The organism is Candidatus Liberibacter africanus PTSAPSY (assembly GCF_001021085.1).
Taxonomy (GTDB): Bacteria; Pseudomonadota; Alphaproteobacteria; order Rhizobiales; family Rhizobiaceae; genus Liberibacter; species Liberibacter africanus.
Window position 1 is genome coordinate 810,687 of sequence record NZ_CP004021.1, and the last position, 115,343, is coordinate 926,029.

The window sequence follows — 115,343 nt, forward strand, 5'->3', positions numbered from 1 at the left end:
GCACAAGCGTTCTCTTTATCTGATACTATTAGATTGGTGCGAGCTCGTGGAAAATCTATGCAGGAAGCTATGCCGCCAGGATTGGGGAGTATGGCAGCTATCATTGGTTTAGACGATAGTATAGTGGCATGTATTTGTAAGAAGGCTTGTAAAATTGGTGTATGCGAGATTGCCAATGATAATGGGGGAGGGCAAATAGTTATTTCTGGCTTGCAAGATGCGGTTAAATGGGCAGTTCAGGATTGTCTGGACAAAGGTGCAAGGCGTGCCGTTCTTTTGCCTGTTTCTGCTGCTTTTCACTCATCTTTAATGGCACCCGTTTCTAAAGTAATGAAGTGGATGTTGGATGGCGTAAAGAAGAAGGATCCAATAGTGCCTATTTTGCCAAACTTATGTGCAAGTCCAGTTTCTAATATTGATGATATTTCTAGATTATTGGTGGAACAAGTAATGGGGAGTGTGCGTTGGAGGGAGACTATACAGTGGTTTGCGGACCATGGAGTAAAGAATATTTATGAGATTGGTTCGGGAAAGGTGTTAACAGGTATTGCCAAGCGTATTGATAAATCTGTGTCAGCTATTTCTGTTAGTAAGGTTGAGGATATAGATTTAGCGCTTAGATCTATAATTGGTTAGGATATTGTATATATGTTTGATTTAACAGGTAAAAAAGCATTAGTAACAGGTGCTAGCGGTAGTATTGGTCTTGCAATTGCTAAGATTTTATATCAGCGAGGAGCTTCTGTTGGATTGCATGGTACTTCGCATGAAAAGTTACAAGGAGTGGCTCATCATTTTGATGACACTAATCGTTTTTTTCTTTTTCCATCAAATTTTTCAGATCGTTCGTCTGTTGAAGATTTGTCTACAAATGTTGCCGAAGAGATGGGAGGAGTTGATATCCTTGTGAATAATGCGGGAATTGTGAGGGATGCACTTCTGATGCGTGCACGTGATGAGGATTGGGATAATGTTTTGTTTGTGAACTTAACATCAGTATTTCTTTTAACGCGTAGGCTAATTCCTGCAATGATTAAAAAACGCTTTGGTCGTATTATTAATATCACATCTGTTGTAGGGTTCGTGGGAAATGCTGGGCAAGCTAATTATTGTGCTGCTAAATCTGGATTAACAGGTTTTACTAAAGCACTTGCAAAGGAAACAGGTAAGCGTAAGGTAACGGTTAATTGTGTTTCTCCTGGTTTTATAGCAAGCAATATGACGGCTAATTTGACCGAAGAACAGCATCAAAATATTATTTCTTCTATTCCAATGCAGTGTATGGGAAATGTTAATGATGTTGCTTCTGCCGTGCTTTATCTATCTTCTGAAGAGGCATCGTATGTGACAGGTCAGACTATTCATGTAAATGGTGGTATGGCTATGATTTAAGATATAAAAATATTTCACTATAAAAAGTAATGATTGTTGCATTACGAAGTCTGACATGCTTTAAATTTATAGAAGGGATTCATATGTCATTCTAGTTTTTCACAGGCCTTGTCTTGTATGAAATCATCTTTTTTAGTTGACATTAGGATGGGGTGTTGGGATATTGAGAATGATGATTGCCCAGAAAAATTTTTTCGCATCTTAAAATAGAGTAAAAAAATAAGGATTAGCTTAATTATGTCAAATACTGGTGATAATAGTTCACAAAATAAAATGAGTGCGGGTCATGCAGCAGATTCGTTTACAGAGGAGTATATTACTCAGACTGTATACGATATCACGCAATCGCATCTTGGGAAGTTAAAAAATGTAGAAGTAACAAAAAGTTCCCGTTTTATTGAGGATTTAGGTGCAGATTCTTTGGATACTGTTGAGCTTGTTATGAATTTTGAGGAAGAATTTGAAATTGATATCTCAGAAGATAATGCTAAGAGTATTTTAACTATTGGTGATGCTATTGATTTTATCAAAAAGGCTTGTGAAGAGAAGCGGGAAAAGAGCGGGGAAATAGCGGAGGAAATAGTTGAGAAATAGTTATTGTTCTTTATTTTGTTTTATTTGTTGAAATCGAAGTCTACTATCGTCTTATAACAGTAATATTTTGAAGAGTACGATATAGCCATAAGGCGTATGGTTATAACTGGATTTTCGAATAATTGCCCCACTTGGATGTGGGGTTTATATCAGTTAATATCGTCTTATCGAAGGTTAGGCAAACATTTCGCATATAGATCACAATTTAATTTAGAAGGTTTGTTTTTCTAAAGATTAAGTCATTCATTTCAGATAAAAATTGTTTTATTTAATAGAACTTTTTATTATGAAGATTGGGTTTCTTTTGCGTATTTTCGCAAATTTAACCATTTTATCTTTATATGAAATGGTTAAATTGATATGGTGTTTCCTATTTTATATGGTCTCCTTGTATGCTTCTGATTATAGATAGTAATATTTTGAGAGGGAAGATATAGTTATGAGACGTGTGGTTGTGACTGGACTTGGAATGATTACCCCGCTTGGATGTGGTGTTGATGTTAGTTGGTCTCGCCTTATTGCTGGTGAAGTAGGTATACGCCATCTGAGCAAAAAATTTGATTTAGAAGGTTTGTCTTCTAAAATTGCTGGCTTAGTTCCAACTGGAGACGGTTCTAATGGAACGTTTAATTATGAAGATTGGGTTTCTCCTGCAGATCTTCGCAAAATTGATCAGTTCATTTTGTATGGAATGGTTGCGTCAGATATGGCGCTTGCCGATTCTGGATGGAATCCTAAAACAGATAAAGATCGTAATTCTACAGGCATAGTTTTTGGATCTGGTATGGGAGGTCTTAATAGAATTGTGGATAGCAGTAATGTGTTGCGAGATGGTGGTCCTCGTAGAATTTCTCCTTTTACTGTTCCTGGAAGTATCATTAGTCTTTTATCTGGAAATATTTCTATTCGTCATCAATTGAGAGGTCCAAACCACGCTGTGACAACAGCTTGTTCTAGTGGAGCACATGCGATTGGTGATGCGTCACGTTTGATTGCTTTTGGTGATGCAGATGTTATGGTTGCTGGCGGAGCGGAGGCATCTATTTGTCGTTTGGGCATTGCTAGTTTTGCTGCATGTAGGGCTTTGTCGACTCGATTTAATGATGATCCTACAAGGGCTTCTAGACCATTTGATAGAGATAGAGATGGTTTTGTTATGGGAGAAGGGGCTGGAGCATTGATTTTAGAAGATCTTGAACATGCTAAGGCTCGTGGTGCTAAAATATATTCTGAGGTAGTTGGATATGGTCTTTCAGGTGACGCTTTCCATATTACAATGCCGCCAGAAGACGGGAATGGTGCATATCGTTGTATGTCTGCTGCAATTTCGCGAGCCAAAATATTCCCTAGTGAAATAGACTATATTAATGCCCATGGCACTTCTACTATGGCAGATATCATAGAACTGGGTGCCGTTGAAAAATTGATGGGCGATAGCTGTTGTCATGTTTCTATGTCTTCTACTAAATCTTCTATGGGTCATTTGCTTGGGGCAGCAGGTGCGGTTGAAGCTGCTATTTGTAATCTTTCGATCCGTGACAGCATTATTCCTGCAACTCTTAACTTAGATAATCCGGCAAAAAAAACACTCATAGATTTAGTCCCTCATCGGTCAGTTAAAAAGAATGTTAATATTGCGATGTCTAATTCTTTTGGTTTTGGGGGGACTAATGTTTCTTTAGTATTTAAGAAATTTCAAGATGGTGTTTAATGACTGATTTTTATATGTTTATAGTTATACCACCTAGTAATTTTGTTTTTTAATAGATTGTTTTTTAGAAGGTTTTTCTCCTTGAAAGTAATCCTACTTAAGAGAATGTTATTTTTAAAATATATAATTTCTTTTCTAGTCATATTGATGATTGGAATTGGAATTAATTTTTATATAATCAGACCTTATAATGCGAAGGGTCCTCTTAAAGATGATACTTTTTTTTTTATACGTAATGGTATGTCATTAAAAGAGATTTCAAGAAATTTGTTCAACATTGGAGCAATAGTAGACCCATATCTATTTCGTTATGCTACCCAGTGTTATTTTGGATCTCAAGGACTTAGGGCAGGGGAATATGAGATAGACAAGGGTTCTTCGATGTTTCAAATTGCTGAAAAGATTATGTATGGGAAGGTTTTAATGCATTCAATTTCTTTCCCTGAAGGGTTTACAGTCAAACAGATTTTTAGAAAACTAAAAGATAGTCCCTTTCTAGTAGGTGAATTACCATCAGAATTACCTCTTGAAGGTACGCTATGTCCAGACACTTATAAATTTGCTTTGGGGACACGTCGTTCAGAAATTTTAGATCAGGCGATGCTAGAACAAAAAAAAATAGTGGATGATGTGTGGAAGAATCGAGATGAAAATAACCCAATAAAGAGTAAAGAAGATTTGATTATTCTTGCCTCTATTGTTGAAAAAGAAACATACCATGCTGAGGAACGTGCTCATGTGGCTTCTGTTTTTATAAATCGTCTATCAAAATCTATTAGGCTTCAATCTGATGCAACAGTTATTTATGGTATTGTAGAAGGGGATTATGATTTGTTGGATAAGAAAATCATTCAGTCTAATTTTTCTAAAAAAACACCCTACAATAGTTATTTTGTGAATGGACTACCTCCAACGGCTATTTCTAATCCTAGTAAGTTATCTTTAGAAGCAGTTGCAAAACCATTACATACTGAAGATTTATATTTTGTCAGTGATGGTAAAGGGAGACATTTTTTTTCTAAAAATTTTAAAGATCATACTATTAATGTACAGAAATGGCGTAAAATTTCTTTAGAATCAAAATCTTAATTGTTCGTTCAGATAAGTCTGTTTATTCAGTACGTATTGCTGAAAAATTTGGTGAGTTACTTGAGAATGAATTTATTTCTGAATATTACTATATTTGCGAAATTTTTTTTAGGATTATTCAATATGCTATTGTAATATTATGTTTTTCAGCCTAAAACTTTTTTGTATTTCTGATTTTTTCGTAACAGAGATGAAAATTAACAGTAAATACGTCAAATTTATTCTACAGTAAGATTCTTGTATGTAAAACTATGAGTATTGCGAACATTTTTTTAATGATATTATAAAAAACATAATGGAGGGAAGGGATCTTTTATCAAAAGTAAATATCTAAACCATTATAATATTGTATAATAAAAAAAAATGTTCTCAAAGTCTTGCTCTTGAATGATAAACAAGTTAGTAAAAACCAGTGAGTTTGTAATAATAAAGACAAGAATATTATTCTTGGGCCCGTAGCTCAAGGGTTAGAGCTAACGGCTCATAACCGTTTGGTTGGGGGTTCGAATCCCTCCGGGCCCACCATTTTGATATTTTTATAGGGGAATATTGAGATTGGTGCTTTTATCGAACCTCGTATTAAAAACTATCTCACAATCAAAGAAGTCCTTTACTCAATAGAAATAATATATCGTGTTTCAATTGGTAGGGAATAGGTGGTTTAGTAATTCATAATATTTTGGTATTTTTATTTCTCATGTACAATTTGTTTATGTAATAAAATATTTGCGCCATTAAAACAAAAGTATATGTTTATGGTAGAAATGCTCATAATTGTTGTTTATTTTTTAGGAGTAGTATTCGATCTATTAATTTAGTACTAAAAAATACATTAAAATCAATACCTTATATAAAGGTAAGGCCGAATGTTAGAAATGAATAATCAATAGCTTAAAAACCACTTAGTCCTACTTTTTACACAGAATCCGCAATCATTTTAGCAGTGTTATAGGCAAGTTTCTTTGCTTTCACTTCTCTTGTATAGAGTTCAGCCAGATCTGTCTTTGACAATCCGTACATAGCCATAAGTTCGTGATGACTAGTACCTGCATTCGATGCTATTGTTGCTCCTGTTTGTAGCCCATGAGTTCTATATTCATTATGTAATCCCGCTTCTTACATCTTCTAAACCATGTAGTAAACTATAGTAAAATAAATATCTTATATAAAGGTAAGACTAAATCAGAATCATGAAGAATCAATAGCTTAAAACCACTTGGTCTTACCTTTTTATACGGAATCTGCTATCATTAGCGGTCTTGTATGCTAACTTCTTTGCGTTCACTTCTCTTGTATAGAGTTCAGCCAGATCTGTCTTTGACAATCCGTACATAGCCATAAGTTCGTGAGGACTAGTACCTGCATTCGACGCTATTGTTGCTCCTGTTTGTAGCCCATGGGCTCTATATTATCAGGTAATCCCGCTTCTTACATCTTCTCCAAACCATTACCGAAAGAATCTGAGAGGAGAAAGTTTTACCACGGGTATTTATTAAAAAAGTATCGTGTTCTTCACCGACCACATCTAGACATTTTTGCAAAGATTCAAAAATAGGAACATGAACTGTCTTCTGCTTACTAATTGATAAAACATTATCTTTGACGTTCTCTTTGCCTATTCTTATGACATCGGATCGCCTTAAGCCTAAAAACAACATAAGCCTAAATCTAACCTTGCCATGGTATTAATAGGATAGTGTTTTTGATACACTTCTACTAATACCATTTTTGTATCTGCAACTTATTATATCAAAAAGATAACGTAAGTCAGGATGAGACAAGCTTATATTAATATTTAAAAAACAGTATGCGCAACGGAACATAAACTATGTGTTGGCATGATGCCAGACCGTTACCGCCGGCAGCCCGGTATGTTTTACTTTTTGATGTCATTTTGATTTTTAAGGACAGGTATAATAATGACTAGTATTTTAACCAATCTTCCTGCAATGTCTGCCTCACAAAAATTGCGGGATATTAATTATAACTTAGAAGTTGTACAAAATCGTGTTTCTTCAGGATTGCGTGTTTCTGATGCCGCTGATAATGCGGCTTATTGGTCAATTGCACAAGTAATGAAATCAGATAAATCAGCTCTTTCTGCGGTATCTGATGCTATTGGACTTGGATCTGCAAAAGTAGATATTGCTAAGGCTGGGATTAGTGAAGCTATTAAAGTAATTTCTGGTATAAAAGAAAAATTAGTTGCAGCTATTGAGCGTGGCACAGATTCGAAGTCTATTCAATCAGAGATTACTCAACTTCAGGAACAATTAAGAGATATTGCAAAGGGAGCTTCTTTTAATGGTGAAAATTGGTTGAGAACGGAATTAGGATCATCGACAGCTTCTATTCCTAAAAGTGTTGTCAGCTCTTTTATTCGAGATAATAATGGTGAAGTTAAAGTAACAACTATGGACTATGCTCTTGATCAAGATACTGTATTATTTGATATTTCAAACAGTTCAGAACATTATGGTCTTCTTGATAGGAATCACAAAGTTAAGATTAATAAACAAGAGCTCAAGGAAACGAAAGTATCCTTCTACAATAAAAACAATGAAATTGTTAATAAAAAAATGAAACTCGTAACTACTGATGGAGTTTGGTTAAAGGCGGCAGGAGCCATTTTTGATCAAGAAAGAGGTATTGCACAATTAAAACAAAATGAAAATGGGAACGCTCAAACAGGTGCATCATCAAAATCGCCATCTGCCCCTGTTTCTACCGGAGACAAAACATATCTTCGTATAGGAAATTCTGATACATGGGTAGTTGCTACCAATAATGAAAGTTTTTCTGATGGTAAAAGTATTGCTTTAGCGAAAGCAGAAGATGGTACATCTTACTATATTGATACGAACTCAACTAATGTAGATGCACGAGTGCTTCCTGACGAAGTAAACATGGATTATTCTTTGGTAACATTCGATATTACTAAGAATTCGAATAATTATATGTATAATGAAAGTAATTCTATACAAGTAATGCTTTCGTTTGTTGATAACCAATTAAAAGCTGTCACTTCTGCGGCAGGAAAAATAGGATCAATTAGTTCGCGGATTCATTTACAAGAAAATTTTATAAAATATATGAGTGATTCTATTGAAAAAGGTGTAGGTCGTTTGGTTGATGCTGATATGGCTGCTGAATCTAGTAGGCTTTCTGCATTGCAAACACAACAACAATTAGCTATTCAGGCATTGTCTATTGTTAACAATTCTACAGCGAGAATTTTATCTCTCTTTCGTTAAAATTTATCTTTAATATCTGATATTTGAAGAGCTGTTTTTTACTATAAAATAGCTCTTCAAAAAACATTTTGTTATCAATTGTGTTTGTAGTTTTATTAATTTGATATGTCAAAATTTATTATATTTATGCGAAATTTTGACAAAAGCACTTTTGATCATTTTATTTTATGGTGAATGAATGATGGACTCTATTTTATCTCGTCTAGAAGATTTTAGTCGAGTCAGTTCATTATCTGATATAGTTGTTCCTGAGGATCAGACTGTTTCTACCGTAGGTGTGAAGTTTGATTCCCTTGCTGACTTTCAAAAGGAACAAGATAAAGCGTATCAAGAAGGTTATAAAAAAGCTATTTGTGATCGAGAATTATATTGGAAATCTAAAAATAATCTTATGCAGCAATATCATGATAATAAGATGGCTGATTTGCGTGAATTATTTGAATCTTGTACGACCGAAGCTATTTCAATCGCTGTTAGGGATTCTTTTAAGTGTTTTTCAGATTCCTTAGAAATAGAAGTAGCGCAGGTTTTAAAATCTATTTTAGATATAAGTTTTTCTCGCAAAGCTGCTATTGAATTTTCAAGAGTTATTATTGATCTTTTGAAGAAAGGGGATTGTGGAAAAATTGTGGTTCATTGTCCCAATAGTTTTCATTCTCTTATTGAAGAATTACTAGGAGAATATTCTCCAATGGTTTGTTATGAGGATTCTGATACGGTAGAATTTTCTTCCAAAATTTCTGGTAGTATTATTACCACGCGACTTGAATCTTGGTCTTCCGATGTTAAAAAACACATAGAAATTCAGCAGGATTTGAAATGAATTCTCATGAAGACAAGAATCAGAAATTTATTTTCATCAAGAAAAAAGTAGTCCAAGATGATACAGAGCATACTATGGGTGCTTGGAAAATTGTTTATGCAGATTTCATGACAGTATTGATGTCTTTTTTTTTATTAATGTGGATTGTTAATGCTACTGATGATGATACTAAAAAAGTAATAGAAGAGTATTTTAATCCTTTTGGGAAAAATTTACAGATGTCTTCTAAAGGTATTTTGAATGAAAAAGAGATGCCTCACAATTTTCTTCTAAATGATTCTAACCTGTTAATTCATGACAATATTATTAATAATGATTCGATTTTGAATAATGGTAATATTGATAAAAGAAAACAACATCAAACGTTAGAAAATAATATTTTTTCTTTCAATAAGTCGCAGCAAAGCGATTATCTCAAAAATCCTTTGATGCGAGATTTAGATAATAAAAAAGGTATTTGCAAGAATCTAGATCAAGAAAAAAGAATAAAGACAGAAGAAAATTATTTTCTTCCTCCTCTTAATAAACAAATGATCCTTGAAATGAAAAGAAAGAAACGATCGCAAGAATTAGAAAAAAAATTAAGCTCAAAACTTTCAGGATTGACATCAGGGCATGTTTCAAAAAGAATATTATTTGATACCACTAACCAGGGGACACTGATCTCAATTATTGAGCAAACAAACACCCCTATGTTTGATAAAAATTCATCTATCCCATTGTCAGAAACGGTTATGATTCTTCAAAAAATTGGAGAATCTCTTGCGCATAGCAAGGAAAAAATTTCTATTCGAGGACATACCGATGCTCGTCCATTTCATAATTTGACGGGAGATAATTGGAAGTTATCATTAGATCGTGCATATAGTGCTTATCAAGTTTTGATGAGATCGGGAATTACAGAAGATCGTATATCAAATATTTCTGGTTTTGCACATCATCATCCTAAGATTATATCAGATCCTATGAATCCAGCGAATAGACGCATAGATATTTTAGTGATAGATGGACAAGGATAATTCTTCTATGTATCAAAAATGTTTCATTTGTATGATGATTATAACTATGGATGTATTTGTAATCTTTGCAATGGATCAGGATTTAGTTCGTCCTATTCTTCCATATCAACACGTAAGGCTCTTACAAAATTCATTTAATAAGGCAGTTAGAGGAGATGTGTATTCACAGAAAAAAAATCCTGATATAATAAAAGAAGTTGGATTACAATTGCGTGCAACTCAGATGGATGTTTTTGCAGATCATCGTAATGTTGATGCAGTTTGGATATATACAATTATTTCGCAGGATCTTTCTATTTTAGATGACTTTCTTGCAAAAGATACAAAAGGCTATTTTGATCGTTCTATCGTTGATGTTTTAAAGAAATATTTTTCAGGTGAATTTAAAGAATCTCTTAAAGCATTCAGTAAGATAAATGATAAGAATAACACACAAGGTATTACACCATATCTTTATCTTCTTATGGGTAATGCTACGACGCCATTCGATCCACAGCAAGCAAGTAAATTGTTTGATTATGTGCGCCTTACATCTTCTGGTACTTTTTTAGAAGAAATTTCTTTACGCTGTTTGTTGGAAATAACAAAAAATCAGGATGGAGATGATCGTGTATTTAGCTACATTCGTAGTTATATTACTCAGTTTTATTACTCGATGTATCAAAACCATTTCAGCAGTGTTTTATTGCATTTTTTATTGCATAATCAATTGAGATTAACAGAGGAAGATATTGTATTTACAATGTCTTTTTTATCTTTAAAAGACCAAAGTGCGATTTATTTGAAACTTGCTCGAAATGCTGTCATTTCTGGAAAAAGCAAAATAGGCTTTTTAGCAATTAAGCAATTAAAAAAAATGAGCGGTATATTGGATTATAAAGATTTAACCACTGTACAGCTCTATGAGAATATATTGAATATTCCTTTTGTAGATATCATTCCATTACAACGTAGTACATATAATATTCCCTACGACTTTCTTACGCAGCAAGATAGACATTTAAAAAAATATGCTGAGGTTATTATGTCTGAAATGGGAAAGTCTTTAATTAATATTGATTTCGATCATATCAATAAAAATTTTATTTCATATAAAAAAGAACATGAACATATGACTTTAAATATAAAACCATTTATTCATAAAAATATTCAAAAAATAAAAGAGATAGATCATTTCCTTGAAGATACGAGATAAATTATGAAAGAAATCAACAATATTATTTCTAAAAACTCTTTTGATATCAACCAATGTTCTTCGGATTATACTAATAATCAGTTAGATTCTACGCAAGGGAAAAAGAAAAATAGCACTATAAAAATTATAGGTAAAAATTCTAACAAACAAGCTTTCGATATTCCACAGAAATATTTATTTAAAAATGTTTTATCAACTATTTCAAATACATCAGATAGTCAGCTCCATGGGGAAGAAGAACTATTGATTAATAGTGATTTGACACATGCTTCTTGCGAAAAACTCTTATGTCCTAAAGTTTTACAGGATTTCAATAAACGATATATTATTGATGATAAGAAGGATATTCCCTCGGTAGAATCTTTTTCACAGAGGGTAAAAACAATTGATCATCTTGACTATATTATTCCGTATGATTTTGCAAAAGAAAATCCATTAGAGGACAGGTCCTCAAATGAGGAAATGCGAAATTTAGACTTTCTTTTTGTGCCGTGCATGTCATATTATAAAAATAATCTTGCTTCTTTGGAATCTATAGAAAATACAAGAGATCAAAAATATTTGATGCATTTTCCCATGATTCCAGAATCTTGCTATTATACAGATCAAGGTTCTATTAAAACTTTAAAAATACAGATGAAACCTAATAGCCCTGATAACGTTATTGCTACGTTATCTTTGTCTGGAGACAAGTTATCTGTCAAGTTACAAGTAAAATCAGACTCTCTCTATAAAAAAATCCACACTGAACGCCAAGATATTTTAGATGCGTTGAATTTTTCAGGATATACGATTGATCACTTTGATGTGGATTTTATGCAGAAAGACTTCGGTGGTATTTTTCATGATTCAATGAATTATTTTGCACAACAACATAATCCTATGCAATCAAACAATTTTGATAGGAAAAAATTTTATTCTCTTGCAAAAGAACGTGTAGAAAAAAAAGTTTTTGGGGTAGAGAAGAGAAGTGGTGCTATTTATAGTAACGATGAAATTATAGGAATTTATTCCAATTATTTTTATGTGTAATGTCTTTGATAGTATGAAAATAAATGTTTTTTTACGATGTTTTTATTCTATGTTTTGTGCTTTCAATCATTTTATGACATCAGAAAATTGAGTTATTAAACATATTTTTTCTTTATTAACATGCTGATTTTTTATCAGTTATTCTGTTTTAATAAGTAGTAAATATTGATAAATTTATTACTTATTATAATATATAAATGAAATTTTAAGTGATGGAAACACTATTTTTAATAGTATAATAATGATTTCTTATAAAAAATTTATCTGTTTATGAAAATATATTTATACGGTTGTTTTAAATTTCTTGAAAAATTATTTTTTTTATTAATAATACCTGATAAATGCATAATAATAGTATTATATACATAAATAATACATGTGATAATATATGTTATATGATTTTTATAGCACAACCAATCGATATTTTTAGTTTATAATTTCAAAAAAACAAGTACTAGATATCATCATTCTAAAATGAAAAATGAAAAATAAGAGCTATTTTATTTTATAAAAAAAATTTTTTATAAAAAAATTAAATATATAAAATATTCTACATAGTATTTTATTTTTTTTATTATTAATTTTGAATAATAATATGAGTATTGCATGTTTTCCTTGATAAATCTAAATGATCATCATGACTAATATAACTATTAGCAAATAAATTAATATTTAAGTTTAATGCAATTAGTAAATTATCTTAGTTATTTTCTGGAATTGATCATAATTTCTTTGATTCGTACCGATAATCTTACATAATGTTTGATTCGGGGGAAAAAAGATGTTCGTTTTAATTGATGATCGTACTTTAGTAAAAGATGGTTATATTTCTCTTTTTAGTGATGATGGGGTTTCTTTGGAAGGATTTAATTCCCATGAGTTTGAAGAATGGTTTCAATCTTTAGCTAAAGAAGATGTATCTGCAATTGAATCTTTTCTAATAGGAAAAGGGGAAAAAGTTTTGGAATTACCACGGATTATCAAGGCTCAATCACAAATGCCTTTAATTGGAATTAGTGATTATCCATCTTTGCAAACAACCTTAGATTTCTTTGATTCTGGGGTAGATGATGTTGTAAACAAGCCTATCCATCATCGTGAAATATTGGCAAGAGTAGCGGCGATTCACAGGCGTTTCAAAGCATCTGTTAGGCATGAAGAGATTGAGCCTATTCGTGTATTTTCAGATGGACGTGATCCAGAAGTTCAAGGTGAAGTGTTCCCTTTACCTCGGAGAGAGCGTCGTATTTTAGAATATCTTATGGCTAATAGGGGAAAAAGAGTGGCTAAAACACAGATTTTCAGTGCTATATATGGTTTGTTTGACGATGAAGTAGAAGAAAATGTAGTTGAGAGTCACATTAGTAAATTGCGCAAGAAATTACGTAAAAAACTAGGATTTGATCCCGTTGATTCGAAAAGGTTCCTTGGTTATTCCATTGATTGGAATTAAGTTAACGAAATATTCACCATATTCAGTCTCACACAAGGGGTAAGACTTACTCTCCGCTAGATTGTTTAAATAAGTGGAGAAAAGTGCAATGGGCATTTTAGGAACTATGAAAACAGCTATGTCCGGTATGGATGCTCAATCTAATAGGATATCAGCGGTTAGTGATAATATAGCAAATGTAAATACTATCGGATATAAGCGTACATCCGTTGCATTTTCAACGCTTGTTTTCCCGTCTTCATCCAACTCTCATTTTTCTGGGGGAATAGAAGTTTCTGAAAAGGAGATGATATCCGAGCAGGGATCTCTTACTAATACGGGATCTAATACAGATTTAGCTATTCAAGGTAAGGGATTTTTTATCGTCAAAAATAGAGATGGAATTAATTGTCTGACAAGATCTGGTGATTTTCACGTTAATAACGGAGGGTTCTTAGAAAATACATCAGGAAGTATTTTGCTAGGTTATCCAGTAAAAAATATGACTTCTCCTTGGGTTGCTAATAGTTTTCAAGGATTAGAACAAATGAATGTAAAAAACTTTGAATTAAATGCACAATCTACTACTTCAGGAATTATTGCTGCTAATCTTGATAAAGATGCAGCGGTAGTAGCGCGTGAAAATAGTCCAAAAAATAATAAAAAAGATGCAGAGTATACTCATAAAAATTCTTTTTCATCTTATGATACGTTAGGTTCTCCTGTTATCTATGATTTGTATTATACAAAGGTTGGAGATAAAACATGGGATATATCAATTTTTCGTCAAGATCAAACAACAAAGCATGTTTTCCCGTATAAGAACGCTCCTTTAAGAAGTGTAGAGGTATCATTTGATCCTATAACGGGGAATTTAGACGATTCTTCTCCAAAAGAAATATCCTTTAATGACAATACTTCAGGAGTAAATCATCCAATAAAAATTGATATATCTAAAACAACTCAATTAGCAGGTGGCTTTATTCCACAACAATGTGAGATTAACGGTCATGCGCCAGGCAAGCCGAAAGATTTTTATGTTTCCAAAGATGGTTATGTAAGTGTTGTTTACGATGATGGCACACGAGTTCCAATATATCGTATGGCAATTGCCAGCGTTCCAAGTGAAGATAATTTAAGAATTTTGGATGGTAATACGTATATCCCGACACGTGAATCAGGTGAACTTAGCATTAGTTTCCCTGGTAAAAACCAAAATGGAGAAATTTTTTCTGGAGCTCTAGAGACTGCAAATGTTGATATTGCGAGTGAGTTGACAGAACTTATAGAAGCACAACGGAATTATGCTGTGAATTCAAAGGTATTCCAAACCGGTTCTGATTTAATGGATATTTTGATTAGTCTTAAAAGGTAATTTGATTAAGGAAACTATGATAATGTCTCTTGCATCTGTATTTAATAAAGCACAAAATATTTTCAGTAATGCTAGTCAACAATTCGCAACGATTGTTCGAAATATAGAGAATGCAGATAATAAAAATTATGTTCGTCGGGATGCTTCGACCGTTATAGATGCTGAAAATGTAAAAGTTGTTATTCAACGTTCTGAAAACAAGAATATGTTTGACAAATTATTGCATGCACATTCTTCTACTGCAGGACAGCAAAGACTATTAGAAAGTTTTGAAGCATTAAAAGCAATAATGGGAGCTGATAATAATTATCAAAATTCTCCTACATATTATATTTCGAAGTTTCGAGATTCTCTATCTACATATTCTAAAAATGTTTCGCAGGATATCTTGGGGAAACAAGTTATAGATGATGCAGAAGTATTGGTTCAAAATTTAAATGATTCTGCACGTGAAACACAAAAAATTCGTTCAGTTGCTGATAAAGAAATTGATTTAGAGATTACTAACTTAGAAGGATTATTATCTGAATTTACGGTTGTTAATGATGCTATAAAATTCAAAACTTCTACCAAGCATGATTCGAATGATTTATTCGACAAGCGTGATTTATTATTGCAAAAAATATCTGAAATCATTGAAATATCTACTATTGTGCGCAACAAAAATGATATGGTCATCTACACTTCGGATGGCACTACGTTATTTGAAACAGTGCCACGGGATATTAATTTTGAGAAGATGGATTTTTGTGTTGCTACAAGCAAAGGAAATCCTGTTTTTATTGATGGCGTAGCCGTTTCGCCTAATCAGGGATCATCTTCTCCTAAAGGTAAAATTAAAGCTCTTTTGCAGATCCGTGATAATGTAGCGCCAGCTTTTCAAAATCATCTTGATGAAATGACAAGGAATCTTCTGATTTCTTTTTCAGAAAAAGATCCAGTAGAGGGTCATTCAAAAAATATTCCTGGTTTGTTCATTGCGGATGGCGTCAAAGATTTTGGTAATAAATTGTATAAAGGTATTTCTACAGTTATTCGGATTAATCCTCAGTATAAGTATAATCCTTTGTTTTTGCGGGATGGTGGGTCTGTTTCAAAGGATTTTTTATGGAACGTTAAAGGTTTCGAATCATATCCAGACCTTATTAATCATTACTGCAATTCTTTGAATACAATTTTTTCATTTGATCCTGCAGCAGGAATAGAAACAAATGTTAGTTTATTAGAATATGGTCGTAACTCTATTGGGTGGTTAGAAAACAATAGATCTCATAATTATGATTCTCATATGAAAAATCAGGTCGTTTTTAATCATATTTCTGAATCGTATTCGAATACTTCAGGTGTTAACCTCCAAGAAGAACTCAGTTTTCTCATAAAAGTCGAGCAGTCGTATAATATCTCTAATAAGCTTATAATGTCTATTAACAAGATGTTACAAACTTTATTGGAAGGAGTTAAATAAGTTATGAAAACAACTGGTATTCCAACATCTTCCATATTTGATCGACTTAGTGTTTTCACTAAAGAGCTTAATAGTAATATTGTTAAATTACAAAAAGAATCTGTTACAGGGCAAATTTCAGATTATGGTTTGCAATTAGGAGCACGAGTAACGGGTGTTTTGGAATTAGAACAAGAAAAGGTTCATAGTGAAGAAATACTAAACGATAATAATCTTGCAAATAAAAGTTTGTCTATATCAAAAATTAATCTTGGTGATATGAGCATGATTGTGCAGGATACGTTGGAAGATTTAATTGCTCTTCAGCACAATAATGATGAAGTATTTACCAAGCAAATATTTAGTAAAAACTATAATTCATATAAGTCTTTTATGACATGTGCTAATATGACAGATGGGGGACGATATTTATTTTCTGGCATCAATACATCAGAAAAACCTTTGAACGATTATTTTGACAAAGATTCTCTAGCAAAAAAATCTTTTGATCAAATGCTACAAGTATTTCTTGAAGAAAATTCAAAATTAGTAGGACAAAATATAGAAGTTTCTTCCATGAGTGGTCAGCAGATGACTGATTTTATAAAAAAATTAGAAGATAAATTTTTAGATGACGAATATTGGTCAAAAAATTGGTCAAATGCTTCTAATCAAAATATCCAATATCGTGTACGGGATACTAATAATATTGATGTTTCTGTTAATATTAATACGACTGGAATACGTAATTTTATGCTTTTCTCAGTAATTGGGATAGAATTAGCAAGTAAAAATTTAACAGAATCAGCGAGACAAGTTCTTAATCTAAAGATGATTTCTGCTGTACAGAAAGCATCTTTAGATATCAATCATCAGCATGCTTCTTTAGGAGTATCTGAACAAAAAATTGATAAAGAAAAAGTCTTTCTCCAAGAAAAAATCAATATCATAGATGTTTTGCTGTTAAAATCAGTAGGTGTCGATGAGTATAAAACAAGTTCTCAATTATCAGGATTAATGAATAAAGTTGAGATGTCTTATATGATAACAGCTAAACTACATAAGTTAAGCTTGTTGAATTACCTTTGAATTTCATCATATCTCATACCAGGAAAGAATTATATATGCGTCAGTATTATGATGAGACTATGCAGGAATCTTCCATAGAATGTAAAAAACGTGAACGGTGGGTTCTAGACAAGGCTATTTCTTTGTTATCTACAGCGAATCAGTCTGCGCCAGATAGTAAAGAAGTTGTTGAGGCACTATTCTATACAACTCGTGTTTGGGTTGTGTTCATACAGGATCTTATTTCTGAAAACAACCAATTGTCTGAAGAAACGAAGATAAATCTTATTTCAGTTGGGTTATGGATTTTAAAAGAATGTGAGCGCATTAGGCGTAATCAATCAAATAATTATCAGGAGATCATTGATATTATTACTATCGTGAGGGATGGATTAAAGTGAATAGCCCTTTGCGAATTTCTCTGAAAGCTGGTGAGCGAATATTTTTAAATGGAGCTTTTGTACGGGTGAATAACAAAGTAATCCTTGAGCTTTTAAACGATATTACATTTATACTAGAACATCACGTAATAAAAGAAGAAGAAGCTTTAACACCATTCCATCAGTTATATCTCATAGTGCAGATGATTTTTCTTTTTCCTATTAAAAAAGATTATTTAATAGACCTTTGTCATAGGTATATAGGCGTTTTGTTCAATGTTATTCAGAGCCAACAGATGATTCTAGAACTAAAAAATATCGAATTTTTGGTAGATTCAGGTCGATTTTTTGAAGCTCTGAAAAACATTCGGAATCTCTATCTTATAGAAAATAGAGAGCTTAATAGTAATGCAATTTTTGCATCAATTTTTCAATGTATGCGTCAGGAGATTAAATCATGGAAATTAATACACAAGTAAATTCTATACAGCAAGAATCTTCAAAACCAAAATCTAAGAATATGATTGGTCAAGAAGCCTTTTTAAAGCTTTTAACGACCCAGATAAAACATCAAGATCCAACTGAACCGATGAAAGCGAGTGAACAAGTTGCTCAATTAGCTGTTTTTTCTCAGGTAGAGCAATCAGTACAAATAAACTCTACTTTGCAAGAATTACTGAAAAGCACTAATTTATCACAGGCATCTAGTTATATTGGCAAGAATATCACAAACGCTGATGGTTCTATCAGTGGTACCGTGAATAGTATTCAAATATCACCACAAGGTTTAGTGGCAATCACTGCTGACAATAAGGAAATTCTTATTACAACAGGGATTCGGGTGTCTAATTAGTTATAGTAAATGGTAATTTTATTGAGTAAGCACGAAATTAACACGAGATTAAAATGAATGAAGCAGATGTTTTGGAAATTGCTCGCGCGGCAATGTGGACTATTTTATCAGCGAGTGCTCCTGTTATTTTTTCGGCGATGTTTTTAGGTACTTTAATAGCCCTTTTACAAGCTTTAACCCAAATACAAGAAGTAACTTTGACTTTTGTTCCTAAAATTGTTGTGGTTTTCATTGCTCTCATTATTTCGGCACCATTTATAGGTGGACAAATGTCGTATTTTGTTACTTTAGTGCTTTCCCGTATTCAGTCTTCTGCGGGATAATATATTCATTTTCACACAATTCTTATGCACTAAAAGCGTTGATATACATTTATTTTTAGGCTGAGATCGTGAGATTGAAAGATGGCGCAATCATTAACAGGCAGAGATGATACAAATAAGCGGAATCATGTACACGATTTCGCTGTGTCTTTTTGTCTCGTTCTTATTATATGCATTCTTTTCCTTCCTATACCTACAATTCTTCTTGATATAGGACTAGCATCCTCCATTGCACTATCGATATTGATATTGATGGTAGCACTGTGGATTGAAAAGCCTTTGGAATTTTCTTCTTTCCCCACAATTCTTCTTATTGTGACGATTGTTCGTTTAGCGTTAAACATTGCTACTACGCGTGCTATTCTTTCATTTGGACATGAAGGATATGGCGCAGCAGGAAGGGTTATTGCTGGATTCGCATCTTTAATTATGACAGGAGATTTTGTAATAGGATTCATTATATTTATGATTTTAATTACAATTAATTTTATTGTGATTACAAAAGGAGCAACGCGTATAGCAGAAGTTGGGGCTCGTTTTACTTTAGATGCCATTCCCGGAAAGCAAATGGCTATTGATGCTGATTTATCTTCTGGGCTTATTGATGAAGAAGAAGCCAAAAGTCGTCGTAAAGAACTAGAAAAAGAAAGTGCTTTTTTTGGAGCGATGGATGGGGCATCAAAATTTGTACGTGGAGATGCGATAGCAAGTATTATCATCACGATAATTAATATCGTTGGTGGTATTGTTATGGGATGTTTTCGCTATGATATGTCAATTGGTCATGCCGCTGATGTCTTTGTTAGATTGTCAATAGGGGATGGGTTGGTATCACAAGTTCCAGCACTTATTATTTCTTTGTCGTCAGCTCTTTTAGTATCTCGTACAACTTCAAAAGGATCAACGAATACTGCTATTATTCATCAATTATCTCATTATCCCCGTGCATTATTGATTTCAGCATTTTTTATGATTGTTTTGTCTATGGTGCCGAATTTACCAGCCTTTCCTTTTATAATGTTGGGTGGTTTTTTTGCTTTTGCAGGATGCTACATTCCCTATAAAAACGAATTACAGCTTCTTGCACGAATCGCTCAAAATCAAGAATCCGCTAAACAAAATCAAGAATCAACGAATTTGAATTTATCTACTCCAGGCATTGAATTGGTGTTTGGAAGCTTAGTTTCGAGCCGTTTACTTTCTTCTCAGGGTGATCTTTTTTTGCGGGTTTCTAAAATACGTAGAAAGTTTGCTACACAATACGGATTTATAGTTCCAGAAATTAAAATTACAACAGATATTTCTGTTCCTGAAAAGGGATATATTATTAGAGTATATGGGACAGCAGTTGCAATAAGTGAGCTACGTGTTGGAGAAGTTTTAGTTATTTTAGGATCTGATCCAAAACCTACTTTTCCAGGAGATGAGGTGCGAGAACCCGCTTTTGGTATGCCAGCTATTGCTATCATGGAAAATTTTGCAGATGATTTACGGCGTAAAGGATTTCATCCTATTGATAATCTTTCCGTTGTTCTCACCCATTTAACTGAAGTTATTCGTAACAACTTATCGCAACTTCTTTCCTATAAAGATGTTAAGAATCTCATTGGTCAATTGGATTCTGAATATCAAAAACTTGCAGATGAAATATGTGTTGCTCATATATCTTATTCTGGGATACAAGCGGTTTTGAAATTATTATTAGCAGAGCATGTATCTATTAGAAATTTGCCATTAATATTAGAATCTATAGCTGAAGTAGCTCCACATTTTTGTAAGACAGCGCAGATAGTAGAACAAGTACGTATGCGAATGGCACAACAGATTTGTGGTGATTTAGCGCCTACAGGTAGCCTGAATATTCTCAAATTAGGTAATAGTTGGGATATGATTTTTTATCAGGCTATAAAAAGAGATGCCAAAGGAGAGTGTGTAGATTTTAATGTTGAGTCACGTTCTGTTGAAATGTTTTCAGAGAATGCTGCGAATTCAATTCGTCAATATATGGAGAAAGGTATCATAGTAACTATTGTCACTATACCAGAGATCCGCTCTTATATACGCATGATACTTGAAAGAACTTTTCCATCTTTAGCAGTTCTTTCACATATGGAAATAGCTAAAGGATTAAAAATAAATATTCTAGGTACAATTTCGTGATAATTCCTCCTGAAATTATTATCATGTCCTTATTTTTGATCGTTTGCCGTATTGGTAGTTGTATGATGCTTTTACCTGGTCTTTCAATGGCATACATTCCGATGCAAGTACGTTTGTGTTTTGCGATGGCATTTTCTATAGTACTACTTCCTTTTCTTTGGGATACAATTGATATTCAAAACTTTGAAGATAGGTCATATTATTTAAAATTGGTGATGTTAGAATTGTTTTTAGGATGTGTGTATGGTTTGTCTATACGTGTATATACACTTGGGTTGCAGTTTGTAGGTGGTGTGATATCTACTGCGATTGGTTTAAATTTACAACCAAGTATGGGAATATCTGATTCCATGTCAGAAACGCCGTTTAGTTCTTTTATTGGCATAATAGGGTTGTTAGCGTTATGGGTAACAGATTTTCATCATTATATTTTTGAAGCGCTTGTAAAATCTTATGGGACAATTGCGATTGGCAAAGAAGTTGATTTTAATGGGATCTTTTTTTCTTTCGTTGATATGTTACGAATGACGTTCATTATAATGTTAAGGCTATCCGGTCCATTTTTATTTTTTTGTATAGTGTTTAATATTTCTATTGGATTATTGAATAAATTAGTACCGCAGATTCCTGTTTACTTTATTTCTACTCCTTATTTAATAGGGCTAGGATCTTTGTTTTTATATTTGTTGATTGAGAATATTGTACATAATTTTGCGCGTTCTTTTTTATATGGGGTTTTTTAGTCTTATGAGAAATATGTGATGCGATTTCGTGATTCAAAAAAAATATGTAAGATTCTTTCTGTGCAACATTGTTTGAAAAGTGTTGCAGAAGTAAATCTTACTTGCACTATATTAGAACGTAAGAAAATAAATATTTTAAGAGAAGAATTAATTAATTCAATAAATTCAACTGCATTAACCAATCCTTTGCTCGCTTCGCATTATTCAAGATTTTATCATTATTTGAGTGATAATGATAAAAAAATATCGAGTTTACAGTCGACTCAAGAACACATACTTTTATCTGAAAAGGCAAAAATTGATCGATTAACTGAGATGACAGACAGAATACACATTTTAGAAGAACGTCAATTTGAGGATAAAAATAATGAAGAAAATATAGAACAAAAAATAATATTTAATGCAGTTTCCCGCAAGTTTATGTCTTTATAAGACTATATTAGAATTGATTTTTTATAAAAATATGGCGGTTTAAATTTTATGCACGTTTCTCCTTATAACAGTAATACACCTTATTTGCAAAGCATGGAAAGTAACTTTAGCAAAGTAACACAAGATGATTCTTTTAAATCTTTTACTTGCGTAAAAAATTTAAAAGAATCATCTAACAAATCAAAAGATGTAATAGAAGCAACGCAAAAATTACAAGGTGTTTTAGTTCAATATTTTATTAAGTCTATCTTGCCAGAAGAAACAACTAAATCTTTAGGGGGAGGGTTTAATGGAGATTTTTGGCGAGATGTTTTTGCAGAAAACATAAGCAATTTCATAGTTAAACAACAAAAAATGATATTTAATTTACCTGAAAAAAGTAAATGAAATTTTTTTAGATAATTTTATAAAACAAAAAAATATCTTACATACGACAAGGTGAGAAAATAATATCGTGTCTACTTTAGAAAATTATCGCATTCGAACCGTGTTGAAAAGAGCGATAGCAGTTATAGACAATGAAAATAATAATTTCAAAAATAATATTCAGTTTGATATTAACGTTTCAAACGACCTTAAAGGTCGTTGTTTGCATGAATTATCAACATGTTTTCTTTCTTGTGAAGAGATGTCACGCGATCATGCAGAACAAATACGTATTTTACATGAGAAATTAGAATTAAATTCTTCTCTATTAGAGTCTTATTTAGAAGCTGCTCGGGCAGTAGCTGATTTATTTAAAAAGAAATTACAGGATATGGATGCTGATGGCACTTATCAAGATGGATTTCCTAAATATTTGGATACATGTAAAACTGATATGTAGGTAGTAATTTATTACAAACATTTAATATTTTTTATAATTTATCCAGAGGTTGTTCATGCGATGGCTATCATGTACTGAAAATGCATCCTTCAAGTAGATATATAAGGTTTTTTATTATATGTTGAAAATTTTATTTTCTGGAATATGGATATCAATCGTAACATTAATATCCTTTTATATGCTGTTTATACGTTCCATAGATACAAATACAGGAAATGACGCGTCAGCTGTCATAAATAAAAATGATATGATAACAGGAGAATTGGTTTCTATTCCTGTCGTCTCTAATGGAGTTATTCAGGCTTACTTTTTCATTAAACTATCTTTTATTGTCAAAAGTAGTCAACAGAGACTTTATTTAAAAGCAATTTCCACTGATTATTTGTATACATTGCTTGCCGGCTCTCCTTTTGGTGATCTTGTGCAAATTAAAGCTTTTGGTTTTGATAATCTCCGTCAAAAAATCAAAGAAGATCTCAATTTGAAGTTGGGTAGTCCATTAATATTGGATGTTTTGATAGATAAATTGCATTATCTATCTATTGTAGATATACGTCTTAATTGTTGGCATTTAGACAGTAAAGCATTAGATCTTATTACTCACAAAGGATCTTTAATTGAAAAAAACAAAGAAAATTTAAAATAATGATACATCAAAATTGATTTATATTGTGAAATTTTATTACTATATTAATATGATGATAACATATTTTAATATGATATTTGTTTTATTTAAGAATTTTTATAGATAGTGGAGAGTTTATACTCTTTCGTTGTGTTAATAAATGCAGATGGCTTGTCCACGATGTGCTATTGACATCGTGATTATGTTCATTTCGCTTAAAGAAAGAAGATGCACTTCTTTCTTATAGTAAAGTAAAATATTAGATAACATAAGGAGAAGGATAAATATGGCTTCTTTGATAGATGGAAAATTTATATCTTCTGCTTTGATTCAAAAGATTTCTGAATCTGTTATGTTTTTAAAAAAGGAAAAGGGAGTTCAAGTCGGTCTGGCTGTTATTCTAGTAGGAGATGATCCTGCTAGTTGTTCTTATGTATTAGCTAAATCACGGATGGCTAAAAATTGTGGTTTTAATTCTCTTCAATATAACTTTCCCACAGATGTTTCTCAAGATGATTTGCAAAATGCAATTGCAGAATTAAATAAAAATGATTCAATACATGGGATACTAGTACAACTACCGCTTCCATCTACTTTACATGATCAATCTATCCTTCAATATATTGCTCCAGAAAAAGATGTAGATGGTTTGCATGTTGTCAACGCAGGAAAAGTGATGACTGGTGATTTGACGACGGGACTGATATCTTGTACTCCGGCAGGTGCGATATTTTTAATTGAAAATTGTAAAGGATGCGATTTATCGGGTCAACATGCTGTGGTAATAGGGCGATCTAATCTTTTTGGTAAGCCAATGGGACAATTATTGCTTTCTAGAAATGCTACGGTGACTATGGCGCATTCAAAGACTAAAAATTTACCGGAAATTTGTCGATCTGCGGATATTCTTGTTGTTGCTGTTGGTCAGCACCGTATGGTTCAAGCGGATTGGATTAAGGCAGGATCTTTGATTGTAGATGTGGGGATTAATAGAATAAGTTGTCCTGAACTAGGGAAAAATATATTAGTAGGAGATGTTGCGGACGAATGTAGGTCCATTGCAGGATCTATCACTCCTGTTCCAGGTGGAGTTGGTCCAATGACTATAGCAATGCTTATGGCGAATACAGTTATTGCTGCTTACCGACTTTCTGGGATTGAACCTCCAAAATTTGATGTAAAATCAATATTTGATGTAAAATCAATAAAAGAAAAAGCTATGTAAAAAACGATTAAGGTATTCAGAGCAACTATTTAAGATTGGGAAGTCCAGTATATTGCAATATTTGATTGTGCATTCCGTAAAAAAGCTCTGATAGGCATTTCTAATATATCATATCCTGAAATAGCTTGTTCTAAAATATATTTTTTTTGTATTCCCTCAATATGCAATGCCAAAAATCGCGCATCATGTAATGCAGAAAAATTCAGGCTCATACGTTTATTGATATCAGATTGATTTTCAATAGCAATTACAGATCGAGGCATATTAATGTCAAGAGCAATAGGCAGTATATCTCCTTTAGGGAAAAAAGAAGCTGTATGTCCATCTATTCCCATCCCTAAAACTACAGCATCAAATGGGAAAGAGATTGATTGATGAATTTGTTCATTTGCGATTCGAACGGATTCTTCTATTGTTTTTTGTGGATAGTAAAGAGCAATAAAAGATGATTTCTGAGCTTTGTTTTTGAGAAAAAACTGTGACACAAATGATTGATTCGAATACGAACTTTCAAGTGGCACAAAACGTTCATCGACTAAGGTGACCGTTACCTTATTCCAGTCAATATTTATCATGGATAGTTCTTCTAAAAACATTCGAGGTGTTGAACCACCAGATAATGCAAGACTTGCGGATCCTCTTTTTGTTATCCCAATAGAGAGTTGTTTTGCTATTTTTTTTGCTAACTCTTGCGCTAGTTGTTTTTTATTTTTTGCAACATGTAATTTATATTGTTGCATATGATGGATCCTTAAGTACTTTCATGCCACTTGTGACTATTTTTTTGTAGTAATACATTTGATTGATTTGGTCCCCACGTACCTGCAGCATAATAATCAACATTTTGACTCACAGTTTTCCAACTTTTTAGTATAGAATCGCTCCATCTCCAGGATTCTTCAACTTCATTATATCCCATAAAAAGTGTTTGATCAGCATGTACAATATCCATAAGTAGGCGTTCATACCCATCGGGATTGCGGTGTATTTTTTGAGAATCACAACATATTTGTAGAACATTTTTTTTTAATTTTACGCCACTTGTGCTATGATCTTTAGTAATAATTACTTGTTCAATTCCTCCATTGTTTTGTAGACGTAAAATTAATTTATTAGCTTCTATTGTGGACATCTGATGATCGAAAATAGTACAAGGTGCGTGCTTAAAGGAAATTACAATTTCTGAGACATGTTTGGCAAGATATTTCCCTGTGCGGAGATAAAAGGGAATTCCAGACCATCGCGAGTTTTCAATACTTGCTTTTATTGCGACGAAAGTTTCGGTATCCGACATACCTGACGGAATTGTTTCAAGATAACCTTTTACAGGAAAGCCATTGACAATTCCAGCTTGATACTGTCCTCGTACTGTTAATTCTTTTACATTTTGGGGAGTAATAGTTTTAAGTGACTGTAATACCTTTATTTTTTCATTTTTAATAGATTTTTCTTCCATAGAAACAGGCATTTCCATGGAAACAAGACAAAGAAGTTGCAAAAGATGATTTTGAATCATATCACGTAATGCACCTGTATTCTCATAATAATCGATCCGATTTTCTATACCAATAGTTTCTGCAGTAGTAATTTGAATCTGATCAATGTATTTATTATTCCAAAGAGATTCATAAAATATATTGGCGAATCGAAATGCCAATAGTCCTTGCACCGCTTCTTTTCCAAGATAATGATCAATGCGGAAAATTTGACTTTCTTTGAATATTTTACCAGTGATTGCATGAATTGTTTGTGCAGAATTTAAATCATGACCAATAGGCTTTTCCAATACTACGCGTGTATCTTCTGTGACGAGATTATTGTCATGTATCTTTTGAGAAATTTTTCCAAAAAATATAGATGATATGGCTAGATAAAAAACTCTGATTTTATTTTGATCAATTTCTAATAATGTTTTGAGTATGTCCCATCCATAATTTTTTTCTACATCTAAATTAACATAGAAAATAAAAGAGAGAAAATTCTTAACTTTTAAAGGATTATATTCACCATTTTTAAGGTATCTTTTAAGTTCTGTATCGACAAAAGATCGGTATTTTTCAACAGACATTTTTATTCTACAGACGCCGATAATTCGACTAAAGATTTGATCTTTTTCTTGATTCACATAGTTATTATATAGAGCGGGGAATAGTTTGCGTTTTGCAAGGTCTCCTGTACCTCCGAATATAATAAAGTCAAAATTATTCATATGAGGAGCTTTATTTTGCATAAAAATAGATACTTTTCTGTCGGGATATGTCTTTTAAATAACTAAAATGTTTGAGGAATAATTTAATATAATAACGGTAGTTAGACATTTAGGAGTAAAAATTCTCTTTCCCAAGGACTAATAACTTGCATAAAGGTTTCAAATTCATTTCTTTTTAAAGTCGTATAGATATCAATAAATTGTGATCCGAAAATATCTCTGAAATCAGACGTGTTTTCTAAAAGTGTTACCGCTTCTAATAGTCCACGTGGCAAGTTAATTGCTTCTAGATTAGCAGATTTCGTAGTTGGAGGTGTAGGCTCTATTTTTTGTAGAATACCTAATAATCCACATGCTAATGATGCAGCAAGAACTAGATAAGGATTCGTGTCTGATGATGGAAGGCGATTTTCTATCCTTTTTGTATTGGCATCGGAAAAAGGTATACGGAATGCTGTGGTTCTATTATCATATCCCCAAGCGTTATTGACAGGACATCCCATATCAAGAACCATGCGACGATAAGAATTTACATAGGGAGCTAGCATAACCAAGGCATTAGGAATATATTGTTGCAGACCACCTATAAAATATCTAAATAAATCTGTTTCAGACCCATCAGGATTGGAGAAGATATTCTTATTGCTTTTGATGTCTAATACAGATTGATGAATATGCATAGCAGATCCAGGATAGTTTTGCATTGGTTTTGCCATAAAAGTCGCATAAATGTCATGTTTGAAAGCTGCTTCACGTATAGTTCTTTTGAATAAGAAAACTTGATCTGCTAGTTTTAAAGGATCTCCATGGCGTATATTTATTTCGAATTGAGCAGGGCCTTCCTCATGTATCAAAGTATCTATTTCAAGCCCTTGTTTTTCAGAAAACTTCCATATGTCATCAATGACTTCATCAAATTCATTGATTCCCATGATTGAATAGCTTTGCCCTCCAAGGATTGAGCGTCCAGATCGACCCTTTGGAGGATGCAATGGATAATCTGGATCTTCATTTTTAGCAATAAGGTAAAATTCAATTTCTGGAGCAATGATTGGTTTCAATCCATTTTTAGCATAAAAATTTAAAACTCTTTTTAGGACATTGCGGGGTGTATAAGTAACTTCTTCACAATCATAGTCGACGACGTCACAGACTATTTGAGCTGTTGGATCTATTTCCCATGGGACAACGCTTAAAGTGGAAAGGTCGGGAGATAATCTTAAATCTCCGTCTTTTTCATGGGAAGGAGAGCGCATTGATTCTCCAGATATTGTATGGCGATAGATCGCAGAAGGGACAGTTAGGGGTATATTGGATGTAAATTTTGATGATGGCATCATCTTACCACGAGGAATACCTGCTAGATCTGGTGTAATGCATTCAACATCTTCAATACGACGTTCTTTAAGCCATTGCGCCGCTTGATCCCAGTTTTCTACACCTCTTACGTTTACTATAGATTGATCATTTTCGTTCATAGCACAGGAGATCACTTAATTAATATATGTTAATATGTCGTATAAAATTTTAATAACATGACAATATATACCATCAATGTTTAATATAATAAATATGATCGCTGCTTTTTGTTGCTAATATTTTATTTTGTGAATGTTTTTCGATTAAAATTAATTTCTTGATGGCAAATCATATGTTTTTCCGTTGTTGATGAAAAACCGCTCATTATATGCTTACGATAATCTATACTGAAAAATATTTATCACTACAAACATTTCGCGCATACTTCCCCATCACGATGTAAAGCATCATATAATATAGTGATCTTACGCATTACTCTTGACATGAGTCAGTAACATTAATTCCAATCTAAACTGCTACCCTGTTGATACTCATTGACACGTGTTTCAAAAAAATTCTTTTCTTTTTTCAGGTCTATAATTTCGCTCATCCATGGGAAAGGATTATCAGTCGGTTCAAAAACGGGATCCAATCCAATTTGTGCACAACGGCGATTTGTTATAAAACACATGTATTTTTCGCATAAATCAGCGTTAATACCAAGGAATCCTCGTGGCATAGTATCTTTTCCATAAGCCACTTCAAGAAGAGCAGCATCTTTTAACATTTTTTGTACTTCTTGTTGAAAATCTTTTGTCCAAAGATGTGGATTTTCAATTTTTATCTGATTAATTACATCAATGCCAAAATTGAGATGGACTGATTCGTCGCGCATAATGTATTGATATTGTTCTGCAATACCAACCATTTTATTATATCTTCCTAATGATAATATTTGTGCGAATCCAGTATAAAACCACATTCCTTCAAAAACCACATAAAAAGCAATAAGATCACGCAAGAACTCTTGATCACGTTCATTTGTTCCAGTGGAAAATGATGGGGAAGTAAGATTTTTAGTATATTGTAAAGCCCAGCTTGCTTTATTGGTAATAGAGGGAATTTCTCGGTACATGTTAAATAATTCTCCTTCATCAAGACCGAGACTTTCCACAATATATTGGAATGTATGTGTATGAACAGCTTCTTCATAAGCTTGTCGCAAGAGATATTGTCGACACTCTGGATTAGAAAGATGTCGATATATAGCCAATATAATATTATTAGCTACAAGACTTTCAGAAGAAGCAAAGAAACCCAAATTGCGTTTAATCATATGACGCGCATCTTCTGTTAACCCATCAGCCGACTTCCAAAGAGCAATATCCGCTTGCATAGATACTTCTGTTGGCATCCAATGATTGTTACATGCTGACAAATACTTTTCCCACGCCCATTTATATTTTAAAGGTAACAGCTGATTTACATCAGAACGTGCATTAATCATCCTTTTCTCATCTACATCAATACGTGTAGAACCTCTTTGAATGGGTCCTAAACCTGCATTATCAGGTATCTGATCTGAAGGAGAACGATGTTTTATAGTATAAGAGTGTAATATACTGATATTAACCATGAAATTCTCCAATTACTACTGACATACTTCACATCCTTCATCTGATTCACAGGATGATGAAACTCCAAGCAAGTGATTGTCAGAACTCACGACAGGGACAGCATTTAATTTCCCATCGACTTCTTTCATGGTAGATTTCTCAACATGAGTAGCAGATAGGGAGCGTAAATAATAAGTTGTTTTCAAACCCCTTAACCACGATTGACGATAAATAAAATCTAGTTTCTTCCCACTTGGATCCGGTAAATATAAGTTTAATGATTGCGCCTGATCGATCCATTTTTGTCTTCGTGACGCTGCTTCAATTAACCACAAAGGATCAATTTCAAAAGCAGTAGCATGAATCTTTTTCAAATCTTCAGGAATACGCTCTATTTTTCCGATACTTCCATCATAATATTTTAAATCTGAAATCATTGCTTCATCCCAGAGATCTCTTTCCTTTAAGTCAGAAACGAGAAAAGAATTCACTACCGTGAAATCACCAGACATATTCGATTTGACAAAGAGGTTTTGATAAGAAGGCTCAATAGATTGTGACACTCCGCAAATATTAGAGATTGTTGCCGTAGGAGCAATTGCCATGCAATTTGAGTTTCTCATGCCGATATATTTTACACGTTTCCTTAAATCATCCCATGGCAATCTCGAAGTTCTGTCCATTTTTAATTCATCTCTCACCTCTGAGAGTAATTGTATAGAATCTATGGGTAAAATTCCCTTAGACCATAGTGAACCACTAAAACTAGAATAGACACCTCGTTCTTGAGCAAGATCAACAGAAGATGATATGGCGTGAAACGAAATAAATTCCATGCTTTTATCAGCAAATTCAATGGCTTCTAAACTCTCATAAGGGATGCGCAAATGGTGTAAAGCACTTTGAAATCCCATTAAACCAAGACCTATAGCACGATGACTGTGATTAGATTTTTCGGCTTTCTTAATCGTGTGGTAATTTACATCAATGACGTTATCAAGCATTCGCACTGCTGTGCGAATGGTATGAATCAACTTATCATAATCAAGCTCATTATTATTGAAATGTGCAAGAAGGTTAATTGATCCTAGGTTACAAACAGCCGTTTCATCAGAGGATGTGTTGAGCGTAATCTCTGTGCATAGATTGGAAGAATGAACTACCCCAACGTGGTTCTGAGGAGAGCGAATATTACAAGGATCTTTAAAAGTGATCCATGGATGACCTGTTTCATATAGCATTGTGAGCATTTTACGCCATAGCCCAACAGCTGATATTTTGCGGAATATTGTTATTTTGCCTTGTTCTGCTTTTTTTTCATAGTTTTCATATGCTTTTTCAAAGTCTTTCCCATAGAGGTCATGCAGATCACTTACCTCATTAGGCGAAAACAACGTCCACTCCGCGTTCTTTTCAACTCTTTTCATAAAGAGATCAGGAATCCAATTCGCAGTATTCATATCATGAGTACGTCTACGATCATCTCCAGTATTTTTTCTAAGATCTAAAAATTCTTCTACATCAATATGCCATGTTTCTAAATAAGCGCATACTGCCCCTTTGCGTTTTCCCCCTTGATTAACGGCAACTGCAGTATCATTAGCAACTTTGAGAAATGGTATTACGCCTTGGCTTTTCCCATTAGTTCCGTAGATATGAGATCCAAGTCCACGAACAGGGGTCCAATCGTTCCCAAGTCCTCCAGAATATTTAGCCAACAATGCATTGTCTTTTAGTGACTCAAAAATACCACTCAAGCTATCGGGAACAGTTGTAATGAAACAAGAAGAAAGCTGAGGACGTTGCGTTCCCGAATTAAAGAGAGTCGGAGTAGAACACATAAAATGAAAAGAAGAAAGAAGGTTGTAAAACTCGATGGCTCTTTTTTCTTTTTCCTTTTCTTTTAAAGAAAGTCCCATAGCTACACGCATGAAAAACGCTTGAGGCATTTCAAAGCGGAATCCATTGTTATGAAGAAAATATCGATCATAAAGTGTTTGTAAGCCAAGGTAATCAAAGGCTAAATCACGATCTGGTTCCAAGGCATTTGCTAAACACTCAAGATCAAAGTCTTTAAGAGAACAATGAAGCAAGTTGGCTTTTATACCTTCTTCAATATAAAGAATAAAATACTCTTTATATAAAACACGCATTTCTTGATGTGTAGCTTTTGTGGGTTTTTTATAAATAGTAGTTATAACCTCATGACGTAGTTTGTCGAGAAGCAAACGCGCAGTGACCTTGGCATAGTTTGGTTCTTTTTCAATCAAAACACGAGAGGCAAAAATCAATGCGATTTCTAAATCACTTTCGCTTAAGCCGTCATATATGTTTTTATAAGTTTCGCTCAAAACTGCTTTTGGTGAAACGTCTTTTAAACCTTCGCAAGCCTCTTCCACGACCATTTCAACCCTTTTGGAATCAAAGGGGATGAGTATGCCATCATTCGTTTTTATGTCTAAATTTGGAGCAATAGTTGCATCGCCTTTTGACTTTATAGCGCGGGTATTAGATCGCTCTTCACGATATAAAACATATGCTCGCGCAATCTTATGGTGATCGCTACGCATTAGAGACGATTCTACCTGATCTTGGATATCTTCAATGTGTACTAAAAGAGCAGGACCACAATTTCTTAATAATGCTGTTACCGTTTGATCTGTTAGATTCTTGATGATATTCTGGACGCGATTGGAAGTGGAAGCCCCTTTTCCTTCAACGGCTATGAAGGCTTTCATAATTGCTCGGCTTATTTTTGAAGGATCAAAAGATGTTATTTCTCCAGTGCGCTTTACTACCTTTGTTCCTTTAATTTTTTCAGGATCTGGACACGTCGATGAAGTAAGTGCGTTATCATTTGTCATATTTTTTGAGGTTGGAGATTCTGTCATCTGTTATCTTCCACCTTTTTTAGAACTTGCTAACCGACTGAAAAAACCATCTATTCGTTGAATAATAGCAGGTATTATATGTGGATTCGGATTAAATCTCGCATTTGGATATTTTTTCATTGAAACATTGGAGACCACATCTTCTTGTTCAAATGTGATCTTCAAAATAGTTCGTTTCGTAATTTGTGGGCGGATAAACTCCACAAAAGGAACTCTCTTTCTTTCCGCGACGTAATAGAAAGAAAGCACTCCATTACGATCTGAAGCGGTAAAAGAAGGGTTCCCTAAAGTCTGAATCACGTGCTTGCGCGAAGATTTTGGGGATATAAGATGGACAGACGAAGGATCCAAATCGACTCCACTAGCGATTTTACAAGAAAAAAGAAACATCACACATACCGCAATGGTAAGTAAAATTATCTTTTCAAAAAAAAAAACCCTAGCCATAACATCTCTTTCACAATGATTATGCTCGAAGTATATTGATTGCCAATATACCCAACAGAACCTCAATGAAAAGGAAGTTCTGCGTAAATCTTTCATTTTCGCATTAATAAAAACAATCAATGTTTGACATTAATATTTGGTATAATGTGAATAATAAAAATTATAGTATGTCAACACCAAAAATATGTTAATAAGAAGAAATATTTCATTCTTCTGGAAAAAGTTATTTTTTCTTAATTTGATTTGCAGAGGTTATCAAATGTCAATAAAAAAAAAATATTTTTCACACCCTATTGATGTGCGATCGGTTTTTTCTGCTCCAATGATTGTAAAAATAGAGGCAGATATTTTAGACTGTGAAAAATTAGCTGCACAATGGGGTGTAATATCAGTTGAAAGTTGGTATGCTGATGTTAAGCTTTCCGTTTGGAAGAAAGTGGGAGTTCGTATGTCAGGCAATGTGTGTGCAACAATCGTGCAGTCTTGCGTGATAACGTTGGAGCCAGTACTATCTAAAGCAGAAGATACAGTAGGGTGTATTTTTGTTCCTTCTTCGTCGAAGTTCTTATATCCAAACGGTGATACTTCTGGTAAGAAAAACGTGGTTGAAGTGCGAGAACTTGATATTCTACACTTTTCAGATGGAGGAATAATTGATATTGGTGCAGTAGCTGCTGATTTTACAGCGGTGGCAATTAATCCATATCCTAAAAAAGAAGGTGCAATATTTTCTCATGCATGTGATGGTAATAAATCTAAAAACTAAGCTCGGTTTGATTTTTAGATAGGTGATAGTAAAATAAAACACAGCAAGATGTTTAAATAATAAAATCTAGTATATGTTAATTTTTAGGAGTGTTTTAATATCTATGAGGGTAGTATGAGTCAACAGGACGCATTTCAAGAGGGTAACGTTGATATAATTTCTCTCGATCTTATGGGAAGTGATTTAGGGGCGGGAGAACTTATCCTGGGTGCATCTAAATTTCTTGAGATTAATCCCAAAGTGCGTTTTTTAATGTATGGGGATTCTAAAGTTTGTTTGCCAATTTTGGATTCTTATAGAGAGCTAAAAAATTGTAGTTCATTTCATCATTGTGATGTATCAATTGCTATGGATGAGAGGCCAGCAGATGCATTGCGCAGGGGTAGAAATGTATCTAGTATGTGGTGCGCCATAGACGCAGTAAAAAAAAATAAGGCTGGATCTGTCGTAACTGCGGGAAATACTGGTGCTTTGATTGCTATGTCTAGACTATGTTTGAGCAAGATTAGCGGTGTGGATCGTCCGTCTCTTGCTGCGTTTTGGCCAACTTTTAAGGGGAAGTGTATTATATTGGATGTTGGTGCTACCATCGGTTTTACCGTACCTCATATGATACAACTTTCAATTTTAGGGAGTTTTTTTGCTCGCTCTGCTTTAGGAATAAAGCGTCCTTCTGTAGGGTTGCTTAATGTTGGAACTGAAGAGATAAAAGGGCATGATGTATTGCAAGAGTCGACGCGTATATTGCGTGGAGGGTGTTGTGATGCTTTTGAATACAAGGGTTTCATTGAGGCAAATGATATTTCTCAGGGTGTGGTAGATGTTGTTGTAACTGAGGGATTTTCTGGGAATATTGCTATTAAAGCCGCAGAGGGGACGGTTGTTCTTGTTTCAGAGGTTTTGAAAAAAGCTTTACAGAGGACGTTATTGTCTCGCACTGGTTATCTTTTTATTAAAGGTTCTTTGCAAGAGGTAAAAGACGAATTTGATCCACGTAATTTTAATGGAGGAGTCCTTCTAGGAGTTGATGGTCTTGTTGTAAAAGGACACGGAAGTAGTGATGCTAGGTCAATAGTTAATGTCTTAGATATTGCTCGTAATATGTCTCATAATGGTTTTATAGATATGGTAAAGAATGATATGCAGCGAGTTAGAGATATTTTGTTAGATGCAGATGCGCATGAGAAGAATATTATGTCAGGTAGTAGCAAGTGACAAACGTGATTCGTTCTACTGTACTGGGGATTGGTTCTTCTCTCCCCAAAAAGGTTCTTTCTAATTCTGAGTTAAAGGGTATTGTAGATACTTCTGATGAATGGATTAAAAGGCGTGTTGGTATTAGTCATCGGCATATTGCAGGAGAGGGTGAGACTACGGCTTCTCTTGGAGAAGCTGCTGCTCGTGATGCGTTATTTCATGCGCAGATGAGTGTAGATGATATTGATCTCATAATTGTGGCTACTTCAACTCCGGATAATACTTTCCCTTCGACATCTGTAAATATTCAGAATCGTTTGGGAATGAAACATGGTTTTGCTTTTGATATTCAAGCTGTTTGTTCTGGATTTGTTTATGCAATGACTACTGCTGATTCTTATATACGCTCAGGAATGGTACGGCGTGTTATGATAATAGGGGCAGATACTTTCTCGCGTATTGTTGATTGGTCTGATCGTTCTACTTGTGTTTTATTTGGTGATGGTGCGGGGGCTTTAATTCTTGGATCTGTGGAACTTAAGGAATCTGATGCAAATGATGTAGGAGTACTATCTACTTGTTTATGCTCTGATGGTTCATACATTGATAAGTTGTATATGGATGGTGGTCCTTCTACTTCTGGAACTGTAGGTCATTTGCGTATGGAGGGAAAGACTGTTTTCAAATATGCGGTAGCAAAGGCTGTAGAATTAATAGAAAGAATTTGTGATTCTTCTAAGATTGCCATTGAAAATATTGATTGGTTTATTCCGCATCAGGCTAATCGGCGTATTATTGATAGCATAGCAGAAAAAATGAATATTCCTATTGATAAAGTTATTATCACGGTAGATGTACATGGTAATACTTCTGCTGCTTCTATTCCCCTTGCTTTAGATGTGGCGGTTAAGGGAGGCCGTATTAAAAAAGGAGATTGCCTTTTATTGGAGGCAATGGGGGGAGGATTTACTTCTGGTGCCATACTGTTACGATGGTAAATATGGATAATATTTATCATATTATAGTTATTTTGTGTAGATAGTGAAATAAATGGATGGTGTGTTATGAAAAAAACTATAACCCGATCAGATTTAGCAAAGTCTATTTCAAAAAAATTTGGTCTTTCTAAAAAAGATTCGATGCATTTCGTGAAGAGCGTATTTAACGAAATTTGTGATTCTGCAGTTCGTGGGGAAACAATAAAAATTTCCTCCTTTGCTACTTTTAATGTAAAGGAAAAAGGTCCGCGTATTGGTCGTAATTTACAGACTAATCAAGAGGTTATTATTAATCCTCGTCGTGTAATGGTGTTTAGGGCTTCTTCCATTTTGAAAAAAAGAATTATAGATGATATGCGTAATAGTGATTGCAATAAAGATGATGTCACGTATCAATAATATTTGGTATTAGATATTTTCTTTCATACAGTACGCTACATTTTACGTTGATTATATTTTTAATTCTGTCTTCTTGATGGGTCGAGGATATTCAACTTTTGACAAATAGTATCATCAGCATACTGACTAGGTTATTTATGGTCTTAAAATATTTTGAGACCAAATATCTCGTGTTTTGTACATCATGGCTATAGAGTGTTATGTAGTGTTGCGTGATAAATGTCTTGCGACTGATTTAAAAATCACTAGACAATAACAAGTATAAGAAAATAGAAAACCTTCTTTAAGGTAATCTATTTATCAATTAAGCGAGATTATTTTTGATATTATCTTCTTATGTATGGTACGATATTTACTTATGATCTAATATGCCACTATTGAGCATAATTGATGCAAGTAACACTTTTAGTATTCATTTGTTATTTCCCTTCCAGCATAGAGGTGTAATGATCTATGGGGGATATAGTTTTTCTCTTTCAGAGTATTTAAGTGCTTTTATGGGATATTTAAACCCTTTGTTTAAGAAATATGTAAGATATCAAGATTAAAAAAAGATTGTTAGATAAAATGGAAACTTTCTTAAGTTCCAGTCATCATTTTTTGCACTCTATAAAATGACCAGTCTATCTGCAATAAATTGAAACACTGCTTGCTTTATCAAAATCATTCCAGATTTACTTTATCTAGCATATGCTTTCATCATCCATAAAAATAAGACAACTGAGTTATAAAATAGTATCACAGAGTTTATCGAGAGAAACATTTTCGGTACAACTAGCTATATGCCACTATTGAGCATAATTGATGCAATTAACACTTTTAGTATTCATTTGTTATTTCCCTTCCAGCATAGATATTTAATGATCCATGAGGGGGGTATAGTTTTTCTCTTTCAGATTATTTAAGTGATTTTATGAGATATTTAAACCCTTTGTTGAAGAAATATGTAAGATATCAAGAGTAAAAAAGATTGTTAGATATGATTGGAAACTTTTTTAAGTTCCAGCCATCATTTTTTACACTCTATAAATGACCAGTCCATCTGCAATAAATCGAAACACTGCTTGCTTTATCAAAATTATTCCAGATGTACTTTATCTAGCATATGCTTTCATCATCCATAAAAATAAGACAACTGAGTTATAAAATAGTATCACAGAGTTTATCGAGAGAAACATTTTCGGTACAACTAGCTATATGCCACTATTGAGCATAATTGATGCAATTAACACTTTTAGTATTCATTTGTTATTTCCCTTCCAGCATAGATATTTAATGATCCATGAGGGGGGTATAGTTTTTCTCTTTCAGATTATTTAAGTGATTTTATGAGATATTTAAACCCTTTGTTGAAGAAATATGTAAGATATCAAGAGTAAAAAAGATTGTTAGATATGATTGGAAACTTTTTTAAGTTCCAGCCATCATTTTTTACACTCTATAAATGACCAGTCCATCTGCAATAAATCGAAACACTGCTTGCTTTATCAAAATTATTCCAGATGTACTTTATCTAGCATATGCTTTCATCATCCATAAAAATAAGACAACTGAGTTATAAAATAGTATCACAGAGTTTATCGAGAGAAACATTTTCGGTACAACTGGCTATTAGAAACTAGGCGTTATGAATCTACTTTTTGAGATGATATAGCCGACTTATAGCGTTCATCAACGTATTCCCAATTTACAAGATTGCTAATGAAGCATTCGATATAACTTCCACGCTTGTGTTGAAAATCTAGATAATAGGCATGTTCCCATACATCAATACCAAGAATTGGGATTGCTCCATTTATAAGAGGATTTTCGGCGTTTTGGGTTTTTGATATTTCTAGTTTTCCATTTTTAACTGACAACCATCCCCATCCGGATCCAAATTGTGTGGAGGCGGCTATGATGAAGTCTGACTTAAATTTTTCATAACTTCCAAAATTGGCATTAATGGCATCGCTTAGTGTTTGAGGTATTTGTTCTTTTCCGCCATTATTCTTCATACACGGCCAAAAAAGATTATGATTATAATATTGAGAAGCATTATTAAAAAGACCGGCATTAGATCCGTGCGACTTTATTATAATTTCCTCAAGTGACAAGTGTGACATCTCAGCATCGGACGCAAGCTTTGATGCATTGTCTGCATAATTCTTATGGTGCACACCATGGTGGTACTCCAGGGTCACTTGTGACATATATGGAGCAAGGGAATCATAGTTATAAGGCAAATTGGGCAGTTTAAAGTCCATATGTTTTACTCCATCTTACATACTAAGAATATAAAATTTCTGGATATCATTAAATAATATCTTGTCAAAATAAAATTTATCTACTAGAAAAAATATTTTTCCAATAAAGATAATCATCTGTATATTGCCATTGAGATATAAGGTAAAATTACTAAATGCAGAACTATAAAGCAAGATCAAAATCAGAAGAATCTCTGTTAAAATTATCTATTTGTGTAACGATTCTTATGGCGTCGGCAAATTTAATTGTTGGTGTTATTACGGGATCTTCATCTATTGTTTTTGATGGGTTTTATTCATATTTAGATGCGGGGATGACAACGCTTTCTTTAATTGTAGCTAAGCTTATTTCTCGCGATGTTTTGGAAGAAAATTACAGCGAGAGAAAGAGGTATTTTCAGTTTGGTTTCTGGCATTTTGAACCTATAGTCTTGGCTTTTAATTCTATTATTTTAATATTTGTAACGCTGTATGAATTTCTGGTTTCTATTATGACTGTTATATCGGGTGGTCATGACATTAATTTTGAAAAGGCTGTTATTTATTCTTTTATAGCCGCATGTGTTTGTTTTGCGATGGGCACATATGAAAGAAGGTGTAATAGGGATATAAAATCTGATTTTATTGCATTAGATGCAAAGTCTTGGATTGTCGGGGGATTTCTTTTACTTGCTGTTGTGATTGTATTTTTGTGCGGCATCTCTCTCAGAGATGGTATATATGACTGGCTTATTCCTTATGTTGATCCAGTGGTTTTAATGTCCATTTGTTTGTTTATTCTCCCAACAGCAATTTATACGATGAAATCTGCGACGTTTGAAATTTTTCAAATGACTCCTATTGACCTTGACATTCAAGTGAGAGAATCTCTTTATCCTATTGTTGTTCGGCATGGTTTTATCGATTTTTATACATATGTTACCAAAGTAGGTCGTTCTCGATTTATAGAGATATACTTGATTGTCCCTCCACATTATCCGATTAATAGAATAGAATCTCTTGACGCTATAAGGCATGAGGTAGGAGGAGCTGTTGGTGGGCTGGGGGAAGAAAGGTGGCTTACAATCTCGTTTACTACACAAAAAAAATGGGCAATTTAAATTTTTATATTGTTATGTCGAAGATGTTTTAAATATAATAGCCAAAACCAAGAGGTGGGTGCTATTGCAAAACAATTATGGCCTATTATTATAGCTATTACTACGACCGTAGGGACTTTTATATATTGCTTTCAAGTTATCAAAGATTAGTTTAAATCATGATACAGTCTTTTATTGTTGGAGGAGCATTTAGGTTCTTGCTTCTTTTTATCCAGTCTGTGTCTGAAATGGTAACAGAACATGTCAAGTACAAGCAATCAATATAACACGATAGGGTGAAGATTGAATTGGCGAAGATCAATGCCAAGAGTTTAGTTTCTGTTGAAGAAATTAAAGCAGAAAAGCCAGTAAGATTAGCGAGGATTAATGAGCACAAACACAAAAGTGGTGTTAAGTGGATAGATGGCTTAAACGCTCTTGTTCTACCTCTGACAACGTTTTTTTGGATTATTGCTTATCCGTTATTGTTAATTTATTTAGTGAGAGATGGATTTTTATTCACTGATCCTTTAGCGCTTATCGATCCTTTTACTAAGGAGATAATCGCTTGCATTCTTGGCTTTTGGTATACTGATATAAAATCATGCAAAAGAAATGACTATAGGATAAGCAGTCTTAGGTGTGACTGATGAAAATAATATTTATCTATGCGTGACAATAAATAGTAAAAAGCGTTTATGACTTCTTTTATTTATTCCAATTTTTTTCATCATATGATTTTTGGTTTAGAATTATTCGAAAATTATCCTTATTTGAATTTTTTTCAAGTAGATGTTTTATCAATTAAGTAAACGGTTTCGATATTCCTAAATGAAAAACCCGAATCTCTCTATGATAAAGCTCATAGAGAGATATCCTTTTGGCAATATATTTCAGTTGCCGAAGTTGGGATTTATATTTCAGAGATTGTTATCCAGTTTTAATTTTTAACTGTATAAATTACCCAAAAATCAGATGCTAATTGAGGATTACTTATATAATCGTATGGAATATAAAAATTCCCTTTATCTCCGGCGTTTTCTCCCCATGAATTGCGGAAGCGAAAAAGTTGTGTGCTATCATCGTATCCCACGCATAAAACAGCATGTCCTCCGGCTAGTTTATCATCAGGTGTTGGTAAGGGAATACACGTGGATGGTTCATCTTGACTGCTGATCCAACTGTCATATACTGCAAAACCGAACACAAACGGAGAACCATCGGCAAGGCAACTTTTTAAGTGATTGATATCCTGTTCAATACGATGATAACTGGTAATGACATAATTAGCTGCATGATTATAGCAAGATAAAGGGGCTTTTTTCTTGCTCGGGATTGTGGAGGAAATACATGGCCCTCACGTGAAGGTGGTATAGCGTCGTATGGCCACTCACTTTCTGGACAAACTCCGATTTTATGTAGTACTTTTATTCCATCACGTAGCATTGCGCCAGAGTCATAATTTACATGACCCTCAATACATCTTTCATTGTAGTAAATAAATAATCTGGAAGGTACAAAATCCGGTTTTTCTGAATGTGCAATCCTTTGATATTCAATAGCTCCAGCAAGTGCATTCGCTGTACATGATCCTATGTGACCTTGGTTATAGGCTGGGAAGGATGGGGTTAAGTCAACTTTAGGTGGCAATTTGTCTATCAAAGATTTATTAAGAGTATAACGAAAGTCGCGAATATCTTTAATATCTGGAATACATCCAAGCTGAGACTTGCGTCTTTTTTTAGGGAGGTTAAGCATAATGTCCTCTTTTTATATTTGTGTTATCTACAAAAAAATTCACATATTTACATTGTATCACAAATAAACACACTTATATAGTGTTAAAACACAAGATAAAAAATTAAAATTAATAACGAATAATGATGATGTAAAATAATACAAACAGTTAGCAAATGATATTTCAAAACAGATAATATATATCTGGTTTAGTCGAAGAAAAATAAATATTTTCCCAATGTGAGGTGACTTAAAATTTAGTTATGGAAAGAAAATCTTTAAGGATTTGCCATCGAGATAGTGGATATAATGTTTATAGTTGGCTTAAAAGGCGCTTAATTTATTGGCGAAAATTTCAAACCAATGTGTTGAATAGTTCTATGATTTAAGGATAATTTCCTTTGATAGCACAAATAAAAGTAATAATGTTTATTATGATCACAGCATATTTGATCTCATATTTTGCTATGATAAAGTTTATATATGTTAGCATGCAATATTTGTGAGTAGATAAAGATGGCCGTTCTTTGGGGCGCATGTTCTGCAATCTTTGATTGATTTTTTACTGTAATATGTGATATATATTGTGAGATGAATATTTTTTTAAGAAAAAAATTATAAAGAAATCAATAATATAATGTCCTAGAGTAGATAAATGATAAAAGTACTGGGACCAAATAGGATGTCTGAAGAAGATGTCTTAAGTATTACTGGCTATTAGTAGTAAATATTCAGGAATGGGGTATCCTCCTACACGTTGGGACTTTACGACACCTTTAACCAAGAAAACATCCCAACAGCGTTACGATTAGCTATCACATAATCAATAATGGATAGATTCTGTGCTTAACAACAAAAAACCAGGAATCGATGAACATTATCTATTAATCATCCTTATAAACTCTAATTAATCCAATTATAGAAAGATAATCCAAATGGTACAAAATTTTGAAAATATTCTACTCCCTAATGTAAAAAGTAAAATAAGCCTTTTATTGAATGGTGAAAAACCAGGAATTATAGGCTGTACAGATGTAAGAAATAACGTTGATGGGGATAGTTTTTTTGCTTACTTAAGCAACGGACCTTCGAATGGAGGTCTTAAAACAGGGGAAAACCCCCAGCCCCTAAAAGCAGTGTTTCACTTCGTATTATGCAGTGTTTCACTTCGTATTATAAAGCCTAAAGCTTACCACGATGCTATTGCGATTGATGATAAAATAACTCATGATCTAGCTAAGGTTTTAGGGAATTCTCTTCTTGAATTAGCAGAATCGGAAGTTATTAGAGGAGCTTTTGGCGAAAACACTGTTGGATCTAATTCAAGTCCATCAACAAAGAATTTCGATCCAAATATGATTATTCCTGTTGATTATAAATCATCACCGTCATCGACTACTTCTGTTGCGGAAAAGATTGGCTTTGCATTTGCCACTCTTCATGGGAAATGCGGTAATGTAGATACTTCTGAATTGTTTCTAGCGTTGACAAGTGGGGCTTGTGAAAGTTTATGGAATGATATTCGCATGGCGGATAATGGTTCGTTCCAATTTGCAAATATTGAAAATCGTTCTCTTACACATTTTGCTGGGTTTAAAATAGTCATTTGTGATCACCTGCCAGGCGGGAAAAATTCTCCTAAAGAGTTTGACGATGAAGGGAAGATGATTGCTAAAGACTCCATACCACTTAAAACTGTTTCTACTGCTCCAGGATCAAAAGATAAAGTAAAAAGCTATGCTTTGTTTTGGGAGCGCTCTGGTCTTGTAACCGCTTTCTGGAAAGACGTTAAGGTTGCACTCCAGACACACGATGATAGGTGTGGAGCGCAGTCTATGTACGCTTCTTTCAAGTTAGGAGCATGTCGTTCAGACGAATCTCGTGTTGGATATATTGAGATTGATGTATAGTAAATTACTTAATGGGTTGATATTGCCAATCTTGGTTTGCAAAAACTAGGAATGGCAATTCTTTATAGAAAGATAATCCAAATGACACAAAATTTTGATTCTATTCCACTTCCTAATGTAAAAAGTAAAATAAGCCTTTTATTGAAAAGTAAAATAAGCCTTTTATTGAATGGTAACAAAACAGGAATTATAGGCTGTACAGATGTAATAAATAACGTTGATGGGGATAGTTTTTCTGCTTACTTAAACAACGGACCTTCAACCGCAGAGCTTAAACTAGGAACAAAAGTTCCAACTCCTAAAATCGATGTTTCAAATGTACTTCGTATTATAAAGCCTAAAGATTACCACGATGCTATTGCGATTGATCGGGAAGAAGATGATAAACTAACTTATGATCTAGCTAAGGTTTTAGGTAATTCTCTTCTTAAAGTAGCGGAATCGGAAGTTGTTAGAGGTGCTTTTGGCGAAAACACTGTTGACCATCATTCAAGTACATCAACAAAGAATTTCGATCCAAATATGATTATTCCTGTTGACTATAAACGATCACCGTCATCGTCTGTTTCTGTTGCAGATAAGATTATGGGTGCATCCGCTATGATTAAATCTGGGGTTGATGTAGACAACGCTGACTTGTTTTTGGCGCTTACAGGTAGAGCTTATGCAAGTTTTTTTGCTGCAATTAAAATGATTAACAAAGATTATGTTAAATATGTAAATTTGGAGAATGGTAAGATTAGACGCTTTGCAGGGTTTAGAATAATATCCTCTGATTACATGCCAGGCGGGAAAAATTCTCCTAAAGAGTTTGACGCTGAAGGGAAGATTACTGCTAAAGACTCCATACCACTTAAAAGTATTTCTACTGCTCCAGAAGCGAAAGATAAAGTAAAAAGCTATGCTTTGTTTTGGGAGCGATCTGGTATTATAACCGCTTTCTGGAAAGACATTCAGTTTAAGATCTTAGAAGATTCTAAACGGTCTGGAGCGCAGTCTATGTACGCTTCTTGCCAATTAGGGGCGTGTCGTTCAGATGAATCTCGTGTTGGATATATTGAAATGGATGTATAGTAAATTACTTAATGGGTTGATATTGCCAATCTTGGTTTGCAAAAACTAGGGGGCGGAAATAAGTATTTCTGATTTAGGAAATCCAAGCGACTCTACTTCGCAAGAGTATAAACTTGCGATGAAGATAGTATAAAAATCATTGCTTCGAACGTTTGATTGGTCTTTTTCTTGTGTACAGGTTGATCTTCCTCTTTTAGATGTCTTTGAGGATTCGTTCCATTATCAGATCCCGCCTGATTGTGTGTTAATTTTAAAAACAGATCAAAAAGAAGCGCAAAGAGAGGAGGATATCCTCAAAAAATAGTTTCACGACTATAGTTAGACCTCTGGCAACTGTTTTTTGGGTTATTTTTTCCGTTATTGGTATGGTGGGGTGTGAAAGAGAACTTCATTATTCAAAGTCCTCTCTCGGCATTAACCTCTTTTGAACAAGATATTAATCGCGTGTATTCTGGGATTTTTGTACACTGATAAAATCTGCAGAAGATAGCGAGTTAAAGGTTGAAAGAGGGCTAATATTAGCCCTCTTTCTGTTTGTTTACTTACTTATTTATTTTTTTGTATCTTTATCTCCAGTCTTTTTCTGACTCTTTAGGTCAAGTCTTTGCTGGATCTTTAAGATTTGGTATCCTTATTACGCGCATCATTGGCATCATTGGCATTTTTCGTTGCCTCGTCAACTGTTTGCTTATTAGATTCTGATGCTGTTTTGCATGAAGCTAACCCTAACCCGACGATCATGAGGGGGATCAACATAGTTTGATATTTTGATATTTTCATTATTCAATTCCTATATAGTAAAACATAAATAAAAAAGTTGCAATAACATAATACTATATCTATGGTTGAGTTAATTCCATATTAAAGGAGAGAAAATTCGATGGCATACTCTTTCATGCCTCCGTTTGGCGTATTGGCTACATTGTTAATTTTAATTTTTTCCACGCCTTTCCTTTTTTATTAGAACTAAAAAAGGTGTATAATTAAAGAAGAAAGTAAAACGTTGGCCTTACCTTCTAAAAGGTGCGATCAAATACTATAAAAAATACCGTTAAATAAAATGGCTGCTTTTTTACTGGCTCCCCGGGCCGGATTCGAACCGGCGACCTGTCGATTAACAGTCGAATGCTCTACCGCTGAGCTACCAGGGAAAATAATAATATTCACCACGCACATGCTGGTAATTGACATCTTTGTGCAAAATAAAAATATCTCTTATTTTGTGAAATTACAAGAATTACATGAAGATATCAATAGCAATAACGTATTATAGGGCTTTTATACATTGAAGCTGTTCTCTTTACAATACTTTAAAATAGGAGAAAAAACGATTTACACTAAAATAGGAGAAAAAATGATTTACACTAGAATAATGATTGTCTGTGGGTTTGGGGGCTAAAGGTGATATTCAACAAGTGGGACAATTATATAAAGCAGGAATCATTAAATTTATTTTTTTAGATATGATTAATTATTCTATTAAAGGAATATTTTTTGAGAAATGCATTGGAAATGCCTTAAATATTTTTTTGTTAGCGGTTACTGTTTTTTATGTATTTGTGTAGGTTATTACGAATTCTTTCTAAAGGGGAAAGTGTCGAGCTGTTAGCAACAAATTTTAATCCAGTTATCTTTTCATATGCTGTAATATAAGTTTGTGATGTGTGAAGGATGATGTTCTCGGGAATGGAGGGAATATTCTCTTTGTAAGGATTACAACGCATGAGTATCCAGTTGCGAATATAATCTTTATCTAATCCAACGGGACAAATTCCCTCTTTGAGGGATTTTTCATAGTTTTCAACTTCCCAATAGCGGCTAGAATCTGGTGTATGAATCTCGTCGGCTAGAATGATATTTTTTTGTTCATCTATCCCGAATTCATATTTACTGTCTACGAGAAGTAGGCCGCGTTTTAATGCAAGGTCGCATCCTCGTTTAAAAAGAGAGAGAGCATAAGAAGAAACTGTTTCCCATTGGCTTTGGGTTAGGATTTTTTTTTGAATAATCTCATGCGGGGAAATGGGTTGGTCACAACTGGAGGTGAAGCCGGAGGATTTCGTTGTAGGTGTTATAATGGGATATGGCAATTTTTGATTATCGCGCATGTTATCATGAAGTACATGTCCATATATCTTGCGTTTTCCATTTTTATAAAATGTAAGAATAGAAGTTTTGGTATTGCCTGCTAGATAACCACGTACGACTAATTCTATTGGGAACATTTGTAATTGTTTTCCAACTAAAACATTAGGATCTGGATAATCTAAAACATGATTTTTACATATATCTGATGTTTGATGAAACCAGTATTGCGTTATTTTATTTAATACTTCACCCTTATATGGAATGCAGGTGATATTTCTGTCAAATGCACTTAATTTATCTGTTGCTATGGTAATGCGAGTCCCATCGCTTAAAAAATAGTTTTCTCGAACTTTGCCAGAATAGTAATTTGGTAATTCGGGAATATAAGCTTCAGAGATAACTCTCATTGTTGATAACCTTGAGAAGAAAGTTGTTAAAGTTGTTTATGTTATTTAAAACATTGTTTTTCTAGTACATTCTTTAACAGTAATATCAAATTTTGTAAGGGGATATATTTTTTTTAAACAAGAGTCAAATATTGTATATTTGTTGCATGTTTATTGTTGTATGATGTTATTTTTTATGAGTAATTTTTGTTGACTTAGTTATTTGATGTGTATTAGTATTGGTATCGTTATTTGAGAAGAGAATATAGAGAAGTAAGGGAGACATGGACGGCGATTTTTTTATTTTTTGTAATTATATTTTAATTACGATGTTAGAGGGCGTTGTTTTTTTTTTTCATGTTTTTTCTTTTGTTATGACGTTGGAAGATGTTTTATAGCATTGGATTTTTTACATGTTAGATGCCTTTGGCAAGAACATGAGAGTTTGATCCTGGCTCAGAACGAACGCTGGCGGCAGGCCTAACACATGCAAGTCGAGCGCGTATTTTATACGAGCGGCAGACGGGTGAGTAACGCGTAGGAATCTACCTTTTTCTACGGGATAACGCATGGAAACGTGTGCTAATACCGTATACGCCCTATTGGGGGAAAGATTTTATTGGAGAGAGATGAGCCTGCGTTGGATTAGCTAGTTGGTAGGGTAAAGGCCTACCAAGGCTACGATCTATAGCTGGTCTGAGAGGACGATCAGCCACACTGGGACTGAGACACGGCCCAGACTCCTACGGGAGGCAGCAGTGGGGAATATTGGACAATGGGGGCAACCCTGATCCAGCCATGCCGCGTGAGTGAAGAAGGCCTTAGGGTTGTAAAGCTCTTTCGCCGGAGAAGATAATGACGGTATTCGGAGAAGAAGCCCCGGCTAACTTCGTGCCAGCAGCCGCGGTAATACGAAGGGGGCGAGCGTTGTTCGGAATAACTGGGCGTAAAGGGCGCGTAGGCGGGCGATTAAGTTAGAGGTGAAATCCCAGGGCTCAACCTTGGAACTGCCTTTAATACTGATTGTCTAGAGTTCAGGAGAGGTGAGTGGAATTCCGAGTGTAGAGGTGAAATTCGTAGATATTCGGAGGAACACCGGTGGCGAAGGCGGCTCACTGGCCTGATACTGACGCTGAGGCGCGAAAGCGTGGGGAGCAAACAGGATTAGATACCCTGGTAGTCCACGCTGTAAACGATGAGTGCTAGCTGTTGGGTGGTTTACCATTCAGTGGCGCCCTTAAAGCATTAAGCACTCCGCCTGGGGAGTACGGTCGCAAGATTAAAACTCAAAGGAATTGACGGGGGCCCGCACAAGCGGTGGAGCATGTGGTTTAATTCGATGCAACGCGCAGAACCTTACCAGCCCTTGACATATGTTGGACGATATCAGAGACGATATTTTCTTTTCCGAGACTTTCATACAGGTGCTGCATGGCTGTCGTCAGCTCGTGTCGTGAGATGTTGGGTTAAGTCCCGCAACGAGCGCAACCCCTACCTCTAGTTGCCATCAAGTTTAGATTTTATCTAGATGTTGGGTACTTTATAGGGACTGCCGGTGATAAGCCGGAGGAAGGTGGGGATGACGTCAAGTCCTCATGGCCCTTATGGGCTGGGCTACACACGTGCTACAATGGTGGTTACAATGGGTTGCGAAGTCGCGAGGCGGAGCTAATCCCCAAAGTCCATCTCAGTTCGGATTGCACTCTGCAACTCGAGTGCATGAAGTTGGAATCGCTAGTAATCGCGGATCAGCATGCCGCGGTGAATACGTTCTCGGGCCTTGTACACACCGCCCGTCACACCATGGGAGTTGGTTTTGCCTGAAGACGGTGTGCTAACCGCAAGGGGGCAGCCGGCCACGGTAAGGTCAGCGACTGGGGTGAAGTCGTAACAAGGTAGCCGTAGGGGAACCTGTGGCTGGATCATCTCCTTTCTAAGGAAGATATTGAGTATTATTAGATTTATTTAATGATCTGAATATTTTTTAAAGATTATTCGATACAATATGGCTGCTATTATAGCGGTTTTAGAGGATCGCCGTCCAAGTGTCTCTTTCTTTTCTATGATATTTTGCGATGATGGGTTCATTACTATGTTTTTATTTAGGGCCCGTAGCTCAGGCGGTTAGAGCGCACCCCTGATAAGGGTGAGGTCGGTAGTTCAAGTCTACCTGGGCCCACCATTTCAGTTTTAGGGGGCCGTAGCTCAGCTGGTAGAGCGCCTGCTTTGCAAGCAGGATGTCAGCGGTTCGACTCCGCTCGGCTCCACCATATTCGCATATATAGGGTTTTGTTCTATTATATTATTGGAGCAATAGTTTTTTGAAAATTGAATAGAAGATATATTTTTTTGTATTTTTTATGTTTGCATTGTATGCGACATATAGATACCGACGTTGTTAACCGCACGTTGAAGATTTATCTCAGGAAATTTGGTCTATCAAGGAATCATAATGATATTTTTGTTATGTTTTTTTTGATTAATAAAGAGTTTGTAAGAGAACTTTGTGACGATTGACAATGAGAGTGATCAAGCGCGACAAGGGCATTTGGTGGATGCCTTGGCATGCACAGGCGATGAAGGACGTGATATGCTGCGATAAGCTATGGGGAGCTGCAAATAAGCATTGATCCGTAGATTTCCGAATGGGGGAACCCACCTTAGACGTCTAGGAAAGTGTACATTACGGTTTAATTTTCTAGGTGTTTATAGGTATCATTATCTGAATAAAATAGGATAAAAGAAGCGAACGCAGGGAACTGAAACATCTAAGTACCTGTAGGAAAGGACATCAATTGAGACTCCGTTAGTAGTGGCGAGCGAACGCGGATCAGGCCAGTGTTAAGATAGATTAAAGTAGAATTACCTGGGAAGGTAAGCCATAGTGTGTGATAGCCCCGTATACGTAATGATCTTTTTTAACCTTGAGTAGGGCGGGACACGTGAAATCCTGTCTGAACATGGGGCGACCACGCTCCAAGCCTAAGTACTCGTGCATGACCGATAGTGAACTAGTACCGTGAGGGAAAGGCGAAAAGAACCCCTACTAGGGGAGTGAAATAGACCCTGAAACCGAATGCCTACAAACAGTCGAAGGCCGCGAGGCTGACGGCGTACCTTTTGTATAATGGGTCAACGACTTAGTGTGACAAGCGAGCTTAAGCCGATAGGTGTAGGCGCAGCGAAAGCGAGTCTGAATAGGGCGTTTAGTTTGTTGCATTAGACCCGAAACCGAGTGATCTAGCCATGAGCAGGTTGAAGGTTGGGTAACACCAATTGGAGGACCGAACCCGTATCTGTTGCAATAGATTGGGATGACTTGTGGCTAGGGGTGAAAGGCCAATCAAACTCGGAGATAGCTGGTTCTCCGCGAAATCTATTTAGGTAGAGCGTTAACTGAATACCCTCGGGGGTAGAGCACTGGATAGGCTATGGGGGCTTACCGCCTTACTGCTCCTAACCAAACTCCGAATACCGAGGAGTACTAGTTGGCAGACACACAGTGGGTGCTAACGTCCATTGTGGAGAGGGCAACAACCCTGACCTCCATTTAAGGTCCCGAAGTCATGGCTAAGTGGGAAAGGATGTGGAAATCCCAAAACAACCAGGATGTTGGCTTAGAAGCAGCCATCATTTAAAGAAAGCGTAACAGCTCACTGGTCTAGGTAAGGATTTTTGCGCCGAAAATGTAACGGGGCTAAAGCCATGCACCGAAGATGAGGATTTGTTTTACTTTATAAGTTTGCAAGTGGTAGCGGAGCGTTCCGTAAGCTGATGAAGGAGGACTTGTGAGAGCCTCTGGAGGTATCGGAAGTGAGAATGTTGACATGAGTAACGATAAAGAGGGTGAGAAACCCTCTCGCCGAAAGACCAAGGGTTCCTGCTTAAAGTTAATCTGAGTAGGGTTAGCCGGCCCCTAAGGTGAGGCGGAAACGCGTAGCTGATGGGAACCACATTAATATTTGTGGGCCTGATGGAAGTGACGGATCAAGTATATTGTACATTTTTATTGGATTAGATGTGCATTGGATTGGTTCCAGGAAACAGCTCCATTTTATAGACCGTACCCTAAACCGACACAGGTGGTCAGGTAGAGCATACTAAGGCGCTTGAGAGAACTGCGTTGAAGGAACTCGGCAAATTGCACGCGTAACTTCGGGATAAGCGTGACCTTTTTTTGGGCAACCAATAGGAGGTGTCACAGACCAGGGGGTAGCGACTGTTTACCAAAAACACAGGGCTCTGCGAAGTCGTAAGACGAAGTATAGGGCCTGACGCCTGCCCGGTGCTGGAAGGTTAATAGGAGGGGTGAGAGCTCTGAATTGAAGCCCCAGTAAACGGCGGCCGCAACTATAACGGTCCTAAGGTAGCGAAATTCCTTGTCGGGTAAGTTCCGACCTGCACGAATGGCGTAACGACTTCCCCACTGTCTCCAACGCAGACTCAGTGAAATTGAATTCCCCGTGAAGATGCGGGGTTCCTGCGGTTAGACGGAAAGACCCCGTGCACCTTTACTATAGCTTTACATTGGCGTTTGTTTTGATATGTGTAGGATAGGTGGTAGGCATTGAAGCAAGGACGCTAGTTTTTGTGGAGTCATCCTTGAAATACCACCCTTATCAAAGTGGATGTCTAACTGCGCTCCGTTATCCGGGGCCGGGACATTGTATGGTGGGTAGTTTGACTGGGGCGGTCGCCTCCGAAAGAGTAACGGAGGCGCGCGATGGTAGGCTCAGAGCGGTCGGAAATCGCTTGTTGAGTGCAATGGCATAAGCCTGCCTGACTGTGAGACTGACAAGTCGAGCAGAGACGAAAGTCGGTCATAGTGATCCGGTGGTTCCGCGTGGAAGGGCCATCGCTCAACGGATAAAAGGTACGCCGGGGATAACAGGCTGATGACCCCCAAGAGTCCATATCGACGGGGTTGTTTGGCACCTCGATGTCGGCTCATCGCATCCTGGGGCTGGAGAAGGTCCCAAGGGTTTGGCTGTTCGCCAATTAAAGCGGTACGTGAGCTGGGTTCAGAACGTCGTGAGACAGTTCGGTCCCTATCTGCCGTGGGTGTAGGAATATTGACAGGATCTTTCCCTAGTACGAGAGGGCCGGGATGGACGTATCTCTGGTGGACCTGTTGTTATGCCAATAGCATAACAGGGTAGCTAAATACGGAATGGATAACCGCTGAAAGCATCTAAGTGGGAAGCCAACCTGAAAACTAGTATTCCCTATCAGAGCTGTGGTAGACTACCACGTTGATAGGCTGGATGTGGAAGCTAGGTAACTAGTGAAGCTGACCAGTACTAATAGCTTGACTGGCTTGATTGCTCTTATTGTCAATAATCATAAAGTTGAGACCTTTTTCCATTCGTTTTTTATAGACTTGGTGGTTTTTGCGGGGTTTCTGCACCCGTTCCCATTCCGAACACGGCCGTTAAATGCCCTAGCGCCTATGGTACTTCATCTTAAGATGCGGGAGAGTTGGTCGCTGCCAGGTCTATAAAAGACGGATTTTTTTTTTATTAATGATGAAATATTATAGCGGGGTGGAGCAGTCCGGTAGCTCGTCAGGCTCATAACCTGAAAGTCGTGGGTTCAAATCCTACCCCCGCAACTATTATTATGGATATCCATCACAATGAGCCGACTTATAAAAGAACAAATTATGGATTCTTTAAAAGTATTGTCCATACCAGGTGATAATCATAATATCGTTGATATGAAAAGGCTATCGGAGATTTTTATAGTTGAAGATACAGTATATCTTTCTATCAATGTTCCCCATGATATAGCAGAACGATTGCATTCTTTGCGCTTGCAAGCTCAAGAAATAATACAAACTATGCCCAATGTACGAAATGCCGTAGTTACGCTCACAGGCAATAAAAATCCCGACCAAGGCATAAAGAAAATAATACACACTAAATCAAATGTTAAGTCATTCATAGCTGTCGCTTCCGGTAAAGGAGGTGTTGGAAAATCAACTACTGCTGTTAATATCGCCTGTGCATTGAAAAGTAAAGGTTACAATGTTGCTATACTTGATGCAGATATTTATGGTCCATCCGTACCAAAACTTTTGAAGTTGTCTGGAAAAGCGGAAATATCAAAAAAAAAACCTTAAAACCTATGGAAAATAGGGGTGCGTTTTGTCATATATCTCTATAATCCTTTTGATATCAACATTCGTATAGATTTGTGTTGTTGAAAGTTTGGCATGGCCTAAAATACTTTGAATAGATCTCAAGTCTCCTCCATTAGAAAGAAGATGCGTCGCAAAAGAATGACGTAAGGTATGGGGAGTCGTTCTTAAGGGTAAAGATAAGATTTGGCGTAACTGCCTTATATAACGTTGAAATACTCCAGGATTTAAAAATCCTCCACGTGTCCCACGGAATAAGGGTAGTTGCATATCAAGACTAAAAGGGCAAAGGTTACGGTATTTGATGATAGATTCTTTTACTGCCGGCAGAAGTGGTACCACTCTGGTTTTGTTACCTTTTCCTTGGATGCGCAAGATAGATTGGTCTTCAATTATATTTTTTGGTGTGAGAGATAATGCTTCGGATATACGTAATCCGCATCCGTACAGTAAGTGTAAAATAGCTGAATTACGAGCAGCAACCCAGCTGGCGTCATTAAGGTTATCTGATAGATCATTATCTAAAAGGTTTAAAGCTTGTTTTTCATTGAGTGATCGAGGTAGATAGTTTTCTTTTTTAAGATTTCTCATGTTAATTATATTAGATTCGGTCTTTATGTTGTGTTTTTTAAGGTATTTAAGAAAAGATTTAATGCCTGAAAGGGTTCTTCTAAGAGAGCGGTTTTCTATTTTTTGACTGCGACGTTTGGATACAAAAGCACGAATATCAGCATAAGATAATTGGTTAATAGTTTCAAAGGTAATTTTTTCTCCAGTATAAAACGCCATAAAAGTTAAAAATTGGCGTGTATCACATTCGTAGGATTTTAGTGTTAACTTCGATAGGCCATTTTCAACTTCCATACTCTTGAGCCATTTTTGACGTTTTTCTAGCAATTCTAAACTGATAATGTTGTCAAGAGTAAATCCTTTCATTGTGTAGATCCTTATTTAAAATACTACTTGTTTTTCATAAAAATATGCCTTTTAAAGATATAAAATATTTTATTTATCTTTCCCCAAAAGGTTATAATTATTCTTTTTTTTGTAAAATGATCTGGAACAGGATTAAATCCATATGATCCTAGAGGATTACATCTTGCTAGCCGACATAAAGTAAACCAAGCTCCAATCCATAATCCATGACGAGCTATAGACTCATATCCATATTCGGAACAAGTAGGAAAATATCGACAAGAATTTCCAAATATATTAGAAAATATGAGTTGATAAATTCGAATTATTCCTATTCCGATTAGACGTCCAGGGGTCTTAGCAATCTTTCCTGTCCAATTTCGTGATTTTGGAATATTGTTTTTTCCCAAGAGAGAATCCTTTTTGAAAAGTATAGTATATAATTGGCGAACAGTTGAATGTAACACATGTGTATAATCAATATTACATGAAAAATTTTATATTCGAAGTATTTAAAAAAATATTTTGTACAAAAGTATAATTTTCTATACCGCAGGGTATTTAAAATACGATGGTCTACGTTTTGTTGGACATTATCGTAGGGATATTTTTTAAAGAATAAGATATCGTACAGATGCTGTTGCATTGGTATAATTTAAGCGTTTTAGTCTATGCTAACGTTTTGTTTGGTTTTTTAAATAAAATCACATCAGGGGGATTTTTAAAATTCTCAAAGTTACGATCATTTTAATAGAATATTTTTCTGAATCTATGGATATTTTACTCTATATCTTGACATTGATTGCAATAATCTCTTGAATACACGAGAATCGCTAATGAGTACGAGAGACTCGCTGATGAGCAAGAGAAGAGCGCAACAAAATAAAAATTTAATGATCTCTGCTTAAAAGCAAACTGTTTTTACGTACGTATTTTGCGAACTTTTGTAAAACATTACAACGAACAGCAAAAATTCATAGAAGAATTTTTACATATTCGGAACGCTATGAAGTTTTTCTTCATTTATTCAATAGATTAGTGCATTTGTTCTTCGTCTTTCAGAACTACATATACTAGAACCTCAAAGGATGGTTTAGATAATGATTAAGTCGTTTATTGCAGGTGGTATATTCAGGTTTTGTTTACATTTTATTCCCGAGAATTCTGAGAAGATTATAGATCTTATATCTGGTTATATCATACGAAAACAGTTAATAGAACAAGATAGAGTGCAGATTGAGCTGGCGAAGGTTAATACTTCCGCTAAGATTGAGCTAGCGAATTTGAACACTTCCTCTAAGATTGATCTAGAGATTGCAGATATTAAATATGATATTGAAGCGCTCAAAGAAGGTAATCGTATCAGATTGGAAGAGATTAAAACTAAAAGTATCAAAAATGGTTTTAAGTGGATTGGGGCTGTTAATTATCTCGTTCGGCCTATTACAACTATTTTTTGGATTATTGTTTATCCGTTATTAGTTTGGTGGAGTGTGAGCGAAGGCATGTTTAATCAAAGTCCTCTTGCAGTTCTAACCATTTTTGAACAAGAAATTATCTCTTGCATTTTGGGTTTTTGGTATACTGATAAAATTGTCCAGAAGAAGCAGAGCAAATAGGTGTAATCGGTGGAATGATTTAAAATTTAAAGCATGCTATTAAAGAACTAAAAGTGATTTTTAACATATCTTTTCATGTATAAATATAATTTTTCAAATTGCGATTTATCACGGATCATTTAACGAATCATTTAAAAGTGTGTCTTCTGCTCAAGTTTGACCACGCTATGGCCTTAGCTATGAGTGTCCAAAATCTTTTAAATAGGGAAAACTCGGTTTTCTATGTAGATTTTTTTATCATAAATTTAAATTTACCCTCGCATAGAGCTTGGCAAATATTCTTTGTATTTACATGATATCCCTTATCTTGAAATGGATTGCATTCATTTATGATTTTTTATTTGAATTGAGTGTTACACGTCATTTAATTCTTTAAAATAAGTCAATTATGATTACAGTCCCATCATTATTAAGGAGGGGATTTATCATAAAAAATTATTATTGAAAGATTAATATGAATTTGATACACAAAGGATATGAATTTTAAGTTAGGGGAAACATTGTATAATGAACGCCTTAATCATTCATGGTTATCGTAAGTGTAATGTAATTATTTTTATTCTGATAAATTGCAATGGGTTTTTGTGTCCTTTTTATATATATGAATACCAAAAAAATTTAGTTTTTAATGATTGGAGTCCCCTTTTAATATGAAAAAAAATCCAACTGCTGAGGAAGCTAAAGAAGCAATACGGACTATTCTACGTTGGATTGGTGATGATCCAGATCGTGAAGGGCTTAAGGATACTCCTGAACGTGTTATTAGGTCATATCAAGAGCTTTTCGCAGGTTATAAGCAGGATCCTGTCATTCAAGATACATCCCGTTTTCATTTTGGGGAAGTTTCCAATTATAAAGGCATGGTTCTGATAAAAGATATATCTTTTTTTTCATATTGTGAGCATCATATTTTGCCTATTTGGGGAAGAATACATCTTGCATATATTCCGAAAAACAATGTTATTGGATTGTCAAAATTGATACGTATTTTGGAAATTTATTCGCGTCGTTTGCAAATACAAGAGCGATTAACAATGCAAATTGCTCATGCGATAGATCAGAGCACTGATTCTAAAGGAGCAGCCGTTCTCATCGAAGGACAACATATGTGTATGTCTATGAGAGGAATTAAACGGGACGGTTTAACTACAGTGACCACATCTTTTACAGGTGATTTTAGTAAAGATCAACAAAAAACGGATTTTTTCCTTACAGCGATCAATAAGCGGTAATAGCTATTGTATCCAATGATTTTTATATATTAAACAGATAACTTTTAAACTTCATAGATCCTAGTTCTTTTAATTTCCAATTATGATTTTATTCATTACAAGCTTAGTGCGATGAAATTATTTGTTTCAAAGAATATCTCCAGTTTAAGTAATGTTCCCGATATTATTGTTCAATGTACATTAAAATATTTATTGATATTTTTTGCGTATTACAAATAATATGCGACTGTTTTCTACTATGTATAAATAAGATATTTCACCATTAAATAGTTTCTATGAGCATATAAAATTTTAAATAGAAGAATATTATGAAGGCTGTATAAAATTTGTAATCGATAGATTCGTATTCTTAAATAACAGATTGTTAAGGTATAGAGTGTACAACTTAAAATAAGTTTAGATGATCAGAGAATTTTATCATGTATCGAGGAATCCATAATTTACAGTTTGTAGACCAGCGTGCATTTCAACGTATCAAAGTGGATTTTAAGGGTCGTTTTCTTTTATTCGACGGGACAGAATATGACTGTGTTGTAAAAGAAATATCTCCAGGAGGACTTTGTATTATTTGTGATGTTCCTGTTTGTCTTGTCGGAAAAAGATTTATTGTCTTTGTTGACAAGATAGGACGTATAGAGGGTAAAATTGTAAATTTTGATAGCAACAGAGGGTATGCTGTCAGAATCATAGATTCTGAAGATAAAAAAAGAAAATTAGCGGATAAGTTGATATGGCTGGCTAATAAAGATTATTTGCATCTTCAAGATTGTAGAGAGCATAGTCGTAATATTTCTCGAGAAGTTGAAGCGCAGTTGGTTTTAAATGATCAGACTAGGCATTCTTGTAAAGTAATAGACATATCAGAATCAGGGGTTTCTGTGGGTGTGGATTTGAAAATCAAGGTGTTTTCTGAGGTTTGGTTTAATGATATTCTTGGTCGTGTTGTAAGAAACTTCCCTGGAGGTATAGCGATAGAATTTTCTTCTATTCAAGAACCAAAAGTATTGGATCGTTTTTTATAACAAACTATTGTATTTATGCTTTTCGCAAATGTGATGATGTTTTTATAAAACTAGAAAAGCAGTAAAATAATTTTAATTATCTATCTCAAGTCTCCTCCATTAGAAAGAAGATGCGTCGCAAAAGAATGACGTAAGGTATGGGGAGTCGTGCTTAAGGGTAAAGATAAGATTTGGCGTAACTGCCTTATATAACGTTGAAATACTCCAGGATTTAAAAATCCTCCACGTGTCCCACGGAATAAGGGTAGTTGCATATCAAGACTAAAAGGGCAAAGGTTACGGTATTTGATGATAGATTCTTTTACTGCCGGCAGAAGTGGTACCACTCTGGTTTTGTTACCTTTTCCTTGGATGCGCAAGATAGATTGGTCTTCAATTATATTTTTTGGTGTGAGAGATAATGCTTCGGATATACGTAATCCGCATCCGTACAGTAAGTGTAAAATAGCTGAATTACGAGCAGCAACCCAGCTGGCGTCATTAAGGTTATCTGATAGATCATTATCTAAAAGGTTTAAAGCTTGTTTTTCATTGAGTGATCGAGGTAGATAGTTTTCTTTTTTAAGATTTCTCATGTTAATTATATTAGATTCGGTCTTTATGTTGTGTTTTTTAAGGTATTTAAGAAAAGATTTAATGCCTGAAAGGGTTCTTCTAAGAGAGCGGTTTTCTATTTTTTGACTGCGACGTTTGGATACAAAAGCACGAATATCAGCATAAGATAATTGGTTAATAGTTTCAAAGGTAATTTTTTCTCCAGTATAAAACGCCATAAAAGTTAAAAATTGGCGTGTATCACATTCGTAGGATTTTAGTGTTAACTTCGATAGGCCATTTTCAACTTCCATACTCTTGAGCCATTTTTGACGTTTTTCTAGCAATTCTAAACTGATAATGTTGTCAAGAGTAAATCCTTTCATTGTGTAGATCCTTATTTAAAATACTACTTGTTTTTCATAAAAATATGCCTTTTAAAGATATAAAATATTTTATTTATCTTTCCCCAAAAGGTTATAATTATTCTTTTTTTTGTAAAATGATCTGGAACAGGATTAAATCCATATGATCCTAGAGGATTACATCTTGCTAGCCGACATAAAGTAAACCAAGCTCCAATCCATAATCCATGACGAGCTATAGACTCATATCCATATTCGGAACAAGTAGGAAAATATCGACAAGAATTTCCAAATATATTAGAAAATATGAGTTGATAAATTCGAATTATTCCTATTCCGATTAGACGTCCAGGGGTCTTAGCAATCTTTCCTGTCCAATTTCGTGATTTTGGAATATTGTTTTTTCCCAAGAGAGAATCCTTTTTGAAAAGTATAGTATATAATTGGCGAACAGTTGAATGTAACACATGTGTATAATCAATATTACATGAAAAATTTTATATTCGAAGTATTTAAAAAAATATTTTGTACAAAAGTATAATTTTCTATACCGCAGGGTATTTAAAATACGATGGTCTACGTTTTGTTGGACATTATCGTAGGGATATTTTTTAAAGAATAAGATATCGTACAGATGCTGTTGCATTGGTATAATTTAAGCGTTTTAGTCTATGCTAACGTTTTGTTTGGTTTTTTAAATAAAATCACATCAGGGGGATTTTTAAAATTCTCAAAGTTACGATCATTTTAATAGAATATTTTTCTGAATCTATGGATATTTTACTCTATATCTTGACATTGATTGCAATAATCTCTTGAATACACGAGAATCGCTAATGAGTACGAGAGACTCGCTGATGAGCAAGAGAAGAGCGCAACAAAATAAAAATTTAATGATCTCTGCTTAAAAGCAAACTGTTTTTACGTACGTATTTTGCGAACTTTTGTAAAACATTACAACGAACAGCAAAAATTCATAGAAGAATTTTTACATATTCGGAACGCTATGAAGTTTTTCTTCATTTATTCAATAGATTAGTGCATTTGTTCTTCGTCTTTCAGAACTACATATACTAGAACCTCAAAGGATGGTTTAGATAATGATTAAGTCGTTTATTGCAGGTGGTATATTCAGGTTTTGTTTACATTTTATTCCCGAGAATTCTGAGAAGATTATAGATCTTATATCTGGTTATATCATACGAAAACAGTTAATAGAACAAGATAGAGTGCAGATTGAGCTGGCGAAGGTTAATACTTCCGCTAAGATTGAGCTAGCGAATTTGAACACTTCCTCTAAGATTGATCTAGAGATTGCAGATATTAAATATGATATTGAAGCGCTCAAAGAAGGTAATCGTATCAGATTGGAAGAGATTAAAACTAAAAGTATCAAAAATGGTTTTAAGTGGATTGGGGCTGTTAATTATCTCGTTCGGCCTATTACAACTATTTTTTGGATTATTGTTTATCCGTTATTAGTTTGGTGGAGTGTGAGCGAAGGCATGTTTAATCAAAGTCCTCTTGCAGTTCTAACCATTTTTGAACAAGAAATTATCTCTTGCATTTTGGGTTTTTGGTATACTGATAAAATTGTCCAGAAGAAGCAGAGCAAATAGGTGTAATCGGTGGAATGATTTAAAATTTAAAGCATGCTATTAAAGAACTAAAAGTGATTTTTAACATATCTTTTCATGTATAAATATAATTTTTCAAATTGCGATTTATCACGGATCATTTAACGAATCATTTAAAAGTGTGTCTTCTGCTCAAGTTTGACCACGCTATGGCCTTAGCTATGAGTGTCCAAAATCTTTTAAATAGGGAAAACTCGGTTTTCTATGTAGATTTTTTTATCATAAATTTAAATTTACCCTCGCATAGAGCTTGGCAAATATTCTTTGTATTTACATGATATCCCTTATCTTGAAATGGATTGCATTCATTTATGATTTTTTATTTGAATTGAGTGTTACACGTCATTTAATTCTTTAAAATAAGTCAATTATGATTACAGTCCCATCATTATTAAGGAGGGGATTTATCATAAAAAATTATTATTGAAAGATTAATATGAATTTGATACACAAAGGATATGAATTTTAAGTTAGGGGAAACATTGTATAATGAACGCCTTAATCATTCATGGTTATCGTAAGTGTAATGTAATTATTTTTATTCTGATAAATTGCAATGGGTTTTTGTGTCCTTTTTATATATATGAATACCAAAAAAATTTAGTTTTTAATGATTGGAGTCCCCTTTTAATATGAAAAAAAATCCAACTGCTGAGGAAGCTAAAGAAGCAATACGGACTATTCTACGTTGGATTGGTGATGATCCAGATCGTGAAGGGCTTAAGGATACTCCTGAACGTGTTATTAGGTCATATCAAGAGCTTTTCGCAGGTTATAAGCAGGATCCTGTCATTCAAGATACATCCCGTTTTCATTTTGGGGAAGTTTCCAATTATAAAGGCATGGTTCTGATAAAAGATATATCTTTTTTTTCATATTGTGAGCATCATATTTTGCCTATTTGGGGAAGAATACATCTTGCATATATTCCGAAAAACAATGTTATTGGATTGTCAAAATTGATACGTATTTTGGAAATTTATTCGCGTCGTTTGCAAATACAAGAGCGATTAACAATGCAAATTGCTCATGCGATAGATCAGAGCACTGATTCTAAAGGAGCAGCCGTTCTCATCGAAGGACAACATATGTGTATGTCTATGAGAGGAATTAAACGGGACGGTTTAACTACAGTGACCACATCTTTTACAGGTGATTTTAGTAAAGATCAACAAAAAACGGATTTTTTCCTTACAGCGATCAATAAGCGGTAATAGCTATTGTATCCAATGATTTTTATATATTAAACAGATAACTTTTAAACTTCATAGATCCTAGTTCTTTTAATTTCCAATTATGATTTTATTCATTACAAGCTTAGTGCGATGAAATTATTTGTTTCAAAGAATATCTCCAGTTTAAGTAATGTTCCCGATATTATTGTTCAATGTACATTAAAATATTTATTGATATTTTTTGCGTATTACAAATAATATGCGACTGTTTTCTACTATGTATAAATAAGATATTTCACCATTAAATAGTTTCTATGAGCATATAAAATTTTAAATAGAAGAATATTATGAAGGCTGTATAAAATTTGTAATCGATAGATTCGTATTCTTAAATAACAGATTGTTAAGGTATAGAGTGTACAACTTAAAATAAGTTTAGATGATCAGAGAATTTTATCATGTATCGAGGAATCCATAATTTACAGTTTGTAGACCAGCGTGCATTTCAACGTATCAAAGTGGATTTTAAGGGTCGTTTTCTTTTATTCGACGGGACAGAATATGACTGTGTTGTAAAAGAAATATCTCCAGGAGGACTTTGTATTATTTGTGATGTTCCTGTTTGTCTTGTCGGAAAAAGATTTATTGTCTTTGTTGACAAGATAGGACGTATAGAGGGTAAAATTGTAAATTTTGATAGCAACAGAGGGTATGCTGTCAGAATCATAGATTCTGAAGATAAAAAAAGAAAATTAGCGGATAAGTTGATATGGCTGGCTAATAAAGATTATTTGCATCTTCAAGATTGTAGAGAGCATAGTCGTAATATTTCTCGAGAAGTTGAAGCGCAGTTGGTTTTAAATGATCAGACTAGGCATTCTTGTAAAGTAATAGACATATCAGAATCAGGGGTTTCTGTGGGTGTGGATTTGAAAATCAAGGTGTTTTCTGAGGTTTGGTTTAATGATATTCTTGGTCGTGTTGTAAGAAACTTCCCTGGAGGTATAGCGATAGAATTTTCTTCTATTCAAGAACCAAAAGTATTGGATCGTTTTTTATAACAAACTATTGTATTTATGCTTTTCGCAAATGTGATGATGTTTTTATAAAACTAGAAAAGCAGTAAAATAATTTTAATTATCTAAAATATTTTGTTGAAAAAAAGTAATTCTTAGGATATTCTATTCTCTAAAGTAATCTTGTATTATTACGAGGTTGACTGTTTTTATCTTTTTTAAGATATTTATCGTGTTATTATTGATTTTTTTTGGAAATATCAATGAAATTCCGTCTCTTAAAGGCATATAGGTTTTCAATAGGGGTTTGTAATGTCGCGAATTATTGAAAATAATGTGGGCGGTATAGCGTTAACATTTGATGATGTTTTATTGCGACCAGAGTTTTCGAATGTTTTGCCAGGAGATATTGATATATCTACGCAAATAGCTGATGGTTTTAAATTGAACTTGCCTATTATGTCGGCGGCTATGGATCAGGTGACAGATTCGCGTCTTGCTATAGCAATGGCACAAGCAGGAGGATTAGGTGTCATACATAGAAATTTTTCTCCTTCTGAACAAGTTTCTCAAGTACATCAAGTTAAAAAATTTGAAAGTGGGATGGTCGTTAATCCTGTTACAATTTCTCCTTGTGCTACGTTAGCCGATGCACTTTATTTAATGAAGCAGAACAGTATATCAGGTATTCCTGTTGTCGAATCTCATTCTGGAAAATTAGTCGGTATATTGACTAATCGAGACGTACGTTTCGCTTCTAATACTCAGCAAGCAGTAGGGGAGTTGATGACGCGAGATTTGATTACAGTTCAAAAAACAGTCACTCTAGAAAATGCAAAGGAAATGCTTCATAAACATCGAATTGAAAAATTACTCGTTGTTGATGATAAGGGTTGTTGTATAGGATTGGTTACTGTCAAAGATATAGAAAGATCGCGACTTAATCCAAATGCAACGAAAGATACTAAAGGGCGTTTGCGAGTTGGAGCTGCTGTTTCAGTGGCAAGGGATGTTGAAGATAGGGTAGGTCCACTTTTTGATGTAGGTGTTGATTTGGTGGTTGTTGATACCGCTCATGGACACTCTCAAAAAGTTTTAGATGCAGTAGTGGAAATTAAGAAAAATTTTCCTTCGTTGGTAGTTATGGCGGGGAATGTTGCTACCGCTGCAGGTGCCTTGGCATTGATTAATGCGGGTGCTGATATTATCAAAGTTGGGATAGGTCCTGGATCAATTTGTACAACGAGAGTTGTAACAGGAGTTGGTTTTCCACAGCTTTCTGCCATCATGGAGGTTGTTGAAGTGGCAAAAAGTGCGGGTATTGCAGTTGTTGCTGATGGAGGTATTAGATTTTCTGGTGATATTGCTAAAGCAATTGCTGCGGGTTCTTCTTGTGTGATGATAGGATCATTGCTTGCAGGTACCGATGAAAGTCCTGGTGATATTTTTCTCTATCAAGGTCGCTCTTTTAAATCTTATAGAGGAATGGGATCTATTGCTGCTATGGAAAATGGATCCGCCGCACGGTATTCTCAAGACGAAGTGAATGACGTATTAAAACTGGTGCCTGAAGGAATAGAAGGTCGGGTGCCTTATAAAGGTCCTATAGCATCAGTTCTGCATCAGATGTCAGGTGGACTTAAGTCTTCTATGGGATATGTCGGGTCCTCTAATATAGAAGAGTTTCAGAAAAAAGCACATTTTATTCGTGTTTCTGTTGCTAGTGTACGCGAGTCACATGTCCATGATGTAAAGATTACGCGTGAAAGTCCTAATTATTCTGAGACGATATAGATTTTATTTATCACGTGAAGCGTTTTTTATATTTGAATAAACATATTGAATCAACTTATCCGTATGAAAATTTATGAATTATTTTTAAGCGCTTTAGACTTGCATTGTAGCGTATTTATTTCTTGTATTATGGTTTGCGCTAACAAGCTGTCATTTTTTTTAAAAGATTTTAGAATATAATGTTCTTTTCCTTCGCGAAAAGCAGTCAATGCTATGATACGGGCTGTAACAAGATATATTTTCATGCGCAGTTCTTGTTCTGATATATCTTGTGATTTATTGGACAATATTTTAGATATTTCGTCTATTCTACAACAAATATTGCGCGTAATTTCGGTTTCTAAAGAATCTTTTTTTCTAACGGCAAACAAGTTATATCCTCATGATAACTAATTTTATAAGCGTATTACTTATTTTGAAGAAAATGAACAATATAAATGACATATAAACATCCTTCAACAACATGCAAAGTATATAAAAACGAACATATCATAAATATCCTAATTGAATTAGGATATTAAGTGTAATTCTTGTCGGTGTTTTGTGCAGGGAAGTTATATGTAAAATGCTTTTTCATCCACAGAATAATGCATTTAATTCACATTAATAAGAGCTATCTAAGTTATTTATGCTTAAAATTATTTTAACATTTTATATTATGATTTATATTTATTATTCACTCTAAAGGGGGGAAGAATATGTGTAAAGAGCAGTGTTTTGATGGCAATTTAGTGGATTTTTGAGGAGTAATATCTATGGATAAAAATACTTGTTTCAATCTTTCTTCAACGGATCTTGTTGCGTTGCTATGCAGTCGTATTTGTCACGATATCATCTCGCCAATAGGTGCAATTCATAATAGTTTAGAATTATTAGATGAGGTTGGAATTGAAGATGAAGCGATGGAACTTATGCGTGTAAGTAGTCAGAATGCTATATCTCGTCTCAAGTTTATTCGATTAGCTTTTGGTTATTCTGGATCTAATAATTCTTCAATGTGTTTGCAAGAGATTGAACAAGTTATTAAAGATTTTACTTCTATTGATAAGAGAGTCCAGGTCTCTTGGAAGAGTGATAGAAAAGATATTACTAGGCAAAGAGCAAAAATTTTACTTAATGTTTTCATGATAGCATGTTACTCACTCCCTAGGGGGGGGGATGTAAAAATATCTGTCCAGGATTCAGGGGCTGAAAATATTTTTTCTCTGCAAATAAAGGGTAATTCAGTGCGAGTTCCTGAAAAATTCGTTCATATCATAAATGGTGATGCAGATATGAAAATTGATTCACATGATGTCCAATTTTATTATGCTGCCTTGTTAGCAGATGAAAATAATATGAGGTTGGTGTATGAAACTATTGATGATCAGAATATTGTACTATTTGCGTTAGCAAAAAAATAAATAACGTATCAATGATTGTGAATAATTTGATTTTGTAGGTGTAATTTAAGATTATTATGAGAGAATTAGCTGATATTCAGAATATTAGGGGGGTGATTTTATGAATAGTCTGGTTTTAGTTGATTCTTCTCATATTGTTAGAAAAGTAGGTAAGCGTCTTTTTAGTGATTTTGGTTTTGAAGTATTTGATGCTTCTAATGTATATGAAGCGCGGGAATTATGTAAAAAAGAGTCATTGCCTGATTATTTTGTGTTGGATGAATCTCTGGAAGGTGTTTTAGATTTTATTGCTGACGTTCGAAAAATGCCTTTAAGTTCCAGTGTATTTATTTATTATCTACTCATTGAAGTGGATTTTGAAAAAATGATTGCTGGGGCTAAAGCTGGAGTAGATAGCTTTCTATTAAAGCCTTTTAACCGTGAAAATATTCAATTTGCTATGAGAGAATCGCCACAAATGCAAAAAATAAAAGATGAAAATTAATTTTGTATCGAACGAATAGCGCAATTTACATCTAAAAAATTATTAAAATGCTACAAGGAGAGAAAGGATGGTTTCTCCCCTATCCGTAGCCTACCACATTGGTCATGTATTATAATATTTACGCTGTTTCGAGATATTCGCATGATTCGTCTCTTTCACCTTCTCGCAACACATATCCACGCCCCCAGACTGTTTCAATGTAGTTTTTACCGCCAGCCGCATTGCTGAGTTTTTTACGCAACTTACAGATAAATACATCAATGATTTTTACTTCTGGTTCGTCTCTGCCGTCATACAAATGATTGAGGAACATTTCTTTAGTGAGGGTAGTGTTTTTACGTAAAGAAAGCAATTCTATCATTTGATACTCTTTCCCAGTAAGGTGAATTCTATGACCCTGAACTTCAACACTCTTAGCATCAAGATTAACCACTAAATCTCCGGTAACAATAACCGATTGGGCATGTCCTCTAGATCTACGTACGATCGCATGAATGCGTGCTACAAGCTCGTCCTTATTAAGAGGTTTGCTTATATAGTCGTCGGCTCCATATCCCAAGCCTCGCACTTTATCTTCTATGCTAGACATACCTGATAGTATACAAACAGGAGTTGAAATTTTTGCCATGCGTAAAATGCGAAGCACTTCGAATCCAGAAATATCAGGAAGATTGAGATCTAGGAGTATGATATCATAATCATAGAATTTACCAAGATCTACTCCATCTTCTCCTAGATTGGTAACATAGACATTAAAATTCTCTGACTTTAACATTAGCTCAATACTATGTGCTAATGCGCTATCATCCTCAATCAGTAAAACTCGCATTAATCATCTCCTTATAATAACATCATTTTAAGGCTAATATAAGTAAAACTAACCTTTTATAATCAGCCGAACTATGATCACCAAAGATGGATAATAAGAGAAACGGAGAAGAATGGTTATTCTATCACCTGTAAATTGTTTTTCAAGATATAAAAATTTGTCTTGTCACAATTAATTATCAATTTTTATTCGACCTTATCCATCTATGGTTAATATGTCCACCTTCATTTAATTACAAGTAGATTGTTTACTACCTTTTAACATTGGTTCCTTATTATTAACTATGCTCGTAAATGAAAGGTTACTATTTGTTAATTTAAGAGCTCTAGTTTTCATTTTTTTTAATTTTTTACATTAAATTTTTTTAAATGTGGCGATTGAAACAGCATTTTGCCGATGGAGTACGATATATTATGAGATTGAGAGAACAAATAAATGGTTTGAAAGGTTTTCGATTGAATGAGAAGAATCGTCAATTGCAACAATTAAGAGCAACTATATTAGAGTTTAGAAGAATAGTTGATAATTTAGAAAAGCAAATCGCAATAGAAGAAAGGCAAGTCGGTATTTATGATAAGAACCATTTTGCATATCCTATTTTAGCGAAATCTGCCCGTCAAAGAGCTGACAATCTTCTTATTTCAATTAGAGATCTTTTGTTGCGACAAAAAATGTTGGAAGATAGTTTGGAAACAACATCAGATGGTGATGAATAGATTATACAAAAGTGCCTATGATCGGTGAATAAAATTTCAAGGACGGACTTGTCGACTTCATTGGAGTGATTCGGACAGTGTGTTATAATTTTACTGTTCTAGATTGGTATCATTTGAATACTATTGTATATTTTTACTATTTTATTATTGATTTTTCTGTATTTTCTACTCTCGATACTTTTGTACTTGAGTTGTGCGCAACCCTTCCAGACCTGCTGTACTGATGTTTGCCACGAGAGAAATTCTTCTACTGAATACTATTGTATATTTTTACTGTTTTATTATTGATTTTCTCTGTGTTGTCTACTCTCGATACTTTTGTACTTGAGTTGTGCTCAATCCTTCCAGACCATGCTGTACTGATGTTTGCCACGAGAGAAATTCTTCTACTGAATACTATTGTATATTTTTACTATTTTATTATTGATTTTCTCTGTGTTTTCTATTCTCGATACTTTTGTACTTGAGTTGTGCGCAATCCTTCCAGACCATGCTGTACTGATGCTTGCCACGAGAGAAATTCTTCTACTGAATACTATTGTATATTTTTACTATTTTATTATTGATTTTTCTGTATTTTCTACTCTCGATACTTTTGTACTTGAGTTGTGCTCAATCCTTCCAGACCATGCTGTACAATTGATGTTTGCCACGAGAGAAATTCTTCTACGGTAAGAGTATAGATCTGGCATGCTTCTTCAAGGCTTAGTAAGCCGCCCTGTACTGCAGCGACAACTTCTGCTTTTCTTCTAACGACCCATCTTTCTGTATCAGGAGAAGGGAGGTTTGCCATAGTAAGAGGACTTCCATCTGGGCCTATTACATATTTCATATGGGACTGTATTTTTTCTGTCATCGTTATCTCTATAATTAAAGACCAATAAATATCGTATATTATAGTATATTAGATTTAATGAACATCTAATTTTAGGGTCGTAAAAATGAATAAAATCATGAAAAAAAAAGGTTTTTATGCTACATTTTGTATTGTATTATTTTATACATGCATATTCTTGCAATAAATTATTACTATATCTCTAATTTATACAGTATTTAAAAACAAACAATTCTATGTGTTAGTGTTCTAAAAATGCTATGATCCAGTATTAATAAATAAGATTGAATTTTATATTTTTATATGTTAGGTCGATATTCCGTTTTAATTTTACTATATTGTATTTTGAGCAAGATAGGCGCTACCATCATGGTATATTTTATTTGTAAAATATTTCGTGGCGATCTTTTCTCAATGGGCTTTGATGTTATGAAGTAAAACAAAGAATGGATTTGTAAGGAAGATGCCGTGGAATTATTTTTTTCTTACGTTCAATTTATATCTAAACAGTGGATTGTCATATCATGTTAAAATTTTTCTCAAAGTTAAATAAATACGATAAGTTGTTATGTATTCTGGCTATGGTATATCCTATTGCTCTCATGTTTTTCTTTGGTGCGAATAAAGCTCAGCGGTATATCGATAATATGGGGATTCAGATTCTTATATATGTGATGCTTGCATGGGGTTTAAGTATTGTTGTGGGATCTGCTGGATTATTCAGTCTTAATTGCGTTGTTTCGTATGCAGTAGGCGCATATTCTTACGTTATATTAGGGAAATATTACGATATATCCCCATGGTTATTAGTTCCCTTATCTTCTATTATTTCCGGCGCATTTGGTATAGTTCTAGGATTGCCTTCTCTGAAATTTCGAGGAGATTATTTGGCTATTGCAACTTTGGTTATGTCGGAAGTTTTTCAGAATATTTTGATACATTGGAAGTCAATAACTAATGGAAAAATGGGTTTATATGTTTCCGATCATTTGGTGTTTTTTGGAGTAAATCTTAGATCATGTACAAATTTTTTCCGATATCCGTCTTCTCTTTTCATTTATAAGACCTTTATGTATTATGTTCTACTGATTTTATGCTTCTTGTTAGCATGGACTATTCTGTGGTTGCGTCGTACATTCATTGGTAATGCTTGGAGAACAATTAGAGATAATCAAAGGGCTTTTTTATCTTTTAATACAACAATCATTTTTGCCAAATTATCTGCATTTGCTGTAAGTTCTATGTTTGCAGGAATCGCAGGGTCTTTTTTTGCTGCATCGCAAAAGATTATATCTCCCGATATGTTTAAGTTTTCTGAGAATATAATAATAATATCTCTTGTTTTTCTTGGAGGAATGACTTCTCTTTCGAAAATTTCTAAAGCTGCAATAATTGTTGTTGGTGGAATAGAGTTTTTTTGTGGGTTTGATTTCTATTATTTAAATTCATTATTGAAATTTGATTGCTCGTTTAATACACGCCATACTGTTTTGATGATTGTTTCGTTGTTCTTAGTGATAGTATTGAGATCTCATTCTTTACTCAGATTGCGTCATCCTTCTCCTTTCGTAGATTTGAAGAAGTAATGATTGAGTCATTTTCTTGAATATTATTGGTATGATGTTCTTTTTTGATTTTCAGAATGTGTAAATATACAGTATTGTTTTTGATGAGAGGCGTTTCTATTTTATCAATATGGGTGTTTTTTTAGTATGCGTTTTTGATTGAGTGTACATTATTGTCTGTAATAATATTTATATGATGAAATGCATTTATGGATAAAAATAAAAAAAACGCGTATTTTTGCATTACTTGATTATTTTAAGAGATTCTTGTTGTAAATATTTCTTGGTATATCGATTTTCTATATTAAGGGATGATCTTTCCTTTTGAATAAGAAGTATGGTAGGATTGGGTACGTTTTTATTTATTATCTGTCGTTGCTCTTTTACGTGATTGTTATTTGAGTTTGTGTGCATGTTTTATAGGTTGTTTTTCCCCCTATAATACAATTCATGGATTATTTGGTTGGGGTTTTAGATGCAAGTTATTGAAAAATTTTCAGAAGGATTAAAAAGAGAGTTGGATGTGATTGTGCCATCCAGTCGGGTGACTGATGTTTTTGATAAGCGCATAGAAGATATAAAAAGTAAGGCTAACATTAAGGGTTTTCGTCCAGGAAAAGTTCCTGTATCCCATATTAAATCAATGTATGGAAAATCTATCCTATCTGAAATTATTGATGAAATGATCAAGGAAATTGTTCCTGAAGTTTTATCTCAAAGAGATGAAAGAGCCGCTATGCGACCAAACATCGCTATTAATGAAGGGGAAGATGACGTAACTTCTCGTTTGATAGAGGGATCTGTAGATTTGAAAATTAGATTGCTCTATGATGTACTTCCGAAGATTGAAATTGATTCTTTTGATGATTTGCAGATAACTCAAGATGTTTGTGAAGTTAGTGAAGAAGAAATTGATAAACAAATGGTTGAAATTGCCAAAAATAATCTTGTGTTTGAAGTGAAAGAAAAACAAGCTGAAATTGGCGATCAAGTTAACATAGACTATACCGTATCTGCTGATAATACCATTCTTAAAGATCATTCCAAGAAAAATCTTCAATGTATTGTAGGTTCTGAAGCTCTTTTCTCCGAAACAACAGATATGTTGATAGGTCTGAAGGCCGGAGATAAAAAAGAAATAGAGCGTTTGTTCCCAGAAGATCACTCTATTAAAGATTTAGCTGGGAAGAAAGTTATACTGAGTTTTTCTATTAATGCGGTTTCTTCTCCTCTTCCTATAGTGATAAATAATGATTTAGCTGTTAGATTAGATTTTGAATCAGAGACTGCTATGAGAGATTTGTGTTCTCAAAAAATAAAACAGCATTCTGAATTTGTAATACGACAAAAAGTTAAGCGTCAGGTTCTAGATTACATAAGCAATAAGTATACATTCGATGTTCCAGAATCCTTGGTAGAAAATGAATATAATAGTATCTTACAAAAAATACGACTCGAAATGAATGCTTCTGGTCAAAACTCAGAAAATGCAGATCCTATTAAGGAAGAGGATGTGCAAGATTATCGTATGTTAGCAAATCGTCGTGTTCTAACAGGGATTGTTTTGGGAACAATAGGTGAAAAGAACAGTATAGATGTTACAGAAGAAGAGATGCAATCAGCTCTCTATCAGCAATTGCAGCGTTTCCCAGGTCATGAGAAAAAAATGCTTGAGTATTTTCAAAAACATCCCAATGCTGTTGCTGAATTGCGGGCTCCAATTTTTGAGGAAAAAGTTATTGATTGTATATTAAAAAATGCGCAAATCATAGAGAGAAAAGTGACTGTAGATCAATTGTTTAAAGATTCCGCTGAATCCTCTAAAGAAGAATTGTCTGAGAAAAGTTCATAATATTAATCTCTTTCAAATGAATTATTTGTTTACAGATATTGATTGTTATGTATAATGATAAATTAAAACCTTCTAATAGATATTTATCTTATTTAACAAAATATTATTTGGTTTTATTTTATCATTTCAATTTTTATAGTTATTTATTTTATGCTGGTTTTATAGTTATTTATTTTATGCTGGTTAGTTATTTTAAGGTGTTTTTTAATGCTTTTTTCAAAGGTTTTATCCATTGCGCGTGTATTTAAAAAGGCAATGTGTCCATATAAAAGAGAAAGTTGGCTACGTGCTTTTTGTTCTGGATATTTAGAAATAAAGTATAGATACAGGGCAGAAGCTAGTCCTGTTCTGTCTGCTCCAGATTTACAGTGTATTAGAAGTGGTTTAGGGGCCTTGTGAAAAATGGATATCAGTTGTTTGATTTCTTTCTTATTTAACTCTTTAGTAGCAGATATAGGGAAATCTATCAATTCTATTCCTAGATTTTTTGCAGTATTTTTTTCTTCCTCATACCAAGGTGTATCGTTTTTTCCTCGTAGATTCAGAATAGATTTAAGACAATGTTCTTTCCACATATATTTTATAAATACACTGTTGGGTTGTGCAGATCGGTATACTTCTTCTGGTACTAGTACATGAAAGTTTTGCGTACAAGTGGTCACTGTGAAACAAAATATTCCTATTAAAATAGGGCAAGTGACTAATATTCCTATCACAAAACGACGGGTAATTTTTTTGCTTTTAATCATATGATTCTAGATCCTTTAAAACTTATAAAATTATCTTTGCCAATAATGATATGATCATGAACAGTAATATTAAGCGGACTAAGAGTCGCTATAATATTGTTAGTCATGCTAATATCGGCGCTTGATGGATTGGGATTCCCGCTTGGATGATTATGCACCAATATTATAGATGTTGCAGAAAGATCTAAACAACGTTGGACAATTTCTCGTAGATATACGGGAACAAAATCTATTGTTCCCTTACTCTGCACTTCATCTGCAATCAAAACATTATGTTTATTGAGAAATAATATGCGGAGTTGTTCACGTTCTTCGTGGGCTAATGTTGTTTTACAGTAATCCAGTAGAGTTGGCCAAGAATCAAGAATCTTTTTATTGATTAATTTACTTTTTAAAATGCGTTGAGATGCAACTGATATTAATTTGATCTCAACTGCCACGTTCTGATCAATTCCGTTAATTTCTTGTAAAAGATGTAATGGAGCTCCAAACACACCTCCTAATGTTCCAAAGCGTTTTAAAAGGGCTTTGGCAATAGATTTGGTGTCTTTACGTGGAATAAGCCTAAAAAGAATTAATTCTAATATCTCATAATCTGCTAATGCGTTTTCTCCTTTCTGAATAAATCGATCTCACAGACGATTGCGATGTCCAATATAGTCAGGATTTTTTGAAGATAATTTGTTCATCAGGAAACCTTTCAATTATAAAATTTATTGAATAGGAGGAATCCCTGGTCTTCCTAAGTCATTGGGAGATAATGTGAAAATTTCGTATCCTTCTTTAGTAATGCCAATTGTATGCTCATATTGTGCAGACAAAGATTGATCGCGTGTAACTGCAGTCCATCCATCGGAAAGTACCTTGACAGCAGATCCTCCTATATTGAGCATTGGTTCAATGGTAAATACCATTCCCTCTTGAATTTTTCCCTCAGAAGGAAAAGAAGGATTATAGAAATGTAGGATTTCTGGTTTTTCGTGAAAACACTTTCCTATGCCATGTCCGCAAAAAATTTCCACAACAGAGTAGTTTTGACTACGGGCATATTTTTGTATCGCTTTTCCGATCTCTTCTATGTTGTCATTTAATTTAATTGCAGCGATTCCTTTATAAAGTGATTCATATGTAACTTGAAGTAGTCTTTCTGCTGCTCTTTTGATTTTTCCTACTGGATACATACGGCTACTGTCACCATGCCAACCATTGAGAATATAAGTAACATCGACATTAACAATATCTCCCTCACGTAGTGGTTTATTAGAAGGTATGCCATGGCACACAACATGATTGATGGACGTACAACATGATTTTCTATAACCGCGATAATTGAGAGTCGCAGGGATCGCATTATTTTGCATTCCAAATTTCAAGACGAAATCATTGATTTGATCAGTTGTTGTTCCTGTTTTTATAATAGATGTTAATGAATCAAGACAACGAGCAACTAATTTACATGCGTTTCGTATACCCTGAAGCTCTTCTGGAGTATAAATGTTGATGAGTTTCGGTTTTCTAAATGAAGAAGGTAGCATAACTTTTGTTGTCCATTAGAAAAGATTGACAAATATTGTTCTACACGAAATTTAGCACATAGTACATTATCATTTTTAGATGTCATGGATATTTTATTATTTAACATTGCTATTTATAGTTATATAACAAACATAGCGCAACCTTGCTGTGCATATTTCGCCAATATCCATAAAATTTTGTGTATCATAAAAGGCATTAATTTCTTTTTAAAGAAAAAATATTAATATTAATACATATATTATATATACCGATAACATGTTTATACAAAAAATTAATTAATTAATTAATTAATTTTTATGCTAGCAATTCGCTGATACTTTATTTGTTAATACTTTGATAATAGCGATAATAAATCATCATTTTAATTTTTAAAAAGTAAATACGATTTTTTGCACATCATTTATAGCAATCTGGTATTCATATATCGTGATGAATTTTATTCTGAGATATTGTCAGATTCGTTCTGTTATAGAAAGCAATTGTATTATAAATCAAATCATAAAAGACAAAAAAATTATGGTGTATTTTAAAAATTAAGGGAAATATTTATGTTTATTTTGACAAATATTTCTATAAATCATTGATTTTATGGGAATAATTGTATTGTATCTTTTAAAAAATAAAAGGAAGAACAGTATGAATCCTTTGCTAATAGACAATAAAAATATTTAGTTATAATAAATTATTATGGTGACTTTCTAGTAATTTGAAGAATTTTGCTTTAGAATAAATGGTATTGAATGGACAGATCTATTCATATGAATCATCATTTTTTTGAAATGTTTTGTAGGGTATTCATTGAAGGATTATAGGTTATTTGAATGGCAGATGTTTTAAAAATTGGTGTTGCAGGACTTGGAACAGTAGGATCTGCTTTGATTCGGAATATTCAAGAACGAGAAGAAATATTAAAAGATACCAATCAATGTTCATTTGTTGTTTCTGCTGTAAGTGCTCGTGATAAAGATATTGATAGGGGTATAAATTTCCTCACAGCTGAGTGGTTCGACGATCCTTTGGAAATGGCCAGTAAGGCAGATATTGATGTCTTTGTTGAGCTTATTGGCGGGGAAGGGCATCCTGCTTATGATTCGGTGAATATTGCTTTAATGCGAGGATGTCATGTAGTTACGGCTAATAAGGCCTTGATAGCTCGTTATGGGAATGATTTATCTCTATTAGCGCAAAAAAACAAAACAACTCTCAATTTTGAAGCTTCTGTAGCTGGGGGCATACCTATCATTAAGGTTTTAAAAGATTCTATTGAGTATGATGAGGTTACTCGTATTTATGGTATTATGAATGGGACGTGTAATTATATTCTTTCTCATATGCACAATTCAGGGATGTCTTTTCAAGATTGTTTAGAAGAAGCTAAAAGATGTGGTTATGCTGAAGATAATTCGGAGTTTGATATCAATGGGATAGATTCCACTCAGAAAATTGCCATTTTATCTTCAATAGCTTTTGGTACAAATACATCTGTTGATGGGGTATACTGTGAAGGTATTTCTAATATTACTCTTGAAGATATTAGAAGTGCGGAGGATTTTGGTTACCGTATTAAACTTTTAGCAATGGCTCAGCGTAAAGGCAAAGAAGTCATACGATATGTTTATCCTGTTCTATTAAAATATGATTCCACTATGGCTTTAGTAGGTAGTATAAATAACGCAGTGATTATTGAAACAGGTAGATTGGGTAAATTAACAATGATCGGTCCTGGCGCTGGTGGAAATCCCACAGCTTCTGCTGTGCTGGGGGATATTTGTAATATTGCTAAAATGAATACAGACATGCCGTTGTTATATTCGGGGAAAAGTTCTACTTTTAGTGCTATTCACTGTGATAATGTTTATGAACAAGAAAGAGAATATTTTATTCGTTTAAAAATATGCAATTTGGAAGGTATTTTAGATAAAATAACTTCTCAAATGTCTGATTTTAATATTCCATTGCGGTTATTTAATTGTTCGCATCAAGAAGAAAATTCTCAAGAATGTTCTGTGTTTATGGTAACACATAAGGTATCGGGTACATTTATTTATGATGCCATTAAATGCTTCAATAGTAAGAGTGATGCTATCAAGTATTTTCGTGTGATGTGTATTGAAAATCTTTAGGAAAGAAGCATAATATCATGGGAAAATACATGGGATTTTAACAATATTTGAAAATATCCTTTTCGAAGAATGAATATTTTTATTATGAATATAAAAGAAGATTTCATTTTATTGAGAAGAGCTGTTTTAGATTGATAGTTGCGATACGGCAATCGTTTAATTTTTTTTCTGGATATCGCATGGTATTGAGGATATTTCATTTCAACCAACGAATGTGAAAAATTCAATGTTTATCATTCATTTGATAGCTGTTATTCTGAATACATAGCAAAAAGATGCGACAGTACAGTGAATGAGTGGCATAGTAAGTTTATGACTGGAGATAATCAAAAAAAACAGGTAGGGAACAAGTGTTTTTTAGCTGTTTTTAGTATAATCAATCAACAAAAAGCCCATTTTTGGAAAAGGCAACAAAATTAAGAGAAAATTCGAGAATTTGTGGTAGGAGTATCGATCTTTTCTATAATTAGTCGAATCCTTTTTCGATCTCATCTTATAGAGAATCTTTGTTATCTTTTAATGTACTAGGAATCATTTTTGACTCGTTTGTTTTACCATTTTATATTATTGGATTTTATTATTCAGTTTTGTATTTTCTGTTTTGTTTTATCTTTTAGTTTTATTCTTTAATTATTTTTTTGATTTGTTCTTTATGTTCGTTATTTCATTATGGAAGCGTTGTTATTTGTCTTTTTTAGGCGTTTTACAAGAGGTTAATCCTAAGACTGTAATTACAGCAAGTAAGATAATCAGTTTTGTGGTATTTGCATAGTTTAACTTCCAATATACTGAAATAAACAAATGCTTGTAATTACATAAAGATATTCGCGTATTTAAATAAATGTTTAAAAGGTGTTGGTGGTTGTAAAATATTTAAATATGTTACAAATTTGGTATGAAAGATACGGAGTTTAACTATCAAAAAATTATATGATAATCGCTCCCTTTGATTGGAGATTAGGATTTTTATTTACTTATAATGTTATATAGATAATTTATAGGATTTTTTATTGTAATTATAGGGAATAATCATGAATGATCAGGCTTTTTTAGGAGTGGACTGTTCTATTTCTGGATTTCGATGGGTATCTTTATTGGGACAAGAAGAAATCAATCGTGCTCTTGCTATTACTCAAAAACATCAAATTCCTGATCTTGTTGCTCGTGTTTTAGTTGGTCGGAATATTTCCATTGATTGTGCCAAAGATTTTTTAAATCCATCTATTCGCATGCTTATGCCTGATCCCTTAATTTTAACTGATTGTGATAAAGCGGCCCGTAGGATTGTTCAGGCAATTTATAATTCTGAAAAGATTGTTGTTTTTGGTGATTACGATGTAGATGGCGCTACGTCGGTAGCGTTAATGATGCGATTTTTTTCATATTATGGCGTTAATCCTGACATGTATATCCCAGATCGTATTACAGATGGATATGGGCCTAATCCTGCTCTTATGGAAAAGTTCATAGATGAGGGGGCGAAATTGATTATTACAGTAGATTGTGGTTCCACAAGTCATGATGCTTTGCAATGTGCTGCTAATAAAGGGATTGATGTGGTAGTTATCGATCATCATCAAATGAAAAATGAAGAAATTCCTGCTTATGCATTGGTGAATCCCAATCGTTCAGACGATTTATCGGGACAAGGTCATTTATGTGCTGCTGGTGTTGTTTTCCTTGTTTTAGTTGCGATTTGTCGTATGTTACGACAAGACAATAAAGTTAATATAAAACATTTTGATCTATTGTCTGTATTAGATCTTGTAGCTCTTGCCACTATATGTGACGTTGTTCCTTTAGTAGGATTAAATAGAGCTTATGTTCTTAAAGGATTGATGATTGCACGTAGTCAAGGTAATCCAGGGTTAAAATCCTTAATTGAACGAGTTAATATTTCTTCTCCGATAACATCTGAGAGTTTAGGATATACGATAGGTCCATGTATTAATGCTGGGGGGCGTATAGGAGATTCTAACCTTGGAAGTCGTTTACTGATTTCGGATGATTTGCAAGAACTTGAAGCGCTTGCTATGAAATTAGATATTCTCAATCAGAATCGTCGTTTGATGGAATCTGCAATGTTGGAACAAGCGGAATCAGAGGTTTTAACTCAATATGAAGATATTAAAAAAGCTTCTATTATTGTGGTGGCAGGAGATAAATGGCATCCTGGGATTGTAGGATTGCTAGCTGCGCGTTTGAGAGAAAAGTTTGATCGACCTTCTTTCGCAATTTCTTTTGAAAGTGATGGAAAAGGGATTGGTTCAGGACGATCGATTGAGGGTTTTGATATTGGCAAAATGGTATTTCTTGCGGTTGAAAAAGGAATTTTATTAAAAGGTGGAGGGCATGCCATGGCCGCTGGTTTGACTGTTGAGCGCGCAAATTTTAATCGATTGCGTGATTTTTTTCAACAATTTGCACAGAATATAGTTCCTTCTTTAGTATCAACTCCAATTTTAAAGATAGATGGTGCTCTCAATGCTTCTGCTGCAAACATTGAACTCATTGATATGCTTGAATCAGCTGGGCCATATGGTGCAGGTAATCCACGTCCTGTTTTTGCATTTCCTTCTCATAAATTACGGAGTATTCGGGTGGTTAAATTAGATCACCTACAAATGACATTTGAATCACAAGATTCAGAGACTTTGCAAGGAATTGCTTTCCGTGTTTACGGCACTCCTTTAGGTGAATTTTTAATGAAATCTCAAGGTAATAGGATACATGTTATAGGGAACTTGTATCTTAATTATTGGAGAGGAAGTAAGCGCAGTCAGCTACGAGTATTAGACGCTTCTCCGATAGATAATAATCGTTTTCTTACGAAATAACTGAATTATTACTACTTTTAAATATTCACCTGTATTTTTGACCATCTGGTATATTGATAAATCGTGTACAATAGGTGGATTCAGAGGTTATAATCCATCACCTATAGTTATAGGTCTGAATTGCTGAGGTGTATTATTTGGCGCAAAATTAGCATTTATTGTTTTGTAGTATTTATACTGAGGATTTTTTCTCTTGTTTTGTTGAGTTATTGAATAGATAACAACTGCCTACAAGTAATAGTTGTTGATGTAGAGGATAAACTTAGTTTTTAGATATCAATATTTCCTATCAGAGACGCTACTATAATATTTTTCAGTATTGTGATGTAACATTGCACAGACAGTATTTAAGATTGTATAATCCGTTGCAATAATAATACATGTTTGTGCTCCTTTTTCTAAGGAATTATAAAGTGATATTTTCTTTTTGAGAAGAATAACAGGCTTCATTATCATTAGCTTCTTTTTTTAAACCTTTCATTTCGTTGATTGGCGTTTCTGTTTTTCTTCTTGTGTAGCAATCCCCATCATTCTTATTTCTGCAATTATTCGATTCATATCGGCTTTTCGTTCTTATATTCTGCTTTGATTTTCGCTCATTTGGTCTGCTACTATTTGTTCTGCTACTGCTATTCTGGCACGTTCTGTCACTCGTATGATTTCTTGCACTTCTCTATTGTGTTATTTATTTGTAACTTTTGCAAAAATAAGGGGTAGTGACAATCACGCTTGTGATAATACATAATGCAGCTATTCTTATATTTTCTCCTTAAAGTAAAAAATTATTTTACGTAATTTTTTAATAGTATATTAACTGTCTTTGATCGTTAAATAACTGTTTTGCTATTTTTAGAACAAATTCCTAAGATCAATTACATTGCTTATTTGTTCAAAAGGGTATGGATGATATCTCTTGTGTCAAATGTTATATTTTATTTTTCAAATATTATTATTTTACTATTAGTTCCGTTACACAATGTGTGAACTGCGATTTGTATATGTTAAAAAGGTGACATGAGAAAAATATAGAGGCTTTTCTATTAACCAACACATAAAAAACGACGATCAAATAGATATTTTCTCCCATGTATCAAAAACAAATGGGATAACTGTTTTCTTATTTATCAAGCATTTAACAGTATTTTATCACTATTAATTAACTCAGTTAAAATTTTTGAACGAACTGGAATAAAAGTGATTGTTGCAAAGCTATATAAAAACGGGGATTAATCATCGATGCTAGCTGTGCTTTTGAGAAGGTAAGATCGATTTTTTCAATAAGTATAGTAAGGACAATAACTAAAATTTTTATTGGTACGCCCTAGGGGAATCGAACCCCTCTTTCCAGAATGAAAATCTGACGTCCTAACCGATAGACGAAGGGCGCATAATCTTAAATCACGTTCGCAAGAATAAAATACGCTATAGAGAACCTCTTATATATTCAAAAAATAATAAAAACACAAGAATTCTCTCGTACTTTTTGAGTGTTTATCCGTATTTTATAAATAAATAGCAACGTTGGCTTTGTTAATTGTGGAAAATTTTTTATAATCAAAAAGTTATCAATAACAATGATAGCCTTTAAAAGATAAATTTTTCACATTAAGGAAGAAACTAGATCATTTATTAAAGAATAATCAATAATTTTGCGTATTGTGTTCGGACTTGTTATTTGATTTTTCGAACAAACATTAGAGTCGATACGGTTACCCAGTAGAATGCTACTGTTGCAAAACATTATTTTTGAACAACGTCTCTTCTTACGGATTCTTTAATAATAGAAAAAAGATTAAATCAAATGGTTTATGCAAACGTAATGGCAAAACATAATTTTGGTATTTTAATCATTTTAATCTTATTGTTAATCGAGACCTTTTTAATCAAAAAATTTTATTTATTCAATTGATAATCCAGCAAAACGTTTTTTGAATTTTGATACCTGTCCTCCGCGATCGGTTATTTTTTGTTTTCCACCAATCCAAGCGGAATGTGATAAAGGATCAATCTCAAGTTTCATGACAGCTCCTTCTGATTTCCAGGTAGAGCGAGTTTTATATTGTGTTCCATCAGTCATGACTACTGTAATGAAATGAGTTTCTGGATGAATATTTTTCTTCACGTTTTTCTCCTAAAATTAATGGTTTGAAGCTTAATAGACCACAGATGATATAGGTTTAAATATTATTAACAATCTTTATTTAATGCAACACATATGATATGAAAATTAATATAGCATAACATGAAATATAACGGTAGTGGTCTATTGACATAATATGACAAATAAAACTGCACATGATAATCCCAACGAGACCATTTCATTATTTAAGTTTCAAATATTGTATCTTAAACGTTGTTTGTGGTTTCTGATAGGAAAATTATTTGCACTTTTCCTTTATTCAGGAATTACTTTGTTTTTTCCTATAATAACCGCTACTCTTTTGAAAGAAAGAGGCGTTGATTCGCATCATTGGATTGTGTTTATAAGCTTGCTTTTTCTTTTGGCTATTGCAAGTTCTCTGCGATATTATTGCGCCACAATGCTTGGCGAACGAATAATTTTATTTATGCAAAGAGATGTTGTTGCAAAGATTATAAAATGCCCTCCTTCTTTTTTCAACGCGAGGAGCCATGGAGAACTTTTTTCTACGTTAGTTAAGGATGCAGAGAGGATTAAAACTACGATAGGAATCAGCATGTCAATTATATTGCGTAATTTGCTGACATGTATTGGTTCTATCTATATGATGTTTATCATTAGCAGAGATTTTTTTTTAGTCGTGATAGGCCTAATATGCACTATAGCATTTTTTTTTACGATAATTTTTAGAGTTCGACGCAAAAAAGGGAGTGCCCTTTATATTGAGGAAAAGAAGTTGCTCAATATTTTTTCTGATATGATCAAGTCTGTAATGGTTTTGCAGGCTTTTAATGCAGGGAAAAATGCCATACATCGTTATGATGTGCAATCTCAAAAGACATATCAAGGTTTGTTAAATTCTTTATTACTTCGCACAATTATAACATGTTGTGTGATTTTTGCTCTATCTTTTGGCATTTATATTGTATTTTTATTGGGATCTCATCATGTAAATATTGATAGGATATCAGGAGAAAATTTAGCTAAATTTTTGTTTTATGCGATGATTTTTTTAGGAACAATAAGATCTTGTTCGGGATTTGTTGGAGAAATATTACAAGCAATCGCTTCATTAAGGAGATTTCGTGATTTGATAGTGTGCAAATTGGATGTTGTATCTCCAATTCCATATAGGAGGTTTCCCTCTACGGCATTAGGGAATATTTCTTTCTGCAATGTTTCTTTCTCCTATCCTGAAAAATCAAAAAGGTCTGTCTTAAAAAACATTAATTTTACAGTATTACCAGGTGAAACAGTAGCATTAATGGGAGATTCTGGCGCTGGTAAAACAAGTATTTTTTCTTTGATATTGCGTTTTTACGATCCTTGCTCAGGATTTATACAGATGGAAGGTATTGATCTTAGGTGTCTATCATTAGAAGAAATTCGTCGATGTATTGCATGGGTGCCACAAAATCCTACAATCATCACTGCGTCTGTACATGATAATATCGCCATAGGTTACCCCAATGCAACGCGTGAAGCAGTAAAAAATGCAGCTATTGATGCTCAGGCGCATGAATTTATTAGTAATCTTGATAAAGGATATGACACAATTTTAGGAAGTGATGCTGTGCATTTATCTGCTGGTCAAATTCAACGTATTGCTATCGCGCGTGCTATTTTAAAAGATGCTTCAATTTTGTTGTTGGATGAAATGGGGTCGGCATTAGATATTGAAAATGAAAATAAAATATGGAAGGTATTGCGTGAAAAGAGAAAGGGGCGTACTACAATCTTTGCATCCCACCGATTGTCTCTTGTTCAGGATACAGATGTTGTTTTTGTGTTGCACAATAATATGATTGTAGAAATGGGACGGCATGCAGAACTTATCAAGGATTCTTATTTATATTCTCGTTATCGTTTCTTTATGTCAAAATAGTATTGTTGAATCGTATTTAAATTAAGAGATTGATGACAGTTAAGGTAATTTGTTTTCCAATGAAAAATGATATAGAAAACACTTGTTTTATGAGGTATTTCCTATTTGTCTTGCCAAGCAGGAAATAGGGTACTACCTCTTTTTAGAATGATTGTCTTTTTGAAAAGATAAAAGCGAGATGATTGGGATTATAAAGTAAGGGATAAATATTGTGGATAAGAGTAAGGCATTAGAGGCGGCGCTGTCACAAATACAACGGGTATATGGAAAAGGATCTATAATGCAACTCGGCTCTCAAAATAGCGTTTTTGAGGGGTTAGAAGTTGTTTCTAGTGGATCTTTAGGGTTGGATATTGCCTTAGGGATTGGTGGTTTCCCCAAAGGGCGTATTGTTGAAATTTATGGTCCAGAAAGTTCTGGAAAGACAACTTTAGCGCTCCATACTATTGCACAGTCTCAAAAAACAGGGGGAACATGTGCTTTCGTGGATGCAGAGCATGCTCTGGATTCTATTTATGCAAGAAAATTAGGCGTTGATTTAAAGAATTTGCTCGCTTCTCAACCAGATACAGGTGAGCAAGCATTGGAAATAACAGATATGCTAGTACGATCGGGAGCAGTAGACATTATTGTTATAGATTCCGTTGCTGCTTTGACTCCGCGTGCTGAAATTGAAGGGGATATGGGTGAAAGTTTGCCAGGAATGCAGGCGCGTTTAATGAGTCAGGCGCTCCGCAAGCTTACTGCATCAATTTCTCGTTCCAAATGTATTCTTATTTTTATTAATCAAATGAGAATGAAGATAGGAGTTATGTTTGGATCTCCTGAAACGACTACCGGTGGAAATGCTCTTAAATTTTACTCTTCTATCCGTTTAGATATTCGTCGTGTTGGTGCTATTAAGGATAAAGATGTGATTGTTGGCAACCAAACTCGGATAAAAGTAGTCAAAAATAAAATGGCCTCTCCATTCAAGCAAGTAGATTGTGATATCATGTATGGAGAAGGAATTTCTCGTTTTGGTGAATTGATTGATTTAGGTGTCAAAGCATCTATTGTTGAAAAATCAGGAGCTTGGTTTTCTTTTCATGGACAACGTTTAGGGCAAGGGCGAGAAAACTCTAAAATATTTTTACGAGAACATAGTGAGATCGCAGATACTATAGAGGGTTTATTACGTCAAAATGCTGGATTAGTTGCGGAAAGCCTTTTACAGGAACCTGCGATTAATACGAAAGACGATTCCGATATTATTGAATAAATCAATAAATTTCCCTTGTATTACTATTTAGTATAAGTTGTATAAAACGTTTTTATTGCGCAATAAATATTAAAGGCTGTTGCTATGAGCGATTTGAAGAGTATTCGGACGACATTTCTTGGATTTTTTCAAAAAAATGGACATAAAATATTACCTTCGTCTTCACTTATTCCGCACAATGATCCGACGTTGATGTTTACAAATTCTGGTATGGTTCAATTCAAAAATATTTTTACCGGCCAAGAAAAACCTATGTATAAAATGGCAACAACAGTGCAAAAATGTGTTCGTGCTGGCGGTAAGCACAACGATCTTGAAAACGTTGGGCGTACTACTCGTCACCATACTTTTTTTGAAATGTTAGGAAATTTTTCTTTTGGTGACTATTTTAAAGAAAAGGCTATTCAACTTGCTTGGGAGTTATTGACTAAAGAATTCAATATTGATCAGCGTCGACTTTATATAACGGTTTATAATGAAGATGAAGATGCCTTTAAACTTTGGAAAAAAATTTCTGGTTTATCCTCGGATAAAATTATTCCGATTACTACTAATGATAATTTTTGGTCAATGGCGGATACTGGTCCTTGCGGTCCTTGTTCGGAAATTTTTTTTGATCAGGGGGACTGTGTTCCGGGAGGATTGCCAGGATCTTCTGAAGAAGGGGATCGCTATCTTGAGATATGGAATCTCGTTTTTATGCAATTCGAACAGAAAAACAATAAAGAACGTTGTACATTACCCAGTATGTCCGTAGATACTGGGATGGGATTAGAGCGGATGTCAGCTGTTTTACAGGGGAAAATTGATAATTACGATATAGATTTGTTTAAAAATCTCATTAATGCGTCTGAACAAGTGACAGGAGTGAAATATGAAGGAGATAATATAGTTAATCATCGTGTTATCGTAGATCATCTTCGTTCATCTTCTTTTCTTATTGCAGACGGTATATTGCCTTCAAATGAAGGGCGTGGATATGTATTACGGCGTATTATGCGTCGTGCTATGTGCTACGCTCGGTTATTAGGTTATATGGAACCTTTGATGGTGCACCTTTTCACTGTCCTTTGTTCGGAGATGGGAAGTGCATATCCTGAATTAATTCAAGCGCAGTCATTGATTGAAGAAACGATGAGGTTAGAAGATCGCCGATTTAGTAAAACATTGAATCGGGGACTTACTCTACTTGACGAAGTGTCATATAATCTAGGGAAAAATGAGATTTTAGATGGTAGTGTTGCTTTTAAACTATATGATACTCATGGACTTCCTTTAGATATTATGCAGGATATTTTATGGGTGCGGGGTTTAGGAGGCGTGGATATGCTTTCATTTAATCAGGCTTTAGAAGAACAAAGATCGAAAGCGCGGGCACATTCTTTGGGTTTAGGGGCAGGGATAACAGAAAAATTATGGTTCTCTCTCAAGGAAAAATGTGGTGCTACGCAGTTTGTAGGATATGATTTGCTTCGTGGCTCTAAATTGATGAGAGAAAATGAGAAAATAAGTGAACTCTCATGCCAAAAACTTCTAATAGATCTTACCCAAGGTTTCCCATCTATAGTTAAAGCTATTGTACAGCAAGATAAGATAGTAAAGGAAGTATTCGAGGGACAAGAAGCTGAAATAATCTTTGAGCAAACTCCTTTTTATGCCGAATCTGGTGGTCAAATAGGGGATACAGGTTTTGTTGTTGGGGAAGGGGTTCGTCTTCAAATTACGGATGTACAAAAAAAAGCAGAAGGAATATTTGTACATTATGCGCGTGTTGAATCTGGCATATTACGAACAGATATGCCGGTTGTTCTTACAATTGACTACCAAAAGCGACGTCAGATTAGTATTAATCATTCGGCAACACATCTATTGCACCATGCATTATGTACGGTTCTTGGTTCTCATGTTTCTCAAAGCGGATCGTGTATTACTCCCGAAGGATTGCGTTTTGATATAACACATTCAGAGCCGATTACTAGTGCAGAGATCAGATCCATCGAGGATAATGTCAATGATGTTATCGCACAAAACCTTCCTATTATCACGAGAATAATGAATATAGATGATGCAATAGCATCTGGAGCTTCTTCTTTATTAGGCAAAAAGTACAGCAATCAAGTAAGAGTAGTTTCTGTCGAATATGGTAATGGTAAATTGCATTCTTCTGCATTATGTGGAGGTACTCATGTTTCTTCTACAGGAGAAATTATGCTCTTTCATATTGTTTCTGAAAGCTCTATTCGTGCGGGTGTCCGTCGTATTGAAGTTATTACTGGACAAAGAGCGCGATCTCATCTTATTGCGCAAGATGAAAAAGTAAGATTACTGTCTTCTTTCCTTAAGGTATCACAGAACAACGTTATCGGACGCGTAGAGGAAATATGGGAGGAACGCCGTAAGTTGCAACAGATTAATGCTAAACGTAAATTACAAGTAAATATTGAGGACTTATCTTGTCATAATATTATGGATGTTAATTTTATGAGCCATGTTGTTTCTGACATGGAATCTAAAGAACTTAAGGGTTTAGTTGATATACTGCAAAAGAAGATCAAGTCTGGAATCATCATGATTGTTGGTATTTCTAAAGAGCAAAAAGCTTCTGTTGTGATTGCAGTGACGAAAGATTTGCTTGATCGTTTTGATGCTGTTGTTCTTGCTCGTTTGTCTGCAAAAGTACTAGGTGGTAGCGGAGGAGGAGGGCGTCCTCATATGGCTCAATCTGGTGGGCCAGATGGAAGCAAAGTAGATCAAGCTATTGCAAGCGTAGTATCTTTTTTGAAAAAGTAGAAAATAATTGATAGTCTATAGGCTTTTTTGGTATTCACGTATCATGGATATTTAGAAAAAAGTAAATATCCTGAAGCAGGAATTTTGGTTATCAACATAGCACTTTTGCAGATATCGGTCGTCATTTTTTCAGCATAACCATGAATCATGGTTATGCTTTTAGTTTTATTACACGCAATTTAAATTGCATGTTGTTATTCTATTAATGAGGATAAATCATTTTTTCGGGTTTAACGATGACATCATATTCTTCAGCAGAAATTAATCCACTCCTCACGGCTTCTTCTTTAAGTGTGCTACCATTGCAATGAGCTTTTTTGGCAATCATACTTGCATTATCATATCCTATTTTAGCTGTTAAAGCTGTTACAAGCATCAAAGATCTATTTAAAGAAAGCTTAATATTATCTGTTCTTGCTTGGATGCCTATTATGCAGTTATTAGTAAATGATTCAACAGAATCGCTCAATAGCTGTATAGATTGCAAAATGTTATAAGCAATCATTGGTTTATAAACATTAAGCTCAAAATGTCCTTGGCTATTGGCAAAAGTAATGGCTGCATGATTTCCAAAAATATGCGCACAAACTTGTGTTATTGCTTCGCACTGAGTTGGGTTAACTTTCCCTGGCATGATAGAAGATCCCGGTTCATTTTCGGGTAATGTCAGTTCCCCTAGTCCAGAACGTGGTCCAGATCCTAAAAAACGAATATCATTGGCTATTTTAAAGAGAGACGAAGAAGTTGAATTGATTGCTCCATGACAAAAAGTAATAGCATCGTGGGAAGCGAGTGCTTCAAATTTATTAGGAGAGGTGACAAACGGTAACCCTGTAATATCTCTTATATTGTTAGCAATTTTTTCGGCAAATCCTACAGGGGAATTAAGTCCGGTTCCAACAGCTGTTCCACCTTGAGCTAGCTCATAGAGACCATTTAAAGTTATTTCTATGCGTTTGATAGAGTTTTTAACTTGTGTTGCATATCCTGAAAATTCTTGTCCTAGAGTTAAGGGGGTAGCGTCTTGGGTATGAGTACGTCCGATTTTTATAATATCTTGAAAATCATTTATTTTTTTTGTGAGAGCTTGATGTAGGTTGCGAAGGGTTGGTAGTAGACGGTGGACTATGCGTTCTGCGCAAGCTATGTGCATTGCCGTTGGGTAAGTGTCATTGGAAGATTGGCATAAATTGACATGGTCATTAGGATGAACGGGATCTTTTGATCCTATAACTCCGCCTAGTATTTCTATTGCACGATTAGATATTACTTCGTTAACATTCATATTTGACTGTGTACCAGATCCTGTTTGCCAAACAACCAAGGGGAAATGGTCATCTAACTTGCCGGTAATTACTTCTTCTGATGCCTCTATAATTGCTTTACCAATTCGTGGATCGATCTTGTCTAATTCTATATTAACACGTGCTGCTGCTTGTTTTATAATTCCAAGAGCACGTATGATAATAAGAGGTTGTTTTTCTTCTCCAATCTTAAAATTTTCCAGAGAACGTTGTGCTTGGGCTCCCCAATAACGATCTTTTTGTACTTTAATGGTTCCAAAGCTATCTTGTTCATTACGGGTAGTATCGGTCATTGTTTTGTTCTTTCAATACTGTGAATATTATCGGGAAATGTTATGATCACAACAGGAAATTATGTGTTTTATATCATTTAAAACGAAAGAATTATATTCTTGAATGAATTTTATTGAAATTATTTGATTAGAAATCGATCTCTTTATTTCATATAGTATATAATTGTATAAACATTAGAAATGTCGCATGCTTTCTATTTTATTTTTTATTTTTTTTGCTTTGATCCACTCTTTTTTGTCGCATGCGTACATTTATTACCATATTTTTCCCTGAAGTAACTGAAAATTCTCGTGAATAAATTCTTTCCTTGTTTCGTGCAACGACGACATAATCCCCTTCTGATAGAATCATAGAAGGAGAAGCGTTGGAGCTTTCTCCAATTGTATCTCCGCTTGCTGTTAATATTGACCATGCAGTATCAGCAATAGCTTCTCCTCCTACTTCTGATACGAGTTTAAATGTTATTTTAGCAGCTCTATTTTCAATAATAACATCAATTACTTTTCCAGGTTCTACTTTAATAATTGTGCTAACTATTGCGTTATATTTTCCGTAATGAGAAGTAATTTGATAGTTGTTTGTTTCTAAGCGTATCAGTGTTCCAGAGTTTACTTTATCAGTAATCATCAATGGTTTGTTATTAGAATGTGAATAAATAGAAAACGTAAGTTCATCGTCTACAATTGGTAAGCCTGGTTTGTATATGCTATGTAAACGTATTCCTCCTGCATTGAATATGAATACTTGTTTTTGCTGTTTTTCTTTTGGACTAATGGTTATTTTTTTAACGACTCCAACGTGACCAAAAGAAGCGCTAATTAAATACTCTCCTGGGAAAAGGTCAAGGGATATTTTGCCACCGATAATTTTTTTGATCATTGTTAAAGTATTTTTTTTATTCGGAATAGCATCAAATACATGCCAAGAGATTCCACTGTTTATCGACGGACTATTATCAGTTAATCTTGCTTCACAGGTTATTTTTTGTGCATCGACTATTCGTTTTCCTTTTCCCTGTGATATATCGCTAGGTGATATAGATTGTGCATGCGCATCACTAGAATTTTCTGCGTGGGCATCATGTGATAAGAAAACGATTGTGCTAACAACCATGCTGATAAGATAATAAGGAAATTTATATGACTTCATTATGGTTTTAATTGGTTTCTAATTAGGCGGTTTTATGAAAAAATTTCTTGTTCAAACTAATATTCTCTTATCCGAGAAAATGACGTTCTGAGTCATCTATACATTCAGTAAAAAATATATTATTTTGCATCATTATATGGTTACGAGGTTGATATTTCTATAGGGTAATATTTATTATTTTTTTGAATGAAAATAAATATAAAAATTTATTTTCCATGTGATTAAATGTTTTTTGTTATTATTATGTGTTTTTAAATGAGGATATAGTATTTTTTTAGAAAGTATTCTTCATGCGCGGTATCCTTTGAAAAAAAGTATTATGGTTTAGGAAGGTATGTTACTTATGTGTTTTCATTATTATATTGGTGAATACATAATTCTTTCGGCATGTTGATTATAGTATCTGTTTTTGATAATTTTATACGGGTGTTTTTAGAGTGGATTTTTATTATAGCATATCTTCTATGGTGATTGATATTGTCAGGTCAAAAAGATGAATATATTTGATTCTCGTGCAATTTGTGGTGATTTTCCAGTAAGTATTTTTTTTATTTTTGTAGTGCTTTATACTATTGTTTGTGCGTCTATTATCGGAACTTGGAAATACGGCGTATATAAACGTCCCGCACTAGATATGATCGCTTCCATGATTTGTGGATTGCTAATGTCCCTTTTGATTATCCTATCTTTTATGATCATGCGCGACAGAAAATTGCCTGCACATACAAAATCTCTTATGCACAAAGAAGAAGAACACTAATTTTAATTGTTAGATAAGAACAGAAAATAGAAAAGAGACATATGAATGTCTAAATAAAAAACAAATCCTCTTGTAAAACAAGTTGAACAAGATTCTACTATAAAAAAATACCTAATACAACGATACTAAAATACGTTGTGAGAAACAGTTTACACATTACGGAAGAAACGATCTCATCCCTGTCTAACTTTAAAACGAGGATTAAGCTTGTTTATGATGTAAATCTTATTTTTACGACGTACAACTTTATTTGCACGATGACGCAATTTAAGCACTCGAAGGGAACTTCTGATCTTCACAATTGGCACTCCAGACATAAATAACAGATGGAGATACGTCTATCGTTTTTTTGTTTTTAAGTCAATACTTTCATCAAAATATGTTATTCGTTTTTGTTATGATAATAGAAAGTTTGAGACCGTATGTTTTGGATATATTTGTGTTACATGTCCCATTTTTCTTCCGGGAAGAGTTTTTGATTTTCCATAAATATGTACAAGACTAGAATTGCAGTTAAGCCATTTTTCATATTGCTCAATATCAGATCCGATAAGGTTATGCATCACGCAATTTGAATGTCTATCCGGATTGCCGAGAGGAAGATTGGTAATGCTGCGAATATGCTGTTCAAATTGTGAAGTAGTGCAACATGCTTCTGTCCAATGTCCCGAATTATGGACGCGAGGAGCCATTTCATTAGCAATAACTTTGCCATCTTCTGTGACAAAGAATTCTATACAAAGGATGCCAACATAATTTAGCTTTGTTAAAACTTTTTTCATTGCGCTGTATGCTAAGAAAGATGTTTTTTTGCTAATGGGAGAGGGTACTCTGGATTGGTGTAGTATGCCATCAATATGTGTATTTTGTATAGGGTCGTAGAAGCATATAGATCCATTTAATGCGCGGGCTGCAATAATTGATATTTCACAACTAAATGTTGCAAATCTTTCAAATATTAAAGGTACATTACCAAGAGAAGCGTATAGGTTTTTTGTAGAATCGTTTTCATTGTAGATTTGTTGCCCTTTGCCGTCATATCCCATGCGGCGCGTTTTCAATATGCCTTTTCCTTGAAATGCATTAAGAGTCTTTGTGAGAGATTCCTGTGAACTAATTTCGTAAAAATCTACTGTGGGAATTCCGGATTCTTGAAAAAATTGCTTTTCATACAAACGATCTTGAGAAATTTCAATTGCTTTAGAAGATGGGTATATTGGGAGAAGTGTAGAGAGATATGAGATTGATTTCGCAGGAATGTTTTCAGATTCATATGTTGCATAATCACAGAGGTTAGCAAATGTATTCAAGGCTTGGATGTCGTCATGTTGTGCGACGATTTGCCGAGTGGAAACTTGATTTGCAGGACAGTCAGCATTGGGATCTAAAATAACAATGCTAAATCCTAAGCGGGCAGCAGCCATAGAGAGCATTCGCGCTAATTGTCCCCCTCCAATAATGCCGATTGTTCTTTGATTCATGCTGAAATGTCCTTTGGATATTCAGAAACTGATTTCGTTTGTTGAGCACGCCAATCATTTAAACGTTCAGTCAGCTCTTCATCATTAAGTGCAAGAATTGCTATTGCCAGTAAAGCTGCATTGATTGCCCCAGGATGCCCAATAGCCATGGTGCCGACAGGCACTCCTGCAGGCATTTGAACAATTGATAGAAGACTGTCTATTCCGCCAAGTGCTTGTGATATGATTGGAACTCCTAAAACTGGAAGAGATGTCATAGATGCAATCATTCCAGGTAGATGTGCCGCTCCACCAGCTCCGGCAATCACTAATTTAAATCCTTCGAAATGGGCGTTTTTAGCAAATTCTACCAATCGATCGGGAGTGCGGTGTGCAGAAATAATGCGTGATTCATAATCAATGCCTAACGTGTCTAACATGTCGGCTGCATATTTCATGATTTTCCAATCAGATTGACTTCCCATGATAATGGCAATAGGTGGGGCTATTATATTCATAACTTGTTCCTTTATGCATGATGTTGTCAGGAATAACTTTCTTTGGGAACAAGTATGGGATACGTTTCATTGATAATTAAAGGTGTATGATTCATTTTGAAATCCTGGTTTTTTGTATTTTAGTAAAGAATATCTTCTATTCCATGTCTTTGAACATATGGATTTTTCGTATAATAATTGATGATATTAAAGTTACTTTATTGTGAAATTGAATACTTTGTGGCTCAAGATGTTTTGAAAATTTTGAATGTTTATGAATCTCAAACTTGTTCCTTTATAGATGGCACGACTTTTAATTACACTTCTGTTTTTGCGATAATTTTCAAAGAGATGTTGGTGTTGATTCAGTATCCTACTATGCTTGTTTGAAAGCTATTATGAAATCAAGTTTATTGATTATTGTCAATCACCCTTTTTTATTCGGTGACGATTCCTTTTATTTTAGTGATGTTAGAATAGTATGACATAATATGATAAATATAAATATTTATCCTTTTTTTATTCATTTAATATCCATCCATACGTTTTGCGTTGATAAGATGTTTTTATAATGAAGATGTTGGTAAGTCGTTGACTTTATTTATAGAAAAGATACGATAACCCCTCTGATGGTTTAGATTATCTCGAATACAAGTGCATTTTCAGTTGTCTACGCTTGTTTTTTAAATTAATTACACAGAAAAGAGATCCTCATATGTCGTATTCCGCCCTTCTTAATGTTATGGTAAGCGCCGTTTTAAAGGCTGGGAAATTACTATCACGCGATTTTGGTGAAGTTCAAAATTTGCAAGCTTCTTTAAAAGGTCCGCATGATTTTGTGACGAGATCTCGTTTAAAATGTCAAGAAATTATTTATCAGGAATTACTATGTGCTCGTCCTAAGTATGGTTTTTATAGTGGGGGGAAAGTATGTGATGGAGAGGATAATACTGCACGCTGGATTGTTGATCCGTTGAATGGTTTTACAAATTTTTTATATGCCATCCCACATTTCTGTGTTTCCATTGCTCTAGAGCGTAATCAAGAAATAGTCGCTAGCGTTGTTTTTAATCCCATTACAGATGAATTGTTCACAGCTGAACGTGGTGCTGGATCTTTTTTAAATGATCGTCGTATACGAGTTTCTTCTCGTAAAAACTTACCTCAGTCTATTGTTTGTTATAGCAGTTTACGTGTCGATGAAAAGCAAACAAGTGATTATTTCACACAATTATACCGTATTATGAATTATGTAGTCGGAACTCGTAGTTTTGGATCAGAAGCTCTTGACCTATCCTATATTGCTGCAGGTCGATTTGATGGTTTTTGGGGATATGGGCTTCCGATATGGTGTATTTCAGCTGGATTGCTTATTGTTCGCGAATCAGGGGGTTTTTCAACTGGTTTGTTAGGAGAAAATGTGGTCGCTAAAACCAAAGGTGTTGTTAGTGGTAATATGCATGTCCATAAAAAACTTTTGGATATCCTGAAATCCTAGATTTTAATGGCAAAATTTATATTATTTTGCCATGTTGATGGTGATATACTTAATATTAACACAACAGCTCTTAATAGTTCGGTTTTATCTAGAATATTGGGAGTGTGGATGATTAGGGCTGCTCCTGTCGTTATAAAATGCTATTATACTGTCTACAATTAAGCGCGATAGCGATAAGAGTGATGTATGGGATGGTTATATCTAGTTGGTAGCAAAAACAGCCGATACATCATATTCAATTGCAGGGATAATATTTTCTGATTGAAAGTCAAGATTCAATAAAATTCAGGGGATTAATTTTGACTCTGATATATGACGTTTAATGATTTACATTGTTCATGAGGATGTTCCGGGAATAATGAGTTTTATTGGTAATGTTTTATGATAATCTAACATCAATTTCATCTTGGGACTAGTAAGTCGAAAAGAAAAAGATATGTTTTCCTTTGTATAGATGGGTTTATTTCGGATTATGTTTTAGAAAAGTTATCGGGTAATATTGCGATTCGTTTTGTCAAACAATTTGAGTTTAATGTTGATTGATTTTCTATAAATATGCTAGATAAGGTTATAATTATCGTACGCGATAAAAATTGGGATGGTTATAAACTTGGGACACGATATTGAATAGCCTAGATTTGGATAAGAAGCCAAAATATGTGCGGGTTGTGGTGGCTATGTCCGGAGGAGTTGATTCTTCTGTTGTTGCCGCGCTTCTTAAGCGTGATGGATATAATGTGATTGGCGTTACCCTGCAACTATATAATGGAGGGGGGGGCTCTAAAAGAAAAGGTTCTTGTTGCGCTGGACAAGATATATATGATGCTCGTCGTGTTTGTGAATCCATTGATGTTCCACATTATGTTTTTGACTACGAAGAGCGTTTTCACAATGCAGTTATTGTCCCTTTTGCTACTTCATATGCTGACGGAGAAACGCCTTTACCATGTGTGAGTTGTAATCAAACTGTTAAATTTTCGGATCTTCTGTCTGTAACGCATCAATTAGGGGCAGATGTCTTGGCGACCGGTCATTATATACGCTCGCGTTTTCATGTTGGGAGTGATGGAAGGTCTCGTCGTATAATGTGTCGTCCAATAGATTCAGAGCGGGATCAAAGTTACTTCTTATTCGCTACTACTCAGCAACAGTTGCGTGATTTACGTTTTCCTCTTGGGGATATGAAAAAGGAATCTGTAAGAGATTTAGCGCGAGAGATGGGTTTAGAAGTGGCAGATAAATCTGACAGTCAGGATATATGCTTTGTTCAAAAGGGAAAATATTTTGACATAGTTAAAAGAATCAATGCTGATATTCCTATGGAAGGGGATATTGTGCATTTAAATGGGCAGGTTTTAGGGCGCCACAATGGGATTATAAATTACACTATAGGACAAAGACGTGGTCTTGGTGTGGCAACGGGTGATCCTCTTTTTGTCGTTCATTTGGACAAACATAATTCCCGGGTTATTGTTGGTCCGAAAGAAGCCTTAGAAGTTCATCGTATTTATTTGCGTGAAATAAATTGGTTAGGGGATGGTTTGTTTGAAAATGTTGTTGTGGATGGATTTCAGTGCTTTGTTAAAATTCGGTCTTCGCAGGATCCAGGTGCCGCTTTTGTGAAAAAAGATGATAATGGAGTATACGTTGAGTTCGAAAAAAGTGAATTGGGTGTTGCGCCTGGTCAAGCATGCGTATTTTACACGACAGATTCAAATGAAGCCCGTGTTTTAGGTGGGGGAATTATTAGTCGTTCTAAGCGATTAGATGAAGTAGAGGCGTCTTTGCTGTCTTTAGGATAAGGTTTTATTTAAAATAAAAGGTCAATTTTAGCTATAATAGTTTAATGTATAGTTCCATTACGTAGATTGCTATAGCCTACGGGTCGATTGTAATCACCTAGTTTGCATTACTTGTGGTATCTAATTTACCACATATAGCTGGAGTAACCGTAGTAATATTTTATTATTTAATTAGCGTTAAAATACTTTAAAATGGCATAATTTAGAGATAAATAAAACAAACTTTTTGTTTATTGCCAAATAAATAGCCATGTAATTTGGCGCTACGTTTATTGTTAACCGGCCGCTCTTCATACCGTTCGAAGCACAATAATTTTTTTTCAGTATAAGGATTGTAAAAAATATCAAGCAAGGGTTAGGGTTATAGTATAAATATTGTAAGATGATTGTGAACAATATTTTAAAACTGCATGGGTTTCGTTAGGAATATAAAATTCTAGAAATAGCTTAAAAAAATGATTAATCTGCAGGTTTATAAAATGCATAAATTTTCTTAAATTACAATAAGATGTTGTTTTTATTTTATAATATCTTGTCTAATATGTGATGCTTAATTAAACATAAAAATAGGGTGTGTTTTAATTATCTTGAAACTCGGGATAGATATATATATACAGAATATTGCTGTTTATCATATTGATTAGATTTTTGTTTCTTGGTAAAAGAGTGTAATAAGTGTATAAGTGTATAAGTGTATAAGTGTATAAGTGGAATAAGTGGAATAAGTGGAAACAAGAAGTATTGGCGAAGTAGCTCAGTTGGTTAGAGCAGAGGAATCATAATCCTTGTGTCGGGGGTTCAAGTCCCTTCTTCGCCACCATTATCTTTTTATGGTAGTTTATTTCTGAGTATTCGCGTGGGATTCGTTTGTCTATTTTTGATTTTTATAATTGAAATGATTTGTGAATTCTATTAGTTTAGTAATGTCTTGTTTTGTGGCTTTATATTTATTGAAGATGTGTTGAAATAAAGGGAATTTGTTTGATGTCAGATAAACATTTTGTTCGAGACAAAGAGAGTCTTGGTCTTAGTACTATAGGTCACGTTGATCATGGTAAGACGACGCTAACCGCGGCTATTACGAAGTACTATAGTGATGAGAAGAAGGGCTACGGCGATATTGACAGTGCGCCGGAAGAGCGGGTTCGAGGCATTACTATTTCTACTGCGCATGTACACTATAGGACTGAGAATCGTTTTTATAGCCACATTGATTGTCCTGGACACGCTGATTATGTGAAGAATATGATTACTGGTGCGGCGCAAGCTGATGGTGCTATTCTTGTATGTTCTGCAGATGACGGTCCTATGCCTCAGACGAAGGAGCATATTCTTTTAGCTCGTCAGATAGGTATTTCATCTTTGGTTGTTTATCTGAATAAGATCGATGTGATTAGGGATGAGGAGTTATTGGAGCTTGTTGAAGACGAGATTCGTACTCTTTTAAAATGCCATGGTTATCCTGGTGACGAAGTGCCTATTATTAGGGGTTCTGCTGACTGTGCGTTGCAGGGTAAGGAGAAAGATATGGGGGAAGATTCTATTCATGCTTTGATGCAGGCGATTGATTCTTATATTCCTACCCCATCTCGTTCTTTAGACAGTCCTTTTTTGATGCATATAGAGAGTTCTTGTACGGTTGAAGGTCGCGGTACTGTTGTGACTGGTCGAGTTAAGCGTGGTCAGCTTACAGCAGGGAGTGATGTTGAAATACTTGGTATGGGTGGCAAAAACCTTAAGGTCAAGTGTACAGACATAGAAATGTTTCGTCGCAAACTAGACAAAGCTATAGCTGGAGATAATGTTGGCTTGCTTCTTCGAGGAGTGAATAGAGCGGATGTTCCTAGGGGTAGGGTTGTTTGTGCTCCTGGTTCTATTAAAGATTATCGTAAGTTTATGGCCAATGTTTATGTGTTGACGAAAGAAGAAGGTGGTCGTCATACAGGTTTTTTAAATAATTATCGTCCTCAGTTTTTCATGGATACAGCTGACGTTACTGGTAAAGTAACTCTTCCTTCTGATGTGAAAGCTGTGATGCCTGGAGATAGGGTTGATTTAGAGATAGAGCTTATCAGTCCGATTGCGATGGAAAAAGACCAACGTTTTTCTATTCGTGAAGGAGGGAAGACCATAGGTGCTGGGATGATTACTAAAATCATAGAATAGCATGATATGATCGTGTGAATGAGAAGAAGTGTCTTTAGGAGTATAGCTCAGTTGGTAGAGCGGCGGTCTCCAAAACCGCAGGTCGTGGGTTCGAACCCCGCTGCTCCTGCCAAAAATTATTTGTGACAATGGTTTTTGTTGTTTTTTTGGATCTTTGGCGTTTTCCTCTTGCTTTATATGTTGAGTCATGTTCTAAAGATTATAAAGCGTTGTTCTTGGGGTGAGAGTTGATAAATTGGGTGTTTTAAGTTTTTTCAAACAAGTTAAGGATGAGTATAAGAAGATATTTTGGCCATCTCGCAATGAGGTTTTGGTTTCAGTTATCGTGGTGATAATTATGATATCTATGTCTTCGGCGTTTTTTTTTGTGGTTGATTATTTAATAGGGTGGTTTATGCATTCTCTTTTGGGCGTTGGTGAGTAATTGTTGAGTAATAGTGATAAAATGACAGCTTGTTGGTATATAATCCAAGTTTATTCTAATTGTGAAAAAAAAACGGTTGAGTTGATTCGTGGCAGATTAAATAGATCTGGATTAGATCACTTGGTTGAAGAAATTACTGTCCCTTCAGAAAAAGTAGTTTGTGTTCGCAAAGGACGAAAGGTTAATTCTGAACGTAGATTTTTCCCTGGATATGTGTTGATTAAGGCAGTTATGACTGATAAGGTGTATCATGCCATTAAGGATACTCCTAAGGTTATGGGTTTTCTTGGTTCTGGAAAGAATCCTGCGCCAGTTGCGGATTCTGAGATTGGTCGCATCATGAATCAGATAGAGGAGGCTGTTCAGAAGCCTGCATCTTCTGTTGTTTTTGAGATTGGTGAGCAGGTTTGTGTTTCTGATGGACCGTTTGCATCTTTTAATGGTATTGTAAAGGATGTTGATGAAGAGAGGTCTCGTCTTAAGGTAGAGGTTTCGATTTTTGGTCGCGCTACGCCGGTAGAGTTAGCGTATAATCAAGTTGAGAAGGTTGTATGATATTTTAGTTGCGGATTAATGTGTTTATGTAAGCATATCTTTTTTAAACATGCGTTATTTATGGTTTTGTATACAATGAAGTTGGTTGTTGTTTTTGGAAGGGCTAAGAATGGCTAAAGTGGTTTTTCGTAAAGTTAAATTGCAGATAGAATCAGGTTCTGCAAAACCTTCTCCGCCTGTTGGTCCTGTTATTGGGCAGACTGGTATTTCTATTATGGCATTTTGTAAGGCGTTTAATGCTGCAACCCAAGATATGGAAAAAGGTATCCCTATTCCAACTACTGTAACTTGTTATAAAGACAAGTCTTTTGATTTTACGATGAGTCAGCCGCCTGTAAGTTTTTTTCTTAAAAAAGAGGCAGGTGTTAAGTCGGGATCTAAGCTTCCTGGCAAGGAATCCTGTGGTTCTATTTCAAGAGAAAAAGTTAAAAAAATTGCAGAATTAAAGATGCAAGATATGGGTGCTATTAGCATTGAGGGTGCTGTGAGCATGGTAGAAGGTTCGGCTTTTTCAATGGGTATGAGTGTGGTGGATTAATATAATGTCTAAAATTTCTAAACGTATGCGAAAGATTGCTCAGGGAATTGATCGTTCAGCATTGTACGGTTTGAGTGATGCTGTGGCGATGATTAAAGAGCGTTCTGTAGCTAAATTTGATGAAACCGTTGAGATAGCAATGAATTTAGGGGTTGATTCTCGTCATGCTAATCAGATGGTTCGAGGTGTTGTCACTATGCCTAATGGTACGGGGGTAAATGTTCGTGTTGCGGTGTTTGCTACATCTTCTAAGGCTAGTGAGGCTATAGAAGCGGGTGCTGATATTGTTGGGGGGGAAGATCTTTTTGAAATTGTTAAAAGTGGAAAAATAGATTTTGATCGTTGTATTGCAACTCCAGATATGATGCCATTGGTTGGAAAATTAGGTAGAGTTTTAGGTCCTCGTGGGATTATGCCTAATTTGAGGGTTGGTACCGTGACAACAGATGTCGCTACTGCTGTTCGAGAGTCTAAAAGTGGTGCGGTTGATTTTCGTTCGGAGAAAGCGGGAATTGTTCATGCTGGGATAGGAAAAGTTTCTTTTGATAACAAAAAAATAGAAGAGAATGTTCTGGCTTTTGTTAGCGCTGTTTTGAAGGCAAAGCCTGCTGTTTCAAAAGGTGATTATGTGAAGCGCATTACTTTGTCATCGACTATGGGGTGTGGTATAAAGGTTGACCTTTCGAGTTTTGCTGTTTAATAATCTTATTGGGTTATTGTTTATGAATTTCTTAGCGATGTCTCTATGATTTTTGTTTTTAGAGGTATTCGTAGAAATGTTTTTTTTGTGTAGATGTAGAAGAACGGTTTAATTGTATTTATCATCGGGAGATGAAAGTTGAATAGGCAAGAAAAGAGTGTGGAAATTTCTGAATTAAGTAAGATTTTTTCTTCTTCTGGATCAGTTGTTGTTGCGCACTATAAGGGAATTAGTGTAGCGCAGATAAAAGATCTTCGAAAGAAAGTGCGAGAAGCTGGTGGAGGTGTAAAGGTTGCGAAAAATCGTCTTGTTAAGATTGCCGTCAGCGATACTAGTTTGAAGGGTGTTTCAGATCTTTTTGTTGGGCAATCATTGATTGTTTATTCGGTTGACCCTATTGTTGCTCCTAAGATTTCTGTGAGCTTTGCGAATGATAATAAACAGTTTGTGGTTCTTGGCGGTATTTTGGAGAAAGATATTCTTGACCAAGATTCTATCAAACGGATTGCTTCGTTGCCTAATATTGATGGTATTCGTTCTATGATCATTAGTGCTATTCAATTTAATTCGACTAGATTGGTAAATCTTCTTAATGCACCTCAGACTAAAATTGTTCGTGCTATTTCTGCTTTTGTAGATAAAAATCAACAAAGTTAGATCTCCAAGTTATTAAAAAAATAAAACCAAGAATAAGGAAAATGTGTGATATGTCCAATATTGAATCAATTGTTGAAAAATTATCGTCTCTTACGCTCCTTCAAGCGGCAGAACTTTCTAAAAGATTAGAAGAAGAATGGGGAGTTTCTGCTGCTGCTCCTGTAGCTGTTGTTGCGTCTGCGGCAGGGGAATCTGCTGCTGCTGTTGCTGAAAAAACTGAATTTGAGGTTTTTCTAGAAGGTTTTGATGCTAAGAAAAAAATCAGCGTTATAAAGGAAGTGCGGGCGATTACTGAATTGGGGCTTAAAGAAGCTAAAGATTTCGTGGAAAGTGCTCCTAAGAGCTTAAAAACGGGTGTTAGTAAGGATGAGGCAGAGGAGCTGAAGAAAAAGCTTGAAGCTGCTGGTGCAACTATAATCCTGCGTTAATTGATGGTGGTATAATCAGTTTTTTAGAAGCCTTTTAAGGGGGTTTGTTTCTAGAGAAAATATTTATATTTTCTTTTTCTTTATTTTATCATGAATTTGTTATGAGGAGAAACGATGGCGAAAGGCATTGTGTTCAATGGTCTCGGGCGTGCGCGCAAATTTTTTGGAAAAAATCCTGAGATAATTGACATACCTGATCTCATTGAAGTTCAGAAAGCGTCTTATGATCAGTTTTTAATGATGAACACTGCTCCCGAAGATCGTCCTAATGAGGGTTTGCAGGCTGCTTTTAAGTCTGTTTTCCCAATCAAGGCTTTTTCTGGGGCTGCGATGCTTGAATTTGTGTCTTATGAATTTGATCCTCCAAAGTTTGATGTGGATGATTGTTTGCGACGTGATTTGACGTATGCTGTTCCGTTAAAAATTATTTTACGCTTGATTGTTTTTGATGTAGATGAGTTTACTGGAGCTAAATCTATCAAAGATATAAAAGAGCAGAGTATTTATATGGGCGATGTTCCTCTTATGACTAAAGATGGAACTTTTGTTATTAATGGTACTCAGCGTATAGTTGTTTCTCAACTGCATCGTTCTCCTGGTATACATTTCGATCATGATAAGGGAAAAGCGAGCTTATCGGGTAAGCTGTTATATGCTTGTCGTATTATTCCTGATCAAGGTCTATGGATGGATATAGAGTTTGATTCTAAGGATATTATTCATATACGCATAGATAGACGTCGTAAAATTCCCGTTACGTCTTTTTTAATGGCTTTAGGTATGGATTCTGAAGAGATTCTCTCTACCTTTTATTCTAAGATTGTTTATTCTAAAAGAAATGATTTTTGGTGTTTTCCGTTTGATTCTACTCATTTGATGCTTAATTCAAAGGTTTCTTATGATCTTTTTGATGTTGATACTGGTGAGAAGATTATCGAAAGTGGGAAAAAAGTTACTGCGAGTTTGTTGAAAAACTTAGAAGAAAAGGGTGTTAAGTTTTTAGGGATTACGTCGGACTGTTTAAATGGTTTGTATGTAGCAGAAGACGTTGTTAATGGAGAAACTGGCGAGATATATAGTGAAGTCGGTGATGCGATCAATGAAGAAAGTTTAGAATCAATTTTAAATTGTGGTATTGAAGATATATCCATTCTTCACGTTGATTATTCTAGTAATAATACTTATGTGCGTAGCACATTGGTAGCGGATAAGAATAAAGATCGTAGAGACGCCCTTTTAGACATTTATCGTGTTATGCGCCCAGGAGATGTTTCTACTCTTGCTGCTGCAGAATCAATGTTTAATTTTCTTTTTTTTAATCCTGATAAGTACGATCTTTCAACTGTTGGTCGTGTTAAGATGAATATGCGTTTGAATCTTGATACTCCTGATGACGTGCGCTATATCAGAAAAGAAGATGTTATCGCCATTATCAAGATACTGGTTGATTTGCGTAACGGCAAGGGAACGATTGATGATATCGATAATTTAGGAAATCGGCGAGTTCGTTCTGTCGGTGAGATGTTAAAAAATCAATATCGTCTGGGGTTATTGCGGATGGAGCGTTCCATTAAGGAGCGTATTTCGGCAGTTGATATTGATTCTGTTATGCCTCAAGATCTTATTAATGCTAAACCTGTGGTTTCTGCTGTTCGTGAATTCTTTTGTTCTTCACAGCTTTCTCAGCTTGAAGAGCATGTGAATTCTCTTTCGCGTATTACGCACACGCGTCGTTTATCTGCTTTAGGTCAAGGAGGTGTAGCAAGAGCTAGAGCAGGGGTAGAAATGCGAGATGTGCATCCAACGCATTATGGTCGTATTTGTCCTGCAGAAACGTCAGAAGGTCATAATATTGGTTTGGTGAGCTCTCTTACATCTTTTGCGCGTGTTAATGCATATGGTTTTATTGAAACTCCGTACCGCAAAGTTTGTAATGGTAAGGTTACGGATGAAGTCGTATACCTTTCCGCTATGGAAGAAGAAAATCGTTATATTTCGCAGGCCAGTGCATCTCTTGATGAGAATGGTGCTTTTACAGAAGATTTAGTTTTTTGTCGCTGTGCAGGGGAAGAAATTCTTGTTCCTAAAGAAAAAATAGACTTTATAGATGCTTCTCCTAAGCAGGTGGTTTCAATAGCAGCTTCACTTATTCCATTTTTAGAAAATGATGATTCCAATCGTGTTTTGATGGGCTGTAATATGCAACGTCAGGCGGTTCCTTTGTTAAAAGCGGAGGCTCCTTTTGTTGGTACTGGTATGGAGTCGGTTGTCGCTAAAAGTTCCGGAGCGGCTATTGTTGCAAAACGTGCTGGAATCGTAGAACAGGTTGATGCGATACGTATAGTAATTCGTGTGGTAGAAGACGATCTTGATCCTTCTGCTTCTGGGGTTGATATTTATCGATTGATGAAATTTCAACGTTCTAATCAAAATACTTGTGTTAATCAGCGTCCACTAGTGAAAGTTGGAGATGAGGTTCGCAGAAATGACATTATAGCAGATGGTCCATCTACAGATTTAGGGGATCTGGCGCTTGGTCGTAATATGCTTGTCGCTTTTGTTCCTTGGCACGGGTATAATTTTGAAGATTCTATGTTAATATCTGAACGTATGGTTTCTGAAGATGTCTTTACTTCTATTCATATAGAAGAATTTGAAGTTATGGCACGTGATACTAAACTAGGACCAGAAGAAATTACTCGTGATATACCTAATGTATCAGAAGAAGGATTAAAAAATATTGATGAATGTGGAATCATTTGTGTTGGGGCAGAGGTTAATCCTGGTGATATCTTAGTAGGAAAGATAACTCCTAAAGGTGAAAGTCCGATGACTCCTGAAGAAAAGCTTTTGCGAGCTATTTTTGGCGAAAAAGCTGTAGATGTACGTGATACATCTTTGCGTGTTCCTTCTGGGGTGTCTGGTACGGTTGTTGAAGTTCGTATTTTTAATCGTCATGGTGTTGATAAGAATGAACGTTCTATATCTGTTGAGCGAGAACAGATTGATCTTCTTATTCGAGATAAGGATGATGAGCAGGCAATTTTAGATCGCAATGTTTATAGTCGTCTGAAAGAAATTTTATGTGGTCAAACGGCGATTTCTGGACCTAAAGATTTTAAAAAGTTATCTGTTCTTTCAAGTGATTTAATCTCAAGGTATCAGCGTTCTCAATGGTGGCAGTTTGCGGTTCAAGATGAAAAAGTACAGCGAAATGTCGAATCTTTAAAAACTCAATACGAAACTTCTAAATCTATCCTTGAAAATCGTTTTAAGAATAAAATTGATAAAATCCAATGGGGCGATGATATGCCTCCTGGCGTTTTAAGGGTGATTAAAGTGTTTGTTGCGATGAAGCGTCCAATTCAGTCAGGGGATAAAATGGCTGGGCGTCATGGTAATAAAGGAATTGTTTCTCGCATATTGCCTTGTGAGGATATGCCGTTTCTCGAGGATGGTACTTCTGTTGATATTGTACTTAATCCATTAGGTGTTCCTTCTCGTATGAATGTTGGGCAGATTTTCGAAACTCATCTTGGATGGGCTTCTGTTGGTCTTGGGAAAAAGATCAAAAGTAGTATCAATGATTATAAAGCTAATGGTGATATAGGGCCATTGCGGAGTTTTCTAGAGAAGATAATAGGAAATGGTCCTCATGCTGAAAAGATATCAGAATACGATGATGATTCTGTATTGCGTTTAGCAGAACAATGGAAATCAGGTGTTCCTGTTTCAACGCCCGTATTTGATGGGGCTGATGAAGATGCTATAAATTCGATGCTTCGTATGGCTGACTTAGATGAAAGTGGACAGTCTATTTTATATGATGGTATTACTGGTGAGCCATTTGATCGACCTGTGACCGTTGGGTATATTTATATGTTGAAGCTTAATCATATGGTTTCAGATAAAGTTTATGCTCGTTCTACTGGAAGTTATTCACTTGTTACACAGCAGCCTTTAGGTGGAAAATCTAACAGAGGTGGTCAGCGTTTAGGAGAGATGGAAGTGAGATGTACGCAGGCTTATGGTGCTGCTTATGTTTTGCAAGAAATGCTGACAATCAAGTCTGACGATGTTGTGGGTCGTACTAAAGTTTATGAATCTATTGTCGCAGGAAACAATACTTTTGAAACAGGTATACCGGAGAGTTTCAATGTTTTAATTAAAGAAATGCAAGCTTTAGGTTTGAGTATTGATTTAGAAAATTCGCACACAAAAAACAGCGCAAAAGCAAAAAAATTTCTGATTTAAGTAAATATGAATAAGAGATAATAGAGAAGAAAGAATTTTTCTTTTTTTTTGGATATTTTGCCTTTGAATGGGAGAGATAAAATATGCAGCAAGAGGTTATGAGATTTTTAAATCCTTGGACAGATGATAGAGAATTTGATTCCGTCAGGATTTCAATTGCCTCTCCAGAAAAGATTATATCATTGTCTTATGGTGAGATAAAAAAGCCTGAGACAATTAATTATCGTACTTTTAAACCGGAAAGAGACGGTTTATTTTGCGCGCGTATTTTTGGTCCTATTAAAGACTACGAATGTATATGTGGTAAGTATAAGCGCATGAAGTATAAGGGAATTATTTGTGAAAAGTGCGGTGTGGAGGTGACGTTATCTTCTGTTCGCCGGGATCGCATGGCTCATATTCAGTTGGCTTGTCCTGTTGCTCATCCGTGGTTTCTTAAATCTTTGCCATCTCGTATATCTATGTTACTTGATATGACTTTAAAAGATGTAGAGCGTGTTTTATATTTTGAGAGTTACGTTGTTGTTGATCCTGGTCTATCTTCATTAGAAAAATATCAAATTTTGACAGAAGAAGAATATGTAGAAGCAGTAAATCAATTTGGGCACGATCAATTTACTGCTATGATGGGCGCAGATGCAATACGCGAGTTATTAATTGGATTGGATTTACAGAATTTGGCTATTACTTTGCGTAGTCAACTAAGTAAATCTTCTTCTATTTTTAGAAGAAAAAAGATAATAAAACGCCTTAAAATTGTGGATAATTTTATCATTTCAGGGAATAAACCTGAATGGATGGTTATGACCGTTATTCCTGTTCTTCCTCCTGATTTAAGGCCGTTAGTAGCTCTTGATTTTGGAAGATTTGCAGCTTCTGATTTAAATGATTTATATCGTCGGGTTATTGGTAGAAATAATCGATTGATGAGATTAAAAAGTTTGCATGCTCCAGACATTATTGTGCGCAATGAGAAGAGAATGTTGCAAGAATCGGTTGATGCTTTGTTTGATAATGGGCGCCATAAGCGTGTGGTAACCGGTGCAAATAGGCGTCCTTTGAAGTCGTTGTCTGATATGTTGAAAGGTAAACAGGGGCGATTTAGAACAAATCTTCTTGGAAAGAGAGTCGATTATTCTGGTCGTAGTGTTATTGTGGCAGGTCCAGAGTTACTTTTGCATCAGTGCGGACTTCCTAAGCTAATGGCACTTGAATTATTCAAACCTTTCTTATATGCACAGTTAGAAAAAAAAGGATATGTTTCTACTGTTAAACAAGCTAAAAAGTTTGTTGAAAAAGAGAAGCCTGAAGTTTGGGATGTGCTTGCTGAGGTTGTTCACCAACATGTCGTATTGCTTAATCGTGCTCCGAGTTTGCATCGTTTAAGTATGCAGGCTTTTGAACCAAAGATTATAAGTGGAAAAGCTATTCAGCTTCATCCTTTGGTATGTGCAGGGTATAATGCTGACTTTGATGGAGATCAGATGGCAGTTTATGTCGTTATTTCTCCTGAAGCGCAGTTGGAAGCACGTGTATTGATGTTATCTACAAATAATCTTTTGCATCCAGCAAGTGGAGTTCCCGTTGTAGTTCCTTCGCAAGATATGGTTTTAGGTCTTTATTATTTGTCTATTGTTCATGAAGGAGAGCCAGGTGAAGGAATGATTTTTGCTGATATCAGCGAGGTATATCATGCACTTGAGCATAAAGTAGTGACGTTGCATTCAAAAATTCGTGGAAGATATAAAAATATTGATGAAAAAGGCAATTGGACTTCAACAGTATATGATACAACTCCAGGGCGTATGATTATAGGTGAAATATTACCTCGCCATCATAATATTTCGTTTGATCTTTGCAATCAGGAAATGATTAAGAAAAACATTTCGTCCATGGTAGATGCGATTTATCGTCATTGTGGACAGAAAAGTACGGTTTCTTTCTGTGATGACCTTATGCGTTTAGGATTTCGTTATGCGTGTTCTTCTGGAATTTCTTTTGGTAAAGATGATATAATTGTTCCTGAGTCAAAGGAAAGTATTATTGCCAAAGCCGATGAGATGGTTAAAGAATATGAAAATCAATATAATGATGGATTGATTACACGTGGTGAAAAATATAATAAAGTCGTTGATTTATGGGGTAAGACAACTGATAAAGTGACCGAAGAAATGATGGCGCGTATTAAACAAGTTGAATTTGATCCAGAAACTGGTCGTCAAAAGCAGATGAATTCTATATTTATGATGTCTCATTCTGGTGCCCGTAGTTCTATACATCAGATGCGTCAGCTTGGTGGAATGAGAGGTTTGATAGCGAAGCCATCAGGGGAAATTATTGAATCTCCTATTCGTTCTCACTTTAAAGACGGTCTTTATGGATTTGAGTTCTTCCAATCTTGTGTCGGTGGTCGTAAAGGATTGCTTGATGTTGTTATGAGAACTGCTAGTTCTGGTTACTTAAGTCGTAGACTTGTAGATGTTGCTCAGAATTGCATTGTCAATCAAGTTGATTGTAAGACGAAAAAAGGTTTGACTATTACGCATATAGTAGATTCAGGACAAGTAGTTTATTCTCTTGGGAATAGAATTTTAGGACGTACTACTCTTGATGATATTATCAATCCATCTACAAATGAATGCATTATAAGTGCCGGTAATTTAATACTTGAATCACATGTTAATGAAATTGAGAAATGTGGTATTCGTTCTGTGAAGATCCGTTCTGTGTTAACTTGTGAAGCTAGTAAAGGAGTATGTTCTCTTTGTTATGGTCGGGATCTCGCTCGAGGAACTCTTGTTAACGTAGGTGAAGCTGTCGGTGTGATTGCCGCTCAGTCAATAGGTGAGCCTGGAACACAGTTGACAATGCGTACTTTCCATCTTGGAGGTGCGGTGACAGTTATGGATCGATCTTTTCTTGAGTCCTCTTGTGAGGGGACGGTCAAGATCAAAAATCGTAGTGTTTGTCGTAATTCTACAAATGACCTTATTTCAATGGGTCGTAATACAACACTTCAAATTTTGGATACATCTGGGCAAGAGCAATCTTCACATCGTATTATGTATGGTGCTAAACTATTTGTTGATGATGGTGATGAAATAAAATGTGGGCAGCGTATTTCTGAATGGGATCCCCATACTTTCCCAATGATAACCGAAGTTTCTGGAACTGTAGAATTTGAGGATCTTGTGGATGGTATTTCTGTGATAGAAAGCATTGGTGAATCTACAGGTATTGCTAAAAGAAAAGTTATTGATTGGCGATTTACTAGTCGAGGTCAAAATTTAAAACCAGCTATCGTTGTTAAAGATGAAAATGGTGCTGTGTTGAAATTTGCTCGTGGAACAGATGCTCGATTCTTTTTGCCGGTAGATGCGATTCTTTCTGTCTCTCCTGGACAAAAAGTTTCTACAGGGGATGTTTTGTCTCGTTGGCCAATATCTAGTGCTAAGACGAAAGATATCACGAGTGGATTGCCACGAGTTGCTGAGCTTTTTGAAGCACGTCGTCCTAAAAATCATGCTATATTAGCAGAAATTAGCGGGACTATTAGAATAAAAAGAAATTATAAGAACAAATCTCGCGTATTGATTGAACCTTTTGAAGAAGGCATCGATCCTGTCGAATACTTTATCCCAAAAAATAAACATTTTTATTTACAGGATGGGGATCATGTTGAAAAAGGTGATTATATTCTTGATGGGAATCCTGTTCCGCATGATATTTTAAGAATAAAGGGCATAGAAGCATTGGCCTCTTATCTCATTAATGAGGTTCAAGAAGTTTATCTTCTAGAAGGTGTGACGATCAATGATAAGCATCTAGAAACTGTGTTACGTCAAATGTTGCAGAAAGTTGAAATTACTGATCCAGTTGATACTGAATATATATTAGGCGATGTTGTTGATCGCATCGAAATAGAAGAGTTGAATAAATCTCGTGTACAAGAAGGGAAGAAAGAGATTTCTTTTTCTCTTGTACTTCAAGGTATTACAAGGGCTTCTCTAGATACTAACTCATTTATGTCAGCTGCTTCCTTTCAGGAAACAACAAAAGTTCTTACAGAAGCAGCAATTGCTGGTAAAGTTGATATGTTAGAAGGTCTTAAAGAAAATGTTATTGTAGGTCGTTTGATTCCTGCAGGAACAGGGGCTATTTTGCACGAAAAACGTCGTATTGCTATGAATAGAGATCAAATGATTCTTAAAGAAAGATCTAATTCTTTATCGGATCAAGATTGTAACAACACAACCGTTCAAGGGATGATATCAGAATAGTAGTAATATATGAGTAATATATTATGTAATTTTTTGTTGTGCTATTATAGTAGCTGTTTTGCGTCATAATTAATTTTTACGGTAAGGTTATTAGGAAATTGATGAGTAGCGCTGAAATATCATAAATTTGTACTGATATTGGAATTATAATGATATTCGCTATTTTAAAGGAATTGATCTCTTGATTTTCATCATTAGATCACAATGTTTAGCCTTTGTGAAAGATGTGAACAGTTTTTTTATTTCGCATAATTAAAGATGCTCTTACGATGGTAGAAAAAATATAATTGTTCTAGCAACAATAAAATATATGGGAATAGATATCGGTATTTCGATGAATCTAGTATACTTATTTAATCAGAGAGAAAGTTTTTTGAATTTATAACCTTCAATCATAAATATTTTATATTACTAATAAGAAATCCAATATATGTTTGACAGGAAGATCTGTTGATAAATTTGACCAATTTCTTATTAATATAACAGTGAAAAAATTTAAATAAATTATAAAAAAGTGATTTTTATAATTTTATTTTTTTAGATTAAGGAGATAATAGGATGAAAATTATTGTTTAATATACTATTAGATCCTTGTAATTTTATTTTTCCATGGTATTTATCCAATAATTGTACTATTAAAACTAGATAATGTGGCGTGTTTTCCCGTAATTATTGAAAAATAAACAATTGTAAAATCGTCCTGCATAGATTTATTTATAGTTGTTATTGTATATTTCATCTATTTTTTATCTTCTGGTTATTGCCAATTTCCAGCAATATGGGGTATAGATAAATACATGTATATATTCTTTGATGTGGAAAGAATGCTATTATTTTAAATTGCGTTTCCGATTTTTATTTATAATACCTTAGTTGTTTTATGTTTTGTTAGTCATAATCAGGGATTATAGTGAGGAAAATTTAACCGAAATACTATACTTCCATATGGTTTTTCGAAGAATAGAGTGAATTGCACATATCTTAAAGTGATCGTTAAAATTCAAGATAGAGGTATTGGATAAGGTATCATATAGTGGTTGGTCATTACATAATTTATGTTATGTTCGGAATATGAAAGAAGGATTTTAATTTATGGAAAATAAATCGTCAGAAAAAACACAAAATCCTCAATTTCAAAAAAGAAGATGATTTATTTAAACAAGCTCTTTTATATCATCAATATCCTTCTCCAGGGAAATTAGAAATTAATGCAACTAAAATATTGAATGATCAAAAAGATCTTTCTCTGGCGTATTCTCCAGGTGTGGCAGCTCCTTGTATGATGATTGCTAAAGATCCTTCTAAAGCTGCTATGTATACTAATCGTTCTAATCTTGTGGCGGTAATTTCTAATGGTTCTGCTGTTCTTGGGTTGGGGAATATTGGTCCTTTAGCTTCTAAGCCTGTGATGGAAGGAAAGGCAGTATTATTTAAGAAATTTGCGGGAATTGATGTATTTGATATAGAAATTGATGCAACAGATGTTGACACAATGGTTTCAACAATTACCGCATTGGAACCAACATTCGGAGGTATTAACTTAGAAGATATTAAAGCTCCGGAGTGTTTTGAAGTAGAAAAAATTTTATCGCAAAAATTAAAAATAGCTTGTCTTCATGATGATCAGCATGGAACAGCTGTTACTGTTACGGCTGCAGTTCTCAATGGAATGAAATTGGTAGGTAAAGAATTTAGTGATATTAAAATTGTCACTTTAGGAGCGGGAGCCGCTGCATTGGCTTGCTTGAATCTATTAGTTACAATGGGAGTGCGACGAGAGAATATTTGGGTTCATGATTTAGAAGGTCTTGTGTATAAAAATCGTAAGAAAAAAATAGATAAGTGGAAAGCAGTTTACGCTCAGAATAGTGGTCCAAAGACACTTGCTGAGACAATGCAAGATGCTGACGTATTCCTTGGTTTATCTGTTGCAGGAGCTCTTGATTCTACTGTTTTACAATATATGGCTAAAAATCCATTGATTATGACTTTGGCTAATCCAATTCCTGAGATTATGCCTGATGAGGTGAAAAAAAATCGGCCGGATGCAATGATTTGCACGGGTCGTTCTGATTTTTCTAATCAGGTTAACAATGTCCTTTGTTTCCCTTATATTTTTAGAGGGGCATTAGATTGTGGGGCGACTTCTATAAATGAAGAGATGAAGGTTGCGGCGGCGCGTGCTATGGCTGCATTGGTTCGTGATGTTCCTCCTGATGCAGTATTTGATGATTTTTCGAAAGAATCTCCTGTTTTTGGGCCGAATTACCTTATTCCATCTCCTTTTGATTCTAATTTGATGTTGTACATTGCTCCTGCAGTTGCTAAGGCTGCCGAAGAAACGGGAGTTGCTTCTTCTCCGATTAAAGATTATGACCATTATAGTGATTCCTTAAAACGTTTTTTGTTTCCAGGAAGATCATTGATGAAAAGATTTTTTTCTATTGCAAAAAATGCGGATTCAAAACGTGTTATATTTTCTTTAGGTGAAAATGATTCTGTTTTGCGTGCTGCGCAATTATTAATAAAAGAAAAGATAGCTAGACCAGTTCTTGTAGGTTCTGCTGATACTATTCAAGAAAATATTCGTTGCCATGATTTGCAAATTATTGCTGAAAAAGACTTTGATATTATTGATCCGAATAATAGGCAATCTCTTAAATATTATGTGGATTTGTATTGTTCATTAAATGGCGAAAATGGCATATCTTCTGATGAAGCGTATGATTTGCTTCGTTCTAATGCTGTGACTTTGAGTATTTTAGCGCTTAAAAGCGGAAAAGCAGATGCGATGATTGGTATATCTCAATCTGAAAGTAGCTATGAAAGTCATTTAACAGATATTAATAAAATTATAGGGAAAAGATCTGGTATTAGTAATTATTCCGCAGTGAGTATATTCATTATACAGGGTAAAGTATTTTTCTTAACAGATACAAGTGTTTCCGTCGATCCCTCTGCAACAGAGATAGCAGAAAATACGCTATTAGCATCTCAGACAATACGTTCTCTTGGAATGAAATCACAAGTTTCTTTATTATATCCTTCTGATAGTAGATTTCATGGTACAAAGAGTTCTTTAAAAATGCGCGAATCTTTTGAGAAGATACGCGAACTGTTTAAGGAATCAGGTATTGATGACATCATACAAGAAAAAAATAATTTTTCTGATATTTTCTGTGCGCAATCTATGCAAGATATATCGAACTCTCACAATGCTCACTTATTAGTTTTTCCTAATATTGATTTTGCAAGTGTTTCCTTGGAAATGGTAGAATCTATTCCAAATGGATTGTATATTGGGACAATTTTATTGGGTTCAGCATTACCAGTGCATATTTTACCTTCTGCTGTTGGTACAAGGGAAATTATTGATACAGCAGTGTTAGCGATAGCGGGTAATAATAAATAAAAATATAAGTTGTAAATAATTCAGGGAAGTAAATTTTATTTTCTAGGAAGTGGTACTATATACTTTTCCTTATGTGTTAATTATTTAATAAACTTTTTTATTTTTAAAATATGACTTGGTTAAGAGTTAATAATTCTTTCTATATGATTAGTTGGCAATAATTACTATTATTTCTTTGCATGTAGCAACAACGACTGGAAAAAAATATTTTTCTAGTCGTGCCAACAAGTAATAAAATATTTTCAATTACAATTTTTCAAGGTCATTGATCATTCTTTCTACCACTTGTAATCCTTTATTCCAAAAATTTGGATCAGCAAGATTAATATTGAAGGGTAAAAGAAGTTCTGAGTAATGCTTTGAATTTCCTGCACGTAGGATATTAAGATATTTTTCCTGAAAATCACTGATAGTATTGCTTTTGTATATCTCATATAGTGAATTGACGAGACAATTACCAAAAGCATATGAATATACGTAAAAAGGGCAATCAATAAAATGAGGAACCATCATCCAGAAACTACCATATTCCAAATCACTTAAATCAACAGCAGGACCAAGAGATTCTTTTTGAGTTTCAAGCCAAATTTCATTGATTCTATAATCAGGAATATTCCCGGTAGATCGGCGTTCTATATGCAATTTAAGCTCAAAATCGTAGAAGGAAATTTGTCGTACGATAGTATTCAGTGCATCTTCAATCCTATTTGCTAGAAGTATTTTGCGCTCTTCTTTATTAGAAGTTGCTTGGATCAAAGAATCAAAAGTCAAAGTTTCACCAAAAATAGAAGCAGTCTCTGCTAATGTGAGAGAAGCATTAGCTGTTAGTATTCCTTGTGCTTTTGATGCAAGAACTTGATGAATGCCATGTCCTAGCTCATGAGATAGTGTTTTAACGTCTTGTGGTTTCCCTGCATAGTTCAAGAATATATAAGGATGAACTGAGGGTACAGAGCTATGTGCAAAAGCTCCTGATCCTTTCCCATCATATCGAGGAGCATCAATCCAATTGTGAGTAAAAAACTTTTCTGCAATTGTAGACATTTGAGGAGAAAATTTAAAATAAGATTTAAGAACGATATCTTGTGCTTCCTCAAAAGGAATGATAGTTTTGGATGTTCCTGGTAGGGGAGCGAGGCGATCCCAAAAATACATATTATCTAATTTTAACCATTTTTTCTTCAACTCATAATATCTGTGTGATATATTTGGATAGTAATTCTTCACAGATTGCGTGAGAGCCTCTATCACGCATGGTTCTACATCATTGGACAAGTGACGACTGTCAGCAACATTTTCATATTTTCTCCAATGATCTTGAATTTCTTCATCTTTTGCTAGAGTATTGGTAATAAAAGAAAAAATATAGCTGCTT

General features: G+C 34.5%; 91 protein-coding genes, 8 tRNA genes, 3 rRNA genes and 4 pseudogenes (2 of these 106 cut by a window edge). 73 read left to right on the forward strand and 33 right to left on the reverse strand.

What is annotated here, in order from left to right; translation table 11 throughout:
• The 6 genes from fabD to G293_RS03710 form a co-directional block, all read left to right on the forward strand.
• On the forward strand, positions 1-636 hold the 3' portion of the coding sequence (fabD, locus tag G293_RS03685) for an ACP S-malonyltransferase (protein ID WP_047264357.1). Its footprint begins 309 nt before the window's first position; the window shows 636 of its 945 coding nt (coding positions 310-945); the start codon falls outside the window, past its left edge; it ends in the stop codon at positions 634-636.
• Positions 637-648: 12 nt separating this feature from the next.
• Entirely contained in the window at positions 649-1,392 is a 744-nt protein-coding gene (fabG, locus tag G293_RS03690) for a 3-oxoacyl-[acyl-carrier-protein] reductase (protein WP_047264358.1), read from the forward strand.
• A gap of 273 nt (positions 1,393-1,665) precedes the next feature.
• The gene (acpP, locus tag G293_RS03695; protein ID WP_083965974.1) at positions 1,666-1,986 is read left to right on the forward strand and encodes an acyl carrier protein; all 321 of its coding nucleotides are present in this window, start codon (positions 1,666-1,668) and stop codon (positions 1,984-1,986) included.
• A 439-nt stretch (positions 1,987-2,425) separates the two neighbouring features.
• Positions 2,426-3,697 (forward strand): beta-ketoacyl-ACP synthase II, encoded by a 1,272-nt coding sequence (fabF, locus tag G293_RS03700; protein ID WP_047264359.1) that lies wholly within the window; start codon positions 2,426-2,428, stop codon positions 3,695-3,697.
• Between the two features lie 105 nt (positions 3,698-3,802).
• On the forward strand, positions 3,803-4,786 hold the full coding sequence (gene mltG / locus G293_RS03705) for an endolytic transglycosylase MltG (RefSeq protein WP_047264360.1): 984 nt from the start codon (positions 3,803-3,805) through the stop codon (positions 4,784-4,786).
• 449 nt (positions 4,787-5,235) lie between these two features.
• A tRNA-Ile gene (locus G293_RS03710) sits at positions 5,236-5,311 on the forward strand.
• Positions 5,312-6,189: 878 nt separating this feature from the next.
• Here the strand turns inward: G293_RS03710 and G293_RS03715 are convergent.
• Positions 6,190-6,444: a site-specific integrase gene (locus tag G293_RS03715; RefSeq protein ID WP_047264361.1), complete on the reverse strand. Its 255-nt coding sequence runs from the start codon at positions 6,442-6,444 to the stop codon at positions 6,190-6,192.
• Between the two features lie 261 nt (positions 6,445-6,705).
• On the opposite strand from G293_RS03715, the gene G293_RS03720 reads away from it, so the two are divergent.
• The 20 genes from G293_RS03720 (at position 6,706) to folD (ending at position 24,995) form a co-directional block, all read left to right on the forward strand.
• Complete coding sequence (locus G293_RS03720) at positions 6,706-8,040, forward strand: flagellin N-terminal helical domain-containing protein (RefSeq protein WP_047264362.1); 1,335 nt, start codon at positions 6,706-6,708, stop codon at positions 8,038-8,040.
• Positions 8,041-8,218: 178 nt separating this feature from the next.
• Positions 8,219-8,863, forward strand: a complete 645-nt coding sequence (locus tag G293_RS03725; protein WP_047264363.1) for a hypothetical protein — start codon at positions 8,219-8,221, stop codon at positions 8,861-8,863.
• Positions 8,860-9,882, forward strand: a complete 1,023-nt coding sequence (locus G293_RS03730; protein WP_047264364.1) for a flagellar motor protein MotB — start codon at positions 8,860-8,862, stop codon at positions 9,880-9,882. Before G293_RS03725 ends, G293_RS03730 begins: the two co-directional genes overlap by 4 nt.
• A gap of 7 nt (positions 9,883-9,889) precedes the next feature.
• Positions 9,890-11,077 carry a chemotaxis protein gene (locus G293_RS03735; RefSeq protein WP_047264365.1) on the forward strand — a complete coding sequence of 396 codons (1,188 nt, stop codon included), beginning with the start codon at positions 9,890-9,892 and terminating at the stop codon, positions 11,075-11,077.
• Between the two features lie 3 nt (positions 11,078-11,080).
• Complete coding sequence (locus G293_RS03740; protein ID WP_047264366.1) at positions 11,081-12,109, forward strand: flagellar hook-length control protein FliK; 1,029 nt, start codon at positions 11,081-11,083, stop codon at positions 12,107-12,109.
• Between the two features lie 781 nt (positions 12,110-12,890).
• The gene (locus tag G293_RS03745; RefSeq protein WP_047264367.1) at positions 12,891-13,562 is read left to right on the forward strand and encodes a response regulator transcription factor; all 672 of its coding nucleotides are present in this window, start codon (positions 12,891-12,893) and stop codon (positions 13,560-13,562) included.
• Between the two features lie 88 nt (positions 13,563-13,650).
• Positions 13,651-14,916, forward strand: a complete 1,266-nt coding sequence (locus G293_RS03750; protein ID WP_047264368.1) for a flagellar hook protein FlgE — start codon at positions 13,651-13,653, stop codon at positions 14,914-14,916.
• A gap of 16 nt (positions 14,917-14,932) precedes the next feature.
• Complete coding sequence (gene flgK / locus G293_RS03755; RefSeq protein ID WP_244464370.1) at positions 14,933-16,381, forward strand: flagellar hook-associated protein FlgK; 1,449 nt, start codon at positions 14,933-14,935, stop codon at positions 16,379-16,381.
• A gap of 3 nt (positions 16,382-16,384) precedes the next feature.
• Positions 16,385-17,449, forward strand: coding sequence for a flagellar hook-associated family protein (locus tag G293_RS03760; protein WP_047264370.1), 1,065 nt, complete (start codon positions 16,385-16,387; stop codon positions 17,447-17,449).
• A 35-nt stretch (positions 17,450-17,484) separates the two neighbouring features.
• The gene (flaF, locus tag G293_RS03765) at positions 17,485-17,829 is read left to right on the forward strand and encodes a flagellar biosynthesis regulator FlaF (protein ID WP_047264371.1); all 345 of its coding nucleotides are present in this window, start codon (positions 17,485-17,487) and stop codon (positions 17,827-17,829) included.
• The gene (locus G293_RS03770) at positions 17,826-18,287 is read left to right on the forward strand and encodes a flagellar biosynthesis repressor FlbT (RefSeq protein WP_047264372.1); all 462 of its coding nucleotides are present in this window, start codon (positions 17,826-17,828) and stop codon (positions 18,285-18,287) included. Before flaF ends, G293_RS03770 begins: the two co-directional genes overlap by 4 nt.
• Positions 18,266-18,661 carry a flagellar hook assembly protein FlgD gene (flgD, locus tag G293_RS03775; protein WP_047264373.1) on the forward strand — a complete coding sequence of 132 codons (396 nt, stop codon included), beginning with the start codon at positions 18,266-18,268 and terminating at the stop codon, positions 18,659-18,661. Before G293_RS03770 ends, flgD begins: the two co-directional genes overlap by 22 nt.
• Before the next feature lie 53 nt (positions 18,662-18,714).
• Positions 18,715-18,984: a flagellar biosynthesis protein FliQ gene (gene fliQ / locus G293_RS03780; protein WP_047264374.1), complete on the forward strand. Its 270-nt coding sequence runs from the start codon at positions 18,715-18,717 to the stop codon at positions 18,982-18,984.
• A gap of 81 nt (positions 18,985-19,065) precedes the next feature.
• Positions 19,066-21,144: a flagellar biosynthesis protein FlhA gene (gene flhA / locus G293_RS03785; RefSeq protein ID WP_047264375.1), complete on the forward strand. Its 2,079-nt coding sequence runs from the start codon at positions 19,066-19,068 to the stop codon at positions 21,142-21,144.
• A complete protein-coding gene (locus tag G293_RS03790; RefSeq protein WP_047264376.1) occupies positions 21,141-21,887 on the forward strand; it encodes a flagellar biosynthetic protein FliR in 747 nt (248 codons plus the stop codon). Before flhA ends, G293_RS03790 begins: the two co-directional genes overlap by 4 nt.
• 18 nt (positions 21,888-21,905) lie before the next feature.
• On the forward strand, positions 21,906-22,319 hold the full coding sequence (locus tag G293_RS03795; protein WP_047264377.1) for a hypothetical protein: 414 nt from the start codon (positions 21,906-21,908) through the stop codon (positions 22,317-22,319).
• Between the two features lie 48 nt (positions 22,320-22,367).
• Positions 22,368-22,706, forward strand: coding sequence for a hypothetical protein (locus tag G293_RS03800; protein ID WP_047264378.1), 339 nt, complete (start codon positions 22,368-22,370; stop codon positions 22,704-22,706).
• Between the two features lie 67 nt (positions 22,707-22,773).
• Entirely contained in the window at positions 22,774-23,145 is a 372-nt protein-coding gene (locus tag G293_RS03805) for a hypothetical protein (protein WP_047264379.1), read from the forward strand.
• 118 nt (positions 23,146-23,263) lie between these two features.
• The gene (locus tag G293_RS03810) at positions 23,264-23,791 is read left to right on the forward strand and encodes a hypothetical protein (RefSeq protein WP_047264380.1); all 528 of its coding nucleotides are present in this window, start codon (positions 23,264-23,266) and stop codon (positions 23,789-23,791) included.
• Between the two features lie 265 nt (positions 23,792-24,056).
• Positions 24,057-24,995: a bifunctional methylenetetrahydrofolate dehydrogenase/methenyltetrahydrofolate cyclohydrolase FolD gene (gene folD, locus G293_RS03815; RefSeq protein WP_047264381.1), complete on the forward strand. Its 939-nt coding sequence runs from the start codon at positions 24,057-24,059 to the stop codon at positions 24,993-24,995.
• Between the two features lie 29 nt (positions 24,996-25,024).
• Here the strand turns inward: folD and pgl are convergent, their stop codons facing one another.
• The 6 genes from pgl to bamE form a co-directional block, all read right to left on the reverse strand.
• A complete protein-coding gene (gene pgl / locus G293_RS03820; RefSeq protein ID WP_047264382.1) occupies positions 25,025-25,735 on the reverse strand; it encodes a 6-phosphogluconolactonase in 711 nt (236 codons plus the stop codon).
• Between the two features lie 11 nt (positions 25,736-25,746).
• A complete protein-coding gene (zwf, locus tag G293_RS03825) occupies positions 25,747-27,225 on the reverse strand; it encodes a glucose-6-phosphate dehydrogenase (RefSeq protein ID WP_047264383.1) in 1,479 nt (492 codons plus the stop codon).
• Between the two features lie 80 nt (positions 27,226-27,305).
• Positions 27,306-28,682: a glutamine synthetase family protein gene (locus tag G293_RS03830; RefSeq protein ID WP_047264384.1), complete on the reverse strand. Its 1,377-nt coding sequence runs from the start codon at positions 28,680-28,682 to the stop codon at positions 27,306-27,308.
• 338 nt (positions 28,683-29,020) lie between these two features.
• The gene (locus G293_RS03835; protein ID WP_047264385.1) at positions 29,021-30,139 is read right to left on the reverse strand and encodes a ribonucleotide-diphosphate reductase subunit beta; all 1,119 of its coding nucleotides are present in this window, start codon (positions 30,137-30,139) and stop codon (positions 29,021-29,023) included.
• A gap of 15 nt (positions 30,140-30,154) precedes the next feature.
• On the reverse strand, positions 30,155-33,010 hold the full coding sequence (locus tag G293_RS03840; protein ID WP_083965953.1) for a ribonucleoside-diphosphate reductase subunit alpha: 2,856 nt from the start codon (positions 33,008-33,010) through the stop codon (positions 30,155-30,157).
• A gap of 3 nt (positions 33,011-33,013) precedes the next feature.
• Positions 33,014-33,457 carry an outer membrane protein assembly factor BamE domain-containing protein gene (gene bamE, locus G293_RS03845; protein ID WP_047264386.1) on the reverse strand — a complete coding sequence of 148 codons (444 nt, stop codon included), beginning with the start codon at positions 33,455-33,457 and terminating at the stop codon, positions 33,014-33,016.
• Between the two features lie 259 nt (positions 33,458-33,716).
• On the opposite strand from bamE, the gene G293_RS03850 reads away from it, so the two are divergent.
• The 4 genes from G293_RS03850 to G293_RS03865 all read left to right on the forward strand — a co-directional run bounded on the left by G293_RS03850 (position 33,717) and on the right by G293_RS03865 (position 36,817).
• Positions 33,717-34,223 (forward strand): DUF177 domain-containing protein, encoded by a 507-nt coding sequence (locus G293_RS03850; RefSeq protein ID WP_047264387.1) that lies wholly within the window; start codon positions 33,717-33,719, stop codon positions 34,221-34,223.
• Between the two features lie 114 nt (positions 34,224-34,337).
• Positions 34,338-35,438: a phosphate acyltransferase PlsX gene (gene plsX / locus G293_RS03855; RefSeq protein ID WP_047264388.1), complete on the forward strand. Its 1,101-nt coding sequence runs from the start codon at positions 34,338-34,340 to the stop codon at positions 35,436-35,438.
• Between the two features lie 5 nt (positions 35,439-35,443).
• Positions 35,444-36,418, forward strand: coding sequence for a beta-ketoacyl-ACP synthase III (locus tag G293_RS03860; protein ID WP_047264720.1), 975 nt, complete (start codon positions 35,444-35,446; stop codon positions 36,416-36,418).
• Positions 36,419-36,484: 66 nt separating this feature from the next.
• On the forward strand, positions 36,485-36,817 hold the full coding sequence (locus G293_RS03865) for an integration host factor subunit alpha (RefSeq protein ID WP_047264389.1): 333 nt from the start codon (positions 36,485-36,487) through the stop codon (positions 36,815-36,817).
• 1,625 nt (positions 36,818-38,442) lie between these two features.
• Here G293_RS03865 and G293_RS03870 read toward each other — a convergent pair.
• Positions 38,443-39,063, reverse strand: coding sequence for a superoxide dismutase (locus tag G293_RS03870; protein WP_047264390.1), 621 nt, complete (start codon positions 39,061-39,063; stop codon positions 38,443-38,445).
• 155 nt (positions 39,064-39,218) lie between these two features.
• On the opposite strand from G293_RS03870, the gene G293_RS03875 reads away from it, so the two are divergent.
• Both G293_RS03875 and G293_RS03880 read left to right on the forward strand, forming a co-directional pair.
• The gene (locus G293_RS03875; protein WP_047264391.1) at positions 39,219-40,163 is read left to right on the forward strand and encodes a cation diffusion facilitator family transporter; all 945 of its coding nucleotides are present in this window, start codon (positions 39,219-39,221) and stop codon (positions 40,161-40,163) included.
• Positions 40,164-40,438: 275 nt separating this feature from the next.
• Positions 40,439-40,761: pseudogene (locus G293_RS03880) on the forward strand (hypothetical protein).
• 321 nt (positions 40,762-41,082) lie between these two features.
• Here the strand turns inward: G293_RS03880 and G293_RS05955 are convergent.
• Positions 41,083-41,490, reverse strand: coding sequence for a C1 family peptidase (locus G293_RS05955; protein WP_342027556.1), 408 nt, complete (start codon positions 41,488-41,490; stop codon positions 41,083-41,085).
• Positions 41,379-41,900 carry a C1 family peptidase gene (locus G293_RS05960; protein WP_244464372.1) on the reverse strand — a complete coding sequence of 174 codons (522 nt, stop codon included), beginning with the start codon at positions 41,898-41,900 and terminating at the stop codon, positions 41,379-41,381. The genes G293_RS05955 and G293_RS05960 overlap by 112 nt, the downstream gene beginning before the upstream one ends.
• Positions 41,901-42,814: 914 nt before the next feature.
• Between G293_RS05960 and G293_RS03890 the strand changes: the two genes are divergently transcribed.
• Positions 42,815-43,789 carry a phage capsid protein gene (locus G293_RS03890; RefSeq protein WP_047264392.1) on the forward strand — a complete coding sequence of 325 codons (975 nt, stop codon included), beginning with the start codon at positions 42,815-42,817 and terminating at the stop codon, positions 43,787-43,789.
• An 81-nt stretch (positions 43,790-43,870) separates the two neighbouring features.
• The gene (locus G293_RS03895; RefSeq protein WP_047264393.1) at positions 43,871-44,863 is read left to right on the forward strand and encodes a phage capsid protein; all 993 of its coding nucleotides are present in this window, start codon (positions 43,871-43,873) and stop codon (positions 44,861-44,863) included.
• A 615-nt stretch (positions 44,864-45,478) separates the two neighbouring features.
• Here the strand turns inward: G293_RS03895 and G293_RS05740 are convergent.
• The 3 genes from G293_RS05740 to G293_RS03910 form a co-directional block, all read right to left on the reverse strand.
• Positions 45,479-45,643 (reverse strand): hypothetical protein, encoded by a 165-nt coding sequence (locus G293_RS05740; protein WP_158402225.1) that lies wholly within the window; start codon positions 45,641-45,643, stop codon positions 45,479-45,481.
• A gap of 296 nt (positions 45,644-45,939) precedes the next feature.
• Positions 45,940-46,014 (reverse strand) — tRNA-Asn (locus tag G293_RS03900).
• 381 nt (positions 46,015-46,395) lie between these two features.
• A complete protein-coding gene (locus G293_RS03910; protein WP_047264395.1) occupies positions 46,396-47,358 on the reverse strand; it encodes a phosphoribosylaminoimidazolesuccinocarboxamide synthase in 963 nt (320 codons plus the stop codon).
• A 412-nt stretch (positions 47,359-47,770) separates the two neighbouring features.
• Between G293_RS03910 and G293_RS03915 the strand changes: the two genes are divergently transcribed.
• The 7 genes from G293_RS03915 (at position 47,771) to G293_RS03945 (ending at position 53,458) form a co-directional block, all read left to right on the forward strand.
• Positions 47,771-49,270: ribosomal RNA gene (locus G293_RS03915) — 16S ribosomal RNA — on the forward strand.
• 172 nt (positions 49,271-49,442) lie between these two features.
• A tRNA-Ile gene (locus G293_RS03920) sits at positions 49,443-49,519 on the forward strand.
• A 12-nt stretch (positions 49,520-49,531) separates the two neighbouring features.
• Positions 49,532-49,607, forward strand: a tRNA-Ala gene (locus G293_RS03925).
• 257 nt (positions 49,608-49,864) lie between these two features.
• A 23S ribosomal RNA gene (locus G293_RS03930) occupies positions 49,865-52,662 on the forward strand.
• 54 nt (positions 52,663-52,716) lie between these two features.
• Positions 52,717-52,831: ribosomal RNA gene (rrf, locus tag G293_RS03935) — 5S ribosomal RNA — on the forward strand.
• Together the 16S, 23S and 5S rRNA genes with 3 tRNA genes alongside form the textbook arrangement of a ribosomal RNA operon.
• A 43-nt stretch (positions 52,832-52,874) precedes the next feature.
• Positions 52,875-52,948, forward strand: a tRNA-Met gene (locus G293_RS03940).
• Between the two features lie 24 nt (positions 52,949-52,972).
• A complete protein-coding gene (locus G293_RS03945) occupies positions 52,973-53,458 on the forward strand; it encodes a P-loop NTPase (RefSeq protein WP_052775030.1) in 486 nt (161 codons plus the stop codon).
• Positions 53,459-53,461: 3 nt separating this feature from the next.
• On the opposite strand, the gene G293_RS03950 is transcribed toward G293_RS03945, so the two are convergent.
• Both G293_RS03950 and yidD (G293_RS03955) read right to left on the reverse strand, forming a co-directional pair.
• Complete coding sequence (locus G293_RS03950; protein ID WP_047264396.1) at positions 53,462-54,412, reverse strand: tyrosine recombinase XerC; 951 nt, start codon at positions 54,410-54,412, stop codon at positions 53,462-53,464.
• 23 nt (positions 54,413-54,435) lie between these two features.
• Entirely contained in the window at positions 54,436-54,801 is a 366-nt protein-coding gene (gene yidD, locus G293_RS03955; protein ID WP_200897305.1) for a membrane protein insertion efficiency factor YidD, read from the reverse strand.
• Between the two features lie 690 nt (positions 54,802-55,491).
• Between yidD (G293_RS03955) and G293_RS03960 the strand changes: the two genes are divergently transcribed.
• From G293_RS03960 to G293_RS03970, 3 genes are all read left to right on the forward strand, one after another.
• Positions 55,492-56,010: a hypothetical protein gene (locus G293_RS03960; RefSeq protein ID WP_047264397.1), complete on the forward strand. Its 519-nt coding sequence runs from the start codon at positions 55,492-55,494 to the stop codon at positions 56,008-56,010.
• A gap of 650 nt (positions 56,011-56,660) precedes the next feature.
• Positions 56,661-57,242 (forward strand): GTP cyclohydrolase I FolE, encoded by a 582-nt coding sequence (gene folE / locus G293_RS03965; protein WP_047264398.1) that lies wholly within the window; start codon positions 56,661-56,663, stop codon positions 57,240-57,242.
• Between the two features lie 419 nt (positions 57,243-57,661).
• Entirely contained in the window at positions 57,662-58,264 is a 603-nt protein-coding gene (locus G293_RS03970) for a PilZ domain-containing protein (RefSeq protein ID WP_047264399.1), read from the forward strand.
• Positions 58,265-58,344: 80 nt separating this feature from the next.
• Here G293_RS03970 and G293_RS03975 read toward each other — a convergent pair whose 3' ends face one another.
• Both G293_RS03975 and yidD (G293_RS03980) read right to left on the reverse strand, forming a co-directional pair.
• Positions 58,345-59,184: a tyrosine-type recombinase/integrase gene (locus tag G293_RS03975; protein ID WP_047264722.1), complete on the reverse strand. Its 840-nt coding sequence runs from the start codon at positions 59,182-59,184 to the stop codon at positions 58,345-58,347.
• Between the two features lie 23 nt (positions 59,185-59,207).
• Entirely contained in the window at positions 59,208-59,573 is a 366-nt protein-coding gene (gene yidD, locus G293_RS03980; protein ID WP_200897305.1) for a membrane protein insertion efficiency factor YidD, read from the reverse strand.
• A 690-nt stretch (positions 59,574-60,263) separates the two neighbouring features.
• Here yidD (G293_RS03980) and G293_RS03985 point away from each other — a divergent pair.
• The 4 genes from G293_RS03985 (at position 60,264) to guaB (ending at position 64,785) form a co-directional block, all read left to right on the forward strand.
• Complete coding sequence (locus G293_RS03985) at positions 60,264-60,782, forward strand: hypothetical protein (protein WP_047264397.1); 519 nt, start codon at positions 60,264-60,266, stop codon at positions 60,780-60,782.
• Positions 60,783-61,432: 650 nt separating this feature from the next.
• Positions 61,433-62,014 carry a GTP cyclohydrolase I FolE gene (folE, locus tag G293_RS03990; protein WP_047264398.1) on the forward strand — a complete coding sequence of 194 codons (582 nt, stop codon included), beginning with the start codon at positions 61,433-61,435 and terminating at the stop codon, positions 62,012-62,014.
• Positions 62,015-62,433: 419 nt separating this feature from the next.
• Positions 62,434-63,036: a PilZ domain-containing protein gene (locus tag G293_RS03995; protein ID WP_047264399.1), complete on the forward strand. Its 603-nt coding sequence runs from the start codon at positions 62,434-62,436 to the stop codon at positions 63,034-63,036.
• 267 nt (positions 63,037-63,303) lie between these two features.
• The gene (gene guaB / locus G293_RS04000) at positions 63,304-64,785 is read left to right on the forward strand and encodes an IMP dehydrogenase (protein WP_047264400.1); all 1,482 of its coding nucleotides are present in this window, start codon (positions 63,304-63,306) and stop codon (positions 64,783-64,785) included.
• A 71-nt stretch (positions 64,786-64,856) separates the two neighbouring features.
• Here the strand turns inward: guaB and G293_RS04005 are convergent, their stop codons facing one another.
• Positions 64,857-65,156, reverse strand: coding sequence for a hypothetical protein (locus tag G293_RS04005; protein ID WP_047264401.1), 300 nt, complete (start codon positions 65,154-65,156; stop codon positions 64,857-64,859).
• 384 nt (positions 65,157-65,540) lie between these two features.
• On the opposite strand from G293_RS04005, the gene G293_RS04010 reads away from it, so the two are divergent.
• Complete coding sequence (locus G293_RS04010) at positions 65,541-66,188, forward strand: histidine phosphotransferase family protein (protein ID WP_047264402.1); 648 nt, start codon at positions 65,541-65,543, stop codon at positions 66,186-66,188.
• 100 nt (positions 66,189-66,288) lie between these two features.
• The gene (locus G293_RS04015) at positions 66,289-66,672 is read left to right on the forward strand and encodes a response regulator (RefSeq protein WP_047264403.1); all 384 of its coding nucleotides are present in this window, start codon (positions 66,289-66,291) and stop codon (positions 66,670-66,672) included.
• A gap of 118 nt (positions 66,673-66,790) precedes the next feature.
• Here G293_RS04015 and ctrA read toward each other — a convergent pair whose 3' ends face one another.
• Positions 66,791-67,501, reverse strand: a complete 711-nt coding sequence (gene ctrA, locus G293_RS04020) for a response regulator transcription factor CtrA (RefSeq protein ID WP_047264404.1) — start codon at positions 67,499-67,501, stop codon at positions 66,791-66,793.
• A 413-nt stretch (positions 67,502-67,914) separates the two neighbouring features.
• Here ctrA and G293_RS04025 point away from each other — a divergent pair, with 413 nt between their 5' ends.
• The gene (locus G293_RS04025) at positions 67,915-68,217 is read left to right on the forward strand and encodes a hypothetical protein (RefSeq protein ID WP_047264405.1); all 303 of its coding nucleotides are present in this window, start codon (positions 67,915-67,917) and stop codon (positions 68,215-68,217) included.
• Between the two features lie 303 nt (positions 68,218-68,520).
• Here the strand turns inward: G293_RS04025 and G293_RS05965 are convergent.
• The 3 genes and pseudogenes from G293_RS05965 to sciP form a co-directional block, all read right to left on the reverse strand.
• Positions 68,521-68,598, reverse strand: a pseudogene (locus G293_RS05965) (CtrA inhibitor SciP); the annotation flags it as partial.
• A gap of 61 nt (positions 68,599-68,659) precedes the next feature.
• A pseudogene (locus G293_RS05560) lies at positions 68,660-68,749 on the reverse strand (DUF1153 domain-containing protein); the annotation flags it as partial.
• Positions 68,750-68,797: 48 nt separating this feature from the next.
• The gene (gene sciP / locus G293_RS04030) at positions 68,798-69,073 is read right to left on the reverse strand and encodes a CtrA inhibitor SciP (RefSeq protein ID WP_047264406.1); all 276 of its coding nucleotides are present in this window, start codon (positions 69,071-69,073) and stop codon (positions 68,798-68,800) included.
• A 503-nt stretch (positions 69,074-69,576) separates the two neighbouring features.
• Between sciP and G293_RS04035 the strand changes: the two genes are divergently transcribed.
• Together G293_RS04035 and tig are read left to right on the forward strand one after the other, a co-directional pair.
• Complete coding sequence (locus G293_RS04035; RefSeq protein WP_047264407.1) at positions 69,577-70,638, forward strand: branched-chain amino acid ABC transporter permease; 1,062 nt, start codon at positions 69,577-69,579, stop codon at positions 70,636-70,638.
• Positions 70,639-71,092: 454 nt separating this feature from the next.
• Positions 71,093-72,469 carry a trigger factor gene (gene tig / locus G293_RS04040; protein WP_047264408.1) on the forward strand — a complete coding sequence of 459 codons (1,377 nt, stop codon included), beginning with the start codon at positions 71,093-71,095 and terminating at the stop codon, positions 72,467-72,469.
• Positions 72,470-72,612: 143 nt separating this feature from the next.
• On the opposite strand, the gene G293_RS04045 is transcribed toward tig, so the two are convergent.
• From G293_RS04045 to map, 3 genes and pseudogenes are all read right to left on the reverse strand, one after another.
• Positions 72,613-73,218 carry a dual specificity protein phosphatase family protein gene (locus G293_RS04045; protein WP_047264409.1) on the reverse strand — a complete coding sequence of 202 codons (606 nt, stop codon included), beginning with the start codon at positions 73,216-73,218 and terminating at the stop codon, positions 72,613-72,615.
• A pseudogene (gene radC, locus G293_RS04050) lies at positions 73,215-73,907 on the reverse strand (RadC family protein). The gene G293_RS04045 and the pseudogene radC overlap by 4 nt, the downstream one beginning before the upstream one ends.
• 24 nt (positions 73,908-73,931) lie before the next feature.
• The gene (gene map, locus G293_RS04055; RefSeq protein WP_047264410.1) at positions 73,932-74,753 is read right to left on the reverse strand and encodes a type I methionyl aminopeptidase; all 822 of its coding nucleotides are present in this window, start codon (positions 74,751-74,753) and stop codon (positions 73,932-73,934) included.
• A gap of 822 nt (positions 74,754-75,575) precedes the next feature.
• Here map and G293_RS04060 point away from each other — a divergent pair.
• Complete coding sequence (locus G293_RS04060; RefSeq protein WP_047264411.1) at positions 75,576-76,877, forward strand: homoserine dehydrogenase; 1,302 nt, start codon at positions 75,576-75,578, stop codon at positions 76,875-76,877.
• Positions 76,878-77,908: 1,031 nt separating this feature from the next.
• The gene (gene recJ, locus G293_RS04070; protein WP_047264413.1) at positions 77,909-79,714 is read left to right on the forward strand and encodes a single-stranded-DNA-specific exonuclease RecJ; all 1,806 of its coding nucleotides are present in this window, start codon (positions 77,909-77,911) and stop codon (positions 79,712-79,714) included.
• A gap of 1,312 nt (positions 79,715-81,026) precedes the next feature.
• Here recJ and G293_RS04075 read toward each other — a convergent pair.
• A tRNA-Glu gene (locus tag G293_RS04075) sits at positions 81,027-81,101 on the reverse strand.
• A 510-nt stretch (positions 81,102-81,611) separates the two neighbouring features.
• Positions 81,612-81,836: a 50S ribosomal protein L31 gene (gene rpmE, locus G293_RS04080; protein ID WP_047264414.1), complete on the reverse strand. Its 225-nt coding sequence runs from the start codon at positions 81,834-81,836 to the stop codon at positions 81,612-81,614.
• A gap of 154 nt (positions 81,837-81,990) precedes the next feature.
• Between rpmE and G293_RS04085 the strand changes: the two genes are divergently transcribed.
• The 3 genes from G293_RS04085 to alaS all read left to right on the forward strand — a co-directional run bounded on the left by G293_RS04085 (position 81,991) and on the right by alaS (position 87,790).
• The gene (locus G293_RS04085; protein WP_083965955.1) at positions 81,991-83,739 is read left to right on the forward strand and encodes an ABC transporter ATP-binding protein; all 1,749 of its coding nucleotides are present in this window, start codon (positions 81,991-81,993) and stop codon (positions 83,737-83,739) included.
• A gap of 211 nt (positions 83,740-83,950) precedes the next feature.
• Positions 83,951-85,000, forward strand: a complete 1,050-nt coding sequence (gene recA / locus G293_RS04090; protein ID WP_047264415.1) for a recombinase RecA — start codon at positions 83,951-83,953, stop codon at positions 84,998-85,000.
• Positions 85,001-85,084: 84 nt separating this feature from the next.
• Positions 85,085-87,790, forward strand: a complete 2,706-nt coding sequence (gene alaS / locus G293_RS04095) for an alanine--tRNA ligase (RefSeq protein WP_047264416.1) — start codon at positions 85,085-85,087, stop codon at positions 87,788-87,790.
• 202 nt (positions 87,791-87,992) lie between these two features.
• Here the strand turns inward: alaS and fumC are convergent, their stop codons facing one another.
• Both fumC and G293_RS04105 read right to left on the reverse strand, forming a co-directional pair.
• Positions 87,993-89,387 (reverse strand): class II fumarate hydratase, encoded by a 1,395-nt coding sequence (gene fumC, locus G293_RS04100; RefSeq protein WP_047264417.1) that lies wholly within the window; start codon positions 89,385-89,387, stop codon positions 87,993-87,995.
• A 199-nt stretch (positions 89,388-89,586) separates the two neighbouring features.
• The gene (locus tag G293_RS04105; protein ID WP_047264418.1) at positions 89,587-90,537 is read right to left on the reverse strand and encodes a hypothetical protein; all 951 of its coding nucleotides are present in this window, start codon (positions 90,535-90,537) and stop codon (positions 89,587-89,589) included.
• A gap of 493 nt (positions 90,538-91,030) precedes the next feature.
• Here G293_RS04105 and G293_RS04110 point away from each other — a divergent pair, with 493 nt between their 5' ends.
• On the forward strand, positions 91,031-91,297 hold the full coding sequence (locus tag G293_RS04110) for a hypothetical protein (RefSeq protein WP_047264419.1): 267 nt from the start codon (positions 91,031-91,033) through the stop codon (positions 91,295-91,297).
• Positions 91,298-91,470: 173 nt separating this feature from the next.
• On the opposite strand, the gene G293_RS05565 is transcribed toward G293_RS04110, so the two are convergent.
• The 3 genes from G293_RS05565 to purE all read right to left on the reverse strand — a co-directional run bounded on the left by G293_RS05565 (position 91,471) and on the right by purE (position 93,275).
• Positions 91,471-91,596: a ribosomal protein bL36 gene (locus G293_RS05565; RefSeq protein ID WP_083965956.1), complete on the reverse strand. Its 126-nt coding sequence runs from the start codon at positions 91,594-91,596 to the stop codon at positions 91,471-91,473.
• Between the two features lie 96 nt (positions 91,597-91,692).
• The gene (locus tag G293_RS04115) at positions 91,693-92,778 is read right to left on the reverse strand and encodes a 5-(carboxyamino)imidazole ribonucleotide synthase (RefSeq protein ID WP_047264420.1); all 1,086 of its coding nucleotides are present in this window, start codon (positions 92,776-92,778) and stop codon (positions 91,693-91,695) included.
• The gene (gene purE / locus G293_RS04120; RefSeq protein WP_047264421.1) at positions 92,775-93,275 is read right to left on the reverse strand and encodes a 5-(carboxyamino)imidazole ribonucleotide mutase; all 501 of its coding nucleotides are present in this window, start codon (positions 93,273-93,275) and stop codon (positions 92,775-92,777) included. The genes G293_RS04115 and purE overlap by 4 nt, the downstream gene beginning before the upstream one ends.
• Positions 93,276-93,969: 694 nt before the next feature.
• Between purE and G293_RS04130 the strand changes: the two genes are divergently transcribed.
• The 14 genes from G293_RS04130 to G293_RS04195 all read left to right on the forward strand — a co-directional run bounded on the left by G293_RS04130 (position 93,970) and on the right by G293_RS04195 (position 113,968).
• A complete protein-coding gene (locus G293_RS04130) occupies positions 93,970-94,752 on the forward strand; it encodes an inositol monophosphatase family protein (RefSeq protein WP_047264423.1) in 783 nt (260 codons plus the stop codon).
• 623 nt (positions 94,753-95,375) lie between these two features.
• Positions 95,376-96,554 carry a tRNA 2-thiouridine(34) synthase MnmA gene (gene mnmA / locus G293_RS04135; RefSeq protein WP_047264424.1) on the forward strand — a complete coding sequence of 393 codons (1,179 nt, stop codon included), beginning with the start codon at positions 95,376-95,378 and terminating at the stop codon, positions 96,552-96,554.
• A gap of 743 nt (positions 96,555-97,297) precedes the next feature.
• Positions 97,298-97,374: transfer RNA gene (locus G293_RS04140), tRNA-Met, on the forward strand.
• A gap of 164 nt (positions 97,375-97,538) precedes the next feature.
• Complete coding sequence (tuf, locus tag G293_RS04145) at positions 97,539-98,720, forward strand: elongation factor Tu (protein WP_047263908.1); 1,182 nt, start codon at positions 97,539-97,541, stop codon at positions 98,718-98,720.
• Between the two features lie 36 nt (positions 98,721-98,756).
• Positions 98,757-98,832 (forward strand) — tRNA-Trp (locus G293_RS04150).
• A 108-nt stretch (positions 98,833-98,940) separates the two neighbouring features.
• Positions 98,941-99,144, forward strand: a complete 204-nt coding sequence (gene secE, locus G293_RS04155) for a preprotein translocase subunit SecE (protein WP_047264425.1) — start codon at positions 98,941-98,943, stop codon at positions 99,142-99,144.
• Between the two features lie 21 nt (positions 99,145-99,165).
• On the forward strand, positions 99,166-99,699 hold the full coding sequence (gene nusG / locus G293_RS04160) for a transcription termination/antitermination protein NusG (RefSeq protein ID WP_047264724.1): 534 nt from the start codon (positions 99,166-99,168) through the stop codon (positions 99,697-99,699).
• A gap of 109 nt (positions 99,700-99,808) precedes the next feature.
• Entirely contained in the window at positions 99,809-100,237 is a 429-nt protein-coding gene (gene rplK / locus G293_RS04165; protein ID WP_047264426.1) for a 50S ribosomal protein L11, read from the forward strand.
• A gap of 4 nt (positions 100,238-100,241) precedes the next feature.
• Positions 100,242-100,937 (forward strand): 50S ribosomal protein L1, encoded by a 696-nt coding sequence (rplA, locus tag G293_RS04170; protein WP_047264427.1) that lies wholly within the window; start codon positions 100,242-100,244, stop codon positions 100,935-100,937.
• Between the two features lie 138 nt (positions 100,938-101,075).
• Complete coding sequence (gene rplJ / locus G293_RS04175) at positions 101,076-101,594, forward strand: 50S ribosomal protein L10 (RefSeq protein WP_047264428.1); 519 nt, start codon at positions 101,076-101,078, stop codon at positions 101,592-101,594.
• Positions 101,595-101,644: 50 nt separating this feature from the next.
• Positions 101,645-102,022 (forward strand): 50S ribosomal protein L7/L12, encoded by a 378-nt coding sequence (gene rplL / locus G293_RS04180; RefSeq protein ID WP_047264429.1) that lies wholly within the window; start codon positions 101,645-101,647, stop codon positions 102,020-102,022.
• Positions 102,023-102,136: 114 nt separating this feature from the next.
• Positions 102,137-106,276, forward strand: a complete 4,140-nt coding sequence (gene rpoB / locus G293_RS04185; RefSeq protein ID WP_047264430.1) for a DNA-directed RNA polymerase subunit beta — start codon at positions 102,137-102,139, stop codon at positions 106,274-106,276.
• Between the two features lie 83 nt (positions 106,277-106,359).
• Positions 106,360-110,556, forward strand: coding sequence for a DNA-directed RNA polymerase subunit beta' (gene rpoC, locus G293_RS04190; RefSeq protein WP_047264431.1), 4,197 nt, complete (start codon positions 106,360-106,362; stop codon positions 110,554-110,556).
• Between the two features lie 1,099 nt (positions 110,557-111,655).
• Positions 111,656-113,968 carry a phosphate acyltransferase gene (locus G293_RS04195; protein ID WP_047264432.1) on the forward strand — a complete coding sequence of 771 codons (2,313 nt, stop codon included), beginning with the start codon at positions 111,656-111,658 and terminating at the stop codon, positions 113,966-113,968.
• Positions 113,969-114,214: 246 nt separating this feature from the next.
• Here the strand turns inward: G293_RS04195 and G293_RS04200 are convergent, their stop codons facing one another.
• Positions 114,215-115,343, reverse strand: the 3' portion of a protein-coding gene (locus G293_RS04200; RefSeq protein ID WP_047264433.1) for a M3 family oligoendopeptidase. The gene runs 749 nt beyond the window's last position; 1,129 of the gene's 1,878 nt are visible here — the last part of the coding sequence; its start codon lies beyond the right edge, outside the window — the gene reads right to left on this strand; its stop codon occupies positions 114,215-114,217.

Coding starts and splice junctions, on each gene's coding strand:
- fabG (WP_047264358.1), top strand. CDS start 649: ATGTTTGATTTAACAGGTAAAAAAGCATTAGTAACAGGTGCTAGCGGT.
- acpP (WP_083965974.1), top strand. CDS start 1,666: ATGAGTGCGGGTCATGCAGCAGATTCGTTTACAGAGGAGTATATTACT.
- fabF (WP_047264359.1), top strand. CDS start 2,426: ATGAGACGTGTGGTTGTGACTGGACTTGGAATGATTACCCCGCTTGGA.
- mltG (WP_047264360.1), top strand. CDS start 3,803: ATGTTATTTTTAAAATATATAATTTCTTTTCTAGTCATATTGATGATT.
- G293_RS03715 (WP_047264361.1), bottom strand. CDS start 6,444: ATGTTGTTTTTAGGCTTAAGGCGATCCGATGTCATAAGAATAGGCAAA.
- G293_RS03720 (WP_047264362.1), top strand. CDS start 6,706: ATGACTAGTATTTTAACCAATCTTCCTGCAATGTCTGCCTCACAAAAA.
- G293_RS03725 (WP_047264363.1), top strand. CDS start 8,219: ATGATGGACTCTATTTTATCTCGTCTAGAAGATTTTAGTCGAGTCAGT.
- G293_RS03730 (WP_047264364.1), top strand. CDS start 8,860: ATGAATTCTCATGAAGACAAGAATCAGAAATTTATTTTCATCAAGAAA.
- G293_RS03735 (WP_047264365.1), top strand. CDS start 9,890: ATGTATCAAAAATGTTTCATTTGTATGATGATTATAACTATGGATGTA.
- G293_RS03740 (WP_047264366.1), top strand. CDS start 11,081: ATGAAAGAAATCAACAATATTATTTCTAAAAACTCTTTTGATATCAAC.
- G293_RS03745 (WP_047264367.1), top strand. CDS start 12,891: ATGTTCGTTTTAATTGATGATCGTACTTTAGTAAAAGATGGTTATATT.
- G293_RS03750 (WP_047264368.1), top strand. CDS start 13,651: ATGGGCATTTTAGGAACTATGAAAACAGCTATGTCCGGTATGGATGCT.
- flgK (WP_244464370.1), top strand. CDS start 14,933: ATGATAATGTCTCTTGCATCTGTATTTAATAAAGCACAAAATATTTTC.
- G293_RS03760 (WP_047264370.1), top strand. CDS start 16,385: ATGAAAACAACTGGTATTCCAACATCTTCCATATTTGATCGACTTAGT.
- flaF (WP_047264371.1), top strand. CDS start 17,485: ATGCGTCAGTATTATGATGAGACTATGCAGGAATCTTCCATAGAATGT.
- flgD (WP_047264373.1), top strand. CDS start 18,266: ATGGAAATTAATACACAAGTAAATTCTATACAGCAAGAATCTTCAAAA.
- fliQ (WP_047264374.1), top strand. CDS start 18,715: ATGAATGAAGCAGATGTTTTGGAAATTGCTCGCGCGGCAATGTGGACT.
- flhA (WP_047264375.1), top strand. CDS start 19,066: ATGGCGCAATCATTAACAGGCAGAGATGATACAAATAAGCGGAATCAT.
- G293_RS03795 (WP_047264377.1), top strand. CDS start 21,906: ATGCGATTTCGTGATTCAAAAAAAATATGTAAGATTCTTTCTGTGCAA.
- G293_RS03800 (WP_047264378.1), top strand. CDS start 22,368: ATGCACGTTTCTCCTTATAACAGTAATACACCTTATTTGCAAAGCATG.
- G293_RS03810 (WP_047264380.1), top strand. CDS start 23,264: ATGTTGAAAATTTTATTTTCTGGAATATGGATATCAATCGTAACATTA.
- folD (WP_047264381.1), top strand. CDS start 24,057: ATGGCTTCTTTGATAGATGGAAAATTTATATCTTCTGCTTTGATTCAA.
- pgl (WP_047264382.1), bottom strand. CDS start 25,735: ATGCAACAATATAAATTACATGTTGCAAAAAATAAAAAACAACTAGCG.
- zwf (WP_047264383.1), bottom strand. CDS start 27,225: ATGCAAAATAAAGCTCCTCATATGAATAATTTTGACTTTATTATATTC.
- G293_RS03830 (WP_047264384.1), bottom strand. CDS start 28,682: ATGAACGAAAATGATCAATCTATAGTAAACGTAAGAGGTGTAGAAAAC.
- G293_RS03835 (WP_047264385.1), bottom strand. CDS start 30,139: ATGGTTAATATCAGTATATTACACTCTTATACTATAAAACATCGTTCT.
- G293_RS03840 (WP_083965953.1), bottom strand. CDS start 33,010: ATGACAGAATCTCCAACCTCAAAAAATATGACAAATGATAACGCACTT.
- bamE (WP_047264386.1), bottom strand. CDS start 33,457: ATGGCTAGGGTTTTTTTTTTTGAAAAGATAATTTTACTTACCATTGCG.
- G293_RS03850 (WP_047264387.1), top strand. CDS start 33,717: ATGTCAATAAAAAAAAAATATTTTTCACACCCTATTGATGTGCGATCG.
- plsX (WP_047264388.1), top strand. CDS start 34,338: ATGAGTCAACAGGACGCATTTCAAGAGGGTAACGTTGATATAATTTCT.
- G293_RS03865 (WP_047264389.1), top strand. CDS start 36,485: ATGAAAAAAACTATAACCCGATCAGATTTAGCAAAGTCTATTTCAAAA.
- G293_RS03870 (WP_047264390.1), bottom strand. CDS start 39,063: ATGGACTTTAAACTGCCCAATTTGCCTTATAACTATGATTCCCTTGCT.
- G293_RS03875 (WP_047264391.1), top strand. CDS start 39,219: ATGCAGAACTATAAAGCAAGATCAAAATCAGAAGAATCTCTGTTAAAA.
- G293_RS05960 (WP_244464372.1), bottom strand. CDS start 41,900: ATGCTTAACCTCCCTAAAAAAAGACGCAAGTCTCAGCTTGGATGTATT.
- G293_RS03890 (WP_047264392.1), top strand. CDS start 42,815: ATGGTACAAAATTTTGAAAATATTCTACTCCCTAATGTAAAAAGTAAA.
- G293_RS03895 (WP_047264393.1), top strand. CDS start 43,871: ATGACACAAAATTTTGATTCTATTCCACTTCCTAATGTAAAAAGTAAA.
- G293_RS05740 (WP_158402225.1), bottom strand. CDS start 45,643: ATGAAAATATCAAAATATCAAACTATGTTGATCCCCCTCATGATCGTC.
- G293_RS03910 (WP_047264395.1), bottom strand. CDS start 47,358: ATGAGAGTTATCTCTGAAGCTTATATTCCCGAATTACCAAATTACTAT.
- G293_RS03945 (WP_052775030.1), top strand. CDS start 52,973: ATGAGCCGACTTATAAAAGAACAAATTATGGATTCTTTAAAAGTATTG.
- G293_RS03950 (WP_047264396.1), bottom strand. CDS start 54,412: ATGAAAGGATTTACTCTTGACAACATTATCAGTTTAGAATTGCTAGAA.
- G293_RS03960 (WP_047264397.1), top strand. CDS start 55,492: ATGATTAAGTCGTTTATTGCAGGTGGTATATTCAGGTTTTGTTTACAT.
- folE (WP_047264398.1), top strand. CDS start 56,661: ATGAAAAAAAATCCAACTGCTGAGGAAGCTAAAGAAGCAATACGGACT.
- G293_RS03970 (WP_047264399.1), top strand. CDS start 57,662: ATGTATCGAGGAATCCATAATTTACAGTTTGTAGACCAGCGTGCATTT.
- G293_RS03975 (WP_047264722.1), bottom strand. CDS start 59,184: ATGAAAGGATTTACTCTTGACAACATTATCAGTTTAGAATTGCTAGAA.
- G293_RS03985 (WP_047264397.1), top strand. CDS start 60,264: ATGATTAAGTCGTTTATTGCAGGTGGTATATTCAGGTTTTGTTTACAT.
- folE (WP_047264398.1), top strand. CDS start 61,433: ATGAAAAAAAATCCAACTGCTGAGGAAGCTAAAGAAGCAATACGGACT.
- G293_RS03995 (WP_047264399.1), top strand. CDS start 62,434: ATGTATCGAGGAATCCATAATTTACAGTTTGTAGACCAGCGTGCATTT.
- guaB (WP_047264400.1), top strand. CDS start 63,304: ATGTCGCGAATTATTGAAAATAATGTGGGCGGTATAGCGTTAACATTT.
- G293_RS04010 (WP_047264402.1), top strand. CDS start 65,541: ATGGATAAAAATACTTGTTTCAATCTTTCTTCAACGGATCTTGTTGCG.
- G293_RS04015 (WP_047264403.1), top strand. CDS start 66,289: ATGAATAGTCTGGTTTTAGTTGATTCTTCTCATATTGTTAGAAAAGTA.
- ctrA (WP_047264404.1), bottom strand. CDS start 67,501: ATGCGAGTTTTACTGATTGAGGATGATAGCGCATTAGCACATAGTATT.
- G293_RS04025 (WP_047264405.1), top strand. CDS start 67,915: ATGAGATTGAGAGAACAAATAAATGGTTTGAAAGGTTTTCGATTGAAT.
- sciP (WP_047264406.1), bottom strand. CDS start 69,073: ATGACAGAAAAAATACAGTCCCATATGAAATATGTAATAGGCCCAGAT.
- G293_RS04035 (WP_047264407.1), top strand. CDS start 69,577: ATGTTAAAATTTTTCTCAAAGTTAAATAAATACGATAAGTTGTTATGT.
- tig (WP_047264408.1), top strand. CDS start 71,093: ATGCAAGTTATTGAAAAATTTTCAGAAGGATTAAAAAGAGAGTTGGAT.
- G293_RS04045 (WP_047264409.1), bottom strand. CDS start 73,218: ATGATTAAAAGCAAAAAAATTACCCGTCGTTTTGTGATAGGAATATTA.
- map (WP_047264410.1), bottom strand. CDS start 74,753: ATGCTACCTTCTTCATTTAGAAAACCGAAACTCATCAACATTTATACT.
- G293_RS04060 (WP_047264411.1), top strand. CDS start 75,576: ATGGCAGATGTTTTAAAAATTGGTGTTGCAGGACTTGGAACAGTAGGA.
- recJ (WP_047264413.1), top strand. CDS start 77,909: ATGAATGATCAGGCTTTTTTAGGAGTGGACTGTTCTATTTCTGGATTT.
- G293_RS04085 (WP_083965955.1), top strand. CDS start 81,991: ATGACAAATAAAACTGCACATGATAATCCCAACGAGACCATTTCATTA.
- alaS (WP_047264416.1), top strand. CDS start 85,085: ATGAGCGATTTGAAGAGTATTCGGACGACATTTCTTGGATTTTTTCAA.
- fumC (WP_047264417.1), bottom strand. CDS start 89,387: ATGACCGATACTACCCGTAATGAACAAGATAGCTTTGGAACCATTAAA.
- G293_RS04105 (WP_047264418.1), bottom strand. CDS start 90,537: ATGAAGTCATATAAATTTCCTTATTATCTTATCAGCATGGTTGTTAGC.
- G293_RS04110 (WP_047264419.1), top strand. CDS start 91,031: ATGAATATATTTGATTCTCGTGCAATTTGTGGTGATTTTCCAGTAAGT.
- G293_RS04115 (WP_047264420.1), bottom strand. CDS start 92,778: ATGAATCAAAGAACAATCGGCATTATTGGAGGGGGACAATTAGCGCGA.
- purE (WP_047264421.1), bottom strand. CDS start 93,275: ATGAATATAATAGCCCCACCTATTGCCATTATCATGGGAAGTCAATCT.
- G293_RS04130 (WP_047264423.1), top strand. CDS start 93,970: ATGTCGTATTCCGCCCTTCTTAATGTTATGGTAAGCGCCGTTTTAAAG.
- tuf (WP_047263908.1), top strand. CDS start 97,539: ATGTCAGATAAACATTTTGTTCGAGACAAAGAGAGTCTTGGTCTTAGT.
- nusG (WP_047264724.1), top strand. CDS start 99,166: ATGACAGCTTGTTGGTATATAATCCAAGTTTATTCTAATTGTGAAAAA.
- rplK (WP_047264426.1), top strand. CDS start 99,809: ATGGCTAAAGTGGTTTTTCGTAAAGTTAAATTGCAGATAGAATCAGGT.
- rplA (WP_047264427.1), top strand. CDS start 100,242: ATGTCTAAAATTTCTAAACGTATGCGAAAGATTGCTCAGGGAATTGAT.
- rplL (WP_047264429.1), top strand. CDS start 101,645: ATGTCCAATATTGAATCAATTGTTGAAAAATTATCGTCTCTTACGCTC.
- rpoB (WP_047264430.1), top strand. CDS start 102,137: ATGGCGAAAGGCATTGTGTTCAATGGTCTCGGGCGTGCGCGCAAATTT.
- rpoC (WP_047264431.1), top strand. CDS start 106,360: ATGCAGCAAGAGGTTATGAGATTTTTAAATCCTTGGACAGATGATAGA.